Raw genomic sequence first — 115,343 nt, 5'->3', positions numbered from 1 at the left:
CAAGCTGATTTGCCAATGCCAGGTGGGGCTTTGGATGAAATTCTGAAAGGAAAGTCTTTTAAATCTCGATTTCAAAGTAGTGACGCTTTCTTAAGATCTGACTTGGTTAAAAATATAGTCTCAAAATATTATTCAACATTTGAATTGATCAAAAAGTCAGATTTCAAATCTTTCATTTTAAAGCGCCCAATTTATACAAGTGCTTTAGCATTTGTTGGGTTATTTATTGTTGGAACAGGCCTAGGTATAATTATACAGAGAAAACCATCAGAAAATAATGATCTCAATAAAATATCTAAATCTGAATTTGTTAAACCTGAAGATATTAAAATTATAGATAATGAATCAAGTAAAATAGTTAATAATAAAGAAATATTGGGTTTAAATAAATTAATTCCTCTCACCTCAGTAGACCCCTCATCACAAGAAATTAAATTCCTTATTGAATCATGGTTAGCAGGTAAGGCAGATGTTTTGAATGGTTCAGAAAGTCAGTATCTTTCTTCTGTCGCGAGAACATCCCTGTTCAATAGAGTTATTGAACAGAGAAAAAAAGATAAATTACTAGGACAAAGACAGATTATTGATGCAAATATAAATTCAATCAATATTGTTCAAAGATCTGATAAAAGAATTGCAGCAGATGTTGAATTAGATTATCAAGATAAAAGGATTAGTTCCTCTGGTGAGATTTTATCAGAAACGGTTATTCCTTCTTTGAAAGTAAAGTATATAATTGGCAAGAATAAAAAAAATTGGCAAATAGTTGACTATATTAGTGGAAATTAAAAAATAATTTTTTACATTATTTCTGTAACTCTAAGAAAATGTTTGAGGAACTAACTAATCAATTTGAAGATGCTGTTAAGGCCTTTAAAGGTGAAGCTAAAATTTCAAGTGAAAATGTTGATGAAGCGCTAAAACAGGTTAGACGAGCTCTCTTAGAAGCTGATGTTAGTTTGTCTGTAGTAAAAGAGTTTATCGAAGAAGTAAGAGTTAAGGCTGTTGGTACAGAGGTTGTCAGAGGTATAAATCCTGGTCAGAAATTTATTCAAGTAGTTCATGAGCAACTAGTAAATGTAATGGGTGGAGAGAATGATCCCTTGGCAGATTCAGAGGAAAAACCAACCGTAATTTTAATGGCTGGACTTCAGGGTGCTGGAAAGACTACAGCTACAGCAAAACTTGGATTGCTTCTTAAAGAAAAAAATCAAAAGCCATTACTTGTCGCTGCTGATACATACAGACCAGCAGCTATTGATCAATTAGTAACGCTGGGAAATCAAATTGGTGTAGAAGTTTTTAATTTAAGTTTAAATTCAAAGCCTGAGGAGATTGCAAGAAAAGGCTTGGAAAAGGCTAGGGAAGAAGGATTTGATACTGTTCTTGTCGATACTGCTGGGCGGCTTCAAATTGATACCGAGATGATGGGAGAGATGGTTCGGATTAAAGATGCCGTTCACCCCGATGAAGTTTTATTGGTAGTTGATTCAATGATTGGCCAAGAGGCCGCAGACATAACCAGGAGTTTTCATGAAAAAGTAGGAATAACTGGTGCTGTTCTCACAAAGCTTGATGGAGACTCAAGAGGTGGAGCTGCCCTTTCTATTAAAAAAATCAGTGGGAAACCAATCAAATTCATAGGGACGGGTGAAAAGGTTGAGGCATTGCAGCCTTTTTATCCCGAGAGGATGGCTAGCAGAATCCTAGGGATGGGAGATGTTTTGACACTTGTTGAAAAAGCACAGAAAGAAGTTGAGATTGCTGATGCGGAAATCATGCAAAAGAAGCTTCAAGAAGCAACTTTTGATTTTTCGGATTTTGTAAAACAGATGAGGATGATTAAGAGAATGGGATCTTTAGGAGGGCTACTGAAAATGATTCCTGGAATGAATAAAATTGATGATGGAATGATTAAAAGTGGAGAAGATCAACTTAAGAAAATCGAGGCAATGATTGGTTCAATGTCAGTAGAGGAAAGGAATAAGCCTGAATTATTGGCAGCACAACCATCAAGACGTCGAAGAGTTGCAAGTGGCAGCGGACATCAGCCAGCAGATGTAGACAAGGTTCTCGCGGATTTTCAGAGGATGCGGGGCTTGATGAAGCAGATGTCTACTGGTGGAGGTCTTCCTGGAATGGATGGGGGACTTCCTGGCATGGGAGGACTCCCTGGCATTCCTTCAGCAGGTACTAATCCATATCAGTCAAGAAAAGGAAGAGGAGGTCCAGGTTCTGCGCCCCGAAGACAGCGTCCAGTCAAGAAAAAGAAAGGTTTTGGTGATCTTTAGAGATATCAAAAGGCTATATTAATCATCTGTGGAGTATTATTAAACTGAAGAACTTTTGAGTTCAATCCACTTACAAATAAATCGAAGATGATCAAGCTCCGCCTTAAGCGGTTTGGTAAAAAGCGTGAATCCAGTTTTCGTCTAGTTGCCTGTAATAGCACTTCAAGGCGAGATGGTCGCCCACTGCAAGAACTAGGCTTTTACAATCCAAGAACCAAAGAAACTAGATTAGATACAGAGGCCTTGAGAACTCGACTAGGACAAGGTGCTCAGCCTACTGATGCAGTAAGAACTTTATTAGAAAAAGGAGGACTCCTTGAAAAGAAAGTTCGACCTGCTGAAGTCCTAGGTAAGCAAAAACAAGAAAAAGAAAGATCAGCAAAGAAAAAAGATGCAGCTGCATCTGAAACTTCTGAATAAGAAGTTTTGATTAATATCAATAATTTCAAGAAAATTTATGTCTGAAGCAACCACTGAAGGTCGCTTTTGTATAGATCTGCCTGATTCAGATGCTGCCACTGCTTTGTCAGGTACTGGTCAGTCAACACTTCACCGATTGGGAACACTAACTGGTGCTGTTTTTGCGTTAAGGGGATTGCAACTCGAAATAAAAGGAAATTCTTATCAATTAGAGAGAGCTGCAGCAATTGTTGAATTAGTTAGACCAATTTGGGAAGAGGGACAAATTGTCTCTGCCGTAGATTTACATGCCGCGGCTGAAGCATTAGATAATGGTAAAAAAAATGATTACGCCAAATCAACAAATAAAGTTTTAGCTAGAAGTCAAAGAGGAAATCTTTTAAGACCAAGAACAATTAGACAAAAATTTTATGTAGAAGCTATGGAGAAAAGTGATCTTACTTTTGCTTTAGGCCCAGCAGGAACGGGAAAAACATTTTTAGCAACTCTCTTCGCTGTGCGAATGCTTACTGAGAGAAAAATTGAGAAAATTATTTTAACAAGACCTGCAGTTGAGGCTGGAGAAAGATTGGGCTTTTTACCTGGAGACTTACAGCAAAAGGTAGACCCTTATCTGCGTCCTTTATATGATTCTTTACACTCTTTACTTGGACAAGAAAAAACTAATTTACTTATTGAAAAAAACGTTATTGAAGTTGCTCCCTTGGCATACATGCGAGGCAGAACTTTAGAAGAATCTTTTGTGATACTTGATGAAGCTCAAAATACGACTCAAGCTCAAATGAGAATGGTTCTGACCAGGTTAGGAGAAAGATCAAGAATGGTAGTAACTGGTGATGTAACTCAAGTAGACTTGCCATTTGGACAAATGAGTGGACTTATTGAAGCAGCAGATTTACTCGAAAAGGTAGATGGGATTTCAGTTTGCAGGCTTACCTCAGCAGATGTCGTTAGACATCCACTTGTTCAAAGCGTTGTTGATGCTTATGCAGAGTTAGATAAAAGAAAACGATAGGGTGATCCGCATTCACATTCATGAAGACTTATTTTTTTTGTGTCAAAATAGTTATTAATAATTATCTGGTGCGTTATGCCAGCAAACAGCAATTTTCAACAAGCTATTCGAGAAGCACAATCAAGTGCACTTATTGGCCCAAATGTAGTTAATAAAGCCCTGCCTTATGTAGGCGGAGGAATGGCATTAACCGGATTAGGTGTCTTAGGGGGACTTTCTTTACAAGCAACTAACAATCCTCTGTTTGGGCCTCTATTTATAGTTGCATTTATTGCAGAAATAGTTCTATTTTTCATGGCAAGTAGCGCTGCCAATAACGCAAATAATTCTAAAGCGCTTCCACTATTGACGGGATTCAGCTTGCTAACTGGTTTTACTCTAAGTGGGATTGTTGGGTTGGCAATTCAAGTTGCAGGAATGGGAGCAATAGGAACAGCTGTATTTGCTACTGGAATCACTTTCGTGATCGCATCTTCCGTAGGCAGAAAAATGAGTGATAATGTCGGTCAGGCTTTGCAAGGCGCAGTTGGTCTTGGATTAATTGGTCTTATTATTGCAATGGTTTTCCAGTTTATTGGTGGTTTATTTGCTCCAGGGATGTTTGGAGGCAGTGGCTTTGAATTAATGATTGCTGGCTTTGGAACTGTACTTTTTGTTGCGATGTCTTTTGTAGATTTCTATACAATGCCAAGACGCTACAACGACGAACAGTATTTGGCAGGAGCTTTAGGAATGTACTTAACTTATATAAATTTATTTGTTTTTGTTCTTCGTCTTATTATTGCTCTACAAGGTGGTGGCAGAAGAGATTGAGACTAATAAATTAAACATAAAAAAAGAGCCGAAAGGCTCTTTTTTTATGTCGCGACCTTATAAATACTTTCTGATATTGCATTTATTTGTTCATCGTTGTAACCCCATTTATTAAGAAACTTCAAGTCCGTTCCATTCCCTTTTGTTGCTTCAAGTAAAACATCTAAACGTTTTTTTACTTTAGTCGAATCTAATAGTTTAAGTAATTCAATACATCTAATTTTTATTCTCTCTGATTGGATTTCCTGAGGATCTTTATTATTTCGATGTGTAATTATCATCGCTGAACTCATGGCAAGATTCTTTACGATTAAATCAACAATAATTTCTCCAGAACTTCTTAATTGAAAAATTAATGCATCAGGAAATCTATCCATTAAAGGGCAATCTATTGAGAGACTGACAACAAAAAATCCTCTTGCACCCTCTAGTGTTTTAATAAGCTCGCCAATTCGATCAGAAATAACTTCGTCACTTATTTCATCATTTTCCCAACTTTTGCACCAAACCATTGATGCTTGCATAGCCTCTTTAAAAGTTGGTTTCTGTTCATTCATGGCTTTATTGCTCTTTTAGAGTAAGGCTATAGATAATAGTAGAGAAAGAAAATGTCTTTGGGAGATTTAAATCAAGAGGATTTTAAGTCAGGATTTATTGCATTAATAGGTAGACCCAATGTTGGTAAATCAACTTTCATAAACAAATTTATTGGTGAGAAAATAGCAATTACATCACCCATCGCTCAAACCACTAGAAACAGATTAAAAGTAATACTTACTAATAAAAAGTCTCAAATTATTTTTGTAGATACTCCTGGTATTCATAAACCCCATCATTTATTAGGGGAAAGACTTGTGCAGAGTGCCAAGAGATCTATTGGAGAGGTGGATGCAGTTTTAGTTATTTTTGAAGCCAATCATTCTCCAGGTAGGGGTGATGCATTTATTTTGAATTTGATTAGAAATTTACAAATACCAGTTATTGTTGCCTTGAATAAATGTGATCTTGTTCAGTTGAGTCAATTTAAACAAAGAAAGAAAGAATATTTAGACTTTTTTGAGGGTAAAAATTGGCCAATTTTTTATTGTAGTGCTCTTACCGGACAGGGATGTAATGAATTGATTAATGAAATAGAAGAAAAACTGCCTTTGGGACCTCAGTTGTATCCAAGTCATATGACTTGTGACCATCCTGAGAAGTTTTTAATTGCTGAATTTATAAGGGAACAAGTGTTAATCAATACACGCGAAGAGGTCCCTCATAGTGTTGCAGTATCTATTGATAAAATTGAAGTTATACCCTTGAAAAAAAAATCTAAAGAGAATCCAAGAACAGGAATTCTCGCAACTATTTGTGTTGAGAAAAAAAGTCAGAAAGGAATTTTAATTGGTAAAGGTGGAAGTATGTTGAAGAAAATTGGCCAGGAATCAAGGCTCCAAATTCAAACTTTAATTAATGGAAATGTCTATTTAGAATTGTTTGTTAAAGTAGTCCCTGACTGGAGAAGTAAATCTTCTCGGCTTAATGAGCTTGGTTATGAAGGGGGCTAAGGCTAACTCATATGAGTAAATTCAGGTTCGATGTAGTAAGCCTTTTCCCAGAAGCATTTAAAGGTTTTTTTAATCATGGACTTATAAAAAAGGCATTTGAAGAGAAGATTGCATCAATTCATATACACAATCCTCGTGACCATGCAATTGATAATTATCGAAAAGTTGATGATGAACCATATGGCGGAGGCGTTGGAATGGTCTTGAAGCCGGAACCTTATTTTTCGATATTTGATCAAATTCCGAAGCTAAATAAAAAAAGGATACTTTTGATGACTCCACAAGGTAGAAAAATATATCAATCTGATTTTTCCAGATGGTCAAAAGAAGATCAACTCATATTGATATGTGGAAGCTATGAGGGGTTTGATGAGAGGATTAGGTCTCTAGCTGATGAAGAAATTTCAATTGGAGACTTTGTTCTTACCGGTGGAGAAATTCCTGCAATAACTTTGATTAATGGAATAGTACGTCTTTTGCCAGGAACTTTAGGCAGTGCCGAATCATTAGATGAAGAAAGTCATAATGATTTCCTTTTAGAACATCCGCAATACACACGACCTTCAGAATTCAAAGGTATGAAAGTTCCTGATGTCTTACTAAGTGGTAATCATAAATTAATTAAAGAATGGAGGCAGAAGGAAAGAGAAATCAGAACGCAGGCCCGTAGACCCGATTTGTTCGAACTTTGGAAGCTCGACCAACTATCAATTGATAAAAGAAGTTCATTATTGAAAACGGAAATGAGCTTAAGAATAGGCAACGAATACGAAAGTTACCCAGATTGGTAGAATGATTAAAGCTATCACTAACATCTTAAGAAATCTGTGCCTAGAAAAAAGCGTCACAGATAGATCAAAAACGGAGACTCAATTAAATCAAACAATTTTTATTTAATAAGTTTTTCTAAAAGATAATCTGATTATTTGAATGATTAAATATATAAAATCTTAGAAATCTAAGTTTTATTAAGATTAGAAATGATTAATATATTCAACAATTTCTTTGAGAGAATTTATTGAACCTCCGTATGACTGGTTATATATTTCCTGATATCCATTTAAATAATGTAAATAATAACATTTTGCTTTAAATGCACATTGCATATCAGATAACATGTCACCGATAAAAACTATATTTTTGGTTTCTACTGATAAATCTTTGGCAGCAAGTAAGATCGGATCTGGAAAAGGCTTACCTCTTTTGGTAAGTTCAGGTGTTATTACCAATTTGACATCTAATTGAAACAAATCAATTAAATGATTTGTTCTGAATTGATCTTTAGAAGTAACAATCCCCATTGAAATTGAATTTTCTTTCAACCAAATCAAAATGAATCTTACAAAAGGGTTTAATTTTATTAGATTTACATTTTCAGTAGATATTAAAGAATAATGTTCTTTTATTGATTTGTGATACTTGGTATTTATTTTCATTTTTGTTAGTATTGATTCAAATGGAATCCCAATATGAATTTTAAATTGTTCAAAATTAGCCTTTACACTATATTTTTTCTGAACTGATTTCCATGCTTTTTTCATAACAGGTAAAGAGTCTATTAATACTCCATCAAAATCAAATAAAACAGCTGATATCCTATTCATATTAATCTAAAATAGTAATTTAAATTTCTTCTAGAATAGATATCACTTCAACCAGATCAGATGGTGTGTCTACTGAAATTGTATAATTATCAATTAAACAAGAACTTACAGTATATCCATTCTCTATCCATCTAAGGAGTTCTACACTTTCTGATTTCTCTAACTCTCCTTTTGGCAATTTAGAAAACTTTTCTAGAGTCTTAGTAGTCATCCCATAAAGACCTATTTGTTTGTAATATGATGGCTTTTTATTTTCTATACTATTTAAAAGAGGCTTCCTTGAAAAATATTGAATTTTTGAATAGTTTTTAACTAGTGAGCACTTCACATTATTTGGATCAAATGCCTGTTCTGATTTTATGGGAACAACTCCACTAATAATTTCATTTTGGGAATGTTTTAAGTTTGGTAGCATAGATATTATTTTTGTTATCGAACTAGTTTTAATCAGTGGCTCATCACCTTGAAGATTAATAATATAATCTGTTTCAACTCTTTTCGCAGCAATAGCTATCCTGTCTGTACCTGTTTCACATTTAGGAGTTAAAATAGAATTAACATCATATAATTTACAGATAGCTTCTATTTCTTTTGAATCTGTACATACATATACTTGAAATCCAGTCTTAATAGCATTTCTGGCACAGTATACGACCATAGGTATACCATCTATAGGTGCCAAAGGTTTTCCAGGGAATCTGGAACTTTTCATTCTGGCAGGTATGAAAATCGTTGTCTTCACTTCTTTAAAGAAATATTAGTGAGAATTAGAAATTTGACTATAACATTAGGTTTTAAATCACTTGACCTTAAATCAACTTACGTTCGTTCGGCTTTGAACTATCATGAAATTGAATAAAAATCCTTTTAGTTAATTCGTTCACAAACTTCCCTAATTGAATCAAAGATGAGTCCCCGGTCGAAAAGCTTCCCCGAAACCCGTTTATATGAAAGATAATTTCCCTCAGCTACGGATCGGAAACGGTTATGACATGCATCGATTGGTTCCTGGTCGCCCTTTGATACTTGGCGGGATCAAGTTAAACCATCCTGAAGGTTTAGGTCTTGATGGGCATAGTGATGCAGATGTTCTTACTCATGCAATTATGGATGCCATTTTAGGGTCATTATCTTTGGGTGATATTGGAAAGTATTTCCCTCCAGATGACCCTAAATGGAAAAATGCAGATAGTTTGATTCTTCTCGAACAGGTAATGGAATTAATTGAGAGGAAAGGTTGGCAAATTCAAAATATTGATTCAGTTATTGTTGCTGAGAGGCCAAAATTAAAACCTTATATACACTTGATGAAGGAGAAGATATCTAAGAAGATAGGAGTTGATATTGATAATGTAGGCGTTAAAGCAACTACAAATGAGAAATTAGGTGCTGAAGGCAGAGAGGAAGGTATATGTTGTCATGCAGTTGTTTTGATGAAAAGACATGAAAAAAATTAGAAAGAAAAATTTTATCGAAAAAATATTTAGATTTCTTTTTGTTGGTTTAATTTATCTTTCTACTATTTTTGGAAACGTGAAAAATATTCAAGCTGAGTCTTTATTGAAAATGAATTTTCCAAAGGAATCTATTGTAGAGCACCTTAAGCTTGAAGTCCCAAAAGATTTTAAACATGCTTGGCTCAAAGCCGAACATGGTAGTTGGGAGCCATGGTTGTTGAAACAAAATGGTTTTTTAGGACGCCAACTTTTTTGGGATCCTAAGGTTGAGGAAGCAACCTTATTGATTGGTTGGGAATCAAGAGCAGTTTGGAAAAACATCTCTCAGAAAGAAATAAATCTTGTCCAGCAGGATTTCGAAAAGATTGCCAGAAAAGAAACAGGGCAAACTAGTGGAAATCCTTTCCCATTGATTTTTGAAGGGGAATTAAATCCAGAGTAAAGATGAATCAATCAATTATTGATTTTCATAGACGAAGTCGACTTGGTGTGATTGAGGCTATATGGGGGGAGCATAAAACAATTGAACAAATTTCTGAAATATTGAAAAAATATCAACTTGAATCTGAAACTGCTTTGGTGACAAGACTTTCCAAAGAAAAAGGAGAAAAACTTTTAGTTGAATTTCCTTCTGCAGAATTTCATGAAATATCAGGTTGTTTAACTATGGGAGAGTTTAAGGAATGTACTTCTTCAGAGGACGAAGTAATTATTTTGACTGCAGGAACAAGTGATGTAGGAGTGGCCTCGGAAGCAGAAATAGCTTTGAATTTGCATGGAATAAAAACTAAATTGTTGATTGATATTGGTGTAGCAGGACTTCACAGGTTGCTAGATAGGCTGGAAGAAATAAAATCAGCAAAAGTAGTTATTGCATGTGCCGGCATGGAGGGAGCTTTGCCTACGGTACTCGCTGGATTAATTCCTCAGCCAATTATTGGACTTCCTGTTTCAGTTGGATATGGAATTAGTGGTGGTGGTAAAACGGCTATTGAAGGAATGCTTGCAAGTTGTGCTCCAGGATTATTAGTAGTGAATATTGATAATGGTTATGGTGCAGCAATGGCTGCTATTAGAATTTTATTAGCCTAATCTTTGTTTGAATTTATTTCTAGAACCTGTTCTAACCACAATTTCATTGAATTAGGTAATTGCCCTTTCTCATAACGGAATATTGCTTCAGTAATAACTGGGGTGTTTATCCATTGAATAGTCTTTCGCCTCATTAAACTCTCTTCTTTCTCCTAAGTTGAGCTATTAACTCAAGGAGCGCAAGGGGGTATTAATAGTCTTAAGATTCTTCGTCATATTTGCTACCAAGTCTTGTTAGCTCATCACTATTGTTGCTCGATTCAACATCGAGAAGACGAGTGACTAATTCTGATAAATCTCTTTGAGCTAGCTCTCCTGAGCTTTCCCATTTCATTGAACGAGGTTCTGGTTGCGAAGAAGCCGACACTTCTGTTTAAAATAACTGTCACGGAATGCTAACTGTTATGTGTATGTTTTTTGACTCAACTTTACGTAAATAAGATGAAATAAATATAAAGAAATCAGCTTTTTGGTTACTTATGACACTGACTTTATAAATGTTTAAGATTTGGGTATTGGGTTATTAGTTCTTCTTCTTTCAAAATCTCTCCTTCTCCGTCAGGTTGCCAGATAACTTCTAAAGCGATTATTTCATTTGAAGACATTGATCCTAAGAGTCTCAATGCCTCTGTGATTTGTTCGCTGTTTGCAGAGTCGTTTAATCTTAAATCCTTTTTTGTCGCTACTAAAACCGTAACCACGATGTATTCATTTGTTAAATCTGAATCACCAGGATTGGATTCATTATTTGTTGATTTTGATATTTGACCGGAATAGTTTGAGGTGAGTTCAGCTTTTAATTTGCTCCTTTCAGTTATTGAGATTCGATTAAATGTAGATTCTGCGGAGGCAAAAGGAACGGAGCCTGTTTCTATATTTGAATAGACCCATAATTCAGGCTTCCTTAGTAAGGCGAGTGTTGTGTCTTGAAGAACTCTTTGAAGACCAGATGAGGTTAAGGTATTTGAAGAGGAAGCCAGCTCTCTAAGTTTCACTTGAATCTCTTTTGCACTTGCCAGTAAGCCAATCTGAAATTGTATTAAAGAAACTTTGTATGGGTTTGCCGATTGAGAAACTATTGAGTTATTGCTTGAGTTGGAAAGATTTGAAGAGTTTTTAAATGAATTGACAATCACACCAACGATTGACATAAGTATGAAAAATCCAAAAATCCCGCCTCCTCCAAAACCAAATATTGGCAATAAAAAAGGAAAACCAATACCACCGCCTCTATATCCACTTCCATAACCTCTAAAGTTATTACCTCCATAGCCTCCGTAATTTTGACTTCGTGGTGAAGAAGGTGTCTGAAAATTTCCGCCACCTATTCGTCCTCCACTTGCGGCTGCTGCAGTGTTGGGATTAGTAAATAAAAAAGAGAAGATTATTGTTGAAACAAACAGAAAAGAAAAAACCTGTTTTCTTTTGATCCAACTAACGTGATTAATTTTGAACACTTAATTTATTGAGTATTAATTAACTGTAGGAACCACCGCCAACAATTGTTACAACCTCTAAGCAATCGCCATTTTTTATTTTTGTACTTATCCAATCTTTTGGATTAATAATTGCACCATTTAACTCAACCACAACTAATTGAGGTTGGTAACCCAAGTGTTCAAGTAAACCTTCCAATTGAAATTCCTCATTAGATTTTTCAATGCTTTGGATCTCACCGTTAATTTTTAAGTTCATGTTAGAAATTTGAGAAGCTCTTCAGTTTTTAAAAATGGATCATTGGAGTTGATGATTGCATCTGACACGGCTATGCGTAGATTGTTTAGGTGGTTTAATTTGTTGATATTTGAGCTATTTATTCCACCGATAGCAAATGCCGGTAGGTCAGTTTCACTTAATCCCTTTGAAAGGTAGTCAATCCCTATTGGTTGTAGTTGCTTTTTTGTTTCAGAGGGGAAAATAGGTCCTATACCAATATAATCACAGCCCTCATCTTCGGCATTTTTTATGTCTTCAAGGCAGTGCGTGCTTCGGCCAATGATCTTTTCAGTTCCAAGGAGATCTCTCGCGATTTTTGTTGGTATATCTTCTTGACCTAAATGAATACCATCGGCGTCAACAGCAAGTGCGATATCGATACGGTCATTGACTACAAATAGTGAATTGTATTCTTTGCAAAGAGAGGCTAAGCCTTTAGCTTGTGAAATTTTTTCATTATCTTGTAAAACTTTCTCTCTGTATTGAACTATGTTTACACCAGCTTTTAGAGCCTGAAGAACAACCTCTTCGAGATCTCTCCTGTTTGAGGTTATTAAATATAAGGAACAATCTTTTAAGGTTTGTCTTTTATTTATACCTTCTATTGTATTAAGAACCTTTATCTCGAACTCATAAGTTTTGTATCTAATTTTGCTGGCTATTTCACAAAGATTCGGATCTGTTGTTCGAGTGAATTCCTCTATTACTCTTAAGGCTTCTTGAACTCTGGATGAGTTTGCAATAAATATAGCCTCTGGGGTTGACCTAACTGTTTGTAACGGATGTGAAATGCCCCTAGCTGGGTCGTCAGATGTAAGCCGTGCTTTTAGATAAATGTTGTGGTGATGTGCTCCTAATTGTTGCCTCCAATCTTTGATTTGAATCGAAAAATCACTCCTCTTTAGACCAAACCTGCACCAATCTTCCATAACTCTAAGCCCTTCTCTAGCGCGATCAAGGTTCGCGTCAATTAATTGAGCAATACGATTATCAGATGGAGGGGTGACAGGCATTGATTTCATGTCATCCTTTATTAGATGATTTGTATTTAAATTTTATTGTGGAAAATGATTCTGAGAACAATATGACTGTGCTTATTTGGGGCGTTTTTTTGTTAGGGGGCATAGGTTTGTTTGTCGTATGGGGATTATCGAACGCTTATCCCGTAATTAATTAGATTTAGAGTTTTTTTGTCAATATCTCTTTTGCCAATATTGCATCTAAACTTATTTGATTACTCAGTGCTTCAATGTTCTCAAACTTTTTCTGAAGTCTAATTCTGTGCACAGGTTCAATAATTAATTCATGTCCTAATAGGTTGATTTCTTTGTCTAAAAGGTGTACTTCTACTGCTGATAAGGAGTTTGGATCAATAGTTGGCTGAGTGCCTATATTCATAACTGCTAAGAATCGTTCTTTTTTGTTTGCTATAGAAGCCCAGGCTGCATAAACCCCCAATGATGGAAGGAATTTTCGCTCATCTATTTTTAAATTGGCAGTTGGCCATCCAATTTTTTTTCCTAAACCTCTCCCTTTCTCCACCGTCCCTCTAAAGGAGTAAGGACGCTTCAATAGATATTTGGCATGATTTAAATCACCTTCGTAGAGTGCTTTTCGTACTCTGCTACTACTAAGTCGACCATGATCGTCTTCAAGGATAGAAACAATAGAAATTTTTATTCCTAGAGATTCACCTATCTTTTTTAGAGTAGAAGTATCACCCTCTCTATTGCGTCCAAACCTAAAATTCTCTCCAACCGCAATATGTTGAGCATGAAGGGTTTTTACTAGAATTTCTTCTACAAATGTCTCAGCACTTTTAGAAGCAAGATTTCTATTAAATGGAACTAAAACTAATTGTTCTATTCCGAGTGGCTCGAGCAGGAATGTTTTTTCATTTGGTAAATCCAATCTTAATCTTGATTCTCCAAATAGAACCTCACGTGGGTGTGGCCAAAAGCTGACAACGGTTGGTACACCAATTGGGTCTTTTAATATGGCTTTTATTACTTTTTTATGACCTAAGTGAAGACCATCAAAACTACCTAATGCCAGTGATGTAGGCAGTTTTGCGTTTTCAGGGGCACAGAGAGGAATCAAGATAAACGTGCAATTTTTGTGCTTAGATGGCAAGTTTGGTTTATCGCCTTATTCATCGTGATGGCAGATCAACGCGACTTTCAATTGCTTTCTCTTGGGATGAGAAGAATTGGTTGGCTTCGGTTTTGGATTCAAACAATTTTAGGTGTAGTGGTAGTGGGGGTTTTGTTGTTCAACAATGTTGGTAGTAGTTTAGCTAGAAACTCAGAGAGAGCATTGGGATTAGGACCAGGTTTGTCTCTCACTACATTGGCATTTATTTTATTGCTATTTAGCCTTTGGCAAGGTTGGTTGATAGTGAAAACTGGTAGGGCCTTAGGCAGTGATGCGCGACCAAGTAGAGGTGAAACAAGTCGCTTACTAAAGAGAGGCTTGATTGTCGATTTGGTTGGATTGGTTTTTTCGTCAGTCGGATATCAATCTTTAGCAGGAGCTTTGTTCGTTCAGGCCTCAATGCAAGCCCCTGGGATTTCTATTGGAACGGGTATGAGAGCAATGGAAAATTACCCAATTACTTCTTTAGAAATGCTTTCTGTATTGAGTAATACTCAAGTTTTATTTGCACACTTGATTGGTCTGATTTTTTCTTTGTGGTTATTGCAAAGGATTTTTAGGAAAAACTAATATTTATATTAAGTTTGGCAAGTCATCCAGATTCCCTCTCCAAAAAAGATCAGGTTGTATTGGTGTTAACGAGGGAGAGCATAAAGCTATTTGAGAAACATCACTTGGCCATTCTTTAGGTCCTTCTCCAGCTGATTGAAGATCTTTTACTGCTTCTCCAGCCATCCAAAAATAGGCGTTCCCTCTTGGATCGACCCTGCGAATGAATTGTTCCTCATATTGTCTGATTGAAAGTCTTGTCCAAACCAAATTCCTCATTTTTTTCTCTTCACAAGGAGGAATGTTTAAATTTAAGAGTAAGTTCTTTGGCCAACTTTGTTGAATTGCTTTTTCTGCAATATCTAAGGCTAATTTCCCAGCAAAACTAAAACTTTTCCACTGAAAACTGGCAATACTTACTGCCATAGATGGGATTTCATCCAAAGTTCCCTCAAGTGCAGCAGCAACAGTTCCAGAGCAAAAAATATCCGTACCAAGATTTGGTCCATGATTAATTCCCGAAAGAATTAGGTCTGGCTTTTGATCAAGAAGTTCATTAAGTGCGAGTTTTACGCAATCAGCAGGGGTACCACTACACCCCCAAGCATTAATTCCTTCCCCAAATAATTCATCTGCTTTTTCAGCTCGGATTGGCGAATGTAAAGTTAATCCATGACCGGTGGCTGATCTTTCTTGATCTGGACAAACAACAGTAACTTTATGTCCTCTGCTCGCTGCCGATGAAGCAAGTGTTCTTATCCCTTCAGCAAAAACTCCATCATCATTACTAATTAAAATTCTCAATGGTTTCATTTTTAGCTATTAGTTTTTAGAACTGGGACAGGTTGCCGATTAAACTAGTACTTGAGATTGGAATTCATTGAGTTCAACATTATCCCTTAAACAGCTCATTAATGAGCTTGAAATATTAGAAAGCGAGGCTGCAAAAGAAATTGCTGCTGCTGAAAATTCTGAATCTATAGAGAAATTAAGGTTGGCTTTCCTTGGAAAGAAAGGAAAACTCTCACTTCTATTGGGAGGGATGAAAAATCTTTCTAGTGAGGAAAGACCTTTAATTGGTCAAAGAGCGAACGTTTTAAAAACTCAATTGCAAGAATTAATAAAAGAAAAGCTTGAAATTTTAAAAACCCAGGCTTTAAATCAGATACTAATAAAAGAAACTATAGATGTTACAGCGCCTCCAACGGGTATTTTTCAAGGACATCGGCACCCCTTAATAACAACTACTGAGCAAATCATTGATCTTTTCTTAGGACTTGGATACAAAGTTTCTGAAGGACCTGAAATAGAGAAGGATTACTACAATTTTGAGGCACTTAATATTCCACCTGACCATCCTGCAAGAGATATGCAAGATACTTTTTATTTGGGAGGTGAATACCTTTTAAGAACTCATACTTCGCCTGTTCAGATTCGTTGCCTTGAAAGCAAAAAGCCCCCGGTAAGAATTGTCTCTCCTGGCAGGGTTTATCGAAGAGATGCAGTTGATGCTACTCATTCGCCAGTGTTTCACCAGATTGAGGTCTTAGCAATTGATGAAAAGCTTGACTTTAGTCATTTAAGAGGCACAGTAATGGCTTTTTTAAAAGCGTTTTTTGGAGATCTTCCTATTCGATTCAGAGCTAGTTATTTCCCATTTACGGAGCCATCAGCAGAAGTTGATGTTCAATGGAGAGGTAAATGGTTAGAGGTTATGGGTTGCGGGATGGTAGATCCTGCGGTCCTAGAAAAATTAGGGATAGATCCTGAAAAATATAGCGGTTTTGCTGCTGGACTTGGGGTGGAAAGATTTTGCATGGTTCGTCATGGCGTAGATGATATTAGAAAGTTATATACAAGTGATCTCAGATTTCTAGAACAATTTTAAATTTAGATATTTTTGAATTAACTTTTAATTGTATTAAATAAATATTTTTGACATTAATTGCTAATATTGATCAATAGTTTGTGAAGTATGATCGGTGCCCCGAGTAGGACTGATCGTTAATGATGGGAAAGATCTTGCTGTGAAGACAGCAAAAACTTTTCACAAGAAACTAGAAGATTCTGGTTTTGAAGTTGTCAGAGTTAGTAGCGCAGGCGGTTTATTAGGTTTTACTAATCCTGATCAATATATGAGTTCACAAGGATACAATTCATGCATACCAGATGGCTTTGATTCTTCAATTTCATTTGCCGTTGTATTAGGAGGTGATGGGACCGTATTGTCTGCAGCAAGACAGACAGCACCATTGGGTATCCCCATACTTACTGTAAATACAGGGCATTTAGGGTTTTTGGCTGAGGCTTACCTTTCAGATATAGATAAGATTTTTAAACATTTAGTTTCAAGGAGATGGAATATTGAAGAGAGAACAAGCTTAGTAGTAAGTGTTATGAGAGGTGATCAATGTAGATGGGAAGCTCTTTGTCTCAATGAAATGGCATTACATAGAGAACCTATGACAAGCATGTGTCATTTTGAGATTTCTGTTGGTCGCCATGCACCAGTAGACATTTCTGCAGATGGTGTAATTCTTTCTACTCCTACTGGCTCAACTGCTTATTCACTTAGTGCTGGGGGGCCAGTAATTACTCCTGATTGTCCGGTTTTGCAACTTACCCCTGTCTCTCCTCATTCATTGGCTTCAAGAGCGCTTGTCTTTAGCAATGAAGAGCCAGTAACAGTTTTCCCTGCTACACCTGAAAGATTAATGATGGTAGTAGATGGTAGTGCCGGCTGCTATGTGTGGCCAGAGGATAGAGTCCTAATTAGAAAAAGTGATCATCCAGTTAAATTTATTAGACTTTCTGATCATGAGTTCTTTCAAGTTCTAAGAAATAAATTAGGTTGGGGTCTACCCCACGTTGCGAAACCTGATAAAATATGAAAATGATTAAACTTCAGCTTTCAAAATAAAAACAGGATTTAAAGGAGATAATCTTATATCATCTCCAATACTTACACCTCTATAAGATTGATGTTGGCTGATAGAAAACTTGTGTGCTTTAGGCTTTAAAATTGACTCTAATCTTGATATAGATTTTAATGATATTAGTGGTATTACTATTACACAATTACTATTTATTAGCTTAATTGTCTCTTCAATAATTAAATTTAATTTTGATCCACCACCACCTATAATAACTCTATCTGGATGTAAAAGATTATATGTGAGTTTGTTTCCTTTGAATATATTTAATGCTTCGTCTTCAATTATTAAAGATGGATTAACTTCAAGCCTTCTTGCATTTTCTTCAATAATATTCTTACTTCCAATCCTTTTATCAACGGATACTAATTTTAAGTTTGGAGATATCCTTAGTGCTTCTAGGCCTATGCTACCTACGCCACTACCTATATCCCATATCACACCTTTATTGGGGAGATTAAGTTCGGCAAGAATTTGAACCCTAACTTCTTTTTTTGTCATTAATCCAGGGCAGTCTGGATTTTGAAGAAAAAATGAATCTTCGATTCCAAATAAAGGTAAATCTTTTGATTTTATTAGCGGCTCTTCTTTCTCAAAAAGAATAACAAGATGCAATGGATCTATATCCGTTGGAAAATCCCTAATTGAATTGATTTTTATGATTCTTTCATTTTGATATCCGAGCCTTTCAAAAGTCCAAAATTGATATTTCCTCTCAAGTCCTAGTGAATTAAGTAATTGATAAACCTCTTTGGCACCATATTTATTAGAGTCAGTTAAAACCACAAGTGATGAAGGAAGCTTTTTAATTGCTTTTTCAAATAGAATTGGGTCTCTTCCATGAAGACTGATCCATTGTGTATTTTGCCAAGGTTTTCCAAGTCTGGAAAAAGCCAGTTGAAAAGAGGTAGCGGCAGGCTCAAAATGAAGTTGTGATAAAGGAAAGTTTTGAATTAATAATCTACCGATTCCAAACCAAAGAGGATCACCTCCGGAAAACACAATTGTTGTTTTCTTTTTCTTTTTTAATTGATCTATAAAGTCATTTAGTTTGTCAGTTTCAATGAACTCAAATTTATGATTTTTTAAATTTTTATCGTTTAACCAGGTTTTGAATGAATCTAAAATTCTTCGCGGACCAGTGATTATTTCAGCTTTAAAAATTGTTTTTTTTTTAGTTTCAAAAAAACTTTCAGTACTTGAAGTATCAATTCCCATTACGTGTATCTGATTTGACTCATTAGGCATGGTTTAAATAAATGGACGAAGAAAAATTTCCTTTTTATAGCATTACTATGTTTTTGATTAAAATCAACTAAAACTTCAATAGTTATCTTAAAGGTTTTGTGAATCTTAAAAAAAACGAAGCGGAGGGTCACTTAACCAGAAGATCCCGACTACATGAAATTTTGATAGCTCTGATTAAGCAACAAAAAGATTTAGAGTTGATGGATGATGATGTTCAAGTCTTTGAAAACCCTATTAATTATTCAGAAAAATCTGATCCTTCAAAAATAGTTGAACGTAATCGACGTATCATTAAGAAATATCAGTCACTCGTTCGCTCAGCATTAGCATTAGATGCACTACTTGAATCAGAGATTTCCGATATTAGTGATGGAAGGATTTCGTGATTTATTTCGCATAATAATTTCTTGTCTTTTGATTTGTTGTTGTTTTTTTACTAACGCAAATAAAGGTTATGCAGATTCAACAGTTACTTCAAATGATCAGAAAAAAGAGATTAAAAGAAGTCTTGAGAGCCTCAAAGACGTGGATTATCAAACTTGGCAAATTATCGTTTATCCAAGTTCCATAAAGTCTAATAATTTAATTTTAAGAATTGTGGGTTATCCAGGCTCATTAAGGATTGATCATCCAACTAACTTGACAGTTAAATCGGGGAGAAAGACTTGGGATCTAAAAGACATAACTAAAAACAGTAAAATCAAGGTTGAAATTTTGAATGACTCTGCTGCAGAATTTGAACTAAGCAATTTGATTGCCGAGTTGGATAAAAATAGACCATTGAGACTCAGCTTGCCTGGCGTGATAAATGATTTGCCAATCCCGCCATACTTAGTAAGTGAATGGAGATCATTGGCTGAATAAAAATGATTAATTTGCCTGAGGATCAAAAAATATGGGTGCCATGGATGAGACGTTCAATCCAACTGGCTTTACTAGCTGAAGGTATGACTAGCCCTAACCCCCTTGTAGGAGCTGTTGTCCTGGATTCAAGTGGAAGACTTGTTGGAGAGGGATATCACACAGGTGCAGGGAACCCTCATGCCGAAATAGAAGCACTTGCTCAAGTGGGAGAGAAGTCGATTGATGGGACAATCGTTGTAACGTTAGAACCCTGTTGCCACCAAGGCTTAACCCCCCCATGTACAGAAGCAATAATAAAAGCAGGTTTAAAAAGAGTTGTCATTGGAATGGTTGACCCTGATCCAAGAGTCTCAGGCAATGGAATTTCAAGATTAAAAGACTCTGGACTTGAAGTTATCGAGGGGGTTTTGAGTCAAGAATGTGAATTAGTTAATCGCGAATTTAGTTTTCGAGTTCGTCATGGTCGTCCTTGGGGAATTCTTAAATGGGCAATGAGCTTAGATGGAAGAATTGGCTTACCAAATGGTTGTAGTAAGTGGATAACAGGTGTTACTGCTAGGAATTCAGTTCATCAAATTAGATCTAAGTGTGATGCAGTAATAGTTGGGGGAGGAACAGTTCGTGTCGATAATCCTCTTTTGACTTCAAGGGGTAAATCAAAGTTTGAACCTTTAAGGGTGATTTTCTCAAGGTCATTAGATTTACCTAAAGCTGCAAAACTTTGGGATACGCAAAGTGCGAGAACATTAATTGCTTATGGGCCAGATGGGAATGAAGCTTTCTTTTCTGATTTACCAGATGGTCCAGAGAAATTGAGATTAAATACGGATGATCCATCTGAATTGCTAGGCTCACTTGCGAAAAAAGGCTGCAACAAAATCCTTTGGGAATGCGGTCCCCAATTAGCTACAAGTGCAATTGAAGCTAATTGTGTTCAGGAATTAGTGGTTTTTGTTGCACCTAAACTCTTAGGAGGTAAGTCTTCAATGAGTCCTCTGAATGATTTTGGCTTTGAATCAATAGAATCTACCTACAAATTGCAACATTCTCTTTTAGAACGAAAAGGAGAAGATCTCAGTTGGAATCTACTTGTTTAGGGCATTAATTTTAAAAAATTAGATTTTCGTTCGGATCTCCCTCCAGTTAAAGAAGTCAATTAGTAGGGAATTTTGTTTAACTTAGTAATACCTAGTTCCTTGCTAATGCCAATACGACAAGATGAGAATCAACCAAATAAACGTTTTGGAATAATTAATTTAGTTCTTATAGGTTTTGGAGCGCTTCTGCTTTTTAGTAGTTTTTTCCCAAGCCAAAATACACAAGTTCCACGAGTTCCATATTCCCTTTTCATCAATCAAGTTGATGACGGAGAGGTAAAACGCGCATACATAACTCAAGACCAAATTAGATACGAACTTTCTACTGCAGAAGAGGGAGCTCCATCTGTTCTTGCAACAACTCCAATTTTTGATATGGAGTTACCACAGAGGTTAGAGAAAAAAGGCGTTGAGTTTGCAGCTGCCCCTCCCAAGAAACCTAATATATTTACTACTATCCTTAGTTGGGTTGTACCACCTCTAATATTTATTCTTGTCTTGCAGTTTTTTGCTCGCAGAAGTATGGGCGGGGGCGGAGCTCAGGGAGCTCTCAGTTTTACTAAAAGCAAGGCAAAAGTATATGTCCCCGACGATGAATCAAAAGTTACTTTCGAAGATGTAGCAGGAGTTGATGAGGCTAAAGATGAATTAACTGAAATAGTTGATTTCCTCAAAAAGCCTCAAAGATATACCGATATTGGCGCAAGAATTCCTAAGGGTGTTTTACTTGTCGGCCCTCCAGGAACTGGTAAAACCCTTTTATCAAAAGCTGTAGCTGGTGAGGCAGAAGTACCCTTCTTTATTATTTCGGGTTCTGAATTTGTAGAACTATTTGTTGGTGCAGGTGCTGCAAGAGTCAGAGATTTGTTTGAACAAGCTAAGAAAAAAGCACCTTGTATAATATTTATTGATGAACTTGATGCAATCGGCAAAAGCAGATCAGGTTCGATGGGAGTTGTTGGTGGAAATGATGAGAGAGAGCAAACACTTAATCAGCTACTAACAGAGATGGATGGTTTCGCTTCAACTGACAAACCAGTAATTGTTCTTGCGGCTACTAACCAACCTGAAGTTTTAGACGCAGCATTACTACGCCCAGGCAGATTTGATAGGCAAGTTCTTGTTGATAGACCTGATCTGTCTGGCAGAAAAACAATTTTGGAAATTTATACAAAAAAAGTAAAATTGTCTAATGAGATTGATTTAGATCGAATTGCTCAGGCAACTAGTGGGTTTGCTGGGGCTGACTTAGCCAATATGGTAAATGAAGCAGCCCTGCTAGCAGCCCGTGGTAAAAGAACATCCGTTGAACAAAAAGATCTCAACGAGGCAATTGAAAGAGTAGTTGCAGGATTAGAGAAAAAAAGCAGAGTTTTGCAAGATGATGAGAAAAAGATTGTTGCCTACCATGAGGTTGGTCATGCAATAGTCGGCCACCTAATGCCTGGAGGTAGCAAAGTCGCAAAAATATCTATAGTTCCAAGAGGTATGAGTGCATTGGGCTATACCCTTCAATTACCTACCGAAGAAAGATTCTTAAACTCAAAAGAAGATTTACAAGGTCAAATAGCTACTCTTTTAGGTGGTAGATCTGCAGAAGAAATCATTTTTGGAAAAATTACTACTGGAGCATCAAATGATTTACAAAGAGCTACTGATTTAGCAGAGCAGATGGTTGGAACATACGGTATGAGTGATATTTTGGGACCTTTGGCCTATGACAAGCAAGGAGGTGGGCAATTCCTTGGTGGTAATAACAATCCAAGAAGAGAATTAAGTGATGCAACTGCTCAGGCCATCGATAAAGAAGTTAGAAGTTTGGTAGATAACGCACACGAAAGTGCATTAAATATTCTTAAGAATAATCTTTCATTATTAGAAGATATATCTCAGAAAATCCTTGAGAAGGAAGTAATAGAGGGCGATGAACTTAAAGAAATGCTTTCGAACAGTGTCATGCCTGAAAAAGTTTTAAATTAAAAGACTTGACTTTTATATCCTTTATCTCCGATAAAGGATATTTGAGGCTTATTTATGGCTTCAGCATCTTTAGGTTTAGCTTCTAGATTAAATTCTTTTAGTAAAAGCAACTTCCTTTCTTCATCTGATCTGAATACAGATCAGGTCTTATCTTTATTTGAATTAGCTAAACAGCTAAAAATAGGTAATAGAAGAATAGACCTTGGAAATAGAGTTCTTGGATTGATATTCAAAAAAGCCTCTACAAGGACAAGAGTGAGTTTCCAAGTAGCAATGGCAAGACTTGGTGGGCAAACTATTGATCTAAATCCTCAAATCACTCAACTTGGTAGGGGTGAACCTATTAAAGATACAGCAAGAGTTTTGAGTCGATATTGCGATATTCTTGCAATTAGGACTTTTTCTCAGCAAGAACTGGAAGAATATGCAGAGTGGTCTACTATTCCCGTAATCAATGCTCTGACTGATCTTGAACATCCTTGTCAGGCCCTAGCAGATTATTTGACAATTCAGGAAGAATTTGGGCAGCTTAAAGGAATAAATCTTTCTTACATAGGAGATGGAAATAATGTTGCCAACTCCCTGATGATATGTGGAGCAATGTTGGGAGTGAATGTAAAAATTTGCTCTCCAAAAGGTTTTGAACCAGATTCTAAAATTGTAGAAAAGGCAAACTCGCTTTCCGAATTTGGTTCGAAAATATCTATTTCTAATAATCCTTCAAATGCTGTTAAGGGTGCTCAAGTTATTTATACAGATGTTTGGGCTTCTATGGGGCAAGAAGAAGAGCATTTAAAGAGGAAAGAAATTTTTGAAAAGTATAAAGTTGATCAAAAATTAATAGGTCTTGCAGATGAGGAAGTAATTATTTTGCATTGTTTGCCTGCTCATAGAGGTGAAGAAATTACAGAAGAAGCTTTAGAGAGCAAAAGTAGTCATGTATTTGATCAGGCTGAGAATAGGCTTCATGTTCAGCAAGCATTGCTCGCCGTCCAGCTTGGAGGGCTTTAGGGTTGCGATGTTGAGATAATTTAGGTACATATGTATTGAAGGACATATGTACTCAAACCATTCGAATGCCAGAAGAAGCTTTAACTACTGCCCAGCAAGAACTCTATGACTGGCTTGTAGATTTTATTGGAGCTCATCATCACAGCCCTTCAATTAGGCAGATGATGCAAGCTATGGGACTAAGATCTCCGGCACCAATCCAAAGCCGTTTAAGACATTTGCAACAAAAAGGCTGGATAAAATGGCAAGAAGGTCAGGCAAGAACACTGCAATTAATAGAGGAGACTATTTCGGGCGTTCCTGTTTTAGGAGCAATCGCTGCAGGTGGGTTAGTTGAAACTTTTGATGATGTACAGGAAACTCTGGATTTAAATTCAGTTCTTCAATTAAAGGGACTTTTTGCTTTGACGGTAAATGGAGATTCAATGATTGATTCTTTTATTGCAGACGGAGATATGGTTTTAATGGAACCTGTTAATGACCCTTCTCGTCTGAGAGACGGAACTATTGTTAGTGCTATGGTTCCCGGATTGGGAACTACTTTGAAACATTTTTTTCGTGATGGAAGTTTAGTTCGTTTAGAAGCCGCTAATACATCCTATGAACCTATAGAAATTGATGCTGAACAAGTATATGTTCAGGGAAAGTTAGTAGCTGTGTGGAGGAAAACTTAACTCTATTTTAAAAACTAATTAAGATTATTAATTTTTTTTGACTTCCAAGCGTTGAATAAAGATTTTCTATTTTTATCTTCGCTATAAACCAAATTATCTGCTGCAGTAATAGGGCTTTCAGTTGCTAATAAAGGTTTTCTTATTAGAAGCCCCAATCCTTTTGCTTCTATATAAATACCACCTTCTCCATGTACTACTTGAAAGGTCCAATTTTTATTCCAATAAATGGAGAAAGGATTATGCATACAATTACTATTACTCAAAATTGTCTTTTGGTGGTTTTAAAGTCAGCAAAATAAATTAATAAATTAATTAATAGGCTTATTAAAAAACTTACTTTCAACATAAACAATTGAAATTAGTTCATGATTATTTTTTTTATTCAAAAATTTATGATTATAAAAAAAAGTTTTTTGAAAATTCTCTAGGTAATTAAACTATTGAAGTTTTAGGTTTTAAAAAAATTGATTCTCAAGAAAAGGAAATGGAATTAGTAATTAAAGATGTAGAAGAAGAGCAAAGTTGTTTGAGCTATAAAGACTAGATTGGCTAGCTATAGGTTGTTTTCTTGGGGGTGAATTGTGTCTGTTGCAACCTCCAGAATTATATTTAGAATCAATGTCTTCTCCTTTTAAGATCAATAAAAAAAATTAGATTTTTAGTTGTTAAATAAGGGTTTTCCACTTTTCCACAAAATTCATAATTAAATAAAATCTCATTAAGGGGGTCATGTCAATTGAATAAGTGGATAAATTACAAAAAAAAATATTACAACTTATTCTAGGCGCTGCAGTTAGTTTCAAGGTTTTTGTATCTCTTGATACATTGAAAAGTTCATGTCAAAATCCTCGGACAAAACTTTTTGTAATATCAGGAAAAGAGAAAAATGTGGAAAAGTATCAGTTTGTACAAAAATCTCTAGAAAGAGTGGAATTTAGGTTATAGATAAATGAAATTATGAATTTTTTTAAGATTATCTGGGTGATTCTGTTGGTAAATTTTTGTTATTGACCATTTTCTTTTGGACAAATTCTTAAAACGCAATTAAATTTTGATTGACTAGAAAACTTTTATCAATTAATGAAGGAGACCTTAAATTCAAGAAAAACTAAACCATCCTTTGAAATTAATTGGAAGATTAGGGAAAATTTTTCAGAAGCTGCTTTGAATAGTTTTTTCGACGAGATATATAATCAAAATTTTTTAATAGAAAATAATAAGTGATTGTTTGTTTAAATCTTCTTTAGTCCTATTTCTTATTTTCTAAGTACTTTATAAGATTTTACTATATTTTTTCTAAATTAAGAGTGACTTTTTCTGAATCAAATAATATATTATTTATCTCTGTATTTTTTAATTTGGTTTTTATATTAGACATTGAATTTGGGTTGCTTGCAAGTCTTATCATTGTTTCTTATATCGATTTAAAAAATATTGATTTTAAATTAAACGATATAAAAATTAACTACTATAACAACCCGATCCTTTTTACCATTGTAAGATACAGAATGTAATTTAGAGGCAGGAAATATAACTATCATTCCTTCACCAGGTAGAAAATCTTGGTTTGGTTGATGAAATTGCAATTTACCTTTTTCTAGACAATTTTGATCCCCTATAGATAAATAATATACTAAACTAAACTTTTGTTTGGAGATATCAATTTCAGGTATTTTGTCTATTTCATTAAGATGATTGTGAATTTTATTACCTCCTCCAATACCATCTTTAGGTTGTATTATATTGAAAAATGAATCAGTAATGAAGATTTCAGATTCAAAATATACACTTAGTATATTAATTAGATCTTTCTTGAAATTTATTATTATAGGTGTTTTAGTTTCAAACAAATCATAGTCTGATCCTTTTATGTTGCCAAAGATTGGACGTGGATATCTATCTTGATTTGAAGCTTCTTGAGTTTTAAGAGTATATAGTTTTTGTATTAGTTCTTTCTCTATAGGCCTATGTAGCACAAGTGGCTTCCAATCTAACTTTTCCTCGAATTGTGAATTTAATATCTTTTCTAGTCTTAAGCTTTTTAACTTATCTATATTTCTTCCATTTAGAATAGACAACAAGCATTTTATTTGTATGTCTTTAGGATTTATTTTATAGGCCAATTCGAGTGTTGATATTGAAGAAGTTATATTTCCAAGAGCAAGCTGGCAAATAGCTAAGTTTAACTTAAATTGTGCAGAATTAGGTTCGATTTTATTTGCTTTTATAATATGAATCTCTGCTTCTTTTGATTTGGCAAGATCAATTAATATGAGTCCAAGATTGGAATATGCATTTGCGAAATCCGGATTAAGTTCGATTGCTTTTCGTTGATATATTTCTGCTTGTTCTAATTTGCCAAGATCCCTCAAAACGTTACCCAAGCTAGCATAAGCATTTGCGGAATCTGGCTTGATTTCAATTGCTTTTCGTTGATATATTTCTGCTTGTTCTAATTGGCAAAGATCCCTCAATATATTTCCCAGATTCAAATGAGCATCTGCTAAGTCAGGTTTTAGTTCAATTGCTTTTCGTGTTGATAATTCTGCTTCTTGTAATCTTCCAAGATCTCTCAATATGTTTCCTAGATTCAAATGAGCATCTGCTAAGTCAGGTTTTAGTTCAATTGCTTTTCGTGTTGATAATTCAGCTTCTTGTAATTTGCCAAGATCTTTAAATATGCTTCCCAGATTTAAATGAGCATCTGCTGATTGAGGTTTTAGTTCAATTGCTTTTCGTGTTGATAATTCAGCTTCTTTTGACTTGCCAAGATCTCTCAATATGCTTCCCAGATTTAAATGAGCATCAGCAAAATCAGGTTTTAGTTCAATTGCTTTTCGTGTTGATAATTCTGCTTCTTGTGGTTTGCCACAACTCAATAAAAGTCCTCCATAATTAGAAAAAACTCTGTAGTCACTAAATCCTTGATCTATGAAATATTTATAATATTTTATTGCTTCTAAAATGTTGCCTTCTGCATGAAATTTAAATGCTTGGTTAATTATTTGTTCTTTAGAAAGTTTAGAAGGAGTGTTCGAAGTCAAAGTGATATTTTCTTCGAATTCTTCTAAATCAAATGGTACTTTGAATGTTTTGAATTCAAAGCCTGCTTTCTTTTGATTTCTTTTTCCCTCAGTCACATTTATTTGTTTAGAAAGACCTATTAATTATGATTATAACTTTCACTGAGGTTTTAGCTTTGAATAGATCTTGGCTCCCTTTTATTAAGAAAGAAATTATCTCCCTAGAAAAGGAAGCAATTATTTCAAAGCCAATGAAAATAAAGACGTTTGCAATTAACCACCGATTTCATTAATGATAAAACTTCCTTACCTCAGCAAATTTTATAGCTAACTTTAGCAATTCTCTTTATTTACCATAGATTGGAAACTAATAAGGAAATAAAAATTTCGCTGGAGCAATAGCTTAAATCCATTATTTGTTTGAACAATTTATGAGACTTGATTTGATATGAAAATATAATTTACAACCGATTTCTTCAAGTGCCGTATAAGATTATTCTTTAACAAGATTAGTATAAATTGATTCAAGATCTTGAGTATATAATTTTGAAGAAAAATGTGTTGGTTCTTTCATTAGTTTTGATAGCTTAGATTTTAATTTAAAAAGTTCATCACTATTATTTGCTAGTCGTAATGCTGTTTCTTCATATTCATTTTCATTATATGTAATTAGTTCTGGCAAGCCTATTGAATTTAATAGACTTGATGAAACTCTTGCCACAAAGTTTTCTCCAATTTTTGTTAGGACTGGTAATCCTGCACTTAATGCATCAAAAGTTGTTTTATGACCATTAAAGTTAAAAGTATCAAGTCCAAGATCTCCAAGAGAGTGTCTTGCTAAATGTAAATTAAATTTAACTGGATTTGCGAAGATTAAACGTTTTGGATCTACATTTCTTTTCTCTGCTTCTCTATACAAATTATCAGTCGCTAATTTATTTGTCTGTTTCAACCAAAGTATACTTCCTTTTATTTTAATTAGTAATCTCATCCAAATATCAAACTCTTTTGGTGTGATTTTTTTATTATTATTAAAGCAAGTAAAGATAAATCCTTTCTCAGGTAGGTTGAAATCTTTTCGAGAAATAAGTTCTTTATCTATTTTGATTTTATCATCATTACATATATAACAATTTGGCATTCTTAGTATCTTTTCTGCGTAGAATTTCTCATAATTATCTGGAATTACAATTTTATCTGCAATAATATAATCAATAATATTAGAACCAACAGTAGAAGGATATCCCAAATAATTTATTTGAATAGGTGCGACTCTATAAGAAAATATATTAAACCTATTATTTCTTGTATAACCCATTAGATCAACAGCAATATCAATGTTGTCACCCCTTGCTAATTCGACAGCTTGGATATTATTTAACTTGCTTATGTCTCTAAATATACATCCAGAATTTCTTGCTCTTTCAGTATATTCATCTTCTTTTTTAACAAATGAGTATAAATATATTTTAAACCTAGATTTATCATGCAACTCAAGTAAGGGAGCAATTAGTTGCATTACAGGATGATTACGGAAATCAGCAGAGAAATAACCTATATGAATTATATTTTTTTTAGTATGTATTATTTTTTTAGTTGGTCGATAATATTTTTCTTTAAAATATTTTTTACTTCTTTTTAAATTCCTCAATGGATTATCTTCATAATAAAGTAAACCAAGTGGTGAAACAGAAGATCCTTCAATACCAAGATTCTTTAGCCAAATGGTTTGTATATCTAGATCACTCCAGTCGCAGATATAGCCTTTATTTTCAATTAAACCAAGCTTCGCCGTTGATGATTGATTGTTTAATTTTAGAGCTTTTTTGTATTGATTTATTGCATCATCAAGTTTTCCAAGCTCACTCAATATACTTCCAAGATTGTTATGAGCAACAACGTTATCTGGTTTAAGTTCAATCGATTTACGAGTGGATAATTCTGCTTCTTTTAAGTTCCCAAGATCTCTTAATATATTTCCAAGGTTATAATGTGCAATTCCTAAATCAGGATTAAGTTCAATAGCTTTAAGATATGAAATTTCCGCTTCTTTTAAGTTGCCAAGATCTCTTAATATGTTTCCAAGATTGGAATGAAACTCTGCGAAATCAGGCACAAGTTTAATAGCTTTACGAGTATATAATTCAGCTTCTTGTAATTTACGAAGCTCTCTTAAAATGTTTCCAAGATTGGAATATGCATTTGCGAAATCCGGATTAAGTTCGATTGCTTTTCGTTGATATATTTCTGCTTGTTCTAATTTGCCAAGATCCCTCAAAACGTTACCCAAGCTAGCATAAGCATTTGCGGAATCTGGCTTGATTTCAATTGCTTTTCGTTGATATATTTCTGCTTGTTCTAATTGGCAAAGATCCCTCAATATATTTCCCAGATTCAAATGAGCATCTGCTAAGTCAGGTTTTAGTTCAATTGCTTTTCGTGTTGATAATTCTGCTTCTTGTAATCTTCCAAGATCTCTCAATATGTTTCCTAGATTCAAATGAGCATCTGCTAAGTCAGGTTTTAGTTCAATTGCTTTTCGTGTTGATAATTCAGCTTCTTGTAATTTGCCAAGATCTTTAAATATGCTTCCCAGATTTAAATGAGCATCTGCTGATTGAGGTTTTAGTTCAATTGCTTTTCGTGTTGATAATTCAGCTTCTTTTGACTTGCCAAGATCTCTCAATATGCTTCCCAGATTTAAATGAGCATCAGCAAAATCAGGTTTTAGTTCAATTGCTTTTCGTGTTGATAATTCTGCTTCTTGTGGTTTGCCACAACTCAATAAAAGTCCTCCATAATTAGAAAAAACTCTGTAGTCACTAAATCCTTGATCTATGAAATATTTATAATATTTTATTGCTTCTAAAATGTTGCCTTCTGCATGAAATTTAAATGCTTGGTTAATTATTTGTTCTTTAGAAAGTTTAGAAGGAGTGTTCGAAGTCAAAGTGATATTTTCTTCGAATTCTTCTAAATCAAATGGTACTTTGAATGTTTTGAATTCAAAGCCTGCTTTCTTTTGATTTCTTTTTCCCTCAGTCACATTTATTTGTTTAGAAAGACCTATTAATTATGATTATAACTTTCACTGAGGTTTTAGCTTTGAATAGATCTTGGCTCCCTTTTATTAAGAAAGAAATTATCTCCCTAGAAAAGGAAGCAATTATTTCAAAGCCAATGAAAATAAAGACGTTTGCAATTAACCACCGATTTCTTCAAGTGCGTATAAGATTATTCTTTAACAAGATTAGTATAAATTGATTCAAGATCTTGAGTATATAATTTTGAAGAAAAATGTGTTGGTTCTTTCATTAGTTTTGATAGCTTAGATTTTAATTTAAAAAGTTCATCACTATTATTTGCTAGTCGTAATGCTGTTTCTTCATATTCATTTTCATTATATGTAATTAGTTCTGGCAAGCCTATTGAATTTAATAGACTTGATGAAACTCTTGCGGTAAAGTTTTCTCCAATTTTTGTTAGGACTGGTAATCCTGCACTTAATGCATCAAAAGTTGTTTTATGACCATTAAAGTTAAAAGTATCAAGTCCAAGATCTCCAAGAGAGTGTCTTGCTAAATGTAAATTAAATTTAACTGGATTTGCGAAGATTAAACGTTTTGGATCTACATTTCTTTTCTCTACTTCTCTATACAAATTATCAGTCGCTAATTTATTTGTCTGTTTCAACCAAAGTACACTTCCTTTTATTTTAATTAGTAATCTCATCCAAATATCAAACTCTTTTGGTGTGATTTTTATGCTATTATTAAAGCAAGTAAAGATAAATCCTTTCTCAGGTAGGTTGAAATCTTTTCGAGAAATAAGTTCTTTATTTATTTTGATTTTATCATCATTACATATATAACAATTTGGCATTCTTAGTATCTTTTCTGCGTAGAATTTCTCATAATTATCTGGAATTACAATTTTATCTGCAATAATATAATCAATAATATTAGACCCAATAGAAGAAGGATATCCCAAATAATTTATTTGAATAGGTGCGACTCTATAAGAAAATATAGACATTCTATTTTTCTTTGTATATCCCATTAGATCAACAGCAATATCAATGTTGTCACCCCTTGCTAATTCGACAGCTTGGATATTATTTAACTTGCTTATGTCTCTAAATATACATCCAGAATTTCTTGCTCTTTCAGTATATTCATCTTCTTTTTTAACAAATGAGTATAAATATATTTTAAACCTAGATTTATCATGCAACTCAAGTAAAGGAGCAATTAGTTGCATTACAGGATGATTCCGGAAATCAGCAGAGAAATAACCTATATGAATTATATTTTTTTTAGTATGTATTATTTTTTTAGTTGGTCGATCATATTTTTCTTTATAATATTTTTTACTTCTTTTTAAATTCCTCAATGGATTATCTTCATAATAAAGTAAACCAGATGGTGAAACAGAAGATCCTTCAATACCAAGATTCTTTAGCCAAATAGCTAGTATATCTTGATTACTCCAATCACAGATATTGCTTTTGGTTTCAATTAAAGCAGCCTTCGCTAAGGATAATTGATTGTTTAATTTTAGAGCTTTTTCGTATTGATTTATAGCATCTCTGAAATTGCCAAGATCTACCTGTAAATTTCCTAAATTAAAATGTGCTTTTGCGTAACTAGGTTTAATTTTAATTGCTTTGCGGTATGACAATTCTGCTTCTTGTAATTTTTCAAGATCTCTCAAAACATTTCCCAGATTGGAGTGAACCTCTGCGTAATTAGGTTTAATTTTAATTGCTTTGCGGTATGACAATTCTGCTTCTTGTAAGTTTCCAAGATCGTTCAATACATTTCCTAGATTGTAATGAGCCTCTGCGTAATTAGGTTTAATTTTAATTGCTGTGCGGTATGATAATTCTGCTTCTTGTAATTTTTTAAGATCTCTCAAAATATTTCCCAGATTGGAATGAGCCTCTGCGTAATCAGATTTAATTTTAATTGCATTAAGGAATGAAAATTTTGCTTCTTGTAATTTGCCAAGATCTTTAAATATGTTTCCTAGATTTGAATGAGCCTCTGCGTAATTAGGTTTAATTTTAATTGCATTAAGGAATGACAATTCTGCTTCTTGTAGGTTTCCAAGATCTCTCAATATATTTCCCAGATTCAAATGAGCATCTGCTGATTGAGGTGTTAGATCAATTGCTTTGCGGGTTGATAATTCTGCTTCTTGTAATCTTCCAAGATCTCTCAATATGATTCCAAGGTTATTATGAGCTTCAGCTAGATCTGGTTTAAGTGAAATTGCCTTACGAGTATAAGTTTCAGCTTCTTTAAACTGCCCTATTTCTCTAAATAAGTTCCCCAGGTTATTATGAGCATTGATATGATTAGGATTTAAAGAAATTGCTTTTTGATACAAAATTTTAGCTTCTTTTATTTTACCTAGGCCTTTTAAAATAGATCCATAATTAGAAAAAATTTTTGGGTCGTTAAACCCTTGATCTATAAAATATTGATAATATTTTGCTGCTTCTAAAATTTTTCCTTGTGAATGAAACATAAATGCTTTATTAATTATTTCTTCTTTAGATGGCTTGGCTGATGTATTAGTTGAAATTGAAAAATTCCCTTTAACTTCTTCTAATGCATCTGGAATTATTATGGCTTTATTTTCTTTAGTTTTTTTCTTTTTATGTTTACTTTGTTTACCAAAACCTTTAATTTTATCAGTCACTTCAATTCTTTCTGTAAAAGGTTATTCATGAGGAGTTTAACTTACACATGGGCTTAACTTTCAAATGGACTTGCAGCATTGTAATTATGCTGAAAGTTATCTCTATGTAAGGGAAGAAATTAGTTAAAGCCTATTTAAATAAAGGCATTTGTTGATTTTCCACCGCCTTTCCTTCGGGAATAGTATCTGAAAATTTATCAACACTTGTTATTTCAATCGTTTTATCTTTTTCCCCTCCCTTTGACCGGAGTCTAATTAGGAGCTGCAAATGCGCTGGACCTATAGGGTGATGATCATGTTCCAAGATACCATGTATTTATTAGACCCTTATGTTGAATAAGTGCTATCAAGTAAACCAGTGGATTTTTTTAATCTTACAAAATGCAATTTATTACTGTAGTTGAGAAACATTTATGAAAAATAATTATATTGATCATAAATATATTTTTATACAATTAATTCTTTAAAGCCCACTTCCATGTTTTAGTCAGACCCGCTTCTAAAGTTACTTTTGGATGGAAGTTTAAATGTTCTCTTGCTTTCTCAATTGATGCAAGCCTTCTTAGCGGTTCATCATCAGGATAATATTCTGGATATGGAGTTATTTTATAACTTAGATCTATATTAATTGTTTTGCGAAATAATTTAACTAAATCTATCATTGATATTTCAGGTTTGTCATTACCAATATTATAGGTTTCACCATAAACCCCATTTTTTATAACTTTAATTATCCCCTCAATTGCATCTGTATAATAACAAAAAGTTCTTGTCTGATTACCATTACCATATATATTAAATGTCTGCATTCTAAGTGCAGATTTCATTAAATTTGGAATCATTCTATAATCTGTATAAATAGACATGCCTGGACCATAAATGTTAAAAGGTCTAATTATATTAGTATTTATATTGTATTTTTTATTATATATATAGCACAAAGTCTCTCCGAGCCTTTTGCTTTCGTCATAACAAGATCTTGATCCTTGACATGAAACATATCCTTTATATTCTTCTTTCGTAGGTATATTATCTGGAGACGGGTTACCATAAATTTCGGATGAAGAGAAGAATATGAATCTTGCGTTCCACTCTTTACATTTTTCTAGTAACTTCCGTGTAACTGTTGTACCTATGTCTACTGTCTCAAGAGGATACTTATTATAGTAGAAAGGGCTAGCCAAGCTAGCCAAGTGAATAACAGTATCAAATTCTTGTAGTTGATCGAAGTCGAATTTAATTAAATCAGCTTCGATAAAGTTATATTTAGAACTAGTTGTATAAACATTTGATTTATTAGAACTAATGAAGTTATCTATCCCTGTGATATTAGTAATCGAATCGAATTGATTTGAATTTATAATTTTAGATAAAATATGTGTCCCTAAGAATCCATTTGACCCTGTCAGAAGAATTTTTTTCATCAATCATTTCACATTGACCTTTTTAAGTATATGTTATGAAAGAGCTATTATAAAAATATTAGGTTCTATTTGTATTTATTTGAATTTTTAAACTAAATTAAAATTATATATTAATATCATAAAGATATATATTTTTTATTTATAAATCTGTAAATACTTATTAAAGATATAGACTTAATGGTAAGGAGTGATTGGGTTTTAATTATCTTTATTTAAAAGAATCTATATCGAGGATTCTTTTAAAAGTCTACAAATTTCTACCCCTAGTGATAAACTCCAATGATGATTTATATCATTGTTTATTAAATCTAAAAATGATTCTATAACTAATTGAACTGGTTCCTTCTCTTCTAAGACTGGGATTGATATACCTCCCTTGCTTGGAAAATTACGGCAGGTCCAATTTTTATAAAACTTTAAAGGAGTAGTTTCTATATCATCAAAAACAAGCATTCCATTAGACCCTAAAACCCCCATTTTTCTGCATCTAGGCATCATGTTGCCTATTAAGGTACTCGATTCAATTTGATTATCAAAGCTACAATTTATCTGCCATATTGATTCATTTTCTTTTCTAGTTTTATTTTCTCTAATTTTTTTTGTAGATATTTTGTTAGGAGATTGTCCCATTAAACTAATCAACATTGACAAATCATGAGCACCCCAATCCCATAGAACAGGAGTATCTTTTCTATAGGGGCCAAAATTACCTGCTTTTGTTAATATATATTTGATATCACCAATTAGCTTTAATGAATCTTTTAAGGCTTTGAATTTGTAATTAAATAAATGTATAAAGTCAGTCACAACTAGACTATTGTAATATTTAGCTATTTTGTAAATAGATTTGGCTTCATTTAGATTAAGTGTTAAAGGCTTCTCAATAAGAATTGGAATTCTGGCTTTTATAAAATTTTGTGCAATCTCTAAATGGGTATTTGGTGGTGTGCATATAATTACCCCATCTAATTCCTGGTAAGTAATCATTTCACGCCAGTCCAAGTAAATTTCACAATCTTTTGGAATTAATTCTTTGGCATCTGGATTTTTGCTTGCTACACATTTCAACTTCAAGCACGATATGTTTTGGCATGCGGCTAGCATATTTTTACCCCAACGACCTAATCCAATTAAGCCTATTTCAGGTAAATCATCTTCATTTTTTTTCTTCTTTTTCATTAATGATTTGAATGATATAAGATGTTTACTAAATTACTTCTATATTTGGTAATGGAATAATAAATTTTCCGCCTTTATTCTGAAAGTCAATATTATTCTTTATTATTGATGATGAAAAATTCCAAGCTAAAATAAGAATATAATCTGGTTTCTTTTCTTTGAGAAAAGTCTTAGAAACTATAGGTATATGCATACCGGGCGTATATAAATTCTGCTTCCATTTACTGTCGTCAATTATATAGCTTAAGATTTCAGGACCAATATCAAAGTGATACATTAAAGTCGTAGCTTTTGCTGGAGCTCCATAACCAACAATTGTTTTACCTTTTGATTTTAATGATTTAAGCAAAGTTTTAAGTTCCCTGCCAATATGATTTATTTTATTGGCAAAGTTTAGATAAGTATCAATTTTATCTAGACCTGATTCCATTTCTTTAGTTACAAACTCCAAAACTGAATTGGAAATATCAAATTGACCATTCTTTAGTTGAATAAATATTCTTACTGAGCCTCCATGAGAATCTACATGCTCTACATTAAAAATTTCAAAACCATTTTCATTTAAAAATCTATTTAATGAAATTATTGAATGGTAATCTAAGTGCTCATGATAAATAGTATCAAATAAATTGTCCTTTATGACATCTAGAAGGTATGAAACTTCAATTATAAAAATACCTTTACTATCTTTAATCAAAGTTTTAATACCTTTCAAAAATGATTTAGGATTATCAATATGGGCAAAAACGTTGTTTGCTGTAATTACTGATGCTGAACCATAGTTTTTTAAAACTTCTTTAGATAAATCATTACTAAAAAAATCAATCAATGTAGGTATCCCTTTATTTAGAGCTTCGGTTGCGATTTTTTTTGCAGGTTCTATTCCTAATACTTTAAATCCATCGTCTTGAAAAAATCTCAATAACGTTCCATCATTAGATCCAATATCAATTATTAATCCATTTTTAAAATAATTTTCTTTTATTGATTGAAAATAATCATTAAAATGCTTAACAAATACATTAGAAGTTCCTGAAACATAAAGATAGTTTTTATAAAGATATTCTGGGTTTATTACATCAACTAATTGTAAATGCTTGCATTCATTACAAAAATAGACATTTAATGGGTATAAAGGCTGATTTAAAGCTATTTCTGATTCTTTTACAAATGAATTTGCAGGAGGTGTTTCTTTAATCTTTATCGCTAATGTCAGATCTCTAGAGTTACATTGCCTGCAGGTAGTTCTTAAATAATGATTTTTAAGCATAATATCTTTACGGGTTTATTGGAGCAATTCTAAAAACATCAGCTTCATAAAATTCTTGCAGCCTTGAATTTCTGCTCCAGGTTAAGAATTTAGTTTTTTTGTCAAAAACCATGGCATGATCAACCATAGGTGGAGTGAAAAACATTTGATTCTCTTTTATTATTAATTCCTTAGCTAATTTTTTGTCCCCATGAGGACGATAGTAATATTTTATTTCTCCAGAGAGTACATAACAATAATGCCAATCAGTTTTATGGTAATGATTAGCTCTAACAGATCCTGCATTTGAAATTATTAAGACAGAACTTTTCATATCAACATCCAATAGTGGCTGTATTGAGCCTCTGATATCACAGAAAGCCTCTGGAAGATTGATAATTACAGAAGAGGGCCATTCTTTTTTTTCATTCTCTGAATGGGGTATTATTTTATCCATATGAATTAACCATAACTATATTATTGATTTGATTTTAATGAAACGATTAACTTTAACTAACAATTTATAAAGATTCATAACTAATGGATTAAGCTTTATGAGATTTTCATGAATTCTAAGAAGGATTTTAATTAATTTAAATATAAAATTAATTATGTATTTGACAAGCTTAGACTTGGAAAAGATATAAAAGTTATATATTTTTAATTAATTTTTGCTTTAAGCAAATGGCTTCCAATTATCTTCTAGCAATTCTCCCTGTTCTGCTATTTTTACAGCCTCAGTAAAAAATATATAATATTCTTTGTATATTTCGTTATCATTAAATAGATACTTCTGTGCCCTTTCTTTTAAATCATTTTTTGTTTTCTCAAGAAATAATTTGTTCTTAGCATATTCTTTACACCAATTTATATAATCTTCAGGTGATTGAGCAATTGGTGGGTTTTTTACACCCATCTGTTTATAGCCTGAAGCAACTAAACTGCCTCTTTGACTGTATGGGTAAGTAATAAATGGAATGCCAAAGGCCATTGCTTCATAAAAAGTATTACCGCTTCCAAAATAGAATGGATCTAGCATAATGTGACAATTTTTTGTGGTATTAATAAAATCATCTTTAGACATTCGATTAAGAAATATTGATCTTTCTATTAATAAATTACTTTGTTGTTTCCATCTGGTTTTTAATTTTGTAGTTGTATTGTCCTGCTTGTCTTTTATAAGTATAATATATGCATTCTTTATCTCGCTTAATATTGATTCAAGTACTTTATCGAAATCAGGATGAAGCTTAAATAAAGACTGAGTAAGTCCGATTATAAAATTATTATCAGAATTAACTAGATTTTTACTAGATAACTTTGATTTATTTATTTTTGGCTTAGGATAATTGAAAGGCAATCTACTTAATTTAATTAAGCGCTCTGTGTAGCTAGATGATGGATGGTGAGGGACTATATCATTAGTAATAAAATAATCTATATTCTTAATTCCAGATGTATTTGGATGGCCTAGGCTGGTTGCTTGAACCAAAGCTAGTCTTGATGATGCAAGAATATATGTATAGTTAGACATCCCAATATCTGGGTAAAATAAAACATCTAGGTTGTCTGAAAATATTAATTCACTTGCTTTCTGTGTTGAATTTGGAAGAAAGATAACTCTTTTGAAGCCCTTTTTAATTAGGTCTAGACCTGAATTAATGAATTTATTAGGTGGTATATAAATATTAACTTCAATACCCGCTTTTAATAAATCTAATAGAACTTTAGTATATAATTTTCCGATGGTATGATTCTCTCTAAGAAATTCAGAGCAAATACCTAACGTTAAGTTGTTTTTTCTTGATGAAGTGGCAAGATATTTTTCTCTCGAAAACCCTTTAAATATTAGTCCTTTTACTTTGGATATTGTATTATTCAGTTCTTCGAGAATAACCTTGTCATCTAATCTGTTTTGGTAAGCAAGATAAAAAATACTTGTTTGAAAAATAATTTTGCTTTCATAATAGATTTTTTCATTATTCTTTAATGTTTTGATTTGCCTTTTGTATTCTTTACGCTCAGTATCTATCTGTTCAATATTATTCATTATTGGTGAGAATCTCAATCTAGAATTTATAAAAAAAGAAATATTGTTTGGGTCCTTTTCGAATGCAAGTGAATATTCTTTATTTGCATCTATTACTTTACCAAGATCGTACAAAATGGTTCCCAAATTCACATGAGCCTCTGCGAAATCAGGCTTAAGTTCAATTGCTTTACGAGTATATAATTCTGCTTCTTGTAAGTTACCAATATCTCTCAATAGATTTCCTAAATTCGAATGAGCCTCTGCGAAATCAGGCTTAAGTTCAATTGCTTTACGAGTAGATGATTCTGCTTCTTGTAAGTTACCAATATCTCTCAATATGTTTCCTAAATTCGAATGAGCCTCTGCGAAATCAGGCTTAAGTTCAATTGCTTTACGAGTATATAATTCTGCTTCTTGTAAGTTAACAATATCTCTCAATATTATGCCTAGGTTGTAATGGGCTTCTGCGTAATTAGGTTTTATTTTAATTGCATTACGGTATGATAATTCTGCTTCTTGTAACTTATCAATATCTCTCAAAATATTTCCAAGATTGGAATGAGCTTCTATGTAATCAGGTTTAATTTTAATTGCATTGCGGTATGATAATTCTGCTTGTTTTAAGTTGCCAAGATCTTTTAATATTATACCTAGGTTGTAATGTGCTTCTGCGTAATTAGGTTTAATTTTAATTGCATTGCGGTATGATAATTCTGATTGTTTTAAGTTGCCAAGATCTTTTAATATTATACCTAGGTTGTAATGTGCTTCTGCATAATCAGGTTTAATTTTAATTGCATTGCGGTATGATAATTCTGATTGTTTTAAGTTGCCAAGATCTTTTAATATTATACCTAGGTTGTAATGTGCTTCTGCATAATCAGGCTTAAGTTCAATTGCTTTACGAGTAGATAACTCAGCTTCTTCTAAGTTGCCAATATCTTTTAATATTATACTTAGGTTGTAATAAAAATCTGTGTAATCAGGTTTGATTTTAATTGCTTTTCTGTACAATAATACTGCTTCTTTTGAGTTTCCAAGTTCGTGTAATATGTTTCCATAATTAGAAAAAACTATGTGGTTTTTGAAGCCTTGATTAATGAAATATTGATAATACTTTTTTGCTTCTTGAATATTACCTTCTGAATGAAATTTACATGCTTGATTAAATATTCGTTCTTTAGAAAGTTGAGAATCAGTATTAGTTATAACAGTAATATTCTCTTTGATTTCACCTAAAGGAAATCGAACTGGAGTTCTTTTATTTGCTGTTATTTTTTTCTTTTTATGTTTATGTTGTTTACCAAAACCTTTCATTTTCTAAGTAACTTCTGTCCTTTTTTAAAAGGCTATTAAAAATTATTCTAACTTAAATCCTTTCACAAATATTCCTTGTGTATAAATTTCTTGGATCTGGTTACAAAATAGTGAGCCATGTATGCATTTTGGAATCCTGTTTGATACAAAATTTAGATATGGCAAACGAAGAAAAGTAAATAATCACCTTTACCCATAGCAGAGTTTCTAATTAAAAGAACCTTTTTACCATTTTCACTCTTCTTATATAAGAGTAAAAACGATGTTATTTATATAGGTCGGTGGAAAGACACTTTGCCTCGATCGGGAGTGGAAGTGTTCATTCTTTGCTTCTAGTCCTTTAGCCACTAATTGATCAAGCAGTGATCTTGCTTGAACTCTAGGATTCTGACCCAGTTGATAGCTTTTACTGCACTTGCTTCTTCACTGGAACCAAGTCTGAATTTCTCGGCTTCTTTAATAGTTAGATTTCGATCATCAATAAGCATTTTTAGTTCTGCAACCGCCGTAGTAATCTTGGTTTGGTTTCGACTGTTCCATTCGTAAGGAATAAAAGTACTTTCTCTACGACCATCCTCTCGGTGTCTAAGAGTTACTTGAGTTTGTAGGAAGCCCTTTTCCCTTTTCTACGAAGAGATCATCCCTCGCCGTTCTCGAGTTTGTTGGTTTTGCGCAGAATTTTCTGCCATTCAGTCCTGGAACCCACTCTGTGATTGGTAATCCATTGCGCATATTGTTGCGCAGAATTGCTATACAGCCAATATCAAGTGATTTTGACTTCAACTCTAAATTCCTTGAAAGCTGTTGATAACACAGTGTTTAGAACGATTTGGGGCCATAGCTCAGCTGGTAGAGCACCTGCATGGCATGCAGGGGGTCAGCGGTTCGAGTCCGCTTGGCTCCATTAGGTTTTCTCATTCACAGCAATAGATTTCAGAGAATTTGCTGTAAAGCGTGAATAATACGATATTGCCTGATATAGCTAGAAATCGCTATTGTGCTCTCATTGTTAGATCGATAATCCTATTAAGGAATGATATTAAGATTAAGGCTTTGATCTTCACAGTCTTATCTGATTTACTAAAATATCTTATATCGTATTTAATCTAATCTCAGTAGTAATTATTTATATTAAATGAAGCTATCAATTTATGGTTCGACTGGTTTTATTGGAAGTAAGTTTATAAAATTGTACCCTTCTCACATAAATATTAAACGTGAGAATAGAAATCCGTTAAGTAATGAGATCCTTTATTTTATTTCAAGCATCGATAATTCTAGTATATTTACTGATACATCAATTGATGTTGAAAGCAATTTATCAGTACTTTGTGAGGTTTTAAATTACTGTAAAAAAAAAGATATTATTTTTAATTTTATAAGTTCATGGTATGTTTATGGAAAGTTGGATTCTCTACCAGCTAAAGAAATCTCATTATGTAAACCCAAGGGATTTTATTCAATTACTAAGAAGTGTGCAGAAGATATGCTTATTACATTTAGTGAAACATTTGGTATCAAATATAGGATAATAAGATTATGTAATGTTTTAGGAAAGGGCGATAAAAATATATCAAATAATAAAAATGCATTACTATGGATGATTAATAAACTAAAAGAAGATGAGCAAATTGAATTGCATGACAATGGTGAGCATATGAGAGAAATAATACATATTCATGATGCTTGCAAAGCTATTGAATTAATTTGCAGGAAAGGGGCGCTAAATGAAATATATAATGTTGGCCTAGGCAAGCCAATTAGTATTGGAGATTTTATAAATTTGGCAAAGGAAAGAATCCAATCTAGATCAAATATAATATCCATAAATTCTCCTAAATTCCGATCAGAATCAGTAAATAAAAGTTTTTGGATGGATATTAATAAAATACAATCACTTGGATTTAATGCAGACTTCTCTCATTTAGATATAATTAATGATTTATGTAATTAAAATATAAACTTAAAATTTTAATCTTATATTACCTGAAATATAAAGATATATATATCAGTCTATTCAAGCTTTTGAGGTCATGTTTTAGGTTACATAGTATGCGTTTGATTAGGCCGGCTTTAAATTGCAAGTTGCTTCCAGTGGGTATTGTTGAATCTATACCTAGAATATTTAGGGGTTTTCGAGGTTCATAAATGTAGGGGTCAGCGGTTCGAGTGCGCTTGGCTCCATACTAGATAGATAGGTCTTAGATGCGCGCAAAATGCGCGCATCTAATTTGATATTTTTCTTAAGTTCTTTCATAAAAATATATTTAGAAGAAATTTTCCCTTAATGGCATGCAGGGGTTTAGCGGTTCGAACCCGTTTGGGTTCATTAAGATTTATTCGTTATAGCAAAAGATATAGCGGGATTTATGGAAGTAAATGCATAATACGATATTGCCTGATATAGCTAGATATAGCTATTATGCGAACAGTTATTAGCTCATAATAGATTTGAGTGAAAGAAACAAAGATAATAAGAAAGAAAGATCTAAAGTAAAAACATTCCCAGTGCCATTTGATTTAAAAGTAATCCAAGAAGATCTTACGGTTCATAGCAATACTCCTTGCAAACAATCAAAGGAACAAATAATTAATCAAGCATTTAAATTTCATTCAGAAGGTAATATTCAAGAAGCAAAAAAGTATTATCAATATTTCATTAACCAAGGCTTCAAAGACTACATGGTTTTTTCAAATTATGGAATCCTCCTGAAAAAACTTGGCAAATCACAAGAAGCAGAGTTATTTACTCGTAAAGCAATTGAACATAACCCTAATTTCGCTGTTGCTCATTCCAATCTGGGAAAAATGTTAAAAGATCTTGGCAAATCAAAAGATGCAGAATTATCTATTCGAAAAGCAATTGAATTGAATCCTGATGACTCAGATGCGCATTTTAATCTTGGAGTGGTTTTACAAGATCTTAGTAACTTAAAGGAAGCAGAAATATCAACTCGCAAAGCAATTGAACTCAATCCTAATTACGCAGAGGCGCATTTAAATCTGGGAAATATATTGAGTGATCTTGGGAAATTAGAAGAAGCAGAAATCTCCACTCGTCAAGCAATTGAACTCAAACCTGATTTCGCTGAAGCACATTCCAATCTGGGAAACATATTGAGTGATCTTGGGAAATTAGAAGAAGCAGAGATCTCCACTCGTCAAGCAATTGAACTCAAACCTAATTACGTAGACGCACATTTAAATCTGGGAAACATATTAAATGATCTTGGGAAATTAGAAGAAGCAGAGATCTCCACTCGTCAAGCAATTGAACTCAAACCTAATTACGTAGACGCACATTTAAATCTGGGAAACATATTAAATGATCTTGGAAAATTAGAAGAAGCAGAATTATCAGCTCGAAAAGCGACTGAACTCAAACCTGATTACGCAGAAGCATATTCCAATCTGGGAAATATATTGAGTGATCTTGGAAAATCAGAAGAAGCAGAATTATCAGCTCGAAAAGCGACTGAACTCAAACCTGATTTCGCTGAAGCACATTCCAATCTAGGCAATATATTGAGTGATCTTGGGAAATTAGAAGAAGCAGAATTAACAGCTCGAAAAGCAACTGAGCTCAAACCTGATTTCGCTGAAGCACATTCATATCTGGGAAATATATTAAAAGATCTAGGCCAATTTAAAGAAGCAGAGTTGTCACAACGAAAAGCAATTGAACTTAACCCTGATTACGCCGATTTCCATTTAAATCTAGGAAGCATATTGATTGAGTGTGGCAACTTAGAAGAAGCTGAAATATCAACACGCAAAGCAATTGAACTAAAATCAGATTTAGTTGAAGCACATTCTAATCTAGGAGTCATATTAAAAGATATTGGCAAATTAGAAGAAGCCAAAAAAGAATTTGAAAAAAGCCTAGAAATAGAACCCAAAGATATTTACCGCTTATCAGATCTAATGCTTACATTATCAAAAATGTGTTTGTGGGATGAAATAGAAAAATATTTACCTTATTCAAATAAAATTGGAATAGAGGGAAAATCCACAGAACCATTAGGGTTGATGTATCTAGAGGATAATCCCATAAATCATTTAAAAAGAGCAGTTAACTTTAATCAGAGACATCGAAGAGAAGAATTACCAATTATAAGTCATCAAAATAATAATAAAATTAAAATCGGATATTTTTCTTCCGATTTCAGAAATCATGCAATAACACATTTAATAATAAGAATATTAGAATTACATGATAAATCTAAATTCGATATATATGCTTATAGTCTTAGTAATATAAATGACAATTACACAAATAGAGTAAAGGATGCGGTTTATTGCTTTAGAGAAATAGCTAATTTAAGTGATCTTGAAATAGTTCAACTTGCCAGAAAAGATAAAATAGATATAGCAATAGATCTGAATGGAATAACAACATTCAATAGGCAATCAATTTTCTCTTACAAATTAGCCCCAATCCAAATCAATTATCTAGGTTATCCTGGTACTATTGGCTCAGAATCATTTGATTATATAATTGCAGATAAAATAGTAATACCAGAGAAAAACAAGAAATTCTATACCGAAAAAGTATTATATCTGAAAAACACACTAGTACCTCATGATAATACAAAAGAGATATCAAGTTACAATTTTAGTAGGGAAGAATTAGGTCTTCCATCTATTGGATTTATATTCACATGCTTTAATAATATCCAAAAAATTACCAGAAAAGAGTTTAATATATGGATTAGATTATTAAAGAAAGTTGACAAAAGCATACTTTGGTTGATGAAGCCAAATCACTATGCAATAAAAAATATACATAGGGAACTAATCAATCAGGGCTTACAGAAAGATAGAGTTGTATTCGCCGAAAAAATGAATTTAGATGAACATTTGTCAAGGCATTCATGCGCTGATTTATTCTTAGATACCTTTAATTATAATGCAGGAACTACTGCTTCTGATTCTTTGTGGGCAGGATTACCTCTAATAACAATGTTAGGCAAAAGTTACAGTGCTAGGATGGCAGCAAGCATTCTAAGTTCGTGTGATTTAAAAGAATTAATAACACATACTGAATCGGAATACGAATCGTTAGCATATGAACTAGCGACTAATAAAGACAAACTAAAGAAAATAAGAAATAAATTAAAAAATAAAGAAGATTTAATATTATTTAACTCTAACAATTACACTAAAGAATTAGAAAATATATTTATTACTTTAGTAAAATCGAATAAATATATCTGATCCTATGAATAGGAGATAATTATCAATTATACGTTATAAATAAAGTTCTTTTAGTATATCGTCTAGATAATATTTCTGTTTAAATCCATTGCCTTCGCTGTAATCCTTCGAGCCTTTCTTTTGCTTAATTTGTATTCTTCGGTCACTCGGGTCGTTACTACGGTGCAACTATGATCTTGAGCGAGTAAGCCAGCAGCAAAGCCTGCTCTTAATTCCATCTCTTGTTTAGTAGCGTTTTTCATATTCCTCCTCGATGCAATGTAGATATAATTCTCTCTGGAGCATGTGCAAGCACAATGCAAGTTCAGCAACCATTTGAGGCTTCAAAGCCCAAGCTGGATTCTTTTCTATTGAAGAAAAAAGAGAACACATTGCTTCTCCGACATTTAAAAAATCAGAGTGAATGACTTTTGTCATTTAAGATTTTCTAGGCGTTGCTATCTTTGCTGAGACTATAAATCTGATCAACTATATAAATAACCAAAATAATAATTAAAGTAGCTGAATAACATAATAATTTCAATTAATTTGACTTCTTATTTGGTTTCAATTTACGATATAAGGATTGCATTTTGTTCTTTTTTATGAACAGACATATATATCTATATCTATATCTATATATGTCTGTTCATAAGTGATTGAGTGGCCCTATATCTAGGGCTATCAGATATGCGCTCAATTATGCGCGCTTTACATAGTGTAAGGAGCTTTTAAGAGGTTGGTTTTAAATCTATGACTAGGATATTCAGGGGTTTTGAGCTTCATGGTATGCAGGGGGTAAGCGGTTCAAGTCCGCTTGGCTACATTAGGATTTCTAAGTCACGGTAATAGATTTCAGAGGATTTACGTTAGAGCGTGAATAAAACGATATTGCCTGATATGGCAATTGTGTGTTCCGTTATGCCCTCATTTTCAGCTCTGAATCTTATGCTCGAATGTTTTTATCAACTATTATGATGAACCTTAGCGCAAGATATAATTTTAATTAATAGTCCATTTATAAAATAAATAGACGTGATTGAAAGAAAAAAAGATCAAAAGCAAAAAGTTCCTGAAGTTAAAACATTCGCTGTTCCATTTATTTTAGGAGAAGTCAAAGAAAATATTTCCATTAATTTAAATACTCCTTCTAAACCTTCTTCAGAAAAAATAATTAAACAAGCAATAGATTTTCATTTAAAAGGAAATATTAACGAAGCGGCAAAATATTATCAAAATTTAATAGATCAAGGATTAAAGGACCACAGAGTTTTTTATAATTATGGAATAATATTGCAAGATCTTGGGAAATCACAAGAAGCAGAAAAGTTCTATCGTACAGCTATTGAATATAATCCTAGCTACGCTGACGCTCATTTCAATCTTGGAAATATATTAACAGAAATGGGTAAGTTAAAAGAAGCAGAGATATCCTATATGAAAACAATTGAACTTAAACCAAATTTTGCAGAATCATATTCTAATTTGGGAACTATTTTGATTGAACTTGGGAGATTAAAAGAAGCAGAAATATCATTTAGAAAAGGAATTGAACTTAACCCAAGTCATGCAGAATCATATTCAAACTTGGGAACTATTTTGATTAAACTTGGGAGATTAAAAGAAGCAGAAACAGTGACATGTAAAGCCATTGAAATAAATCCTGAATATGCCTTAGCAAATTATAATCTTGGAACAATCTTGACAAGTTTAGATAGATTAGAGGAAGCAGAATATTATACTCTAAAAGCTATTCAAATAAATCCTAATTTAGCAGAGGCTTTTTATAATCTTGGATTCATATTGAAAATCCTTGGAAGATTTAAGGAGGCTGAAATATCTATACGAAAATCTATTAATCTAAATCCTAATTTTGCAGATGCTTTTTATACCTTAGCAAACATTCAGCTACGTAAAGGAGAATATGAATCTGGTCTAGAAAATTATGAATATAGATTTAAAATCGATAACCCCTCAAAAGTACATGCTAATCCAAAAATTAATCGAATAGATGATAGAAAACTAAACAAGGGAGAAAAGCTTTTAGTTGTGACTGAACAAGGCTTAGGCGACACTATTCTATTTATGAGGTATATTCCTTATCTTAAAAAACTAGGCATAGAAGTTTCATTTTGTGCCCAGGAAAAATTACATACATTGATCAAATCCTCTGGAATTGATCCCAATCCATTGTTTTCATATCAAGTTGATTCAATTTCAGAAGGTCAATGGATCCCGCTTTTATCTTTACCACGATATCTAAAGGTTAACCCAAAAAATCCAATCATTACCAAACCATATGTCAGCGCAAGACAAGAACTTAACTATAAATGGGTGGAGAAACTTTCTAATGAAACATTACCAATCATTGGAATTAATTGGCAAGGAAACCCATATATAGAAAAAGGTTTTTATGCTGGACGATCAATTCCTCTAGAAACTTTTGGAACTATTCTTAAGAAAAATAATATCAAGTTTCTTTCTTTACAAAAGGGTTATGGATCAGAACAACTGAAACATTGTTCTTTTAGAAAGCATTTTGTTGCTTGCCAAGATGAAATTGACAGTATTTTGGACTTTGAAGAACATGCTGCAATAATTAATAGCTGTGACTTAGTTATTAGCAATGACAGTTGCGCAGCTACTCTTGCAGCAAGCATGGGTAAAAAAGTGTGTTTACTTATGAAAAATATATCTTTTTGGGCTTGGGGAATTAAAGGAGATAGTACATTTTGGTATCCATCTATGAGGTTATTCCGACAAAATGAAAGAAACAATTGGGAAGAAGTTATGGAAAGAGTATCAACTGCACTTAAAGAAGAAATGGAAGTTGAAGCATGAATTCAAAACATAAACCTATTCACCATTATCTATCAAGTCTCCCAAGGAGACTTGATAGATAAAATCACAATTTTAGAAATTAAATAGGCAACTAATGTAATTATAAAATAGCTTAGAATATAATTGATTACAATTAAATTTCACCCATTACCTAGTTTAGAATTCAATATGCAGCCTGCCTTTACAGTTCTTTTTTTATTATTTTGTATTTAGTTATTAATGTCAAAAACTGCTATGAGGTAAATCGTGCAGCAATCATTTCTTACTTAACAAGAGAACTTAGTGATCGCTATGACTTTCAAGGGTTTACCCCTCCTGCATGCCATGCAGGAGGGGTAAACCCTTGAAAAAAGGAAGTAATTAGTCCAGAATCAAATGGAAGTGTGAATCTTATTGTTTTCGCTAATTAAATCTTTCTGGATTTGATTTAAAGTGTTATCCCATGTCTGAGACTGATTTTTTCTAAATAGCTTTTGCAATGGAAACCAATAACTGTAATCATTAGTTTGTCCAAATCTCCAATGACTTTTATTATTTAGTAAAATCAAGCTATTGATACCAATTGCACCTGCCAGGTCTGAGATTAAATTTTCAATGGTTACTATTTGATCACATGCATTGATTAGAGATGCAAGGTCATCAATATCATTAAAAGTATCCACTTCATCTATATCAATAATATTAATATCATATTTTTTCTTTAGATTAATAATTTCATCAGTAGTATCACCATACTGAAGATTAACAAAACAAAATGATGGAGAATGAATTCCTAGAATAAATTCTTCAAGGGATAATGATTTATCTTTATTGATTTTTGACATCGATTTCCAAGAAATGCCTATAATTTTTTCAAATTTTAAATTTCTTAATTGCTTTCTAAAGTTATGAGACTTTTTATCATCTACTTTTAGATATGTCTTATTACTTTTTGTCAAGCTTTCTTTGTTAGTTATTAGTAACCTAGGTAGGGAACCCATTGCAATTTGGAAATCATATTTATCTTCACTAATAAAATCATTTTGATCAAAATAAATTATATTCTTATCGAAAGATCTTTGCAATAAAGGAATCAATCTTTTATCAACTTTAACAATTAATTTATCAACTTTTTGTACTAATTCAGGTATTAAAGATGTAAATAGAATTTGATCTCCTATTCCTTGCTCGCCCCAAAGCAAAACCCTACCTTTACTGATTAGTGACCACTCAGGTTTTGATGTAACTAATTTTTCTCCAATATAATTGTCCTTATCATGTACTTTCCATCTCCATTCATAATAATCCCAACCTTCTTTAAATTTCATTCTTTGTAAAAGAAGACTAGCAAGATTAGAGTATGCCTCTGCAAAATCAGGTTTCAGTTCAATTGCTTTACGCTGTGATATTTCAGCTTCTTCTAATTTGCCAAGATCTCTTAATATGTTTCCCAAAGTTAAATGAGCATCTGCTAAATTAGGATTGAGTTTAATAGCTTTTCTAATAGATAATTCTGCTTCTTGTGATTTGCCAATATTATTTAAAATGATTCCCAAATTGGAATGTGAATCTGCTAAATCAGGATTAATTTTAATAGCTTTACGAGTATATAATTCTGCCTCTTTTAAGTTACCAAGATCTTTCAAAATTATTCCCAAATTGGAATTAGCATCTGCAAAATCAGGATTAATTTTAATAGCTTTACGAGTATATAATTCTGCTTCTTCTAAGTTGCTAAGATCTCTCAATAAATCTCCCAGATTTAAATAAGCATCTGCAAAATCAGGATGAAGTTCAATAGCTTTACGGTATGAGATTTCTGCTTCTTTTAATTTGCCAAAACCTTTTAAGATGATTCCATAATTAGAGAAAACTCTGTAATCTTCTAACCCTTGATTTATAAAAAGTTGATAATATTTTACTGCTTCTGGAATATTACCTTCTGAATGAAATTTAAATGCTTGGTTAATTATTTGTTCTTTAGATATTTTAGAAGGAGTATTTAAATTAATGGAAATATTTTCTTTGACTTCTCCTAAAATAAATGGAACAGCGAATGTTTTAACTTCAGGAACTTTTTGCTTTTGATCTTTTTTTCTTTCAATCACGTCTATTTATTTTATAAATGGACTATTAATTAAAATTATATCTTGCGCTAAGGTTCATCATAATAGTTGATAAAAACATTCGAGCATAAGATTCAGAGCTGAAAATGAGGGCATAACGGAACACACAATTGCCATATCAGGCAATATCGTTTTATTCACGCTCTAACGTAAATCCTCTGAAATCTATTACCGTGACTTAGAAATCCTAATGTAGCCAAGCGGACTTGAACCGCTTACCCCCTGCATGCCATGCAGGTGCTCTACTCGCTGAGCCATGGCCTCAATCAGGTGAAAGGTCATTCATACCAGTGATCTTTGGAAGAAAAAAACCTCTACTTTGCTTGATAGGAATTGATAGTTGTTAAAGTAGAAATGATTAGAAATTATATGCGCCATATCAGTGCCTAATAACCAAATGCTATCTAAAAACGTCTCATTACCCAATAACCCATCGCAATTGTGGCTCCTTATTAGTCTCGATTCTATGGGAATTAAAGAAAGTAAAACTATTAATATAACTAGCTTTGATAAAGTTCCTAATAATGTTTCTAAGGAAAATAACTTTTACCTGCAATGGAAGCCGTGGAAAATTATCAAAGGTCTTTGTTTCTTTAATGGGACTAGACTGATTACTTCCCTTTGCAGGGAGATAATCCCCCACCTAATTAAAGGGGGCAATATCTTTTCAAAGCTAAATACTAAATCCTAAGTACAAGGTATAATCATCATTAATAAATCCTTTGTAAAACAAATAAATTTGACTGAGGAACGAAAAAATCAAAAGAAAGCAGGGTTTGAAGTGAAAACATTCCCAGTTCCTTTTGAACTGGGAGAAAGAAAAAAAAATATTTCCATTAATTTCAATACTCCTTCTAAACCTTCTTCAGAAAGAATAATTAAACAAGCAATAGATTTTCATTTAAAAGGAAATATTAACGAAGCGGTAAAATCATACCAATATTGTATTAATCAAGGTTTTATTACTGATAGTGTTTTTTCTAATTATGCAATGATTTTAAAAGATCAAGGTCAACTAGAAGAAGCAGAGATATTGACAATTAAAGCTATTAAAATCAATCCTGATATAGCAAATCATCATTTACTACTAGGAAGCATATTGCAAGATCAAGGCAAATCAAAAGAAGCTGAGATAGCTACAAAAAAGGCAATAGCAATTGAACCCAATTTTGCTAATGCTCATTACAATCTAGGAACTATTTTTAAAGATCTTGGTAACTTAAAAGAGGCAGAATTATCTATTCGCAAAGCTATTGAAATTGATCCTGACCTCATAAATGCTTATTCTTTTCTTGGGAAGATTTTACAAGAAATTGAGGAAATAGCTTCATGAAAGAACATAAAGTTGTAATACTTGGACTTCATTTTGGACACGATGCTGGTGTCGCTGTTTTGATAGATGGTATCCCTAAATGTAATTTAATAAGAGAAAGATATAATAGATCTAAGCATTCATTTGGAATTAATGTCTCTCATATTGAAGAAGCATTATTAGATGCAAAAGTAAAAGTAGAAGATATTGATATGATTTCTATAACATCGACTCAAGGCTTTGAGCTTGTAGTGGTCGATCGTCCTAATGATTTAGAATTTAAATATGGTGAAAACCCCAATAATAAATATTTAAATCCAAATAATAATAGCTTTGAAAAGCGTTTGTGCGGAAATATTATTGAATGTGTTTATCAAAAAAATAAACAACATAATAGTCTAAAAAATTCATTTCCTGAATATAAAAGTATAAAACAAGAGGATTTAGGAATAACAAAGTCATTATTAAATTTTCCTTCAATAGATTTTTGGAAAGACGAAATATGTTTAAAAGATATTAAGCATATTAAGTTTAATAATATATTAACTGCGAAAGAAAAAAATCAAAATCTTTTTCATTACCCAATGCAAATAACTTTAAAGGGAAGGAATATACCTGGTGTTTCTATTCAACATCAGCTTGCACATGCAGCTTCTACTTTTTATAACTGTAAATCTAATGAATCTATAATTCTTACTCATGATGGAGGAATTCCTCCAGGTCCTAGCAGTGGAATGATTTTTTATGGAGAATCAAATAAAATCATTCCAATTGTTCCTAATCATCTTTTTTTAGGAACTTTATATAATCAAATTGGCCAATTTTTAGGCTTTGATCTGTTTGGTGGCGCTGGAAAACTGATGGGTTTAGCACCTTATGGTAAACCTGTTTTCTTCAAAAAAGAAATGGTTGGGAATACTTATGACCTTCGTTCGAAAGGATTTAAAGAACCTACTCAAGATTGGATAAAACATTGCATAAAATTGTCTAAATTAAAAGGATATAATCTTGATCCAATAGGAAATACCAACAAAATTCTTGAACCAATATGCGTTGATATAGCTGCTAGTACACAAAAGCTTTTTGAAGAAACTCTTTTATATACAGTCAACTGTATTTCAGAAATGTGTTTTAATAACCAAATTAGTATTGATACTCTTTGTTATGCAGGTGGAACAGGCTTAAATTGTCCTGCCAATTCTCTTTTACTGAAAGATAGTTCTTTTAGAAATATCTATATTCCTCCTAATTGTGATGACAGTGGTTTGTCTTTAGGAGTAGCTCAATATGCTTATCACCATCTACTAAATAAACCTCGTCTAAAAATGACTCAAAAATCATATTTATCTCTACCATATCTTGGTTTGGAAAATAGTAAGAATGATCTAAATAAGGCAATTAAGAAATATGAGAATCAAATTAATATCGAAGAAAATATTGATTGTGAACAGTCAGCAGCAAATGATCTTCATGAAAATAAAATCATTGCATGGTTTGAAGGTCGTAGTGAAATTGGACCTCGAGCTCTAGGACACCGCTCACTATTGAGCAATCCTTCATATCCTGAAAATTGGCCGCGTATGAATGAGTTAAAGCAAAGAGAGAAATGGCGTCCTTTTGCACCTGCAGTTTTAAAAGAAGATGTGAATTTGTACTTTAAGGGTTTACTAAATGAATCGCCTTTTATGCTTTTCACTGCTCAAGTTCTAAAAAGCAATTTACCTGCAATTACTCATGTAGATGGTTCTGCACGGGTTCAAACAGTTACAGAAGAAACAGGTGGGCTTTTTTTAATACTTAAAAAACTTAAAGAAATATCTGGATCTTCAGTTGTACTTAATACCTCATTTAATGGTCCCAAAGAACCTATTGTTGAGAAACCTGAAGAAGCTATTGATTTCCTTGTAACTACAAAACTTGATGTGCTTTATCTAAATGGAAAAAAAATAACTAGAAAATAAAAAAGATATAAAAACTAGGTTTTGAAATCGAGCACATACTAGATTTTCTAACTCGTTCTTATACAAGGAATCAGCAGTCAATACAGCCAGTGAAATTATTTGTTTTGTAAATGCATCAAAGCCACTTGATTGGTTGTTGATGAGTCCTTTTTGCATTGGTTGTTCAAAATTTATTAGTAGCTTTGCCACCATTTGCTGCCGCTCAATATTGATCTCTTCAAAGTTCTGAACAATCAGCCCATTGCCTTAGCTGTAATCCTTCGAGCTTGTCTTCTGCTTACTTCGTACTTTTCGGTAACTAGGGTCGTTATGACTTTGCAGATGATCTATTTTTTTAAGAGATAAACACTAGTTCCAGATATAATCGAATTCAATGGATCTTTCATAAAGCGAAGAGATGTGACTGAAGGAAAAAAAGATCAAAAGCAAAAAGTTCAAGTTAAAACATTCGCTGTTCCATTTGCTTTAGGAGAAATCCAAGAAAATATTACTAGAACTATTAATTCTAATTCAAATTTTTCTAAAGAGAAAATAATTAATAAAGCATTTAAGTTTCATTCACAAGGAAACATTTTAGAAGCAGCAAAATATTATAAATACTTGATAAATCAAGGTTTTAAAGACTCAGCAATATTTTTTAATTATGGAGTAATTTTAAAAGATATTGGAAAATTAAAAGATGCAGAAATATACTATCGCAAAGCTATTAAAATCAATCCTAATTTTGTAAAAGCGCATTTAAATTTGGCAAATATATTGAGCGAAGTTGGTGATCTAAAAGGAGCAGAATTATCCATTCGAAAAGCTATTGAACTTAAGCCTAATCAGGTAGATGGTCATTACAATCTGGGAATAATATTAAAAGAACTAGGTAAATTGAAAGAAGCAGAATTATCCAATCGAAAGGCTATTGAACTTAACCCTAATTTATCAAAACTGCATTCCAATCTGGCAAGTGTTTTGAGAGAACTTGGCGACCTGAGAGGAGCAGAATTAGCCACTAGAAAAGCTATTGAACTTAATCCTAACTTTGCAAATGAACATTATAATCTTGGTATAATATTGAAAGATCTAGGCAAATTAAAAGACGCAGAATTAGCTACTCGCAAAGCTATAAAACTTAATCCTGATTTTGCAGCTGCGTATTCAAATCTAGGAGGAATACTGAAAAGTCTTGATAACTTACAAAATGCTGAAATATTAACTCGCAAGGCTATTGAACTTAATCCTGAATATGTAGAGGCTTATTCCAACCTAGGACTAATATTAACAGACCTAGGTAAGTTAGAGGGTGCACAGAGATCATTTCGAAAAGCAATTGAACTCAATCCTGATTACGCTGATGCTTACTTCAACCTATCATTGGTAGAACTTTTAAAAGGTAACTATGTAGATGGTCTAGAAAATTATGAATATAGATTTAAAAAGAAATCACCCTCAATAATTCATGGGAATCCTATTATCAGAAAAAAAATTGATATCGATTTACTAAAAGGAGAAAAACTTTTAATCGTATGTGAGCAAGGTTTAGGTGATACTTTACATTACATGAGATATCTACATTATTTAAAGAATAAAGGTCTAGATATTTCTTTTTGTCCACAATTAAAATTACATAGTTTGATTAAATCTTCAAATATTGATCACAATCCATTGACCCAAGATCAGTGTTGTAAAATTTCTGAAGGTAAATGGATCCCATTACTATCAATATCTAAATTACTAGGTGTAAATCCTAAGAACCCAATTACTACTAAACCATATATTAGAGCGAGACAAGAACTTAACTATAAATGGGCGGAGAAACTTTCTAATGAAACATTACCAATTATTGGAATTCATTGGCAAGGAAGCCCTGAAATAGAGAAAAATGGTTATCAAGGAAGATCAATTCCTCTAGAAACTTTTGGAACTCTTCTTAAGAAAAATAATATCAAGTTTCTTTCTTTACAAAAGGGTTATGGATCAGAACAACTGAAACATTGTTCTTTTAGAAAGCATTTTGTTGCTTGCCAAGATGAAATTGACAGTATTTTGGACTTTGAAGAACATGCTGCAATAATTAATAGCTGTGACTTAGTTATTAGCAATGACAGTTGCGCAGCTACTCTTGCAGGAGGTATGGGCAAACAAGTTTGGCTACTATTGCGTGATATACCTCATTGGACTTGGGGACTTGAAAAGGAAAGTACTTTTTGGTACCCGTCTATGAGATTGTTTCGACAGAAAGAGAAGAATAATTGGACTGAAGTTTTGGAGAGAGTATCAATTGAGTTTGAGAAGATTAATAACTAGTTGATATATTTAAATACAAGACTGAAGCATAAAATTTCTGTGCTATAATAATAGATAATATAAAAATCACTCTTTTGAATTTTCAAGCTATCAATAGTAAAAGTCTTGATAAATGTGTTGTATGTGGAAGTGATAATTTGCAAAGTATTTTTAATTTATCCAATATATTCTTAACAGGTTATTTCCCTCTAAAAAATGAAACTAATTTGATTAAAACCCCAATCACGCTAAATCTTTGCAATGAATGTAATAATATACAAATGAAAGAAAAAGTTGACCCAAAAAATATGTTTGTTAATTATTGGTATCGATCTTCTACAACTAATACTATGAAAGATCATCTTCAGCGTATTGTACATAACTATGGTATTAAAAATGGTCGCCTATTTGATATTGGTTGTAATGATGGAACTTTAATTCAATTTGCGGATAACTTTGGCATGGAAGTTTTTGGAATAGACCCTTCAAATGCTGTAGAAGAAATTCCAAATAAATATAAGACAAAAGTGTTCAATGATTTTTTTAATTTAGAATTTTGTAAAACAAAATTATTGGATTTGAATAATTCTTTTGATCTCGTAACTGTTATATCAATGTTCTATGATATCTCCAAACCTCTAGAATTCTTAACTGGTATAAAATACCTTTTAAAAGATACAGGAAAAGCAATTATTGAAGTTAATTATGCAAAAGATTTTTTTCAAAGAAAGAATGTAGATATGCTTGGTCAAGAACATTTAATCTATTATTTTATAAAAACATTTGAAATTATATGTAGAGAATCTGGACTCTTTATTCATGATGCATATCTTACAGAGATGAATGGAGGAAATATTACATTTGTTATTACTAAATCAAATCTTGGAAAGACTAAAAACTTGCTTAAGCTAATAGAGGAAGAAATAGAATGGTTAAATAAATTTAACTTTAAATTATTTGAAAACAATGTAAAAACGGAATTCAGACTTTTTCATAAATGGATCAAGGAAAAGTCTAATTCATCTAAAATAAAAATTCTCGGAGCATCTACTCGAGGAGCTTTAGTTTCACAAATGATAAAACTAAATAGTAAAATAATTATCTCAGCGGTAGATCTTCAATTAAATAAAAAAGGAAGATTAATTCCAGGTTCTAATATCTCTATAGAATATGACCCTGAACATGATTCACCTGATTGTTATTTAGTGATGCCCTATCAGTTTAAAAGTGAAATTATAAATCGATATGAAAACTTTTTAAAGGATGGTGGGGAATTAATCTTTTATAGACCAAAATTTTCTATAGTCAAATTTGATTTTGAAATGAATAAAATTATTGAAGAGCCAATTTTTTATTAAATATTTATTAAGATATTAATATGTTCTTCAGCTGCATTAAGGAAAATCCAATATGACAAATTATTTATCGTAAAGGTAAATTATTTAGCAATACTTAACGCTTAATTTCTTCTTGATTTGTTTTCTAATTAATTAATCTTTTTTAGATGTTTCACTTGCTTTGGATAGGTAAAAACTTTTGAATATTTGAATACCTTTTTCACCAGAGAGGTTTATTGGGTAGCCACATTTTTCAACTACTGATATAGCTATCTCTTCTGCAAGTATATCTTGATTAATGCTATTGAATTCTTTTTTCTTTTTAAATACTTGTTTATTCTCTTCTATGGAAAAGTTCATAGCACTTTCCTTTGAAAGGCCGAAACCTATTGCATTACAATATTTTTTTGTATATGATCTTGATACTTTTTTTATAAAAGCAGACTGATCGCTTTCTGAGGCATATAAAGTTTCAGTCTGAAATAAAAATAATGTTGAAGACACTATAAAAATGAAAGAAAAAAGCTTGAATATAATTTTCTTTTTTATTTCTGCCATGATGTATCCTAAAACTTTAAATTAGACTAATAAATTAATTTTATATCTATTTTTAATAAATTTGTAATAGCATAAAATTTTTGTTTAGGAAGCTCTTGCTTATCATTAGCTAATATATTAAAAATCTTGATATTGAGTCCTTACGGGGTCGATTTATTCAATTAAAGCCAATTTTATCTTGCTTGGTAAATAAGCTAAGGCTTACTCCCTGTGACTTATGATTTTTGCTATTGTATAAATTGATTTAAATATAGTTATTGTGTTCGGATTGGTTTTGCCAGTGGATTTATTTAAATCTGCTACCGTTGCTTATATCCATTATCTAAGTTTTATGCTTTGTTTTGGGGCATTGATTTTTGAACGAATTTCATTGAAGCCTAATCCAAATAGAGATGAGGCAATATCAATGGTGGCTGCTGATATTATCTATGGAATTGCAGGAGTTGCTCTTTTGGTTAGTGGTGTTTATAGAGTTATTAAGTTTGGTCAGGGTTCAGAATTTTATACTCAAAATCCTATCTTTTGGACAAAGATTATTGTTTTTGCTTTGACCGGCTCTCTATCGCTCTATCCAACAATTACTTATATATTATGGGCAATCCCTTTGAGTAAGGGAACTCTGCCTCAAGTCAATGAGAATCTTGTTTTAAGGTTAAGGCTGATAATTAATGTCGAATTAATAGGTTTTGCTTCAATACCTTTTCTAGCGACACTTATGGCTAGAGGAGTGGGATTAGGTTGAAACTTTCTGCTTTATAATGCTTTTTAATGGATTAACAAATGTTTGGTTTCAAATTATAATTTTTTTATGATTTAATCTAGCTTTAAATAAATTAAAGCGATCCCTACAAGATTGGAACTTGCTCCCAACTGTTAATAAGGCAGTTATTTAGTGGTTTAGAACACAGATAAGGGAATTGATCTTTTGTTAAATTTAATATAGGTAGAGCCTATTTAATATATTAGCCAGTGGAAGAAACTCTCAAGTCTTTTAATTAATTTCAATTATACCTATCTAAAATATTCTTTATAATTATTTTTTGTTTAGTGTTATTTTTTTATTCAATTTAAGACCAGATTCATATCACTATTAATATTGAAAGGGGTAAATTACTAGTCAAACTCAATACTATTAATCTATAGATTTTGATATTAAACGCATTTTATTTATCGATTTCTAATTTTTCTAATATAGGTTTACTTAGATCAGGTTTTGCTTCAAGTATTTCATTTTATAGCCAATTATTCTAAGCATTTTTCTAATATAATTTATTTTTTGCCCTGGGTAAATAAGAAGGTGATAGTCTAAAATAATATGAAATTTGATCTTCCTCATTTATCGAACATTTGACCTGCTAACAATTATCGATATATGACCCTTGATCCGATTTTGATGTTAATTTCTATCTATCATGATTAGGCTTTTTTATGGCCTACTAATTCTTTGATTTTCATGCAAAATTCGTAGTTCATATCCTTTAATTAAAACTATATGTTATGCTTCGATACTTTTTATAGATTAAGCAGCTCTTAATGTTCCATTCTCATGCATTTAAAATTTTTTTTAGTCTTTTGCTTTTAATCTTGCTGGAATAATCGCAATTATTTTGATTCTATTATTCTTTCATTTAATAAGCTTAAAACGGCAGGATGCAAATGAAGTAGACCCTTTAATTCAGACTTTGAGTTGATTACAGGAAGATCCCAAATCTTTAATTTACCCATTAACTTAACAGCATCTAACAAAGTAGTTTTTTCATTCACAAACTTATAATTTTTTACAGCATAATTTACTATATCATCAATAAAAAAAGAAGAAAGAGTTTGTTGATTATTTATAATTGTCCTTCTTAAATCACCATCACAAAAAACAGCTTCTAGTCTCATTTTATTTGAAACTATACATGCTATACCTATTCTAAAATGATTCATTTTATCTATTACTTCTTTCGTAATATGATTCGCTGAGACAATAGGAAAGTTATCATTCGATAGCATGACATCTTTTACTAAGAGATTATTTTTTTGTATGAACATTGTCTTCTCCATAAGTCTTGAGTTGTTTTAATCTAAGATTGTGAATTTCTTGGCTTTGCTTAAGTATAATTTCTAAATATTGAATGTCCAAAACTGTATTAGGGTCAGATAATGCCTGACTTGGATTGTCATGAACTTCCATGAAAAGAGCGTTAATCCCACAAGCAACTGCTGATCGTACTAGACATGGTATGAATTCTCTTTGTCCTCCGGAAATATTGCCCATAGAAGTTGGCAACTGAATTGAATGAGTTGCGTCAAAACAAACTGGATAACCAGATCGCTTCATTATTGGAAAACAAGTCATATCGTTTACTAATTGGTTATATCCAAAAAATGTTCCTCTGTCAGTTATTAGAATTTGTTTGCATCCAAATAACTCTAATTTGCGAACAGAATTCTTTATATTCCAAGGACTAATAAATTGTCCTTTCTTTAGGTGTACAGGTCTTCCTGTTTCTGCTGCAGCTTTTAGGATCGATGATTGACGACATAAATAAGCTGGAACTTGTACTAGGTCACAAACCTTACCTGTTGCTTTTGCCCATGAAGCATCTGAGAAATCTGATACAACAGGAACATTGAATTCTTTCCTAACAGCTGAAAGTATTTCAAGTCCTTCTTCTAATCCAACTCCATGAAAACTTTGAGGCGAAGATCGACAATCTTTATCATAACAAGATTTATATATCCATTGTATTCCTAATTTTTTGCATATTTTCGAAATTAGACCTGCCATTAGAAAAGTATGATCATAAGATTCAATCGCACAGGGTCCAGCGATGAGAACAAGTGGATATCCAAGGCCTATTTTTACCGGAGTTACCTCTCCGTAGCCAACAGTTATATCTTTGTTTGATTTTCTCATTAATTTAAAAATAACCTTTTGCCATATTGAATTTAGGATTGAGTCATAATATGTAATTTAATAAAGATAAATATAGTTAATGTAGGCATATACTATAGATGGGTTTTAATTTATTTATAGGGATTAATTTGTTTCTTTATAGATTTTAATGGCTCATTCCATGTTTTAAAATTCTGTTTTCTAAATAATTTAATTGAAGGAAACCAGTAACTCTTAATCTCATTTAATCCCCAATACCAATGAGAATTAATTGGTATTAGTAAGTTACATTTTGAACCAATGGCACCTGCTAAAATAACTGTACTATTATCAATCGTAACTATTTCATCACATGCACTTATTAGGGATGAGAGTCCATCAATATCATTGAATTTATCAATATCATTTACTAACTCAATTTCCACCCCATGTTTATTTTTTAAATTATAAACTTCTTTTTCTACATCACCATATTGAAGACAAATGAATTTAATTTTTGGTGAATAAATACCAAGAATCAATTCTTCTAGTTCTAGCGACCTACTTTTCTTAGCTTTTGCAATAGTTTTCCATGAGATACCCACGATTTTTTCGTAGTTAGGATTTTGTATTCTATTTCTGATATTACTAGCTTTTATATCATCAACTTTAAGATAATTTTCTGGTACTCTTTTAAAACTTTCTTCATTTTCTCTAAAGATTTTTGGAAGTGAGCCCATAGGAATTTGAAAATCATACTTATCTTCTTCTACATAACTATCCTTATTTACATAAACAATTCTTCTATCAAATGATCTTTTGAAAATAGCTATTAGTCTCTTATCTGCCATAACTATCAAATGATCAACTTTTTTTTCTAATTCAGGAATCATAGATGAAAAAAATATTTCATCACCCACACCTTGTTCTGGCCAAAGTAAAACCCTACCTTTAGATTCTATTGTCCACACTGGTTTAGTTGTCCTTAACTTTTTGCCGATTGACAATTTTGAATTACTCATTTTCCATCTCCATTCAAAGTGATTCCATCCTTCTTTAAATTGCTTTAATTTTAAAAGAATAGAAGAAAGATTATGATGAGCTTCTCCCCATTCAGGACGAAGCTCAATAGCTTTTCTAGTTGATATTTCGGCTTGCTTTAATTTCCCAATATCTCTCAAAAGGATTCCTAAGTTGCAATGTACGTCAGCGAAATCAGGATTAAGTTCAATTGCTTTACGATATAATGTTTCTGCTTCTTTCAATTTGCCAAGGTCACTAAATATGTTCCCTAGATTAGAATAGGCTTCTGGAAACTTAGGATTAAGTTCAATTGCTTTACGATATGATATTTCTGCTTCTTTTAAGTTACCAAGATCTCTCAATACATTACCTAGATTGGAATGCGCCTCTGTCAAATTAGGATTAAGTTGAATAGCTTTACGAGTTGATAATTCTGCTTCTTCTAAATAATTAAGATCACTTAATATATTTCCTAAATATAAATGAGAGTCAGCGAAATCAGGATTAAGTTCAATAGCTTTACGGTATGAGATTTCTGCTTCTTTTAATTTGCCAAAACCTTTTAAGATGATTCCATAATTAGAGAAAACTCTGTAGTCCTCGAAGCCTTGATTGATAAAAATTTGATAATATTTTACTGCTTCTGGAATATTACCTTCTGAGTGAAATTTAAATGCTTTTTTAATTAATTCCTCTTTCGATGGTTTATAAGGACTATTTATATTAATAGTAATATTTTCTTTGACTTCTCCTAAAGTAAATGGAACAGCGAATGTTTTAAGTTCAGGAACTTTTTGCTTTTGATCTGTTTCTTTTTCAGTCAATTCCATTCGCTTTTACTATGACTACATTGTATATCTTTAATAAAAATTGACCCTCTGCAATTGGAGCAGTAGTCCATCTACCTTCGATGAGAAACAATTAGTCCAGACCTGTTTAAAATAAGGACTTTTGTTAAGTTCTTACCACTCTTCCCTCGAAGTAAACTTTTCCCTTCGTAAAAGTATCTGGAACTTTTCCCAACAATATTCACGTTTTCAGCATTTAATGGGTTCCAATCATTATCAAGAACATTTTGGTCGATTCAGAAAATGAAAAAAAGAAGCGATGTTTTGAAGGGGTTTCTTCCTTTCGTTTCCTCCGGTTTTACTTTTTCCCAGTGCTGATTTGAGTATTGAATCATCTCTTCTCTGCCTGGCCAAGGCGTTGTCTTCCCTGGGAGCATCCTCAATAAATAGGAGAGTCTTATTCTTTTTTGGTAGTAAGTTGTTGCTTTTCCCCTTTTGCTTTGCAAATCGCCAAGTATTCATCTTTTAAGTTCTGCCAGTATTGAGTGGCCGCAAATGGTGGCACAACAACTAGTAAAGCTTGAACGAGGGAGGCAAAAAGGACTAATTAATAATGAATCAAGTGGAGTTGCTTTGCTGCTTGTGCAAGACAAATAATTTTATTAGCTGGATTGACTGCTGATACCTCGTATAACAATAGGGAGAGAAAAATCTGTTAATTAATCTGGAATCAAGTCAAAAAACAAAACCAATTCTCTCTTCTGAGCTTTTAAAACAAATAGTATAATGAAATGAAGATGAAGAGAAAATATATATCTCTTGATGCTATATTTGAATATAAAAAGAGATTTCTAAAATTAGTTTTTTTAGAAAGTCTTTATTTACTTTGAAATTATTATGAGTGTTCTTCTAACAGGAGGAACTGGAATGGTTGGACATAATATAAAGGAGCATCAAAATGCCAGTAATTATTGTGTTTTATCTCCTTCTCGTAAAGAACTAGATTTAACTAATAGAGATCAAATAAGAAGTTATTTGAAGGCAAATACTCCAGAATATATTATTCATGCAGCTGGATTGGTTGGTGGAATTCATGCAAATATCGCAAATCCCTCAAAATTTCTATTAGAGAATCTTGAGATAGGTTGTAATCTAATATCTGAAGCGGCAAGGATAGGAGTAAAAAATATTATTAATTTGGGAAGTTCTTGCATGTATCCTAAGAATGGTCCTAATCCATTAAAAGAAGAATATTTATTAAATGGTTTGTTGGAGCCAACGAATGAAGGTTATGCAATTGCTAAGATAGCTGCACAAAGATTATGTGATTATTTAAGAATAGAAGATAATTCGAGAAATTATATTACTTTAATGCCTTGTAATTTGTATGGTAAATATGATAATTATAATCCTAAACGCTCTCATTTAATTGCTTCAATAATAGTTAAACTACATGAGGCTAAAATTAATAAAGATAAATCAGTTGAGATTTGGGGAGATGGCAGTGTTAGAAGAGAATTTATGTATGCTAAAGATTTTGCTGATGCAGTTTGGTTCGCTTTACCTAGGATAAAGGAAATGCCTCATATAATTAATATAGGTAGAGGAGAGGATTATTCGATTTTTGATTACTATAAAAAAATCTCTGATATTTTAGGCTTTGAAGGTACTTTTACATTTGATTTAAGAAAACCTACTGGAATGAAGCAAAAGTTGTTAGATGTTAAGAAAATAAATGATTTAGGTTGGTACCCAATGCATGATTTAGAATTAGGAATTAAAAAAACATATGCTCATTATTTAGACTGTCATCGATGATATTTATCAATTATGTTTGATTTATAAAAAATGAATAAAAAAATAGGTTTAGCTTCAGAAACAATACCCAAAAAACATCTAGACAGATTATCCGAGTGGATTAAAACCTATCCAAGATTGACTCAAGGTGAGAAAGTAATTGAATTTGAATCTTTATTTGCAAAATATATACAAGTAAATGATTCAACTCTTGTTAATAGTGGCTCTTCTGCCAATTTGTTAATGGCAACTACAAATCTTTTTTTTAAAGATCTAAGGAATAAAAAAGTTGGTATACCAGCCTTGTCATGGGCAACAACAGTATCACCATTTATTCAATTAGGTTATCAACCTTATCTATTGGATGCTGATCCTATTAATCTAGGTATTAATATTGATAATTTATATAAGTTAATAAAGGAAGAGGATATTGGAACTTTGATTTTAGTTCATGTTCTTGGTCATAATTCATCTGTTGAGAAAATACTAGATATTTGCGAAGAATTTGATATACGTTTGCTTGAAGATACTTGCCAATCATTAGGCTCTACCATCTCTGGGAAATCCCTAGGATCATTTGGTCTTGCCTCAACATTTTCATTTTTTTATGGTCATCATATTTCCACAATTGAGGGAGGATGTCTTTGTAGCAATGATTATGAGTTTAATCAAGTAAGCAAGTCAATAAGGACTCATGGCTGGGGAAGAAACCTCGATGTTGAATTTCATGAGAATTTAAGATCAAAATACAACACCTCAGACTTTAGAGACTTATATACATTTTATTATCCTGGATATAACTTAAGATCTACTGAATTGAATGCATTTTTGGGCCTGATGCAGATGAGTATTTTAGATGAATATTGCTCAAAGCGATCAATAGTTTTTAATAAATACAGGGAAGAACTTTCAAACTTTTGGTGTCAAGAATCATCTAACGATTTTATTTCAAGTTTTGCCTATGCTACTTTAGTAAAAAATCCTGAGGAGGTTTGGATTCATTTAAAGAAAAAAAATATTGAAAGTAGGCCTCTTATTGCTGGAAGTATTGGTCAACAACCGTTTTGGAATGAATATAGCGGCAAAAGTACTTCTCTGAAATATGCTGATCAAATTCATTTATATGGAATTTATCTTCCTGTTAATGCAGATATAGATAAAAGCGATGTTCAGAGAATATGTACTGAATTTAAAAAAGTTGCAGAACCCTACAATTTTATATGAGATTTATATTGAATTAGATTTTTTCTAAATAAATTGATTAATTAAATTTTAGATCTTTGATTTTATTTAAATACATTTTTGAATAGGAATGAATAGCCTTTGATGCCATATCTTCCAGAGAAATCCATTCGAAATTTGAATGTTGCTCATTTAAATTTATGTTTAGTTTAATATTCTCTTGTTCAACTTCAATTAATCTTGCTTCTATAATATAATGGGTACTGCTTTCTAAGGTAGACCAATATGTAACATTATAAAAGTGTTCGTATAAACCCATTGAAGTCGTTTTATTAAAGGGGAAAGTTAAACCTGTTTCACTTAGTAATATTCTATTAAAAGCATCTATAATTCTTTCGTTTTTATAAATTCTTCCACCTGGGACAAAAAGTTTACCTTTTGCTGGATTATTAATTCTATAGCCCATTAACACTCCATATCTTCGGGAAAATATAATCATATCAATACCAAATATTGGTATTGAATCTACACAGGTTCTCCAGATCTCTTCAGGTAATTTTTTTGTAAGCATGAAGAAATTATCAACTTAACTACTTTAACACTTTCAAAAGCGAAGACTAAAATGATTTTCGAACAAGATTATGATAAATAGTTTCAAGATCTTGAGTATATAATTTTGAAGAAAAATGTGTTGGTTCTTTCATTAGTTTTGATAGCTTAGATTTTAATTTAAAAAGTTCATCACTATTATTTGCTAGTCGTAATGCTGTTTCTTCATATTCATTTTCATTATATGTAATTAGTTCTGGCAAGCCTATTGAATTTAATAGACTTGATGAAACTCTTGCCACAAAGTTTTCTCCAATTTTTGTTAGGACTGGTAATCCTGCACTTAATGCATCAAAAGTTGTTTTATGACCATTAAAGTTAAAAGTATCAAGTCCAAGATCTCCAAGAGAGTGTCTTGCTAAATGTAAATTAAATTTAACTGGATTTGCGAAGATTAAACGTTTTGGATCTACATTTCTTTTCTCTGCTTCTCTATACAAATTATCAGTCGCTAATTTATTTGGCTGTTTCAACCAAAGTACACTTCCTTTTATTTTAATTAGTAATCTCATCCAAATATCAAACTCTTTGGGTGTGATTTTTTTATTATTATTAAAGCAAGTAAAGATAAATCCTTTCTCAGGTAGGTTGAAATCTTTTCGAGAAATAAGTTTTTTATCTATTTTGATTTTATCATCATTACATATATAACAATTTGGCATTCTTAGTATCTTTTCTGCGTAGAATTTTTCATAATTATCTGGGATTACAATTTTATCTGCAATAATATAATCAATAATATTAGAACCAACAGTAGAAGGATATCCCAAATAATTTATTTGAATAGGTGCGACTCTCGAAGAAAATATATTAAACCTATTGTGTTTTGTATAACCCATCAGATCTACAGCAATATCAATTTCGTCACTTCTTGCTAAAGCTATAGCTTCGGTATTATTAAACTCGCTTATGTTTCTAAATATGCATCCAGAATTTCTTGCTCTTTCAGTATATTCATCTTCTATTTTAACAAATGAGTATAAATATATTTTAAACCTAGATTTATCATGCAACTCAAGTAAGGGAGCAATTAGTTGCATTACAGGATGCATCCGGAAATCAGCAGAGAAATAACCTATATGAATTATATTTTTTTTAGTATGTTTTATTTTTTTAGTTGGTCGATAAAAATTTTCTTTAAAATATTTTTTACTTCTTTTTAAATTATTCAATGGATTATCTTCAAAATAAAGTAATCCAAATGGTGAAGTAGAAGATCCTTCAATACCAAGATTCTTTAGCCAAATGGTTTGTATATCTAGATCACTCCAGTCGCAGATATGGCCTTTGGTTTCAATTAAACCAAGCTTCGCCCTTGATGATTGATTGTTTAATTTTATTGCTTTTTTGTATATATTTATTGCATCATCAAGTTTTTCAAGATCCCTTAATATGTTTCCAAGATTGTTATAAGCATTAACGTTATCAGGCATAAGTTTAATAGCTTTACGAGTATATAATTCTGCTTCTTGTAATTTACTAAGCTCTCCTAAAATGTTTCCAAGGTTATTATGTGCAATTCCTAAATCAGGATTAAGTTCAATAGCTTTAAGATATGAAATTTCCGCTTCTTTTAAGTTGCCAAGATCTCTTAATATGTTTCCAAGATTGGAATGAAACTCTGCGAAATCAGGCACAAGTTTAATAGCTTTACGAGTATATAATTCAGCTTCTTGTGATTTACGAAGCTCTCTTAAAATGTTTCCAAGATTGGAATATGCATTTGCGAAATCAGGTTTAATGTTAATTGCATTTCGGTATGACAATTCGGCTTGTTCTGTTTTGCCAAGATCTCTCAATATATTTCCCAGATTTAAATGAGCATCTGCTGATTTAGGTGTCAGTTCAATTGCTTTTCGTGTTGATAATTCAGCTTCTTTTAACTTGCCAAGATCTCTCAATATATTTCCCAGATGTAAATGAGCATAACTAAAATCAGGTTTTAATTCAATTGCTTTTCGTGTTGATAATTCTGCTTCTTGTAATTTGCCAAGATCTCTCAATATATTTCCCAGATGTAAATGAGCATTAGTAAAATCAGGTTTTAATTCAATTGCTTTTCGTGTTGATAATTCTGCTTCTTGTAATTTGCCAAGATCTTTAAATATGCTTCCCAGATTTAGATGAGCAAAGGCTAAATCAGGAGCAAGTTCAATAGCTTTAAGACATGCTATTTCCGCATCTTCTAATTTGCCATGATCTTTCAATATGCTTCCCAGATTGCAATGAGCATCAGCACAATCAGGCCTGATTTCAATAGCTTTGCGAGTATATGATTCAGCTTCTTGCAAGTTTCCCCGATCTCTTAATATATTTCCTAAATATAAATAAGCCTCTGTAAAATTAGGATTAATTTCAATAGCTTTAATATATGCAATTTCAGCTTCATGCGATTTACCAACATCTCTTAAGATACTTCCCAGATTACAATGAGCATCTGCAAAATTAGGATTGATTGATATCGCTTTATTAGTATATATTTCTGCGTCTTTTAATTCACCAATATCTCTAAGTAAATCTCCTAAATTCAAATAGGCATCAGAGAATTCAGGGTTGATTTTAATTGCTTTTCGGTATAATAATTCTGCTTCTTTTAATTTTCCAAAACCTTTTAAGATAATTCCATAATTTGAGAAAACCCTGGAATCCTCGAAGCCTTGATTAATAAACAGTTGATAATATTTTACTGCTTCTGGAATATTATTTTCAGAATGAGATTTAAATGCTTGCTTAATTATTTTTTCTTTAGAGAGTTTAGACTCACTACTAGTAATAATAATACTATTATCTTTGATTTCTTGTAAAGTAAAAGGAATTGTGAATGTTTTTGCTTTAGATATTCCTTCTTTTTTATGTGTTTGCATCTTATTCACATCCATCGATTTTATATCAGGATCTAATTTTTAGCATTATAGCTCGCTATAGATTTATCACATCATCTTTTTCCTATAGTGTGTACAAGGGTGTATTTTGGTATATGTAGTTTTTGATCTATAATTTTTCTTCATATTGATAGCTATTCATATCAATTATTTACGACCATGGCTTAGTTTGTATGTCAAATGAAAGGCAATTATAAGGTTAAATTCATGAAGTTGATTTTAATTAATAGGATTTTTTAGTTATAAATAATTTCTCACAATTTATGGCAGAACTAAAAATTATTCTCTAAGTATGTTTATGCTTCAAAAGCAATTACTGCATTTATCCTTATATAAATAGCTGTTATCTAGTATAAAAATTCTCTATTTATGAAGTTTAAGTGTTTTGCATTATTCTATTGATTTGAAACTATTTTCTTTAAGATATAGCTCTTTTATCGATTTTGATTATTTTTTTTAGGCCAAGTTAGTTTCTTAGAATAATACGGGAAAAATATATAAACTTATAAATATTCAAAAATCCTCAAATTAGTAAGGTCTTTACAAATTAAAATTACCAGATTTCATTTATTCATAAGAACTAAAATATGTATTAATCTAATTATTACATGTCTCAAATGGTAATAGTGGATTTATATTTAGTGCTAGTAAAAATAAGTCAGTGAACTCTCTTATGAATCCTTCTCCACCCTTTAATGATCCTGTCCAGTATGCGTTTTTGATACAAGCAGGATGAGCATTAGCAGGAGTTAAAAACATTTTAACTGCAGGTAATACTAAAAGGTCATTTACATCATCACCTAGAAAAATAGTTTGTTGTGGAATTATATTTAATTCTTTCTGAACTTTATTTATCGCAAACAGTTTATTTTCCACCCCTTTCAGAACAATATCAATTTTCAATGAATTAGCCCGTTCGTGTATAGTATTACTTTTAGATCCTGAAATTAAAGCAATATGGAAGCCATTTGCTTGAAGTAGTTTTATTCCCATACCATCCTTTACATCAAATCTTTTCATCTCATTGCCTTTCGAATCAATATAAATTCCTCCATCAGAAAGTACTCCATCAAAATCCATCGCTATCAATTTTATATCTGAGACTATTCCCATAAATGGATTGGTCATTTATTTAGAAGGTTTAATTTTTCTTTATAGATTTTAATAGCCCATTCCAGGTTTTTAAATTGTGTTTTTTTAATAACTTAACTGGTTGGATTGAATTCTGATTATACATCCAATACTTTAGTGAGAAATATCTATTATTCAAAATGGCATAATGTCAAAAACAAAACAAATTCTCTCTTCTGAGCTTTTAAAAGGGATAGTATAATGAAATAATGAAGAGGGAAAAATACATATATCTCTTGATTTTATTGTTAATACTTTCTCAGGGAAAAGCTTTCCTTTGTCAGGATAAAGTGGACCTTTAGGACTGAAGACAATATTACCTTCGTCATTGTTTTTCTTTGGAACTTTTAAATAAAATGAGCCACTTAGCCATGCTCCTTCATGCATATGAGGCTTTAGTAAACCACCAGGCTTGGTATCTAATAGCCAGCCACCCAAGCTATAATTTTCAGGCCAATTCTTTATAAAACCCTCTTTACTATCTCTAAAAAGATGTCTATAATTATTTATTTGATTTTCGATTAATTTCTTTAAGTCCTTTATGAAAGTATAATCTAATGAAAAGATATTTCCTTTTGTTTGAGATATATTATTTAATCCATTCCTAACTTTTGCTTTGTTGTTATCTTGATGTAGAAATGAGATAAGAGAATCACACATATTTGTTGGAAATTCTTCTTCATTTAAGTTTTTATGCATTATATAATCAATAGCTTCATTGCAAAAGGTTGAATTATTTTTTTCACCATAAATTATATTAGAATGATCAATAACTGATCCGATTATTGAATTACATATATTTTTCTCAGATATTATTTTGTAGGCATTATAGAAATCCTTAGTAGTATCAAGTCCTAGCAAGCATGCTATATTATAGCTATAATAATATTCATCAACTGTTAATTTTCCAAGAAGTTCTCTTGAAGATGTAAAATCACCTTCATGAAAAAGACAGTGGGTTAATTTATATAAAGCCTTTTGTTGAATAGTATTTAGTAAATTAATTCTTTCTTTGTTTATATCTTTATTAGGTTTAATATCTAATATATTCATTAGATATTTTTTCCCTTCTTCATTTTTTCTTATATCTATTAAGGTGGACCCTAGGCTTAATATGGCATCTAAGTTATCAGGTGAAAATTTTATTGTTTTTTTAAAAGCTTCTATTGCTTTGTAAGGATCACCTTGTCTATTTGATATTAATCCAAGACAAAAATGAGCTTTAGCTAAATCAGGTTTAATCTTTATAGATTTAAGAGTATATAATTCTGCTTCTTCTAAGTTACCAAGATCTTTCAAAATATTTCCTAGATTGAATAATATACTTGCTTCATTAGGATTAATTTCAATTGCTTTGCGAGTATATAATTCTGCTTCATCTAAGTTACCAAGGCCTTTCAATATATTACCTAAATTACTGAAAACCCTGTAATCATTGACTCCTTGATCTATTAAATATTTATAATATTTGGTTGCCTCTTTAATGTTTCCCTGTATATGAATATTAATTGATTGATTAATTAGTTCTTCTTGATTTAGCTTATCATTTTTACTACTTTTTTCTTTTATTACTCCTAACGAAATTGGAACAGGGAATGTTTTTACTTTAAATTCTGCTTGGTCTCTAGATCTTTTCCCCTCCATCACATCTATTGGTTTTGTAAGGTAACTACTTTTCCTGATTATAACTTATCTTGCCATTAAATTCTTAACTTTCAATAGTTATTGACCCTATTTAATGCAACCGTTGTCTAGTCCCCTCCAACGGGAAGTCATTAGTCCAGAATTAAATGGAAGTTTGAATATTGTTTTTTTCGTTAATTAAATCTTTCTGGATTTGATTTAAAGCGTTATCCCATGTCTGAGAGTGGTTTTTTCTAAATAGCTTTTGCAATGGGAACCAATAAGAGTAATCATTATTTTGTCCAGATCTCCAATGACTTTTATGATTTAGTAAAATTAAGCTATTGATACCAATTGAACCTGCGAGGTCTGAGATTAAATTTTCAATGCTGACTATTTGATCACATGCATTTATTAGAGATGCAAGGTCATCAATATCGTTAAAAGTATCAACTTCTTCTATTTCAATAATATTAATATCATATTTTTTCTTTAAATTAATTATTTCATCAGTTGTATTACCATACTGAAGATTAACAAAACAAAATGATGGAGAATAAATTCCGAGAATAAATTCTTCAAGAGATAATGATTTATCTTTATTAAATCTTGACATTGATTTCCAAGAAATACCTATAATTTTTTTAAATTGTGAATGTCTTAATTGCTTTCTAAAATTATGAGACTTTTTATCATCTACTTTTAAATATGGCTTATTATTTTTTGCTAAACTTTCTTTGTTAGTTCTTAGTAACCTAGGAAGGGAACCCATTGCAATTTGGAAATCATATTTATCTTCACTAACAAAATCATTTTGATCAAAATAAATTATATTCCTATCGAAAGATCTTTGCAATAAAGGAATTAATCTTTTATCAACTTTAATAATTAATTTATCAACTTTTTGTACTAATTCAGGTATTAAAGATGTAAATAGAATTTGATCTCCTATTCCTTGCTCGCCCCAAAGCAAAACCCTACCTTTATCGATTAGAGACCACTCAGGTTTTGATGTCACTAATTTTTCTCCAATATAATTGTCCTTCTCATTTACTTGCCATCTCCATTCATAATAATCCCAACCCTCTTTAAATTTCATTCTTTGTAAAAGAAGATTGGCAAGATTAGAATATGCCTCTGCAAAATCAGGTTTCAGTTCAATTGCTTTACGCTGTGATATTTCAGCTTCTTCTAATTTCCCAAGATATTTTTGTATAGTCCCTAGATTGTAATATGCTTTTGATAAATTAGGTTTGATTTCAATTGCCTTTATTTGGGATAATTCTGCTTCCTTTAATTTACCAAGATCGCTCAATATGTTTCCCAAATTGGAATATGCCTCTGCAAAATTAGGATTGAGTTTAATAGCTTTACGAGTTGATAATTCAGCTTCTTGTAAGTTGCCATGATCTCTTAATACATTACCTAGATTGGAATATGCCTCTGCAAAATTAGGATTAAGTTTAATAGCTTTACGAGTTGATAATTCAGCTTCTTGTAATTTACCAAGATCTCTCAATATATTACCAAGATTTGAATGAGCTTCTGCAAAATTAGGATTAAGTTTAATAGCTTTACGAGTCGATGATTCCGCTTCTTGTAATTTACCAAGATCACTTAATATATTACCAAGATTTGAATGAGCTTCTGTAAAATTAGGATTAAGTTCAATTGCTTTACGGGTCGATAATTCCGCTTCTTGTAATTTACCAAGATCTCTCAATACATTACCTAGAATGAAATGAGCCTCTGTAAAATTAGGATTAAGTTCAATAGCTTTACGGGTCGATAATTCCGCTTCTTGTAATTTGCCAAGATCTCTCAATACATTACCTAGATTGGAATGAGCCTCTGTAAAATTAGGATTAAGTTCAATAGCTTTACGAGTCGATAATTCCGCTTCTTGTGATTTGCCAAGATCATTCAAAATGCTTCCCAGATTGGAATATGCTTTTCCGAAATCAGGATTAAGTTCAATAGCTTTGCGAGCAGATAACTCTGCCTCTTTTAATTTACCAAGATCTTTTAAAATTGTTCCATAATTAGAAAAAACTCTGTAATCCTCGAAGCCTTGATTGATAAAAAGTTGATAATATTTTACTGCTTCTGAAATGTTTCCTTCTGAGTGAAACTTAAATGCTTGATTAATTATTTGTTCTTTAGAAGGTTTGAAAGGATTGTTCGTAGTAATAGTTGTATTTTCTTTAATTTCTTTTAAAGGAAATGGTACTGAGAATGTTTTTACTTCAGTCACTTTCTTTTTTACTTGCTCTTTATCACTAGGTTCCATTAATTTTAAAAATTTTTAATTTGAGTAATTTCATTACTCACTCTATCCTTGTTAAAACTCTTTTTGAGATTATTGATACTTAACTAATAACGCTAGATGATTGATTAGTTGCTTGATAAAACGAACTATTTTTCCAGTCAACTAATTGATTGAAGTCATCCAATTTGCTTAAGTCTGTTAATCCATAATTAAAGGTTTGCGAGAACTCTTCTAATAATAATGGATATAAGGGCTTTGAAGTGTGCGTTTCACATAGGTTTCAAATATGCTCTTTCACCTCTCTCTAGACAAAATCATAGCAAGTTTCTTTTTTCTAAAAAATCAGAATATTTTAATGCTCTTGAAATATTCTGATTTTCGTTTTAAAACCAATTTATACACTCCTCTGAAGATATGTGGATACTTATATTAAACGCTCCCAGTTTTCTAATGTGGTTTGTTGTTGCAACTTAGTTAAATACCTATTATCTTCACTGCTGTTTGATAAGTAGAATAAGAAACTGCCAAAACCTCGTAAGTAAAATTGTTGTTTAAGCAAAATTCATTGAATGCTCTATATTCGTCTTGCTCCCAATTATCGTGGACAATAAATTCATCAAAAATTAAAATCGTATCTTTATCGATGATTGGTTTTGAATAATTCAACGCACAGACAGTAGAAGAATATAGATCGGCGTCAAAATTTATAACTGATGCTATTGGTCTTGGTTTAGAAAAGAACGTAGGTAATGTTTCTTCAAACATTCCTGCTATAAATGTTCCTCCATTAATTTTTGGAATTGTTCCTTGTGTTGAAAATGCTCCTTTTTTAAAATGATTCCAATTTTCAGGCAAGCCTTCAAATGTATCAAACCCATAGCCTTTTTTAAATGTTTTAATTAAATACTCAAATGAAGAACCTGTATACACACCAAACTCATAAAAAGGTCGATTTTTTATACTTTGAGTAATTATTGCGTCATAAAAAGAATATCTATCAAAAAAAACTTCTGGTATTTTGGATAAATCTGATACCCATTTTAAAGAATTTAGAAAAGGATTATTTGCTTGAGTTGATTGTATTAAGTGCTTCAATAATGAATTGTCACCTTGGTGTAGCCTCATAGCGCTCAGTGTGAGCCTTCCTTGTAAATGATTTTCATTCACTTTTAAGCATTGCACTATACTTTTCTCTCCTTCTTCTGATTTACCTAGAGTATTTAATATATTTCCAAGATTGTAGTGAGCTTCTGCTAAATCAGGCTTAATTTCAATTGCTTTGCGAGTAGATATTTCTGCTTCCTGTAGTTTGCCAAGAACTTTTAATATACTACCAAGATTTGAATGAGCCTCTGCAAAATTAGGATTAAGTTCAATTGCTTTACGAGTGGATTCTTCTGCTTCTTGTAATTTATCAAGAACTTTTAATATATTACCTAGATTTGAATGAGCCTCTGCAAAATTAGGATTGAGTTTAATAGCTTTACGAGTTGATAATTCAGCTTCTTGTAAGTTGCCAAGATCTCTGAATACATTACCTAGATTGGAATATGCCTCTGCAAAATTAGGATTGAGTTTAATAGCTTTACGAGTTGATAATTCAGCTTCTTGTAATTTACCAAGATCTCTCAATATATTACCAAGATTTGAATGAGCTTCTGTAAAATTAGGATTAAGTTCAATTGCTTTACGGGTCGATAATTCCGCTTCTTGTGATTTACCAAGATCACTTAATATATTACCTAGATTTGAATGAGCTTTTGCGAAATCAGGATTAATTTCTATAGCTTTACGAGTAAATAATTCTGCTTCTTTTAATTTGCCAAAACCTTTTAAGATGATTCCATAATTAGAAAAAACTCTGTAATCCTCGAAGCCTTGATTGATAAAAAGTTGATAATATTTTACTGCTTCTGAAATGTTTCCTTCTGAGTGAAACTTAAATGCTTTTTTAATTAATTCCTCTTTCGAAGGTCTCTTTGATGTATTAGAGTAAATTAAAATATTTTCTTTGATTTTTTCTGATGATAATGGAACTGTAAATGTTCTTACGTTAGAGGCTTCCTTCTTTTGGATTTTTTTTCCCTCAATCACATCGATTAGTTAAAGATTAAATCTTTTGCATATATTATATCTATAACTAGTTTCTAATTTTGAAAAGAAATTAACCCGTTGCAAATTTGTATAATTAAGCAATGGATCCATTCCTTCGCTTGAGCGATGAAGATCTTAAAAAGGGAGATCATTCTTTAGGTCTTTCTTCTAGAGCTGAGAAATGGTTCATGGAAGAAAAGTTTCCAAATTTATTGAATAATCCTTTTTATAGAAAACAGCTTTAAAAGCATATTGCTGATCTAAAAGAGCAGTCAGACAAGATGAATGAAGACATTCAAAAATATGTTCAATTAGGTCTATAAGCTCAAGAAAAGATGGACCTTATTTTTGAGAAATGCTCAAGAATACTCAAGTTGCCTGCTTAATGAATAAGACCATACAAAAAAGATTTCTTGATTTGCTTCAATTCGATTGAAGAGAACAACGCTTGGAATATGATGCCCGAATTTCTACCCGAATTAGCTTAGTGCATCGTGATTATGAGTAGGTAGCTCAACATTCATTTAATTGAGGCCAATTGTGAAAAAAAACAATAAATAAATCATGGAATTAAGTACGGACGAGGCTGCTCCGATTCTTGCTCAAGGTCATAGCTGCACAGTTATAAAGGCCGAAATGCCTCAAAAATATGGCTTAAGTAGACGGCAAGCGAGGCGAATAACAGCGAAGGCAATGGATTTGATCGTTCAAGACTTTGATGAAATTAATATTGAGCGGCCGCAAATGGTGGCAAAACTACTCGTAAATCTTGAACAAGGGATGCAAAAAGGTCTTATTAATAATCAATCAAGTGGTGTTGCTGCCTGCGCAAGACAAATAATTTTATTAGCTGGATTGACTGCTGATTCCTCGTATAACAATAGAGAGAGAAATATATGTTAATCAATCTGGAATCAAGTCAAAAGATATAACTATTCTGTCTGTATCTGAAGAAAAAGGTATTGTTCTGTGGTGAAGAGAAGAAGGAAACAAAACTATATCCCCTAATTCAGGTAGATAAGTTAATTTAGGAGAGTTGATATTAAAATAAGTTTGTCCATTTAAACTAAATTCAATTGCACCTTCATCCTTTTCTAAAGGAGGTACAACTTTTAAATAAATTACGCCGCTTAGCCAACCTCCTGGATGTATATGAGCTTCTTGATAACCTTGCTTCTTTAGAATTACATGCCAACCAACAATATTCTTTTGTTTTGGCCATTTCTGAATATAAGAGCAAGATTCTTTTTCAAACTTTGAATAATATGATTCCAATTCATTTGAAATTATTGATTTAAGTTTGGAAATACTTTTTGATGAGTTTGAAAATATATTTAGATGAGTAGGCGTTTGGAACCCATTTCGAGTGGTTTTATTTATAGGCTCCCAAATAGTTTCAACCTCAGACAAATCTTTAATTAGTTTGCTTGCAAAATCTATATAGTCTTTACAATGATATTTTATATTTGAAAAATATAAAAATGAAAGTGGGTCTTGACAAAAATTATTGGAGGTATTTTTCTTTTCTTGTTCCGCAATAAATGAAGAGAATGAAGCTAGTCTTATATTTTCATTATCAAATGTAGCCGTTTTTTCAATTCTCTCATAAATCTCGTCAATTCTTCCTAATTCGTAAAGAATTTCCAGAGATAATACTCTTGAAATTTGCGTATTGCATGAGTCTGAATCTGTTAATGCTTTATCAAGTTTTCCCTGATCACGATATAAACATGCTCTGTTAATATATGCGCTATCAAAATCTGATTTCATCTCAATTGCTTTTGTGAAACTATTTTCTGCCTCTCTTAATTTACCAATATCCTGAAATATGTTTCCCAGATTATTATAAGCCTCTGCGTAATTAGGTTTCAGTTTAATTGCTTTGCGAGTATATATTTCTGCTTCTTGTAGTTTGCCAAGATCTTTTAATATGCTTCCAAGATTAGAATGAGCTCTTGCGAAGTTGGGATTCAATTTAATTGCTTTGCGAGTATATATTTCTGCTTCCTGTAGTTTGCCAAGACCTTTTAATATATTTCCAAGATTAGAATGAGCATCTGTGTAATCAGGTTTGAGTTCAATTGCTTTGCGAGTATATATTTCTGCTTCCTGTAGTTTGCCAAGACCTTTTAATATGCTACCAAGATTGGAATGAGCCTCAGCGAAAGTAGGATTAAGTTCAACTGCTTTGCGAGTGGCTATTTCTGCTTCTTGTAGTTTGCCAAGATCATTCAATATGCTACCAAGATTGGAATGAGCTTCAGTGAAAGTAGGGTTAAGTTCAACTGCTTTGCGAGTGGATATTTCTGCTTCTTCTAATTTGCCAAGATCATTCAATATGCTACCAAGATTAAAATGAGATCTTGCGAAATTAGGGTTAAGTTCAACTGCTTTGCGAGTATATATTTCTGCTTCCTGTAGTTTGCCAAGACCTTTTAATAAGCATCCATAATTAGAAAAAACTATGTGATCTTTAAACCCTTGATTGATGCAATATTGATAATATTTTACTGCTTCTAGAAGTTTTCCTTCTGAGTGAAGCTTAAAGGCTTTATTGATTATTTGTTCTTTAGAAGGTCTCTTTGATGTATTAGCGGGAATAGAAACATTCTCTTTGATTTCTCCTAAAGCAAATGGAACAGCGAATGTTTTAACTTGAACTTTTTGCTTTTGATTTTTTTTTCCCTCAGTCACATCTCTTCGCTTTATGAAAGATCCATTGAATTCGATTATATCTGGAATTAGGGTTTATCTCTTAAAAAGAAGAGATCATCTGCAAAGTCATAACGTCCCGAGTGACAGAAGAATATGACTTAAGCAGATGACAAGCTAGACTAATTACAGCTAAGGCAATGTATTTGATTGATCAAGACTTTTAAGAGATCAATATTGCGCGGACCCAAATGGTGGCAAAAATACTCTTAAATCTTGAGCAAGGTATATAAACAAGGACTTCTCAATAATCAATCAAGTGGTTTTGCTGGTTGTGCAATACAAATCATTTCACTAGCTCGATTGACTGCTGATTCCACATATAACAATCGATTTAGAAAAATCTAGTATGTGCTTAATTTTGAAAAGAATAAGTGTTAGTTTGGTAATTAAATAGATAAACTAACGTGAATAATCAAATAGAATATAATAATTCTATTAAAAAAATTTTTTATGCTGAGGCAGATTATTCTCAGGATGAAATTGATGCAGTAATAGATGTTTTAAAAAATAATCGACTTTCTTTAATGGGAGGAAAGAAAGTTAAGATATTAGAGCAAAAAGTTTCAAATATATTCAATAAAAGTTATGGACTAATGGTCAATAGCGGCTCATCTGCCAATCTAATTGCGTTTTTATCTCTTAAGCTTGAAAAAGGTACTAAGGTTATAACTCCTTCGCTAACTTTTTCAACTACAATTGCACCCATTGTTCAGAGCAACTTAATACCTTATTTTGTAGATGTAGAGGAGGAAACCTTGCAAATAAATACATCAAGACTAAAGGAAATGGATTTAGAGAATGTATCTGCTATTTGTGTTCCTAATCTAATTGGTAATATAGCAAATTGGAATGATATATATAACTTCGCAAAGGAGAATAAACTTAAAATTATTGAAGATTCTGCCGATACTATAGGGTATACATATAAGACTAAAATTGAAAATTGGTCTGATATAACAACAACTAGTTTTTATGCATCACATGTTATTACAGGAGCGGGTTTTGGTGGTATGGTTTCTTATGCTAATGCTATGGAATATAATAATGGGCTTTCTCTTAGAGGGTGGGGAAGACGATCTTGTCTATATGGAGAAATAGAAGACTATCAAAGAAGATTCTCTGTTAAAATTGATGGTATAGATTATGATGATAAATATGTATTTGATGAGATAGGGTATAATTTTCTACCCTCAGAAATATCAGCAGCTTTCGCATTAGTTCAACTAAAAAAGTTGAATGAAAATATTAGAAAAAGATCTATTAATTTTAATTTTCTTAGTAATAAATTTTCTTCTTCCTCTAATTTTTATATCCCTATCACGTATGATAATGTTGAGACGGGTTGGCTGGCATTTCCTCTGATTCTTAAAAATAAGCTAGCCTCAAAAAGAAAGGAAATTCAGACTTTCTTGGAAAAAGCTGGTATTCAGACGAGGACAATATTTTCGGGTAATATCATGAGACATCCAGTGGCTAATAAATTTCAATGGGATAAATATGGAACATTTGAAGTAAGTGATGAAATAATGAAATCTGGACTATTACTAGGTATTCATAATAGACAAAGTCAAGATAATTTAAATTATATAGTTAATAAGGTTTTTGAAGCAGAATATATATTTGCTAATTCATAAAGAAGCTTAACCTTTAAGCTCCTGTTTTCTATCAATATTATTTTTATTAAACTTACAAAGAAAATATTTTCATAATACATAAGTCTATACTTTAGGATCTATAAATACTATATATTTATAATGGACTTCCGTTATTCATCTATTCGGAAAGGGATTTTAGTTGCAGGTGGAAAAGGCAGAAGATTAGCTCCACTTACGAATGTATTAAGTAAACAGTTGATGCCTGTTTATGATAAACCTATGATTTATTACCCGATTACAAACTTAATGCTCTGTGGAATTAAAGAGATTTTGGTTGTTAGCGATTCAATGAATATGAATTTATTTAAAAATCTTTTGGGTGATGGAAATCAGTGGGGGATGAAAATTTGTTATAAGATCCAAAAGAAGCCAGATGGTGTTGCAAATGCAATTTCACTAGGAGAAAGTTTTATTGATAAATCCAATGTTGCTGTTGCTCTTGGAGATAATATTTTTCACGGTAACGACTTTGTTAATCTTTTGCGCTCTGCAGACTCTATTTCAAAAGGATCTACTGTGTTGGCTTACCCAGTAAGAGATCCTAAAGAATATGGAGTAGTGAAGTTTGATAATTCTGGAAATGTTATTGATATTGAAGAAAAGCCTGAATTACCATCAAGTCAATATGCAATAACAGGAATATATTTCTACGATAATACGGTGTTTAAAAGAATAAAAGAATTAGAAATTTCTTCGCGAGGCGAAATGGAAGTCACTGATTTAAATAGAAAATATTTAAATGATAAACTTTTAAATGTAAAGATCATGGGAAGAGGCATGGCATGGCTAGATACGGGCACAATTAATTCACTTCAGGAAGCATCCTTTTATGTTAAGACTCTTGAACATCGGCAAGGGTTGAAAATAGGATGTCCAGAGGAGGTTGCTTGGAGACAAGGTTGGATCGATGATCTGCAATTAGAAAAATTAGCCGATAGTTTAAGTAATAGTGGATATGGAAAATATCTATTAAAGCTATTAAGAACTAAATATACCAGATGAATTTTTCTTTAAAATTTTACACAAATTAAGAATATAAGGTCAAAATCATGATTTCGTTTCCTGAACCTATAAATAGAATCCTCGTTACAGGTGGCTCTGGTTTTATAGGAGGAACATTAGTTAGAAGAATACTTAAAGAAACTACTCATAAAGTATTTAACTTAGATAAATTAAGCTACGCGAGTAACTTAGATGTTGTTAATAATGAATTTGATCTTAATAGATATCAATTGTTAAATATTGACTTAGCGAATAAGGAAGATACTAAAAATGCTATTGATTTAATTGATCCAGATATTGTTTTTCATTTAGCAGCCGAAAGTCATGTTGATAGATCTATCTTAGGCCCACGAATATTTCTAGAAGCTAACATGATAGGCACATTTAATTTGTTGGAGTCAGTTTTCCAGCATTGGGAATCACTTGAATTATCTAGAAAAGATTCCTTTAGGTTTATTCATGTTAGTACTGATGAGGTTTTTGGTTCGCTAGGCCCAATTGGTCTTTTCTCTGAGGACAGTCCATATAAACCAAGTAGTCCATATTCAGCAACAAAGGCGGCCAGTGATCATTTAGTTAAATCTTGGTTTCATACTTATGGGCTGCCTACAATAATAACTAACTCAAGTAATAATTTTGGAGCATGGCAATTACCAGAGAAATTAATTCCTGTAATTATTATGAATGCTATATCACAAAAACCTATCCCTATTTATGGAGATGGAAAAAATATAAGAGACTGGATTTACGTTGAAGATCATATAGATGCTTTATTAAAAGTGGCTTTAAATGGCAGAGTAGGTGATTCATACTGTATTGGAGCAAATCAGGAAAAAAGTAATGAAGAGATCGTAGAATTAATTTGTGAATTACTAGATAGTCATAATAAATCAAATGCTCCTCATAGTAGATTTAAGGTATTTGTAAAAGATCGCCCGGGTCATGATAGAAGGTACGCTATTGATAATAAAAAAATAATACAAGAATTAGATTGGTGCCCTAAACATGATTTCTCGAAAGCCATATTAATTACAATTGAATGGTATTTATCAAATTTAGATTGGTGTAAAAAGCATAGTTCAAATCTAGTGGTTTAAATGAAATATATAATCAATATAGTTTTCCTTTAAAAATTAATTACATATGTCATTGATTATATCTTTATAATTAAAATGGTTTTTAAACCCTAGATCATTAAGTTTTTTACTATCCATCCAGAAATTAGTTTTTAGTTCTTCTGTTTTTGATTTAGGTGTGTCTACGTATATAATTTTTGATTTCGATTGGAGTTTTTCTTTTGCATTACTTATGAAACTTTCAATTTTTATTATTTCACCAGAACCAACATTATATATTTGATTTAATCTTCCTTTTTTACATATTAACTCAATTGCCCTGCAAGCATCCTCAATATGTATGATCTCTCTAATTTGTCCCCTCTCACCATGCAATTCAATATTTTCATTGGTTTTTAATTTATTAACAATCTGAGTTAAGGTATTCTTTCTATTAGAAACTTTTTTTTCTCCTTTTCCTAAGACACTACATAATCTTAGTATTCTATACTTGATGCCAAATGTTTTACTGAATGAAATAAGCAAATCTTCTGCACATTTTTTGGTAATTGAATAAAAACCTTTAGGGGTGCATATTGAGTTTTCATTTGCAGGGATTGGGCATAAACTTCCATAAACCAATGATGAACTTATAAAGTTGAATATAATTTCTTCATTTTTACAATAATTTAAGACTTCACAAAGTATTGATAAATTCGTTTTTATATCAATTGAAGCATCTATATCGAGATTATAATTACCTACATTTGAAATTAAATAGAGAATATCTTTATTTAAAGGTTTCCTCTCTTCGCGTTTGATTCTATTATGAAAAGGGTACATCTTTATAAATTTACTTCCAATAAAACCCGTTGAACCATAAATTGATAATTCCATTTTTATAACTAAGTATTAATAATTTTATTATAAATAAGTTCTAATTCATTAGTAAATTTGGAAGAATCAAAAAACGATAATTTATTTTTATTTATAAGCTTTTCGCGAATTGCTTTGAGCTTTTCTTTGTTAGTTGCAAGTTCACATGCTAAAGATTCATATTCAGCATGGCTAGTTGTAATTAATTCATTTAGATTACAAGCACTTAGTATACTTGCTCCTATTCTTGCACTGTAACTCTTTCCTAATAAAGTTATAACTGGTAAACCCGAGGATAAGGCAAAATTTGCTGTTGTTGCAGCATTAAAATTGAAAGTATCAAGAAATAAATCAGCACATGCTTGTCTTGATAAATGCTCGTCTAATTTCATATGTTCAGCAAATATTATCCTTTCTTTATCTAAGCCATGATTAATTAATTCAGAATATAAGTTATTCATTGCAACCTGATGTGGTTTTATTAACCATAAAACACTTCCTTCTACGCTATGTAATAATCTGAGCCATATATTGAATTCTTTTCTAGTTATTTTTTGGATTGCATTAAAGCATGTAAATACGAATCCATCTACTGGAAGTCCTAATTGCTCCCTGCTGAATTTATTAACTGATACTTTCCTTGTATTATCATGGGGATAAGAGCTATTAGGAAGGTGTAAGACTTTTTCAGTATAAAATTTCTTATTTTCCTCTGGAATTAATACTTTATCAGCAAGAATATAATCATAGGAATCTGATCCTAGCGATCCAGTATAACCAAGATAGTTTATTTGAATAGGAGCTACTCTATAAGAAAAAATAGAAGCTCTATGAAATTTTGTAATTCCATTTAGATCTATTGCTATATCTATTTGATCATTTCTTGCAAGTTTAACTATATCAAGATCAGAAAGATTATTGATTTCTCTGAAAGTAGATACAGCTTTCTTTACTCTTATTGTATAATCATCTTTAACCTTAGATAGACTATATGCATATATATCGAATTTGGATTTATCATGTAACTCTAGTGTCCTTATTAGTAAATGAGTAACTGGATGATTTCTGAAATCAGATGAAAAATAGCCGATCTTAATTTTTTTGTTTTTTTTGTGATTGACATTTGGTAATTCTTCTTTTTTGTGTTCTTGATTATATTTAACTGCACGCTTTAAGTGATTTAATGGGTTGTCCTCTACATACATTAATTCTAATGGATTTACTGCCTTTCCCTCTATCCCTAATCTATTTAAATCAGGTATATACTTTTCCATCTGATCCCACATGCAAAGATGGGCTGAAGTGAAAATCATCTTGGAAATAGTACGAATTTGTTTGGGATTTATTTCTAAGGATTTTTTATATGCTAGATGTGATTCTTCTAATTTGTCTGAATCCAGCAAAATGGACCCTAGATTAAAATGAGCATCAGGATAATCAGGTTTAAGTTCTATCGTTTTTCGAGTATATAATTCTGCTTCTTTTAAATCAATAATCGATTGGTATTTATCATATATATCAAGCAATATACATCCAAGATTAAAATTACCAACAGCGTAATCAGGTTTAAGTTCAATTGATTTGCGAGCAGAAATTTCTGCCTCTTTCAATTGTCCAAGATCTTTCATGATAGATCCCAGATTACAATGCGCTTCTGCGAAATCAGGTTTTATTTCAATTGCTTTGCGAGCAGAAATTTCCGCCTCTTGTAATTGGCCCTTATCTTTCAAAATAGATCCTAGATTATTATGAGAGATTGCTAAATCAGGATTTATTTCTATTGCTTTTCGAGTAGAAATTTCTGCCTCTTTCAATTGTCCAAGATCTTTCAATGTGTTTCCCAGATTGTTATGCGCCATTGCAAGATTAGGGTTCAATTTAATGGCAATACGTTGTGATGATTCTGCTTCTTTTGATTTACCAAGATCTATCAATATATTTCCTAGATTTACATAAGCATCTGCATTGTTAGGGTTCATCTCAATAGATTTGCGAGTAAATAATTCTGCTTCTTGTAGTTTCCCTAACCTTCTTAAAATAATTCCATAATTTGAAAAAATATTGCAATCCTTAAAGCCAAGATTGATAAAAAGTTCATAATATCTTACTGCTTCTGGAATATTACCTTCTGAATGAAATTTAAATACTTTATTAATTATTTCTTCCTTAGTTGGCTTGGCTGATTTATTGGTTGAAAGTGAAAAATTGCCTTTAAATTCTTCTAAAGCACCTGGAATTAATATTTTTTTATTTGCTTTTGGTTGTTTCTTTTTATGTTTACGTTGTTTACCAAAACCTTTCATTTCTTCAGGCACTTCTATTCTTTCTTTAAAAAGCTTTTCATTAGGATATTAACTTACACTTGGGCTTAACTTTAAGAAGAGCTTGACCCGTTGTAATTATGCAGAAGTTTATCTCCATGCACGGGGAAGTAATTTGTCAAAGCCTATTGAAATAAAGGTATTTGTTAATTACCCACCGCTTTCCCTTCAAGGGAAACTTTTTCCCTTTAACAAGATTATCGTAAATTTTCTAATTAAATATTCACTTTTTCAGTATTTAATGTGTTCCAGCCCTTATCCATAACATGTTGGTCGAGCATAAAGTGAAAAAACAGCTAAGTTTTGAAGGGTTTTCTTCCTTTCGTTTCCTCAGGTTTTTACTTTTTTCAGTCCTGTTTTGAGTATTTAATCATCGCTTTTCTTTCTGACCGAGGCTTTTCTTCACTAGAGTTTCCTTAATAAATTGATGTGTCTTCACCTTGCTTAGTAGGTAGTTGTTGTTCTTTTCCCTTTTGCTTTGCAAGTCGCCAAGTATTCGTTTTTTTAAGTTCTCCCTGTTCATTAATACACCTTGAACAAGGCTTTGAGTTTCAACTTTGGATTGAGCTTCTTTTGGTGAAAGAGAATTATCTGAATTTATTGTTAGGACATTAGGTCGTTTAAATGTGTCTCTGATAAGGGAGGAGGTATTTTCTTGCTTGAAAGCTATGTACAGATTCCATAAGCTTCTTGGATTATTAGATCCGAGTCCTTTTGCAAGTTTTCTTTCAACCTTTGTTTTGCGACCTTGTGGAGTAATTAACCACCCACGTTCACATTCAACCTTGATATTTTGATGCAGAATTCAAGCCAATACGCCATTTCGTTGGTACGGCTAAATCTTTTTGGTAAATATTTTGTTTTAGAATTGCAATAAGAGCAAATAGCATGACATATGAAAAATGACTTGGATAATTTCACCGATCTCTGAAGTCTATTTCTATCAAAGCTTTTTTGAACGCTCCCTGCAAGATTCGAACTTGCGGCCCACTGCTTAGAAGGCAGTTGCTCTATCCAGCTGAGCTAAGGGAGCTAAATGGGGTTCTTTTAAGAGAAAAACGATAAGGCTCGCTTTAGTCTGAAAAACTCAACTATTCAAGACTACATACTGACGTATCACGCCACAAGCAGAATTAAGCAGACCAACAATAGCTTGATTGTTGATGTATTGAAATTAATTGATTCTTATCAACATATGGATAATCAAATAATATAGGATTTTTGGGACTGAATTTGGTGGTGCCTTGTGCTTTCTGGATTTTTATAAGATTTTTTTGTAGGTTGAAATGTTTTTTTACTAGTTCTAGCGATTAGGTCTTATCTTGGATATGTAGAAACGATAGAAAATGATTTCAAGAAGGTTGACCAAAACACAAAAAGCAGAGATTTTAGATGCTTATAAGGCTGGAGATAGTACCAATTTCTTAGCAGGAAAATATAGTTGTTCACCAAATACTATAAATAGAACGGTCAAAACTTTATTAACAGATAGTGAATATAAACTTTTAAAGAAAAAACGATCAAAGATTCACAATAAAAGCGAAAAATTGTTTGATACTAAAACTATAATAGAAAAGAAGGATATAGAATATTCTAATTCATTGATTTCATTTAAGGAACAAGATGAAAAAGAAGATTCAAGTATTAACGTAAATCAAGAATCTAATTTACATGAACTTGATATGATTAATTCTTTTTCAGTTGAAGATTCTGATTATTTAAGTGAAGATTTGTCTTTTGTAAGTAATAATAATAGTCAAGATGTAGCTAATGATTTTGAGGAAATAGCCCCCTTGATTTCTAGCTTTGATTTTGATTTAGGGAAGCAAAAATCAGATTTTGAGATACTTAATTATGAAAGCCTTCCTGAAAGCGTATATATGATTGTGGATAAAAAAGTTGAGTTAGAATTGCAGTCTATTTCTGATTTGCCTGAGTGGAGCTTTTTACCTGAAAATGAATTACAAAGAAATGCAATTTTATTATTTGCTAATCAACGTTCTGCTAAAAGGATTTGTTCGAGAAGTCAAAGAGTAATTAAGGTTCCAAACACAAATGTATTTAAACTTTCAAAATCATATTTAATTTCAAAAGGTATTACTAGATTAATACTTGAAGATTCAATAATTGGCTTGGATAATTAGTTATTGTAAAAGTTAATTATCATCATCCTTGCTAATCATTAATACTGAAGTTAAACCACCAGACATTAATCCGAAAGTAAATGTCGCACCCATTAAGAAACCAATTGGAAGAGATACTGTTTTATTAATTATAAAATCTAAACTATATTTTTTCCCTATATTTTGAGATCCTAGGCATAGAAAAAAAATTAACAATATTGCTGTGGCAATATTTAGAGTTAAAAGTTTTAATCTGAAAAACATTTAAAAATTCTCTAATAAAAATTTATCTTTTTATTAGCTTTGAGTTAAAAAGTTTATTTGTCAAGCTTCTTATGTAATTTCGAATAAAGCCATTTTTTGTCATAACCCGTTTCTTCTGAAACTTTTCGAGCTGCAATATTAGATCTTTCTCCTTGATTGATTAAAATATTGAGTTTATTTAATGCTTCTGATTCACCTATTCTATTCTTTTTCTTTTTATTATTTCCTCCTAGAACTATTGTGAATTCTCCTTTTGGCTTGTTTATCATGAAATATTTTTTTACCTCCTCGATGGTCTTCCCTATTGACTCTTCATATCTTTTTGTAAGTTCTCTTGCGATTTGAATAGGGCGATCTTTTCCGCATTCAATAGATAAATCTTCTAAGAGTTTTATCAATTGATGCGGTGATTCATATATTACTGTCGTTCTATGTTCTTGTGAAATATCCTCCAAACGTTTCTTCCTAAGGCTTCGTTTCTTTGGGAGAAACCCTTCAAAGCAAAATCGCTCTGATGGTAAGCCACTTATTACTAATGCTGTAGTTGCAGCGCAAGGTCCTGGAATGCAAATTACTTCATAACTATTGGACCTAGCAGCATGAACAAGTTCTTGACCTGGATCATTTATCCCTGGTAAGCCAGCATCACTAATTAAAGCAAGACTCCCCCTGCTTTCTAGTATTCCTAATAATTGAGATTGACGACTTTTGAAATTGTGTTTGTGATAGCTAAGAAGTGGTACTTTAGATTTTATTATTTTCAATAATTGTCCACTTCTACGAGTATCCTCACAGGCTATTACTGAAACATTCTTGAGAATTGACTTTGCCCTCGGAGATAAATCTCCTAAGTTTCCTATTGGCGTACCTACTATGTAAAGTGTCCCTGGACAAGGTTCTGATCTTTCTTGCTGATGCTGGTTCTCGTCAATTAAATCCATTATGTCAATTGATCTTGTTGTGCCAGAAGAGGTCGAATTAACGACTTTATTGGATGAGCTTAGAAAACTTTGCTGGGCTTCAGCCGATGTTTTGATGGCATATGCGAGAGGGGAGCAGCCTCCCTATGGCTTTCCAAGATCCTTAACTGTAGAAGAAGGTGGCGATGGCCCAGTATCAGCAGCTGACATGGCAGTTAATGAATTATTGATCTCTGGATTGCAGGATAATCTCACATTTAAAGAATGGGATATTTTAAGTGAAGAAACTTCTAAGGAAAAAACCTTTCAACTAGAAAATTATAAAAAAGATTGGTGCTGGATTATTGACCCACTTGATGGGACAAAGGATTTTCTTCAAGGGTCTGAAAACTATGCAGTTCATATTGCTTTGGCATATAAAGAAAAGCCAAAACTTGGGATAGTTTTGATTCCTGAAAAGAATGAATTATGGTTTGGAATTATTGGAATTGGTGCATGGTTTGAAAACCGAGATGGCTCTAAAAAGAACTTTTCTTTTAGTGAAAGGATTGATATTCCTAAATTAGTTCTGGTTTCAAGCAAAAATCATCAACAATCAAAACTTAAAAAACTTCTGTCAACTTTGTGCTTTGCTGAGACAAAAAAAATAGGCAGTGTCGGTTGTAAAATCGCCTCGATTATGAGAGGAGAAGCAGATGTTTATATATCTATATCTGGACAAACTTCTCCAAAGGATTGGGATATGGCTGCTCCCCATGTACTCATTGAAGCGGCTGGTGGAATGTTCTCTCATGCCGATGGAACAAATTTGACTTACCAGCAAACTAACTATTCTCAGCCTGGCTGTTTAATTGCTAGCCATGGTAAATCTCATAAAAAGATTTGCCAAAAAGCTATGGAGTTTTTCTCTCTAGAAGAATCTAAATTTGTAGTTTAATTATCAAGTAAGAGGGGCTACAGGCGTAGGAGTTGGCTCAGGGTAGTTGTTCATTCCACCATTTTGAGATACTCCTCTTAAAGTTAGATTAATGCGCCCGCGATTATCTATTTCTCTTACCCTTACCGTTACTTGATCTCCAACTTTTACAACGTCTTCCACTTTTTCTACTCTTGCTTCAGATAATTGAGAAATATGAATCATTCCCTCTTTTCCAGGAAGTATTTCAACAAACGCGCCAATTGGAATAATTCTAGTGATGGAACCAGGGAAAATTTCTCCCTCATGTACTTTTCTAGTTAAACCTTCAATAATTCTCTGAGCTTCTTCTGCCGCTGCCCCATCATGTGAGGCAATAGTGACAATACCCCCATCTTCTATATCGATTTTTGTGTTAGTTCTTTCTGTGATTCCTTTTATTGTTCTTCCTCCAGGTCCAATGACAGTTCCAATGAGCTCTGGGTCAATTCTAAAGCTTAATAGCCTTGGGGCATGAGGAGATAAATTGTCTTTTGGTGTTTCAATTGCCTCTAGCATTTTCCCTAATATGTGTGTCCTAGCAGGAAGTGCTTGATTAATAGCCTCCCCAATTGTCTCAATGGGAAGTCCAGTTATCTTCATATCCATTTGCAAGGCTGTAATTCCTTTTTCTGTGCCAGCAACTTTGAAATCCATATCTCCAAGAAAGTCTTCAATACCTTGAATATCAGTTAAAATTCTGACTTCCTTGCCTTCTTTGATTAGGCCCATGGCAGCGCCACCTACAGGGGCTTTTAAGGGGACTCCTGCATCCATGAGTGCAAGCGTACTTCCACATACTGAGGCCATAGAGGTGGAGCCGTTAGAACTCAAGACTTCGCTAACAACTCTTAAAACATAAGGAAAAGTATCTTTTGCTGGAAGTACAGGAATTAAAGCCCTTTCTGCTAAAGCTCCGTGACCAATCTCTCTTCTTCCAGGAGTTCTCATTGGTCGAGTCTCTCCTACTGAGTAAGGTGGAAAATTGTAATGATGTATATAGGTCTTATCAGTATTAGGGTTTAAATCGTCCATTTCCTGGGCATCGCTTGGAGTGCCCAATGTTGCAGTAGAGAGTACTTGAGTTAAACCTCTTTGAAATAAAGCTGATCCATGAACTCTGTTAGGTAAAACTGCAGCATCAGCCTCAATTGCTCTTACTTCATTCAATTCTCTTCCGTCTACCCTTTTACCTTCCTTAATTATCTGATCTCTCATTAACTTTTTGGTTAAAGCTTTATAACTATTTTCTAGTAGTTTGTTGTTTAAAGAAATAGATTTTTTTACAGCGTTATCGTCTTTTAGTCCATCTATTTTTAAAGAAATACTTGTCTTTATTTCTTCGATCTTATTGTCTCTTTCTTCTTTCGTTTGATCAAAGTTTTTGAGGACTTCACTAATTGATTTTGTACAGTTTTTATCTAAATAGTTTGATATTGTTTCGTCAACCTTAGGGGCTTCAGGAATCTCTTGATTGATTCCTGACTCTTTTAAAACTTCTTTTTGAGCATTGATTAATTCAGTTATGGCTTCGTAGCCAAAATCAATAGCTTCAATAACGTCTTGTTCGGAAAGTTGATTGGCTCCTGCTTCAACCATTACTACTCCATCTGGAGTTCCAGCAACTACAAGGTCAAGATCACCTCTTTCGATTTCTCGATAACTTGGATTAAGAACAAAGTCATCTCCTAAGAGGCCAACGCGAACAGCAGCCATAGGCCCTTGGAAAGGAATACCTGCCATTAATGTTGCCATTGAAGCTCCTGTTACAGCTAATACATCTGCTGGAACTCTTTCATCTAAGGAAAGACAGGTTGCAACTATTTGTATGTCATCCCTCATCCAACCAGGGAAAAGAGGTCTCATTGGACGATCAATAAGTCTTGATATCAAAGTCGCTCTTTCGGGAGGTCGACCTTCGCGACGCATAAAACTTCCTGGAATCCTTCCTGCTGCATATAACCTTTCTTCGTATTCACACATTAAAGGTAGGAAATCAATCCCCTCTCTTCCTGTAGATCTTGTTGCTGTTACGAGAACGGAGGTGTCCCCACACTCAATCATTACTGAACCACCAGCCTGTGGAGCAAATCTCCCTGTAGTGAGCTTTATCTCTCTACCATCGAAGGAAACGGATTTTGTCTGACCTTGCACGTGCCTTTATAGCTTTTTGTCTTTAGACATTCTTACACTTGATGGGACTAATTGAGTAAAAATCTCGATAGATTTGTTTCCTAGAGGAAACATTTACCACAATTCCTGAAACTATAAAATTAAAAAAGAAGTGGGAAATATAATCTTTCCCACTTCTTGGTTTAAATAAATTTGCTGATAGTTATTACCAACTTGATTTTACTACTCCAGGTAATTCTCCATTATGAGCTCTTGATCTAAGTTGATTCCTGCATAAGCCAAAATCCCTATAAACGCCTCTTGGTTTACCCGTGGCCCAACAACGATTTCTAATTCTATTTGGTGCACAATTTCTTGGTAAAGCTTGAATCTTTCGATGGATTTCTAGCCTTTCCATAGGATCTTTAGCTGATTTGAAAGCATCAATAAGAGTTTTACGCTTCGCTGCGTATCTTTCTACAAGTTTTTTGCGCTTTACATCACGCGCTATCATTGACTTTTTGGCCATTAAGGTGCTTATTAAACACGTTTGGATATCATTTTAACTCTTTGCCTGATTGTTTTAAGAAATTGCAGGAAATTTATTTTCAAAATATTTTTTTCAAATTTAAATAATCCATTTTTTAGGTTATTATCTATGGACAAGCTGTTGAAATAAAGATAGTTGAGTTGTATCGCGGATTATTAAAACAACACTTAGTCCAACTAGTAAAACAAATCCAGATTGCATAAAAGCTAATTGAACTTTTTCTGGAACTGGCTTTCCACGGATACTCTCTAGAATTAGAAGAAAAAGTTGTCCTCCATCTAAAAGAGGCAATGGTAAAGAGTTAAGAACTGCCAGATTAATTGAAACCAAAGCAGAAAAGAGTACAAGACCTGACCCTCCTTGCTCTGAAAGCTGAGCACCAATTTCAACTATTTTGACTGGTCCACTCAACTGCTGAGCAGTTGAAGAGAAATTAGTAATCAAACTTTTATAACCAATAACTGTCCGACTTAGTAATTCATAAAATTGTGAATTTGAGCTGTCCAATATTTCTCCAATATTCTTTGCTTTCGATACTTCATTGGGAAGATTTGGTTGCAACTGAGCTCCTATCCTCCCATTCCCTTCGTTTTCAGATGGGATTATAGAAACCGTCTCGCTTTCTCCTTCATTAATTCTCTCAAAAAGTAATTCTTCTCCAGATGATTTTTGAATGATATTGACTAAATTCATAATGCCTTCTTTACCGCTGCCTAATTCTTCACCGTTTACGCTCATTATTCGATCTCCAGCAACTAATCCTGAATTAAATGCAGGCTCGTCTGGCTGGATTCCCATGATTATTACTCCAGGTTCAGGTTGATTAGGAATCCCTACAAAGCTTGCTTGACCAATAAGTACTATCCAAGCAAGTAATAAATTTGCTATTACACCCGCTGAAATAACTATTGCCCTTTGGTGAATTGGTCTATTCTTTAAAAGATCTGGGTCATTGGGTTGAACTAATGAATCAGTTTCTTCATCAGGAAATGACACGAATCCCCCTAGAGGAAGAGATCTAAGTGAATAAGTAATTCCATTTATTTCCTTTTTCAAAAGAGCTGGTCCAAAACCAATTGAAAAACCACTGACTTTGATTTTTTGAAGAACTGCTGCTAAAAAATGACCAGACTCATGAAAAAAAATCAGAAGGCCAAGTACAGCTATAGATAATAGAACGTTCATTAATTAGATTTTGATTGGGTTATTCTGGCTGTAATTTGTTCGAACCGAAGTAAGGTATTAAGGCTTTTGGTAAATTGATACTTCCATCAGATTGTTGACCGTTTTCCAAAATCGCAGCCATAGTGCGACCTATAGCTAATCCACTTCCATTTAAGGTATGCAAAAGTATATTTTTTTTATTGTTATCTTTTGTTCGTATTGAAGAACGTCTAGCTTGAAAGTCTCCACAATTACTGCAACTAGATATTTCTCTAAAAGTATTTGCACCTGGTAGCCAAACCTCCAAATCATAAGTTTTTTTTGCGGAGAAACCTAAGTCTCCTGTGCAAAGTTGAATTACTCGGTAAGGTAGTTCGAGTTCTCGCAACACAGATTCTGCATCATATGTGATTTGTTCTAAAGCCTCTTCAGATTTTTCTGGAGTAGTAAACCAATACAGTTCAACTTTATTGAATTGATGAAGTCTGATTAAACCTCTTGTATCCCTTCCGTAACTTCCAGCTTCTCTTCTGAAACAAGGGCTATAAGCAACGTATCTTAACGGCAGCAAATCTTTAGGAATGATCTCTCCACGATGAAGAGATGTTATTGGAACTTCAGCAGTAGGAGTCAGCCATAAATCATCATCAGCACATTTAAAACTTTCTTCTGCGAATTTTGGTAACTGTCCAGATCCAGTTAGACTAGCTGTGTTTACAAGAGCTGGTGGAAGAACTTCTAAATATCCTTTCTTAACATGTAAATCAAGCATGAAATTTATAAGTGATCTCTCAAGTTTTGCTGCTTGTTTGAAAAGGGTTACAAATCGACTTTTTGCTATCACTGAAGACCTCTCACTATCCCAGAGGTTTAATTTATTGGCAATTTCCCAGTGATCTTTTAAATTATTTCCTGAAATAGGTTCTCCCCATTTTCTTATTTCTTTATTATCTTTTTCGTTTTTCCCTTTGAGAGAATACTTTTCTGGAAGGTTAGGCAAGCAAAGGATTTGTTCGTTTAATTTATTTGAAATCGATTTTTCTTCGTCTTCAATAGCACCCACTTGTTTTTTGATTTGATTGCCCTTGATGCGAAGATTTGAAATCTCATCAGAATCTTGAGAAAGACCTTGTTTGATCTTTTGGCCAACCTCTTTACCAATCGAATTGCCCAGTGCTTGTAAAGAATTTCTTTTCTCTTCAAGTGCTTTAAGCTCTTTGCATAATTTTTGAAGAGGTCCTAAATCAAAATCAATTCCTCTAGATTTAAGTCCTTCCGAAATTAAATTAGGATTTTCTCTTAGCAGTCTCTGGTCTATCACTATCTGTATATTGAATTCCTTTTAGCCTAATCGTTAATTGTTCCTAAAAATAATCATGCTTGTTAATTTCTTCTAAATCAAGAACTTTTTTGATTAATTAAAATAAAATTATAAGAAAATTCTAAAAAAGTTTTGGAGATGAAGCTCTTGCTCTTCCACTAGAGGCCCATTGTCTTAGAGATTCAAGTTGTTCTTTTGCAGTTCTAGAAAGAGGAACTAGTTGACTTGTAGCGAGAATTAAATCACCTTCAAGAAGTTCTCTTTTTTCTGCAAATGCAAAGTACATAGCCTCTATGACTGATTGTTCTAATTCTGCCCCAGAGAATCCCTCTGTTCTATCTAAAGCAGCATTTAAATCAATTTTTAAATTAGGTCTTCTTTTTTGAAGATGAAGTTCAAGAATGCTATGTCTTTCATTTCTAGAGGGTAACTCCAACATGAAAATTTCATCAAATCTTCCTTTCCTCAGTAGCTCCGCAGGAAGCTTATCTATTCCATTCGCAGTGGCTACAAGAAAAACTGATGAAGTTTTTTCTGACATCCACGTGAGAATATTTGCAAGCACTCTTTGACTTGTTCCTCCGTCACTTCTACCATCTCCTCCAAAAGCTTTGTCAATTTCGTCAATCCATAAAATGCAAGGGGCCATAGCTTCAGCTCTCTGAATAGTTTCTCTTGTGCGTGCTTCACTTGCTCCTACTAAGCCAGCAAATAATCTCCCTACATCAAGTCTTAACAATGGCATAGACCAGCTATTTGCAATTGCTTTTGCTATGAGAGTTTTTCCCGTTCCTTGAGGGCCAACTAATAAAACCCCTTTGGGTAAAGGCAATCCAAAATCTTTTGCCTCTTCGGAGAAGGCTTGTTTCCTTTGCTTCAACCAATCTTTCAATATTTGTAAACCACCAACATCGTTTGGTGACTTATTTGTTTTGCAATATTCCAGTACTTCGCTACGAGCAATAGATTGGCGTTTCTCTTCCAGTACTTCTATTAAATCTTCTTTACCAATTTTACCTCTTTGCGCAAGAGCTCTAGCGGCTACTTTACGGATCCTTGATTCACTAAGGCCACCACATGCATTTGTAAGTTCCTTTAGAACTTTTTCGTCTAATTGAGAATTACTAGCTTCAGCTATATTTGATAAGAGTGCCTTTATTTCATTATTATTGGGCAGAGGAAGATCAAGAATAGTTAGATCCTCTTCTAAATCATTTGAGGGGCTCCATAAGCCAGAACTGATAATTATTGAATGAGGCTTTGAGCGAAGATTAATAGTTAAATTTTTTAGCATCCTTAGAATGCTTGGATCTTCACAGAAATGATGAAAATCTTTTAAAAGAAGAATAGTTGGGGAACTTTCATCCAGTTTTTTAAGCCATTCAAGAATTGCCATTGGCTGCCTAGAGCCAACATTATTGGAATTAAGAACATTACTAATTCCATCTATGTAATTCCATATCGCAAGTCTTCTTGGAGCAAGCCTTTTAGTAGCGTTTTTTAAAAGGGTTTCAACCCTTTCTTCTTCATTAGTTCTTATCCAAATAATAGGAGTTCTCGCTCGAATTAGTAGATCAAGTTGTTCGTCCCAATTAGACATCAGTTATTGATTTGGTTCTATCTTAGGCTGAATTTAAATAATAAGTTCCTCATAAAATTATTTATTACTTTTTGGTTCAAAGGGTAATCTATCTGAATCACCTACTACTTCTGAGGCAACTGAAATAGAGGGTTTATCTTGCTGATTAAGTTGATCGTCTAGTATTTTTTGTAAATTGTCTGGTAATGCTTCTCTACTAAGCAGAAATGTTTGTAATCCTTGAAAAATATTTGCAATGACCATATAAAGCAATACACCAGCAGGCAAAGGAAAGAATAAAAACATTCCAGTAATCATTACCGGCGTGATTTTATTTGCAGTTGATTGTTGTTTGTTTACTGGCATTCCTCTTCCAGAGAGCACCTGAGAAATGACAAGTGTTAAGCCGAAACCTGCCACCAGAATGGCAATATCCCAATGAATTGCTCCGTCTACATAAAAACCAACATTCCCTAATGCTTTTATAAACAAGAAGCCGCTTTTAGCAGCTAAACCAGGGATCTTCGCTTCTACAGTCGCATCACCAGTATTAAGAGCATTTACAGTTCCATCAGAGGATACTTTTACAATGTCTTCTCCTTTAGTTACTTTCCAAGAAGGTGAAAACTTAGATCCATTTTCATATTTCTGTAATTCGTTGACATATGAATTTCCACTCAAAGTTTGCAAATTAATTTTAACGGAATCACCTGAGCCGATTTTTGTGCCGCCTGGAAGAGATGCGATAACAGGGAAATGATTTTTTTCAGTTATAAATATTGAATGTTTGGCTGTCTTGAAAGGTTTGGGCTCAACGGCTGCTATTTGGTCTGATGGCAGAACTTTAATATTGACAAGATAAGGTACATCAGCAAAAGGTGAACCTCGCAAAGTTGCAAATAGCGCAAATAAAATTGGCATTTGGACAAGAAGAGGAAGACACCCAGCTAATGGGCTGCCGAATTCACCCATTAATTTCCCTAATTCTTCCTGTTGTTTTTGAGGATTACTTGCGTAGCGGCTTTTGATCTCAGCCTGTCTTTTTTGCATTACAGGTTGAGCTATCTTCATTCTTCTTGCACTTCTAATTGAGCCCGCGCTAAGAGGGAAAAGTGCTAAGCGAATAACTATGGTTAATGCGACAATCGCTAGTCCATAACTTGGAACTAATCCGTAGAAAAAATCTAGGATCGGGATAAGTAGATTGTCGGAGATGTACCCGATCACGGTTTTAAGGTAGAAAGTTTGAGGTTGTTAGGCCAGTTTGCCTTAGAAGATGTGTTCTTGTCTCACATATATTTAATGGCTCATTAGTTTGAAAAACCCTGAACATCTTTATCGGGCATATTGGAAGCTGATTTTTCTATTTTTTCAAGAATGAAAGATTCTGTTTCTCGAAAGTTTGGAAGCGATCTCATTTCGAGTCGGGCACCATCTTTAAGGACTAGCACCATATCTCCATAAGATCCCAGACCTCTTGGTATAGACCTGATATCAGCAATTTGACTATACACAACTTGGGTCTTATCCCTCCCTAGCCAGCCACCAGTAACGGATATTCTACGAGTCGTTATTTTGTATCTAACCCACAAGGCTCTAACCAAGGCCCCGAAAGTAAAAGGTAAACCTATAAGTGTTATCCCAGCCATCAAATTTATTATTAGGTCACCGCGGGCAGGACCGCCTTCGTAAAAAATGTCTTCATTGGGGCTAATTGTCATTTTGTTATTCCAGCCTTGATTAGCAGTTTGTCACATTCTTTAAGCAGATTGCTCTCGGAATCTTTCATGCAAGAGGGCTTTAAGGAAATAAAAGCCCATAATTCTCTGTCAAAAACCATTTTAGAAAGTCTGTATGATAAATGTTGGTGGAATAACCGTCGAAGCTTATTTCTTATAACTGATTTTTTGCTTACTTTATTACTTATTGATATTGCACATTTTATCGTAGGCCTGATCTTTGAGTTGATTCCTTTGACTTGAAGCTTTGTATTTGCGTACGTAACTCTAAGAATCATTGAAGGACCGTAGAACCTCGAGCCTTCCTTATAGATGAAGTCAAAACATTTATGACCTTTGAGTCTCATATGTTTTGGCAAAACCATTAGAAGAAACTTTTGTTGTTAAGTATCTTTACTTGAAAGTCTTTTTTATACAGTTAAACGAGCCCTTCCACGTTTTCTACGAGTTCTTACTACTCTTCTCCCAGTATGAGATCTCATTCTCACTCTGAAACCAGAAACTCTTTTCCTTTTTCTACTAGTTCCTCCAAAAGTTCTTTTTGTCATTTTTATTTATTCTCGTATTGGATTAGATATGAAGGTTAATTTATCAGTTCACTGTACGTCTATGTTCCAAGTCCCTAAATATGTTGAGATAAGCATGTCTCCACCTTTTTGGGACAGCGCTTGAAATTGAAACATACCTCTTTTTCTAGGATTGAAGATTTTCATTACTACCGCGTAATTATCTTTATTATTTGGTATTGGTTTCTCTGGGAGGATTTCAATAATAGTTTGTTTATCATTAACTCTAATTAAAGAAGGGATGTTTTCTAGGCAACGAGTCCTTTCGGTATATCCGCCAACTTTTACTTTGCAGAGGTTTAATTTTTTTGTCTTGATTTTTGCTTCAAAGTAATCAGGCACTGCAATCGTCAGTTTTTCAATATCTTCTTTTCTTTCCTTACCTCTAAGGAAGAAGTAATAAGTCGATCTTTCATTTCTTTCAGAGGAGGATTGATAATATTTAAGTCTTTTATATCCAGGCTCAGGATCCCATTGGTATTCAAAGAACCCTGGGGATGCAAAAGATTGTGGAGCTAAAATGGAAGCCCCTGTTCCAAATAAAAAAGCTGAAAATCCAATAAAAAAACTTTTCTTAAAGGTTGATAATAATTTCTTCTTGAACATAACTTGAAGTTTTCAGAAATATTAATCACTTGAATATTTTCAAGTGTATTTGCATGAGCTTGAATGAATATAAGCTGTTATTGGAAAAAAATCTGGATTTAGCGGTCAGGACGTAAATTTTTTGCTTTACCAAGATAGGGATTTTTGGGCATTTGCTCGTTAGGTAAATAAACGTAAGCAAGTAGCCGAATACATTTAGATAGGTCGTCTTTCACAAACATCTGCTGACAGTCTAAAAGTGCGATTTTTTCCCAGCCTGTTTTTTTTCTAGCGATAGAAGCGGGGAAACAAGCATCCAAGTCTGAAGTTACGGAGAAAGTAACAGAAATAATTTGATCTGGGATCAAATTATTTCTAGAAACTAATTCAATTAGCAATTCCTCTACAGCCGAAGTAATTGAATCAACAGAATTATTTTCACAAGTCGTTGCTCCCCTCAATGCACACAGGCAAGTGAATTCATTTGAAAAATTCATGGCTTATATAGCCAAAGGATTTGTCCATTCCCCTCCAACTCTAGGTTTAATGCATTTAAAATATTTTGAATTAATTTCCCTCCAGGTAAAAAACCTAATAATTTCTTTTTGGTTTTGCCAAAGGTAATTGGTTTCGTTTTTTCATCTAGGTTCGCAATTTTTATAGCAAGTAATTTTGCATCATTTTCATCACCAATTTCATCCACTAGTCCAAATTCTTTGGCTTGCTCTCCAGTAAAAACTCTTCCATCGGCAAAACTCTTAACAACTTCTGGGGTTAAATTTCTTCCTTTTGAAACTGCCAAAACAAATTGTTCGTAACTGCTATCAATCAAAGATTGTAAGAGTGCTCTCTCTTCCGACGATAAAGAGCGATCGGGGGAAAGAATGTCTTTATAAATTCCACTTTTTACGGTCTCAAATTTAATACCAACCTTTTCTAATAACTTAGACAGGTTGTTACCTCTTAAAATCACACCAATAGAACCTGTTATTGTCCCTGGATTGGCAACAATTTTTTCAGCACCTACGCCTATATAGACCCCCCCTGAGGCTGAGATATTGCCAAAACTAGCGACAACATGACAACCTTTATCTCTTAGCCTTAAGAGAGCGCTGTGGATTTCTTGGCTATCACCAACTGTTCCCCCAGGGCTATCAATGCGAAGTAATAAGGCTGGAAACTCTCTTTCCTCAATTTGCTTTAATGCTTTTAGAACATTTTTTCGAGTTTCTGAATTGATAGGACCTTCAATACAGATTCGTGCCATCCTTTTTTTGGATTTTCGTCTCAAGGGCCAAATCATTCAAATTATGCATAACTTTATAGATCTTAAAAAGGAGATTGCTTTCTGACCTTATGTTTGTCATTTGGAATTGGTTTTTGATGATTTTGCCGTTCGCTCTTTGGGGTACATCAATGGCGGCTATGGCACCTTTGGTTAATGCAGCAGGACCTGAGATTGTAGCCTCACTAAGGCTTTTGCCTGCAGGTCTAGTAGTTTTAGCTTCAGTCCCTTTCTTGAAAAGGAGTTGGAATATTTCGAAAGATGACTTGGTGTGGTTTTTAGTATTTACTTTGATTGACGCAACTCTTTTTCAGATTTTTTTGGCTAAAGGTTTAATGGAAACGGGCGCAGGATTGGGATCTGTTCTTATCGATTCCCAACCTTTAATGGTTGCTTTGTTAGCAAGAATTTTGTTTGGGGATGCAATAAATCCAATTGGATGGCTTGGATTGGTGCTTGGCTTGGTTGGCATAATTTGTCTTGGAGTCCCTACTGAGTTGCTAGGGAATTGGTTTTTGCTGGGCAAATTTGAATCAGGAAGTAATTTTTTAAGCCATGGGGAAGTATGGATGATATGCGCAGCAACCTCGATGGCTTTAGGAACAGTGCTTATTCGATTTGCTTGCAGAAATAGTGATCCTGTTGCTGTAACAGGTTGGCACATGGTTTTAGGAAGTGTTCCTCTTCTCGTGTGGCATGTGTTTGATAAAAATTGGCCGTTAGTTCCAGAGTGGTCTCCTTTTGAATGGACTTTGATGTCTTATTCAAGTTTGTTTGGTAGTGCATTGGCCTATGGATTATTTTTTTGGTTTGCAAGCCGCAAAGAATTAACAAGCTTCAGTACCCTTGCCTTTTTAACACCTGTATTCGCCTTGATAACTGGCGGAATATGGTTGGGTGAGAGACTCTTCCTCCTTCAGTGGATTGGAGTGGTTTTGGTTTTAATTTCAGTACTATTTGTTAGTCAAAGGAGAAGATTTTGGGGAGATAAAAGCAATAATGAATTAATAAAAGAGGTTTAATTTAAGTGATTAATAAGCAATTAAAACTTATTCTTGTAAGCACACCTATTGGTTGTTTGGGCAGTGGAAAAGGAGGAGGAGTTGAAATTACTATTATTTCTCTCATAAAAGGCTTAATTTCATTAGGTCATAAAATTATTTTAATTGCACCAAAAGGATCAAAGTTACCTTTTGAAAGTGAATTGCTTGAAATAAGATTAATAGATGGAATTGATCAACCTAGTTGGCAACATCAGAAGGAAACAGATCCAATCTTAATTCCCTCTAATAGTGTTTTGCCAAGGTTATGGGAAGAAGCAATATATATAGCAAATGAATACGACGCTGTTATTAATTTTGCATATGATTGGCTTCCATTATGGTTAACAAAAACTCAAACAATTAAGATATTTCACTTAATTAGTATGGGCGCTGAATCACTAATAATGAAAGAAATTATTAGTGAGATAAGTGAATTATATCCATTTCAGTTGGCTTTTCATACTAAAAGACAATCTAAAGATTATTGTTTAAAAAATGATCCAATTATTGTTGGCAACGGTTTTGATATCGAAAATTATTTATTCAATGAAAATGAGAATGGACCATTAGGTTGGGCTGGAAGAATCGCGCCAGAAAAAGGTTTAGAAGATGCAGTAAAAGTTGCTAATTCTTTAGGAGAAAAATTATTAGTTTGGGGACTTATAGAAGATAAAGAATATGCATCAAAAATCGAAAATATTTATACAAAAGAAATTATTGAGTGGAAAGGATTTCTTCCAACGAATAAATTTCAGGAACAATTAGGACGATGTAGAGTGTTGATAAACACCCCTAAATGGAATGAAGCTTACGGTAACGTTATTGTTGAAGCGATGGCTTGTGGCGTCCCAGTAATCGCATATGATCTTGGAGGACCTGGGGAATTGATCGAAAATGGATTGAATGGTTTTTTGGTTAAGCCTAATGATATTGAAGGATTGATAAAAGCAACAAAATCAATCTCAGAAATCAAAAGAAAAAATTGTAGGGATTGGTTTGAAAAGAAAGCAACTAATAAAGTCTTTGCAGAACTAGTGGAGAATTGGCTTGATAAAGGCTTAAATAAACAAATCTCTGCAGACTTTCAAGATTAATTGAAAAGTTTAACTAACTCTTTTTACGCAAGTTTAAAACAAAGAAGACGTGGTCTTCTTTGTATTTTATTTATTGGATTAATAATTTTTGTTTGGCAATTAGGCACAACAGGTTTAGTGGATGAAACACCACCTTTGTTTGCTGCAGCTAGTAGAGCAATGGCAGAAACGGGGAATTGGTTCACTCCTCAAGTAAATGGATTACCTCGATTTGATAAGCCTCCTTTGGTTTATTGGTTGATGGGGCTGGGGTATTCAATCCCAGGGAACAACTCTTGGGATCCTTTAGGCACCTGGGCTGCCAGGCTTCCTTCTGCATTGTCAACAATTTTTTTAATGCTTGTTCTAGGGGACACAATGATGAAATATCCCCAAGAAGAAAATAATTTCAATAGAAGAATTGCAGTTGTTACTTCTCTAGTATTTGCATTGTCGCCTTTGGTAATAATTTGGGGAAGGATTGCTGTAAGTGACGCACTTCTTTGTAGCACTCTAGGAAGTTGCTTGCTTTTTCAATGGAGAAGATTCGCTAATCCAAAAGGAGAAGTTTGGTGGTTGTCTTGGATTTTTTTATCATTAGCAGTTTTAACTAAAGGTCCTGTCGCGTTAGTTTTATCAGGATTAACAATTTTATTTTTTGGCTTATTTCAAAATAATTTTATTGGAATTTTAAAAATATTGAGGCTACTTCCAGGATTTTTTCTTGTTTTTGTTATTAGTTTTCCTTGGTACTTAATTGAATTATTAATAGAGGGAAAGCCCTTCCTAGATAGTTTTTTTGGATACCATAACCTTCAAAGATTTACCTCGGTAGTAAATTCTCATGGTGAACCTTGGTGGTTTTTTTTAATAGTGTTATGTATAGCCTCTTTACCTTTTACGCCATTTTTATTAATAAGTATTTGGAAGAATTTTTGCAATATATCTAAATGGCCTAGAAGGCTTATTAAAAAACCAGAGGAATCATTATTTGAGTTCTCATTTTTTTGGTTAGTTGCTGTATTTGTCTTCTTTACTATTTCAGCTACAAAACTTCCGAGTTATTGGCTTCCTGCTACTCCTGCAGCCTCACTTTTAATATCACTTTCCTTAACCAATAATATAAAAGAGGAATTTTTAAAATCTCTGGCTTGGAAATTTACAATATTCTTATCAATACTCTTTTCCATATTTCTCTTCTCTTCAAAGCTATGGATTCAGTTTCTTAATGATCCTGAGATTCCCAATTTTGTAGAAGAATTAACCAAAAGCTTTTTAATTGAAAAAGCCGGATTTATTTTTCTTTTAATTGCTGCGCTAGGAATCATATTTTCCTCTAAAAAAATATATGGCAAACTATTGATTTTGCAAATCCCTATAGTTTTATCCCATTTTTTGGTCGTATTACCAACTTTTGATTTAGCAGATAGGTTGAGACAACTCCCCTTAAGGCAAGCCTCAGAATCACTTTTAAATTCTCGAAGCAAAAACGAACCTTTAGTAATGGTAGGAGCTATGAAACCATCAATTCATTTTTATACCAATCAGGTCATTATTTTTGAAGGTAGATCTGAAAATGCTTTTGTAAATATTTCAGATCGACTAAATAATGAGAAAAGAAGAGGCTGGAAAGGAAGGCCAATATATGGATCCAATGGCTCAGAAACTACTCTTTTAGTAATTGATAAAAGATCAGCGGAAAAAACTTATTGGCAAGGACTTAATCCAAAAGTCATAGGTAATTTTGGTGTTTATAGCGTTTGGAGACTTGATAGAGAAATTCTTGAAAGACGAGCTAAAACTTTGAAAAAAGAGGGTGTTATTTCTACTTGGAAAAATCCTAGACCTGAAAGATTTTAAAAAAACATCCAATATTTATTGAATCGAATTTATTAAATCTTGTTTACTACATTTTTCGGGGATGATAACAATGCCTAGATCATCCTGAAGTCTCTCTAAATCAATTACCGAGTCTTCAGTTATTGAGCTTATTACATCCTCAAGACTTGCGCCCATATCATTTGCCATCTCTATCAGCATTCGCAAAGTCTCATCTTTTAAAGAAAGATTTACGTTTATAGAAACGTTTTGACCCGAGCAGTTGTTTGAGTTCATAAAGAAAACATTAAGATATTATCGGGCTGTTTGGGTGTATTTCTTAAATAGCTTCAGAAAATGACTTTTTTAGGGATATTTATAATTTATCTTTTCAGAATTTTTACTTTTATTAAAAATCGACAAAAAAAATCTTCCTAAGTAAGGACTTAGGAAGATCTAGAAGTTTTTGTTTAAGGCTTAAAACATCTCGCCTTTTAGCTTCTCAGCCCATCCTGAAAGCCTTTCATCAGTCATGTCTGATTCACTGTCTTCATCAAGAGGTAATCCGCAGAATTCTTCTCCAACAACACTTTTTGACTCGTCAAAGGTGTAATCACCTTTAGAAGTGTAACCAACCATTGAAGCACCTGCTTGCTTGAAGTACCTATGAAGTTCTTCCATTGCATCGCAATAGTTTTCGGTGTAAGTAGAAGAATCACCTAAACCAAAAATCGCAACTTTCTTGCCACTAAGACTTAGTTCTCCAATGTCTTCAAGGATTGAGTCCCAGGCAGTTCCTGATCTCTCAGAGTCTGCACCAGTATTCCATGTAGGGATTCCACAAATAACCCCATCATGTCCGGCTAGTTCACTAAGGTCATCGACGTCTGAAATATCCTTTGGAGCTTCAGCAGAGTCAAGTAAGCCGTGCAGCCTTTCCGCTATATCTTCGGTTTTACCTGTTGTTGTAGCGAAGTAGATTCCTACAGTCATGGAGCAATTTAAAATCAAGTATATTTTAAAGCAGCTTTGCACATTTAGAGTGAATTTGGTTTTTTTTAAATTTTCTTGTCCATTGAATATTGATTTTTGATACATGAAAAAGTCAATATTCGTTTTCCTATCTACTAGGAAACTCATTTTCCATTTTGCTTTACATGATCATCTTCATTCTTAAACTAAGTGATGCAAAGGGTTTGAAGAGAAAATGATTGGAAATTTTTCAGAAAAAAATTAAAATGCTAGATATTTTTAATAAAATAGATTCAAAATTTTCAAAAATTACCCAAAATCTCATTTACAAAAGATCTTTATCTGAAAACATTTGTGGTCAAGAAAATTATTCTCTTAAAAAAAGTCAAACTCCAAATTATAGAGTTTGACTTTAGGATGAATTGAATTGGTTTAGATTAAATTATTTTTGCTAATTGTTTATTTCTTAGTTTTAAGTTGAATCAATTTATAAGCTTGGTCCCATCATTCCAAATCCACTTTGTAGTCCAAAGGAAATTATTACAAAAGTACTTATAGCTAAACCAATCAAAATAGAGGTGTAAAGCCTGTTAACTCCATAGCCAGCTTCAACAGGATTGAAATCAGCAACTACAAAAGATTTTTTGCTGTACTTCCCTCTATCGCTAAGACCGATAGCACCCAGTGCTGAATTAGGTGTGAGTGTCCCACCTTCATCATCAATGAACCATGGTTTGTTGGAGCCGTTCGCATTAGTTCCTGACTGAGCAGAACCTACTGGAGAAGTACTATTAATTCGACTGGAATCTTCTTTGAAAAATGTTGGAAACATATAGGTATGCCATAGGCCAATAACTCCGGCCCAAGCAATCATGCTGACCCCAGCAAGTCCAAAAAGGATTTCTTTGAAACCAAATTCCATAAATAAAAACCAATAATTTATAGGCCTGCCATAAGGCAATAAAACTACCTTATCAGAAGTAAAGCTAGAGGTATAAAGGAGTCTTTAAAGCTTCTGAAATTGGATTAATTTGTTACAGAATCCTTAGGGTCTTCTTCTTGATCAGCCTTTTTGGCTCTCATATGCCAGGATTTGTGACATAAATATCCTAGATGGATGAACACACTTAAATTATTGCTGGTTCTTTCTCCAGTTATTTTTACTCTTGCCTTTGCTGATTATTGGTTACGTAGATGGGGAGTATTTGTCTGGGATAATGGCCCTACTATTAAAAACGAACAAGTTTGGGAAGACACTGCAATTGTTGCTGATAAAGGAAGACCAGCAGGTGGCTACCCAGTTTTCACTGTTAGGACTTTGGCAGTGAATGCATTGGGTATTCCAACAGTGTTTTTCCTTGGAGCAATATTTGCAATGCAATTTATTCGCCGTGGTGTAATAAACGCTTAAATAAAAAAATAAAAATAGAAAAAGGCTTATCAGCAGGTAAGCCTTTTTTTATTGATTAAAAAGATAATTAAAATTTCTATTTAATATTTTTAAATTATATATTTCTTTAATCAAAAATAACCAAGACGACTTATAATCTTTTCAAAACGGAAGTTTGTTATGGAAAGTCAAGAATCAAATTTGAATGAAAATAATAGCTCTACGGCTGTTTTAGAAAATACTGAAAACGAAATCGTTTCTTCCGTTGATCAATCCAACGTCATTAATACAAAAGTTGTATTCCCAACAGATCAAAATCTGATTTCAGAGATTATCGAGGATGCTTTCCCAAAAGATAAAGCAAATAAGCAATTAGGAATTCCTCAATCAGATACTTTTGCATTTGCTAGTCGTATATTTTTCTTGTGGGTTTGGCCAATAGTCCTGCATAACAAAGTTAGAAATTTAATAAATAATATGAATTTTGCTCAGCCTTACTCTAGCCCAGGAGAAAATTCATACACCGTAAGTGATACTGAAACCGTCTACACAATGACTAAAGACGCATTTGCAGGGAAAGGTGGAATGAAATTTATGGGAATTAGATTTATGTCTATTTGGGTTTTTCCTGTTGCAATAACAGGTGCTGTTATGGAATTTCTATTTGTAGGACCACTTAAAGGAACTAATCCTTTTGGTTGATTACTAACTAAACTAATTTATTCGCAAAAGGTTGATTAATTATATTTTTAAACGTTTCTAAAAGGAAAAAACGGAGTAACTTTTTTTGTTGGATTGCTGCTTGCAATAGCTTTACCTCTAATGTACATGAATAAACCAAGTGTGATTATCATTACGGGAGGATGCAAAGCTAAAGATTTCCCAATAATTTGTAGTTCTTCTACAGGCATTTAATTAGTTCAATTCTTAAGTAACTATAGCTTCTATAGGAGCTATAGAAAAATAATTTAATATATATAAAAGAATCTCAGCCGTGTTTATTTTTTTCTATATGTAATTTTTAAAATTAAAATTGAAAAATTAAAAATAAAAGTAATAATATTAGCAATTATGATAGGAAAAGAATTAATTTTTAAGCCGTAAATAATCCAACAAAAAAGGCCTGTTATAAAAAGAATTAACATAATTAATGAAACATCATCAGCTGATTTTGTTTGCCATGTTTTATACAATTGAGGTAAAAAAGCAATGGTAGTGAGTAAAGCCGCTAAAAAACCAAATAAATCTATATAATTAAAGTCACTCATTCTTTTATAGGTGTGGATTTAGATCAAAACTATATAGTAATGAAAAAGGTCTCATATTGTTTTACCTTACATTAGTACTATTACTATCAAAATTAAATGGGCGATCAGTCTGATTTTAATGACGAGCTTTTAAAGGATAAATTGGAAACTTTATTAGATGAAGATAATGAGATTAAAAAATGGAATGAAGGCCTATTAATAAAATCACTTATCCTTTTGCCAGTAATAATTTTTATAGTGGGTTTATTTATTGTGAATAGACCAGAAAAATTAACGGATATATTATTTATACTTCTATACCCTGTAGCCCTAATATTGATAGGGTTGATACTTCAATTTGCTATGAGAAGCAAATTGAATTAGAAGATAACAATAGAATCTTTTTGCCTTAAATCTTGGTTTTTATGTAGCCAATAAGGTAGTGCCACTGTAAGCTATTGGTAATTAAACATTAATATCCAATGGCAGGCGGACCATTATTACAACTTTGGGAAAACCTACTACCATTTGCTAAAGATTTAAGAATTCGCTTTGCAATAGCAATGCTAGGTAATGTTTTAGCAATATTATTTATTTTCTCACTATGTAAAATGTTCATTCCAGGATTGGAAGAACAACTATTCAATTGATTTTCTAGCCCAGAATTGATACATTTCTCTAAAAGAATTAGGATTTAATTTTTCAAATTTATCCCATAATTCTAAATCTTTTAAAGAATTTGTATTTTTAGTCTTTTTCTGAAATTGATCTTTTATATCTTTCGAAAGAGTAAAACCTAGGAATTCCAGATTAGATACTTTTAACATCTCTTTGATTTCAATTAATGAGTAACAGTTTTCGTGACTGTGAAAGCAGAGATCTCTACACATTGAGGTTGAGTAGAAATCTGACCAATTAGTTATTTCATTTAACTGTTTTATTTCTCCATTAAGAACGTCATTTCTGAATCTTCTTATTCCATCAACGTTTGGTTTAATATTTTTTTCTTTGATTAGATTTCTCGCTTTTTGTATTCCTTCTCTTGCATGCTTGCTATAAAAACCTAACTTTAAAAACCCTTTTGGTTCTAATACATTAAATAGATTTGATAATCCCTTAGTAGGATCATTCATATGATGGAGAACACCTGAGCATTCTATTAAATCAAATCTTTTATTTAGTGCTTTCAATTCAAGTAAATCCATTTCTATAAAATCTACATTTTTTAATCCATATTCATCGACCTTCCTCTTTGCATATGAGATACTTGAATTGCTTAAATCGATTGCTGTTATTTCACAATTACTATATCGAGATGCTTCAATTATTTGAATCCCAGTTCCGCACCCTGCTATAAGTATATTTATTTTTTTATTTTCAAATTGACCTGCATTATATTTAATTTGATATGGATAGATTTCAGAATTAATAACTGAAAAAAAGTTTAATTTATTTTCTTTAGCATATGAATTATATCTCCATCTAGGATATGGATTTAATTCATACTGATTCTTTACTTCTTTAGATATTGAATCTTTTATCTTTCCTATCTTTTTGATTCCTTTTGATATATTTTTTTCATCATTTAACTCTTTGTATTGTAAATTCAGTAAATTATTGAATTCTTTGTTGTTTGATACATAGGTATTTAAATCGATTGTTTTATTATTTATTGATGATAGAGATTGATAACAAGATATTAAGGCTAATTTGTAGTCATTATTTTTATTTCTGATCGTTTTTTTAAGTTCTATTAGTTTATCTTTTTCTTCTTTAGATACGTAATATACATACTCATTTAAGAAGCATTGTGATCCAAGAGCTATTGTAAATTCAAGAATAGTATTACTTACTTTATCTTTGTCTGAATAGCTTAGAAGAATATTTTTTCGTATATTTCCTAAAACTTTTTCCCATAACGGAGAGCAAAATATTAGTAACGAAAGTGCTTTTACTAACTCCTTGTCCGTACTAAGAATCTTGAATTCATTACTGTCGTACAAATCGGATTCTAAAGTATATAATTTTTCTAATATTTCTTTGGAGATTAGGCTATTAATATTCCCGAATAGCTCTCGATGAGAAATATCTTTTCTATTTAATATACTTTTAAGTAATTCTCTATTATCTTTCTCCGATGTATTTAATAATTCTCCTTTTTTAATTAATTCACTTATAAGTTGATAACTTAATTCACTATTTTTGTTCAATAAAATTTCTTTTTTTGTAAGTGAGAGTGATTTTTTATAATCACCAATTTGGTTATATATGCTAGCTAGATTTAAATAACATTTTTCTAGTTTATTATCTATCTCTATTGCTTTCTCTGTATGTAATATTGCCTTTTCTATTTCTTTTTTCTCTTTGTAGCAAGCGCCTAGATTTAAATGAGCTATGGCAGATTTATTATTGATTTCTAAAGCTTTTAAATAATATTCTTCTGCCTCATCATATTTATTAGAATCTTTATTTAGCAATCCTAGATTTATGTAAGCATCAAAGTAATTATTATCTAGTTCGATTGCTTGTTGAAGTGATAATTGAGCGTCATCATATTTATTTAAACCTTTCAGAATTAATCCTCTAATACAATAGCTATTTGGAAGACTTGGCTTTAATTTAATTGCTTCTTCAATTATTATTGCAGCTTTTTCTAAATTATTTAATTTATAATATAAAAAAGATAAATTTAATTTTGTGTAAATATGATTTGGATAACTTTTGGCACATTTTTTATATAGTTTTATAGCTTTATCATTTTCTCCTTTTTCTTCACATATGAGTGCGTAATTTGAAATTATATCTGCATCAGAATACCCATTTTTTAAAAAAGTTATGTAACCTTTTTCAGCTTCATCTAAATTACCTTTAATATGATTATTGATTGATTTTGCCTTCAGGTCCTTTTCTGAAAGCTTTTGGAGTTTTTTAGAAGAGCCACTTTTCTCTTCTTTCTTTATACCGAAACCACTCAATGACTTTTATTTAATTAATAGCATTATACTAAAACCCGAAAATCTTATTATTTAAGCTTAATATATCTATAGTTTCCAATCCAAAGTTACTAACGCTTGATTTATAAATTATAGAGTAAATACTATTTGATTAACTCTTTTTACCTCCAATATGCCCTAATTTTTTATATAATGAATTAATGTAATTTTAGGATAAAAATGCCTTTAAAGTTAGGCGATCAAATACCTGATTTCTCACTCTCTGATCAGTTAGGAGTTGCTAGGACGAATAAGCAAGCTAAAGGTAGGCCACTAGTTCTATTTTTTTATCCGAAAGATGATACCCCTGGTTGCACAGCTGAAAATTGCGGCTTTAGAGATAAATATGATCTTTTTAAACTATTTGGTGCTGAGGTTTGGGGGGTGAGTGGTGATGATGAAGCTAGCCACAGATCTTTTGCTGACAAAAATAAGCTTCCATTTCCTTTACTATGTGATACAGATAATTCTTTGAGAAGAGCTTTTGGTGTCCCTAAAGTTCTTGGTTTGCTTGATGGCCGTGTGACTTATATTGTTGACGCTAGAGGTGTTATTAGGCATATTTTCAACGACCTTTTAAATGGTCCTGCTCATGTAAATGAAGCATTAAGAGTATTAGGTGAAATTAGAAATTGATTATTCCTGGTTATTATTTAATGATTTTTTTCTAAACCTGTTATATAAGAAATACTAAAGATATTAATTTTCTGCTAATTTCTTATGCTTGTAGTTTTTCTACAACTGTTTCAGAAGAAACCTTTGCAACATCATTCAGACCGTTTGCATCAAACCAAGGGGCTGTGGCCCAATCGAATCCTTTACCGAAAGTATTGTCTGGAGAAACTATATACCAATGGCATGCAGTGTCGGGTACATCCACAGCACATTTTGACCAGTTATCACTCCACTGAGGCACTTGAACCCAAAGTAAAGTTGAGAAGAAAAGAGAAAATATAGAAGTGAACATTTCTTTAGATTTACTTTATTCTAGTGCTTTTTGTCCTTGAATGAGGATTTGAAAATTCCTTTTCTGCTAGATAATCAAATGTTAAATATAAGTTAATCTAATTAATCTTTCTGTCATTTCTTAAGTACCTCAGGCATAAAATTTCTTGTCTCTTTTCATTTTCTCCGGAATTTACAATCCATTCTTTAAATTCTTGATAAAGAACGGATCTATCTATTCTATCTAATTCAGTCATCCTAATTAATGTACAGCTAAGTGTGACTGAAATTATTTCTTCAATAGAAGGATTATTATTCAATTTTAGTTTAGATGTATTTTAGAAATTTTAATTAAAAATTCTCTCTAACGAGTCTTTTTGACCATAATTTTATATTCAATTTATCAATCGAATATAATTATAGAAAAAACTAAGGTATTTTTATAAATATTATTTCAAACTAGTTATTATTTGTTTATCGTGTTTTTCTAAATCTATTTTTAAATGGAAAGAGAAAGTAAAGATAAATATATCCTTATTTGGATTGAGGAGATTTGGGAAGAAATAGAGGTTCAAATTTATGGAATAATAGGTGCAATATTCTTCTTTGGTGCAATTTATTTTATTTTTCAACCTCATTGGATGAGATCAGTTTTTGATCTTTTTCGAAAATTAAATTATCTGTAGTATTAATTCTATATTAATAGATAATTTAATTCCAATTAATTTCTATATTTAATTATTAGTGTTCTAAACTTTTTTCTTTAGCGACTAATTCTATAAATTTCCATACAAGAGCGTGTTTATAGTCATCCTTATTAGGACAAGCCGATACTACTTCTTGCCATGAGAATTCATCTTGATCTTTATTGTCTTTTAGTGGTGATCCAAAATCTCTTGCAAGATTAGAAAGAAAAGAGTATCCGAGTCTTTCTGAAGTGTATTGGATTATTTCATCTGAGTAACTCATGTAGAGCAAGAGAGTGTCTGCTTGATAGTTATGTCTTGTGCATGCACCATCAGAACAACCACTACTAGCAATCTCTAAACATGCTTTATGGTCGTAGGTTTTTTTGATTAACTCAACTAATGCTCCCATTTGATTCTTTCAACACCACTTTTGTTATAGCTAAAAAAAATTAATTACGTTTATTATCAAATAAACAAAAATAAATTAGAAAATAAGTAAATATTATTTTTTTTGGTTTGCGATTAGGCAAATTTACTACTTATTTTTTTTAACATTATAAATATTTTAGTCAACAAATCTTGAGTATAAAAATCTAAAAAATGCTCCTATAAATGGAATATTACCAAATGTTCCTGAACAAAAATCAAAATAATCTCTATGTTCTTTTACTTTCCCTTCTTCATCAAATATTAATCTTGTTGTCCCATCGTATATAAATTCTATACCTTTTATTTTTAAACCCATTGTCCACTCAACAAAAGCAATATTATTATTTATAGCAATTGAATGTGATTTTAAATAAATATCATCACATCTTTTGATTAATCCATCTTGAGCTTTGATATATGCATCAATTCCATTTTTTTCTTGAGTAGGATCGATGAATTTAACTTGTTGATTGTACAAAGATTCCCATTCTTCCTTTGATGGAGCTTTCTCTCCATAAGATAAGTTAAAGAATTTTTTTAATTCTTTCTCTTTGATGAGCATTGAATTTAGCGTTAATCGTTAATAATTACAATTTAGATTATTTAAATAAACATCGCGTTTAAACTATGTCATCAAGATAACTCAGAAATAGATTAGATTTAGTATCTATTCATTTAGCTCATATGAACAGGAAGAACATTTTTATTTCTATTGCTGTCCTTGGAATAGGAATAATTCTCTATAAATTGCTATTGGGACTTGTCCTCCCAATAGCTTTGTTTGTCTCTCTTAGATATGTTCTGAAATTTTTACTTAAGGGCTCAGAGTCTGATTCTGGTAAGGAGGTTTCTAAGATTTTTACTAATAGTGAGACCTCTTCTTCAATTGAAAACATAGTTGAAATTAAGCCTGTCGAAGAAGAGAATCCTGTCGAAGAAGAGAAGCCTGTTGAAGAGGATCAGCCTGTCGAAGAAGAGAATCCTGTCGAAGAAGAGAAGCCTGTTGAAGAGGATCAGCCTGTCGAAGAAGAGAATCCTGTCGAAGAAGAGAAGCCTGTTGAAGAGGATCAGCCTGTCGAAGAAGAGAAGCCTGTTGAAGAAGAGAAGCCTGTTGAAGAAGAGAAGCCTGTTGAAGAGGATCAGCCTGTCAAGGAAGAGAAGACTGTCGAAGGCGACAAGTATGAATAAGCGATTAGCATTGAATCGCTTCCCTTAATCATTTTTAAAGTTTCTTTAATGGATACAAATACAAAAAAAGATTTTTGGGATTCAAAGCCTTACTGGTGTCAACCTTGGTCAATTATTAGCTTTGGAATTTTAGTTCTAATTTTTAGTTGGAAACTATTTAATAACATTATATTTACTTCAATTATAGGGTTTTTTATTTTTGTTTGGTGGATAGTATTTTTAATATTTGCTCCGAATTCATATGAAGTAATTAGAGATAAAGAATAACCATAATTTATTATTTTATTTGTGTTTAAATATGCTTAATAATTAATTTAGACCGGAAAACCACAAATAAGAAATTTCAAGTTAAGTCTTTATTTACTCTGATCTCTATTGTTTTGGATGGAAAGCCTATATAACCACCTGAAAACCGTTTTCTATTTGTCCAATAAAATTCAACCAACTCCCTTGTGGAGCTTGTTATGAGAGCTTCTCTTCCTACTCCTAGTTCGCTTGAAAGCTTTAGGCTCGTTGTTGATTTCCA

Annotated in this window: 109 protein-coding genes and 3 tRNA genes (2 of these 112 only partly in view); 48 read left to right on the top strand and 64 right to left on the bottom strand. The window is 32.4% G+C overall.

Annotation, left to right across the window (positions count from 1 at the left end; translation table 11 throughout):
• The 5 genes from O5637_RS04970 to O5637_RS04950 all read left to right on the top strand — a co-directional run.
• Nucleotides 1-789: the end of an IMS domain-containing protein gene (locus O5637_RS04970; RefSeq protein ID WP_269606616.1), read on the top strand. Its footprint begins 1,266 nt before the window's first position; the window shows 789 of its 2,055 coding nt (coding positions 1,267-2,055); the start codon falls outside the window, past its left edge; its stop codon occupies nt 787-789.
• Nucleotides 790-827: 38 nt separating this feature from the next.
• The gene (gene ffh, locus O5637_RS04965) at nt 828-2,291 is read left to right on the top strand and encodes a signal recognition particle protein (RefSeq protein WP_269606614.1); all 1,464 of its coding nucleotides are present in this window, start codon (nt 828-830) and stop codon (nt 2,289-2,291) included.
• A gap of 87 nt (nt 2,292-2,378) precedes the next feature.
• Nucleotides 2,379-2,711, top strand: coding sequence for a 30S ribosomal protein S16 (rpsP, locus tag O5637_RS04960; protein WP_269606612.1), 333 nt, complete (start codon nt 2,379-2,381; stop codon nt 2,709-2,711).
• Between the two features lie 37 nt (nt 2,712-2,748).
• On the top strand, nt 2,749-3,726 hold the full coding sequence (locus tag O5637_RS04955) for a PhoH family protein (RefSeq protein ID WP_269606610.1): 978 nt from the start codon (nt 2,749-2,751) through the stop codon (nt 3,724-3,726).
• Nucleotides 3,727-3,801: 75 nt separating this feature from the next.
• Nucleotides 3,802-4,539, top strand: coding sequence for a Bax inhibitor-1 family protein (locus O5637_RS04950; protein WP_269606607.1), 738 nt, complete (start codon nt 3,802-3,804; stop codon nt 4,537-4,539).
• Between the two features lie 44 nt (nt 4,540-4,583).
• Here O5637_RS04950 and O5637_RS04945 read toward each other — a convergent pair whose 3' ends face one another.
• The gene (locus O5637_RS04945; protein WP_269606606.1) at nt 4,584-5,096 is read right to left on the bottom strand and encodes a hypothetical protein; all 513 of its coding nucleotides are present in this window, start codon (nt 5,094-5,096) and stop codon (nt 4,584-4,586) included.
• Nucleotides 5,097-5,147: 51 nt separating this feature from the next.
• On the opposite strand from O5637_RS04945, the gene era reads away from it, so the two are divergent.
• Nucleotides 5,148-6,089, top strand: coding sequence for a GTPase Era (era, locus tag O5637_RS04940; protein WP_269606604.1), 942 nt, complete (start codon nt 5,148-5,150; stop codon nt 6,087-6,089).
• An 11-nt stretch (nt 6,090-6,100) separates the two neighbouring features.
• Nucleotides 6,101-6,880: a tRNA (guanosine(37)-N1)-methyltransferase TrmD gene (gene trmD, locus O5637_RS04935; protein WP_332299759.1), complete on the top strand. Its 780-nt coding sequence runs from the start codon at nt 6,101-6,103 to the stop codon at nt 6,878-6,880.
• Between the two features lie 183 nt (nt 6,881-7,063).
• On the opposite strand, the gene O5637_RS04930 is transcribed toward trmD, so the two are convergent.
• Both O5637_RS04930 and O5637_RS04925 read right to left on the bottom strand, forming a co-directional pair.
• Entirely contained in the window at nt 7,064-7,693 is a 630-nt protein-coding gene (locus tag O5637_RS04930; RefSeq protein ID WP_269606603.1) for an HAD family hydrolase, read from the bottom strand.
• 19 nt (nt 7,694-7,712) lie between these two features.
• On the bottom strand, nt 7,713-8,435 hold the full coding sequence (locus O5637_RS04925) for a 3-deoxy-manno-octulosonate cytidylyltransferase (RefSeq protein ID WP_269606601.1): 723 nt from the start codon (nt 8,433-8,435) through the stop codon (nt 7,713-7,715).
• A gap of 205 nt (nt 8,436-8,640) precedes the next feature.
• Between O5637_RS04925 and ispF the strand changes: the two genes are divergently transcribed.
• The 3 genes from ispF to larB all read left to right on the top strand — a co-directional run bounded on the left by ispF (nt 8,641) and on the right by larB (nt 10,242).
• Nucleotides 8,641-9,150 carry a 2-C-methyl-D-erythritol 2,4-cyclodiphosphate synthase gene (ispF, locus tag O5637_RS04920; protein WP_269606600.1) on the top strand — a complete coding sequence of 170 codons (510 nt, stop codon included), beginning with the start codon at nt 8,641-8,643 and terminating at the stop codon, nt 9,148-9,150.
• Nucleotides 9,151-9,259: 109 nt separating this feature from the next.
• Nucleotides 9,260-9,592, top strand: coding sequence for a TIGR03792 family protein (locus O5637_RS04915; protein ID WP_269606599.1), 333 nt, complete (start codon nt 9,260-9,262; stop codon nt 9,590-9,592).
• 2 nt (nt 9,593-9,594) lie between these two features.
• Complete coding sequence (larB, locus tag O5637_RS04910; RefSeq protein WP_269606596.1) at nt 9,595-10,242, top strand: nickel pincer cofactor biosynthesis protein LarB; 648 nt, start codon at nt 9,595-9,597, stop codon at nt 10,240-10,242.
• Here the strand turns inward: larB and O5637_RS04905 are convergent.
• From O5637_RS04905 to O5637_RS04880, 6 genes are all read right to left on the bottom strand, one after another.
• The gene (locus tag O5637_RS04905) at nt 10,239-10,376 is read right to left on the bottom strand and encodes a hypothetical protein (RefSeq protein WP_269606595.1); all 138 of its coding nucleotides are present in this window, start codon (nt 10,374-10,376) and stop codon (nt 10,239-10,241) included. The two genes, larB and O5637_RS04905, sit on opposite strands and share 4 nt — an antisense overlap.
• Before the next feature lie 65 nt (nt 10,377-10,441).
• Nucleotides 10,442-10,609, bottom strand: coding sequence for a hypothetical protein (locus tag O5637_RS04900; RefSeq protein WP_269606593.1), 168 nt, complete (start codon nt 10,607-10,609; stop codon nt 10,442-10,444).
• Between the two features lie 124 nt (nt 10,610-10,733).
• A complete protein-coding gene (locus O5637_RS04895; RefSeq protein ID WP_269606591.1) occupies nt 10,734-11,699 on the bottom strand; it encodes a DUF1517 domain-containing protein in 966 nt (321 codons plus the stop codon).
• Nucleotides 11,700-11,718: 19 nt separating this feature from the next.
• Nucleotides 11,719-11,937 (bottom strand): sulfur carrier protein ThiS, encoded by a 219-nt coding sequence (gene thiS / locus O5637_RS04890; RefSeq protein WP_269606589.1) that lies wholly within the window; start codon nt 11,935-11,937, stop codon nt 11,719-11,721.
• The gene (locus tag O5637_RS04885; RefSeq protein WP_269606587.1) at nt 11,934-12,980 is read right to left on the bottom strand and encodes a thiamine phosphate synthase; all 1,047 of its coding nucleotides are present in this window, start codon (nt 12,978-12,980) and stop codon (nt 11,934-11,936) included. The genes thiS and O5637_RS04885 overlap by 4 nt, the downstream gene beginning before the upstream one ends.
• A 157-nt stretch (nt 12,981-13,137) precedes the next feature.
• Nucleotides 13,138-14,091, bottom strand: a complete 954-nt coding sequence (locus tag O5637_RS04880) for a bifunctional riboflavin kinase/FAD synthetase (protein ID WP_269606585.1) — start codon at nt 14,089-14,091, stop codon at nt 13,138-13,140.
• A gap of 27 nt (nt 14,092-14,118) precedes the next feature.
• On the opposite strand from O5637_RS04880, the gene O5637_RS04875 reads away from it, so the two are divergent.
• Nucleotides 14,119-14,682 carry a DUF3611 family protein gene (locus O5637_RS04875; RefSeq protein ID WP_269606583.1) on the top strand — a complete coding sequence of 188 codons (564 nt, stop codon included), beginning with the start codon at nt 14,119-14,121 and terminating at the stop codon, nt 14,680-14,682.
• Between the two features lie 3 nt (nt 14,683-14,685).
• Here the strand turns inward: O5637_RS04875 and surE are convergent, their stop codons facing one another.
• Complete coding sequence (gene surE / locus O5637_RS04870; protein WP_269606581.1) at nt 14,686-15,474, bottom strand: 5'/3'-nucleotidase SurE; 789 nt, start codon at nt 15,472-15,474, stop codon at nt 14,686-14,688.
• Nucleotides 15,475-15,541: 67 nt separating this feature from the next.
• Here surE and pheS point away from each other — a divergent pair, with 67 nt between their 5' ends.
• Both pheS and O5637_RS04860 read left to right on the top strand, forming a co-directional pair.
• Nucleotides 15,542-16,549, top strand: a complete 1,008-nt coding sequence (pheS, locus tag O5637_RS04865; protein ID WP_269606579.1) for a phenylalanine--tRNA ligase subunit alpha — start codon at nt 15,542-15,544, stop codon at nt 16,547-16,549.
• Nucleotides 16,550-16,643: 94 nt separating this feature from the next.
• Complete coding sequence (locus O5637_RS04860) at nt 16,644-17,552, top strand: NAD(+) kinase (RefSeq protein ID WP_269606577.1); 909 nt, start codon at nt 16,644-16,646, stop codon at nt 17,550-17,552.
• A gap of 6 nt (nt 17,553-17,558) precedes the next feature.
• Here the strand turns inward: O5637_RS04860 and cbiE are convergent, their stop codons facing one another.
• Nucleotides 17,559-18,842 (bottom strand): precorrin-6y C5,15-methyltransferase (decarboxylating) subunit CbiE, encoded by a 1,284-nt coding sequence (gene cbiE / locus O5637_RS04855; RefSeq protein ID WP_269606575.1) that lies wholly within the window; start codon nt 18,840-18,842, stop codon nt 17,559-17,561.
• A 98-nt stretch (nt 18,843-18,940) separates the two neighbouring features.
• Between cbiE and O5637_RS04850 the strand changes: the two genes are divergently transcribed.
• From O5637_RS04850 to lexA, 6 genes are all read left to right on the top strand, one after another.
• A complete protein-coding gene (locus tag O5637_RS04850) occupies nt 18,941-19,228 on the top strand; it encodes a hypothetical protein (protein WP_269606573.1) in 288 nt (95 codons plus the stop codon).
• On the top strand, nt 19,212-19,706 hold the full coding sequence (locus O5637_RS04845) for a DUF3122 domain-containing protein (RefSeq protein WP_269606572.1): 495 nt from the start codon (nt 19,212-19,214) through the stop codon (nt 19,704-19,706). Before O5637_RS04850 ends, O5637_RS04845 begins: the two co-directional genes overlap by 17 nt.
• A 2-nt stretch (nt 19,707-19,708) precedes the next feature.
• Entirely contained in the window at nt 19,709-20,803 is a 1,095-nt protein-coding gene (ribD, locus tag O5637_RS04840) for a bifunctional diaminohydroxyphosphoribosylaminopyrimidine deaminase/5-amino-6-(5-phosphoribosylamino)uracil reductase RibD (RefSeq protein WP_269606570.1), read from the top strand.
• A 105-nt stretch (nt 20,804-20,908) separates the two neighbouring features.
• Nucleotides 20,909-22,783, top strand: coding sequence for an ATP-dependent zinc metalloprotease FtsH (gene ftsH / locus O5637_RS04835; protein WP_269606568.1), 1,875 nt, complete (start codon nt 20,909-20,911; stop codon nt 22,781-22,783).
• 54 nt (nt 22,784-22,837) lie between these two features.
• The gene (gene argF / locus O5637_RS04830) at nt 22,838-23,794 is read left to right on the top strand and encodes an ornithine carbamoyltransferase (protein WP_269606567.1); all 957 of its coding nucleotides are present in this window, start codon (nt 22,838-22,840) and stop codon (nt 23,792-23,794) included.
• A 65-nt stretch (nt 23,795-23,859) separates the two neighbouring features.
• Nucleotides 23,860-24,468, top strand: coding sequence for a transcriptional repressor LexA (gene lexA, locus O5637_RS04825; protein WP_269606565.1), 609 nt, complete (start codon nt 23,860-23,862; stop codon nt 24,466-24,468).
• A 14-nt stretch (nt 24,469-24,482) separates the two neighbouring features.
• Here the strand turns inward: lexA and O5637_RS04820 are convergent, their stop codons facing one another.
• The 9 genes from O5637_RS04820 to O5637_RS04780 form a co-directional block, all read right to left on the bottom strand.
• Entirely contained in the window at nt 24,483-24,713 is a 231-nt protein-coding gene (locus tag O5637_RS04820) for a copper-binding protein (RefSeq protein WP_269606563.1), read from the bottom strand.
• A gap of 1,200 nt (nt 24,714-25,913) precedes the next feature.
• Complete coding sequence (locus O5637_RS04815; RefSeq protein ID WP_269606561.1) at nt 25,914-27,608, bottom strand: tetratricopeptide repeat protein; 1,695 nt, start codon at nt 27,606-27,608, stop codon at nt 25,914-25,916.
• 376 nt (nt 27,609-27,984) lie between these two features.
• On the bottom strand, nt 27,985-30,537 hold the full coding sequence (locus O5637_RS04810; protein WP_269606559.1) for a tetratricopeptide repeat protein: 2,553 nt from the start codon (nt 30,535-30,537) through the stop codon (nt 27,985-27,987).
• A 188-nt stretch (nt 30,538-30,725) separates the two neighbouring features.
• The gene (locus O5637_RS04805; protein ID WP_269606557.1) at nt 30,726-33,197 is read right to left on the bottom strand and encodes a tetratricopeptide repeat protein; all 2,472 of its coding nucleotides are present in this window, start codon (nt 33,195-33,197) and stop codon (nt 30,726-30,728) included.
• 455 nt (nt 33,198-33,652) lie between these two features.
• Nucleotides 33,653-34,621: an NAD-dependent epimerase/dehydratase family protein gene (locus O5637_RS04800; protein WP_269606555.1), complete on the bottom strand. Its 969-nt coding sequence runs from the start codon at nt 34,619-34,621 to the stop codon at nt 33,653-33,655.
• Between the two features lie 222 nt (nt 34,622-34,843).
• On the bottom strand, nt 34,844-35,800 hold the full coding sequence (locus tag O5637_RS04795; RefSeq protein ID WP_269606554.1) for a Gfo/Idh/MocA family protein: 957 nt from the start codon (nt 35,798-35,800) through the stop codon (nt 34,844-34,846).
• A 28-nt stretch (nt 35,801-35,828) separates the two neighbouring features.
• Nucleotides 35,829-37,070: a class I SAM-dependent methyltransferase gene (locus O5637_RS04790; RefSeq protein ID WP_269606552.1), complete on the bottom strand. Its 1,242-nt coding sequence runs from the start codon at nt 37,068-37,070 to the stop codon at nt 35,829-35,831.
• 7 nt (nt 37,071-37,077) lie between these two features.
• Entirely contained in the window at nt 37,078-37,506 is a 429-nt protein-coding gene (locus O5637_RS04785; RefSeq protein WP_269606550.1) for a cupin domain-containing protein, read from the bottom strand.
• Between the two features lie 219 nt (nt 37,507-37,725).
• On the bottom strand, nt 37,726-40,398 hold the full coding sequence (locus O5637_RS04780) for a tetratricopeptide repeat protein (protein ID WP_269606548.1): 2,673 nt from the start codon (nt 40,396-40,398) through the stop codon (nt 37,726-37,728).
• 831 nt (nt 40,399-41,229) lie between these two features.
• On the opposite strand from O5637_RS04780, the gene O5637_RS04775 reads away from it, so the two are divergent.
• The 3 genes from O5637_RS04775 to O5637_RS04765 all read left to right on the top strand — a co-directional run bounded on the left by O5637_RS04775 (nt 41,230) and on the right by O5637_RS04765 (nt 45,615).
• A tRNA-Ala gene (locus O5637_RS04775) sits at nt 41,230-41,302 on the top strand.
• Between the two features lie 231 nt (nt 41,303-41,533).
• Complete coding sequence (locus O5637_RS04770; protein ID WP_269606547.1) at nt 41,534-42,352, top strand: NAD-dependent epimerase/dehydratase family protein; 819 nt, start codon at nt 41,534-41,536, stop codon at nt 42,350-42,352.
• A 497-nt stretch (nt 42,353-42,849) separates the two neighbouring features.
• Nucleotides 42,850-45,615, top strand: coding sequence for a tetratricopeptide repeat protein (locus O5637_RS04765; RefSeq protein ID WP_269606545.1), 2,766 nt, complete (start codon nt 42,850-42,852; stop codon nt 45,613-45,615).
• A 62-nt stretch (nt 45,616-45,677) separates the two neighbouring features.
• On the opposite strand, the gene O5637_RS04760 is transcribed toward O5637_RS04765, so the two are convergent.
• On the bottom strand, nt 45,678-45,857 hold the full coding sequence (locus tag O5637_RS04760; RefSeq protein WP_269606543.1) for a hypothetical protein: 180 nt from the start codon (nt 45,855-45,857) through the stop codon (nt 45,678-45,680).
• Complete coding sequence (locus O5637_RS04755) at nt 45,841-46,032, bottom strand: hypothetical protein (protein ID WP_269606541.1); 192 nt, start codon at nt 46,030-46,032, stop codon at nt 45,841-45,843. Before O5637_RS04755 ends, O5637_RS04760 begins: the two co-directional genes overlap by 17 nt.
• A gap of 597 nt (nt 46,033-46,629) precedes the next feature.
• Here O5637_RS04755 and O5637_RS04750 point away from each other — a divergent pair.
• On the top strand, nt 46,630-48,435 hold the full coding sequence (locus O5637_RS04750) for a tetratricopeptide repeat protein (RefSeq protein WP_269606539.1): 1,806 nt from the start codon (nt 46,630-46,632) through the stop codon (nt 48,433-48,435).
• A 371-nt stretch (nt 48,436-48,806) separates the two neighbouring features.
• On the opposite strand, the gene O5637_RS04745 is transcribed toward O5637_RS04750, so the two are convergent.
• A complete protein-coding gene (locus O5637_RS04745; RefSeq protein ID WP_269606538.1) occupies nt 48,807-50,522 on the bottom strand; it encodes a tetratricopeptide repeat protein in 1,716 nt (571 codons plus the stop codon).
• Between the two features lie 209 nt (nt 50,523-50,731).
• Nucleotides 50,732-50,804 (bottom strand) — tRNA-Ala (locus tag O5637_RS04740).
• Nucleotides 50,805-51,279: 475 nt separating this feature from the next.
• Here O5637_RS04740 and O5637_RS04735 point away from each other — a divergent pair.
• From O5637_RS04735 to O5637_RS04720, 4 genes are all read left to right on the top strand, one after another.
• Complete coding sequence (locus O5637_RS04735) at nt 51,280-51,873, top strand: tetratricopeptide repeat protein (RefSeq protein ID WP_269606536.1); 594 nt, start codon at nt 51,280-51,282, stop codon at nt 51,871-51,873.
• Nucleotides 51,870-53,813 carry a carbamoyltransferase C-terminal domain-containing protein gene (locus O5637_RS04730; protein ID WP_269606534.1) on the top strand — a complete coding sequence of 648 codons (1,944 nt, stop codon included), beginning with the start codon at nt 51,870-51,872 and terminating at the stop codon, nt 53,811-53,813. The genes O5637_RS04735 and O5637_RS04730 overlap by 4 nt, the downstream gene beginning before the upstream one ends.
• A gap of 399 nt (nt 53,814-54,212) precedes the next feature.
• Complete coding sequence (locus tag O5637_RS04725; protein WP_269606532.1) at nt 54,213-56,108, top strand: tetratricopeptide repeat protein; 1,896 nt, start codon at nt 54,213-54,215, stop codon at nt 56,106-56,108.
• A 74-nt stretch (nt 56,109-56,182) separates the two neighbouring features.
• The gene (locus tag O5637_RS04720) at nt 56,183-57,445 is read left to right on the top strand and encodes a methyltransferase domain-containing protein (protein ID WP_269606530.1); all 1,263 of its coding nucleotides are present in this window, start codon (nt 56,183-56,185) and stop codon (nt 57,443-57,445) included.
• Between the two features lie 132 nt (nt 57,446-57,577).
• Here the strand turns inward: O5637_RS04720 and O5637_RS04715 are convergent, their stop codons facing one another.
• Complete coding sequence (locus O5637_RS04715; protein WP_269606528.1) at nt 57,578-57,982, bottom strand: hypothetical protein; 405 nt, start codon at nt 57,980-57,982, stop codon at nt 57,578-57,580.
• A gap of 256 nt (nt 57,983-58,238) precedes the next feature.
• Here O5637_RS04715 and O5637_RS04710 point away from each other — a divergent pair, with 256 nt between their 5' ends.
• Complete coding sequence (locus O5637_RS04710; RefSeq protein WP_269606912.1) at nt 58,239-58,724, top strand: DUF2214 family protein; 486 nt, start codon at nt 58,239-58,241, stop codon at nt 58,722-58,724.
• 860 nt (nt 58,725-59,584) lie between these two features.
• On the opposite strand, the gene O5637_RS04705 is transcribed toward O5637_RS04710, so the two are convergent.
• From O5637_RS04705 to O5637_RS04690, 4 genes are all read right to left on the bottom strand, one after another.
• Nucleotides 59,585-60,019 carry a CBS domain-containing protein gene (locus O5637_RS04705; RefSeq protein ID WP_269606526.1) on the bottom strand — a complete coding sequence of 145 codons (435 nt, stop codon included), beginning with the start codon at nt 60,017-60,019 and terminating at the stop codon, nt 59,585-59,587.
• Nucleotides 60,000-60,887: a 3-deoxy-8-phosphooctulonate synthase gene (gene kdsA / locus O5637_RS04700; protein WP_269606524.1), complete on the bottom strand. Its 888-nt coding sequence runs from the start codon at nt 60,885-60,887 to the stop codon at nt 60,000-60,002. The genes O5637_RS04705 and kdsA overlap by 20 nt, the downstream gene beginning before the upstream one ends.
• Before the next feature lie 110 nt (nt 60,888-60,997).
• Nucleotides 60,998-62,698, bottom strand: coding sequence for a tetratricopeptide repeat protein (locus tag O5637_RS04695; RefSeq protein ID WP_269606523.1), 1,701 nt, complete (start codon nt 62,696-62,698; stop codon nt 60,998-61,000).
• 234 nt (nt 62,699-62,932) lie between these two features.
• Nucleotides 62,933-63,178, bottom strand: coding sequence for a hypothetical protein (locus O5637_RS04690; protein WP_269606521.1), 246 nt, complete (start codon nt 63,176-63,178; stop codon nt 62,933-62,935).
• A gap of 375 nt (nt 63,179-63,553) precedes the next feature.
• Here O5637_RS04690 and O5637_RS04685 point away from each other — a divergent pair, with 375 nt between their 5' ends.
• Together O5637_RS04685 and O5637_RS04680 are read left to right on the top strand one after the other, a co-directional pair.
• Nucleotides 63,554-64,474, top strand: a complete 921-nt coding sequence (locus O5637_RS04685) for a GDP-L-fucose synthase family protein (RefSeq protein ID WP_269606519.1) — start codon at nt 63,554-63,556, stop codon at nt 64,472-64,474.
• Between the two features lie 30 nt (nt 64,475-64,504).
• On the top strand, nt 64,505-65,677 hold the full coding sequence (locus O5637_RS04680; RefSeq protein ID WP_269606516.1) for a DegT/DnrJ/EryC1/StrS family aminotransferase: 1,173 nt from the start codon (nt 64,505-64,507) through the stop codon (nt 65,675-65,677).
• A 37-nt stretch (nt 65,678-65,714) separates the two neighbouring features.
• Here the strand turns inward: O5637_RS04680 and O5637_RS04675 are convergent, their stop codons facing one another.
• The 6 genes from O5637_RS04675 to O5637_RS04650 form a co-directional block, all read right to left on the bottom strand.
• Nucleotides 65,715-66,206 (bottom strand): NUDIX domain-containing protein, encoded by a 492-nt coding sequence (locus O5637_RS04675; RefSeq protein ID WP_269606514.1) that lies wholly within the window; start codon nt 66,204-66,206, stop codon nt 65,715-65,717.
• 46 nt (nt 66,207-66,252) lie between these two features.
• Entirely contained in the window at nt 66,253-69,108 is a 2,856-nt protein-coding gene (locus tag O5637_RS04670; RefSeq protein WP_269606512.1) for a tetratricopeptide repeat protein, read from the bottom strand.
• A 615-nt stretch (nt 69,109-69,723) separates the two neighbouring features.
• On the bottom strand, nt 69,724-70,254 hold the full coding sequence (locus O5637_RS04665; protein WP_269606511.1) for a KdsC family phosphatase: 531 nt from the start codon (nt 70,252-70,254) through the stop codon (nt 69,724-69,726).
• A 138-nt stretch (nt 70,255-70,392) separates the two neighbouring features.
• Nucleotides 70,393-71,901, bottom strand: a complete 1,509-nt coding sequence (locus tag O5637_RS04660) for a tetratricopeptide repeat protein (RefSeq protein WP_269606510.1) — start codon at nt 71,899-71,901, stop codon at nt 70,393-70,395.
• 142 nt (nt 71,902-72,043) lie between these two features.
• Nucleotides 72,044-74,170: a tetratricopeptide repeat protein gene (locus O5637_RS04655; protein ID WP_269606508.1), complete on the bottom strand. Its 2,127-nt coding sequence runs from the start codon at nt 74,168-74,170 to the stop codon at nt 72,044-72,046.
• Between the two features lie 453 nt (nt 74,171-74,623).
• Nucleotides 74,624-76,243 carry a tetratricopeptide repeat protein gene (locus O5637_RS04650; protein WP_269606506.1) on the bottom strand — a complete coding sequence of 540 codons (1,620 nt, stop codon included), beginning with the start codon at nt 76,241-76,243 and terminating at the stop codon, nt 74,624-74,626.
• Nucleotides 76,244-76,344: 101 nt separating this feature from the next.
• Between O5637_RS04650 and O5637_RS04645 the strand changes: the two genes are divergently transcribed.
• Nucleotides 76,345-76,488: a hypothetical protein gene (locus tag O5637_RS04645; RefSeq protein WP_269606504.1), complete on the top strand. Its 144-nt coding sequence runs from the start codon at nt 76,345-76,347 to the stop codon at nt 76,486-76,488.
• Nucleotides 76,489-76,807: 319 nt separating this feature from the next.
• Entirely contained in the window at nt 76,808-77,146 is a 339-nt protein-coding gene (locus tag O5637_RS04640; RefSeq protein ID WP_269606502.1) for a hypothetical protein, read from the top strand.
• On the opposite strand, the gene O5637_RS04635 is transcribed toward O5637_RS04640, so the two are convergent.
• Nucleotides 77,147-78,937 (bottom strand): tetratricopeptide repeat protein, encoded by a 1,791-nt coding sequence (locus O5637_RS04635; protein ID WP_269606500.1) that lies wholly within the window; start codon nt 78,935-78,937, stop codon nt 77,147-77,149.
• 234 nt (nt 78,938-79,171) lie between these two features.
• On the opposite strand from O5637_RS04635, the gene O5637_RS04630 reads away from it, so the two are divergent.
• The 4 genes from O5637_RS04630 to rfbB all read left to right on the top strand — a co-directional run bounded on the left by O5637_RS04630 (nt 79,172) and on the right by rfbB (nt 82,712).
• The gene (locus O5637_RS04630) at nt 79,172-79,303 is read left to right on the top strand and encodes a hypothetical protein (protein ID WP_269606498.1); all 132 of its coding nucleotides are present in this window, start codon (nt 79,172-79,174) and stop codon (nt 79,301-79,303) included.
• A gap of 59 nt (nt 79,304-79,362) precedes the next feature.
• A complete protein-coding gene (locus O5637_RS04625) occupies nt 79,363-80,592 on the top strand; it encodes a DegT/DnrJ/EryC1/StrS family aminotransferase (RefSeq protein ID WP_269606496.1) in 1,230 nt (409 codons plus the stop codon).
• Nucleotides 80,593-80,712: 120 nt separating this feature from the next.
• Nucleotides 80,713-81,615, top strand: coding sequence for a glucose-1-phosphate thymidylyltransferase RfbA (gene rfbA, locus O5637_RS04620; RefSeq protein ID WP_269606494.1), 903 nt, complete (start codon nt 80,713-80,715; stop codon nt 81,613-81,615).
• A gap of 47 nt (nt 81,616-81,662) precedes the next feature.
• Nucleotides 81,663-82,712 (top strand): dTDP-glucose 4,6-dehydratase, encoded by a 1,050-nt coding sequence (gene rfbB, locus O5637_RS04615; protein ID WP_269606492.1) that lies wholly within the window; start codon nt 81,663-81,665, stop codon nt 82,710-82,712.
• 36 nt (nt 82,713-82,748) lie between these two features.
• On the opposite strand, the gene O5637_RS04610 is transcribed toward rfbB, so the two are convergent.
• The 3 genes from O5637_RS04610 to O5637_RS04600 form a co-directional block, all read right to left on the bottom strand.
• Nucleotides 82,749-83,567: an NAD-dependent epimerase/dehydratase family protein gene (locus O5637_RS04610; RefSeq protein WP_269606490.1), complete on the bottom strand. Its 819-nt coding sequence runs from the start codon at nt 83,565-83,567 to the stop codon at nt 82,749-82,751.
• An 8-nt stretch (nt 83,568-83,575) separates the two neighbouring features.
• Nucleotides 83,576-85,861, bottom strand: a complete 2,286-nt coding sequence (locus O5637_RS04605; protein WP_269606488.1) for a tetratricopeptide repeat protein — start codon at nt 85,859-85,861, stop codon at nt 83,576-83,578.
• Nucleotides 85,862-86,826: 965 nt separating this feature from the next.
• A tRNA-Arg gene (locus tag O5637_RS04600) sits at nt 86,827-86,900 on the bottom strand.
• A gap of 328 nt (nt 86,901-87,228) precedes the next feature.
• Between O5637_RS04600 and O5637_RS04595 the strand changes: the two genes are divergently transcribed.
• Complete coding sequence (locus tag O5637_RS04595) at nt 87,229-88,011, top strand: hypothetical protein (protein WP_269606486.1); 783 nt, start codon at nt 87,229-87,231, stop codon at nt 88,009-88,011.
• Nucleotides 88,012-88,023: 12 nt separating this feature from the next.
• Here the strand turns inward: O5637_RS04595 and O5637_RS04590 are convergent, their stop codons facing one another.
• Nucleotides 88,024-88,254 (bottom strand): hypothetical protein, encoded by a 231-nt coding sequence (locus O5637_RS04590; protein ID WP_269606484.1) that lies wholly within the window; start codon nt 88,252-88,254, stop codon nt 88,024-88,026.
• Between the two features lie 53 nt (nt 88,255-88,307).
• Nucleotides 88,308-89,195: a 16S rRNA (cytidine(1402)-2'-O)-methyltransferase gene (gene rsmI / locus O5637_RS04585; RefSeq protein WP_269606483.1), complete on the bottom strand. Its 888-nt coding sequence runs from the start codon at nt 89,193-89,195 to the stop codon at nt 88,308-88,310.
• 1 nt (nt 89,196) lies between these two features.
• Between rsmI and O5637_RS04580 the strand changes: the two genes are divergently transcribed.
• Complete coding sequence (locus O5637_RS04580; protein WP_269606481.1) at nt 89,197-90,111, top strand: 3'(2'),5'-bisphosphate nucleotidase CysQ family protein; 915 nt, start codon at nt 89,197-89,199, stop codon at nt 90,109-90,111.
• Between the two features lie 3 nt (nt 90,112-90,114).
• On the opposite strand, the gene O5637_RS04575 is transcribed toward O5637_RS04580, so the two are convergent.
• The 12 genes from O5637_RS04575 to sppA form a co-directional block, all read right to left on the bottom strand.
• Entirely contained in the window at nt 90,115-92,283 is a 2,169-nt protein-coding gene (locus O5637_RS04575; RefSeq protein ID WP_269606479.1) for a polyribonucleotide nucleotidyltransferase, read from the bottom strand.
• Between the two features lie 184 nt (nt 92,284-92,467).
• A complete protein-coding gene (gene rpsN / locus O5637_RS04570; protein ID WP_269606477.1) occupies nt 92,468-92,770 on the bottom strand; it encodes a 30S ribosomal protein S14 in 303 nt (100 codons plus the stop codon).
• 123 nt (nt 92,771-92,893) lie between these two features.
• Complete coding sequence (gene rseP, locus O5637_RS04565; protein ID WP_269606475.1) at nt 92,894-93,976, bottom strand: RIP metalloprotease RseP; 1,083 nt, start codon at nt 93,974-93,976, stop codon at nt 92,894-92,896.
• A 19-nt stretch (nt 93,977-93,995) separates the two neighbouring features.
• On the bottom strand, nt 93,996-95,276 hold the full coding sequence (serS, locus tag O5637_RS04560; protein ID WP_269606474.1) for a serine--tRNA ligase: 1,281 nt from the start codon (nt 95,274-95,276) through the stop codon (nt 93,996-93,998).
• A gap of 121 nt (nt 95,277-95,397) precedes the next feature.
• A complete protein-coding gene (locus O5637_RS04555; protein ID WP_269606472.1) occupies nt 95,398-96,876 on the bottom strand; it encodes an AAA family ATPase in 1,479 nt (492 codons plus the stop codon).
• Between the two features lie 57 nt (nt 96,877-96,933).
• The gene (yidC, locus tag O5637_RS04550) at nt 96,934-98,082 is read right to left on the bottom strand and encodes a membrane protein insertase YidC (RefSeq protein ID WP_269606470.1); all 1,149 of its coding nucleotides are present in this window, start codon (nt 98,080-98,082) and stop codon (nt 96,934-96,936) included.
• A gap of 83 nt (nt 98,083-98,165) precedes the next feature.
• Nucleotides 98,166-98,576: a PH domain-containing protein gene (locus O5637_RS04545; RefSeq protein ID WP_269606469.1), complete on the bottom strand. Its 411-nt coding sequence runs from the start codon at nt 98,574-98,576 to the stop codon at nt 98,166-98,168.
• The gene (locus O5637_RS04540) at nt 98,573-98,959 is read right to left on the bottom strand and encodes a ribonuclease P protein component (protein ID WP_269606467.1); all 387 of its coding nucleotides are present in this window, start codon (nt 98,957-98,959) and stop codon (nt 98,573-98,575) included. Before O5637_RS04540 ends, O5637_RS04545 begins: the two co-directional genes overlap by 4 nt.
• Before the next feature lie 45 nt (nt 98,960-99,004).
• A complete protein-coding gene (gene rpmH / locus O5637_RS04535) occupies nt 99,005-99,142 on the bottom strand; it encodes a 50S ribosomal protein L34 (RefSeq protein ID WP_269606465.1) in 138 nt (45 codons plus the stop codon).
• Nucleotides 99,143-99,190: 48 nt separating this feature from the next.
• Nucleotides 99,191-99,766, bottom strand: coding sequence for a DUF2808 domain-containing protein (locus O5637_RS04530; RefSeq protein WP_269606463.1), 576 nt, complete (start codon nt 99,764-99,766; stop codon nt 99,191-99,193).
• Nucleotides 99,767-99,864: 98 nt separating this feature from the next.
• Nucleotides 99,865-100,242, bottom strand: coding sequence for a chorismate mutase (gene aroH / locus O5637_RS04525; RefSeq protein ID WP_269606461.1), 378 nt, complete (start codon nt 100,240-100,242; stop codon nt 99,865-99,867).
• A complete protein-coding gene (gene sppA, locus O5637_RS04520; protein ID WP_269606459.1) occupies nt 100,239-101,048 on the bottom strand; it encodes a signal peptide peptidase SppA in 810 nt (269 codons plus the stop codon). Before sppA ends, aroH begins: the two co-directional genes overlap by 4 nt.
• Nucleotides 101,049-101,101: 53 nt before the next feature.
• Between sppA and O5637_RS04515 the strand changes: the two genes are divergently transcribed.
• The 3 genes from O5637_RS04515 to O5637_RS04505 are packed head-to-tail and all read left to right on the top strand — an operon-like array spanning nt 101,102 to nt 105,006.
• Nucleotides 101,102-102,052: a DMT family transporter gene (locus O5637_RS04515; protein WP_269606910.1), complete on the top strand. Its 951-nt coding sequence runs from the start codon at nt 101,102-101,104 to the stop codon at nt 102,050-102,052.
• A gap of 5 nt (nt 102,053-102,057) precedes the next feature.
• On the top strand, nt 102,058-103,167 hold the full coding sequence (locus O5637_RS04510) for a glycosyltransferase family 4 protein (protein WP_269606457.1): 1,110 nt from the start codon (nt 102,058-102,060) through the stop codon (nt 103,165-103,167).
• Nucleotides 103,168-105,006, top strand: coding sequence for an ArnT family glycosyltransferase (locus O5637_RS04505; RefSeq protein ID WP_269606455.1), 1,839 nt, complete (start codon nt 103,168-103,170; stop codon nt 105,004-105,006).
• Between the two features lie 15 nt (nt 105,007-105,021).
• Here the strand turns inward: O5637_RS04505 and O5637_RS04500 are convergent, their stop codons facing one another.
• The 3 genes from O5637_RS04500 to O5637_RS04490 all read right to left on the bottom strand — a co-directional run bounded on the left by O5637_RS04500 (nt 105,022) and on the right by O5637_RS04490 (nt 106,858).
• Nucleotides 105,022-105,261: a CopG family transcriptional regulator gene (locus tag O5637_RS04500; protein ID WP_269606453.1), complete on the bottom strand. Its 240-nt coding sequence runs from the start codon at nt 105,259-105,261 to the stop codon at nt 105,022-105,024.
• 180 nt (nt 105,262-105,441) lie between these two features.
• Nucleotides 105,442-105,957 (bottom strand): flavodoxin FldA, encoded by a 516-nt coding sequence (gene fldA / locus O5637_RS04495; RefSeq protein ID WP_269606452.1) that lies wholly within the window; start codon nt 105,955-105,957, stop codon nt 105,442-105,444.
• Between the two features lie 466 nt (nt 105,958-106,423).
• Nucleotides 106,424-106,858 (bottom strand): hypothetical protein, encoded by a 435-nt coding sequence (locus O5637_RS04490; RefSeq protein ID WP_269606450.1) that lies wholly within the window; start codon nt 106,856-106,858, stop codon nt 106,424-106,426.
• Nucleotides 106,859-107,053: 195 nt separating this feature from the next.
• Here O5637_RS04490 and psbF point away from each other — a divergent pair, with 195 nt between their 5' ends.
• Together psbF and O5637_RS04480 are read left to right on the top strand one after the other, a co-directional pair.
• Complete coding sequence (gene psbF / locus O5637_RS04485; RefSeq protein WP_269606448.1) at nt 107,054-107,347, top strand: cytochrome b559 subunit beta, long form; 294 nt, start codon at nt 107,054-107,056, stop codon at nt 107,345-107,347.
• Between the two features lie 159 nt (nt 107,348-107,506).
• Entirely contained in the window at nt 107,507-108,028 is a 522-nt protein-coding gene (locus O5637_RS04480; protein ID WP_269606447.1) for a hypothetical protein, read from the top strand.
• Nucleotides 108,029-108,075: 47 nt separating this feature from the next.
• Here O5637_RS04480 and O5637_RS04475 read toward each other — a convergent pair whose 3' ends face one another.
• Both O5637_RS04475 and O5637_RS04470 read right to left on the bottom strand, forming a co-directional pair.
• Nucleotides 108,076-108,237 carry a hypothetical protein gene (locus O5637_RS04475; protein ID WP_269606445.1) on the bottom strand — a complete coding sequence of 54 codons (162 nt, stop codon included), beginning with the start codon at nt 108,235-108,237 and terminating at the stop codon, nt 108,076-108,078.
• Nucleotides 108,238-108,324: 87 nt separating this feature from the next.
• A complete protein-coding gene (locus tag O5637_RS04470; RefSeq protein WP_269606444.1) occupies nt 108,325-108,594 on the bottom strand; it encodes a SemiSWEET family sugar transporter in 270 nt (89 codons plus the stop codon).
• Nucleotides 108,595-109,055: 461 nt separating this feature from the next.
• Here O5637_RS04470 and O5637_RS04465 point away from each other — a divergent pair, with 461 nt between their 5' ends.
• Entirely contained in the window at nt 109,056-109,223 is a 168-nt protein-coding gene (locus tag O5637_RS04465) for a hypothetical protein (protein WP_269606442.1), read from the top strand.
• Here O5637_RS04465 and O5637_RS04460 read toward each other — a convergent pair.
• Nucleotides 109,212-111,548, bottom strand: coding sequence for a class I SAM-dependent methyltransferase (locus O5637_RS04460; protein ID WP_269606440.1), 2,337 nt, complete (start codon nt 111,546-111,548; stop codon nt 109,212-109,214). The two genes, O5637_RS04465 and O5637_RS04460, sit on opposite strands and share 12 nt — an antisense overlap.
• Before the next feature lie 198 nt (nt 111,549-111,746).
• On the opposite strand from O5637_RS04460, the gene O5637_RS04455 reads away from it, so the two are divergent.
• Nucleotides 111,747-112,202: a peroxiredoxin gene (locus tag O5637_RS04455; RefSeq protein ID WP_269606438.1), complete on the top strand. Its 456-nt coding sequence runs from the start codon at nt 111,747-111,749 to the stop codon at nt 112,200-112,202.
• Between the two features lie 82 nt (nt 112,203-112,284).
• Here O5637_RS04455 and O5637_RS04450 read toward each other — a convergent pair whose 3' ends face one another.
• Complete coding sequence (locus O5637_RS04450) at nt 112,285-112,533, bottom strand: hypothetical protein (RefSeq protein WP_269606437.1); 249 nt, start codon at nt 112,531-112,533, stop codon at nt 112,285-112,287.
• 97 nt (nt 112,534-112,630) lie between these two features.
• Complete coding sequence (locus O5637_RS04445) at nt 112,631-112,831, bottom strand: hypothetical protein (protein ID WP_269606436.1); 201 nt, start codon at nt 112,829-112,831, stop codon at nt 112,631-112,633.
• A gap of 183 nt (nt 112,832-113,014) precedes the next feature.
• Between O5637_RS04445 and O5637_RS04440 the strand changes: the two genes are divergently transcribed.
• A complete protein-coding gene (locus O5637_RS04440; protein WP_269606435.1) occupies nt 113,015-113,197 on the top strand; it encodes a hypothetical protein in 183 nt (60 codons plus the stop codon).
• 55 nt (nt 113,198-113,252) lie between these two features.
• Here O5637_RS04440 and O5637_RS04435 read toward each other — a convergent pair whose 3' ends face one another.
• Nucleotides 113,253-113,609 carry a hypothetical protein gene (locus tag O5637_RS04435; protein WP_269606434.1) on the bottom strand — a complete coding sequence of 119 codons (357 nt, stop codon included), beginning with the start codon at nt 113,607-113,609 and terminating at the stop codon, nt 113,253-113,255.
• Between the two features lie 156 nt (nt 113,610-113,765).
• Nucleotides 113,766-114,191 (bottom strand): nuclear transport factor 2 family protein, encoded by a 426-nt coding sequence (locus O5637_RS04430; protein ID WP_269606432.1) that lies wholly within the window; start codon nt 114,189-114,191, stop codon nt 113,766-113,768.
• A gap of 122 nt (nt 114,192-114,313) precedes the next feature.
• On the opposite strand from O5637_RS04430, the gene O5637_RS04425 reads away from it, so the two are divergent.
• Nucleotides 114,314-114,817: a hypothetical protein gene (locus O5637_RS04425; RefSeq protein ID WP_269606430.1), complete on the top strand. Its 504-nt coding sequence runs from the start codon at nt 114,314-114,316 to the stop codon at nt 114,815-114,817.
• A 48-nt stretch (nt 114,818-114,865) separates the two neighbouring features.
• Nucleotides 114,866-115,084: a DUF6737 family protein gene (locus tag O5637_RS10780; RefSeq protein ID WP_332299758.1), complete on the top strand. Its 219-nt coding sequence runs from the start codon at nt 114,866-114,868 to the stop codon at nt 115,082-115,084.
• 76 nt (nt 115,085-115,160) lie between these two features.
• Here the strand turns inward: O5637_RS10780 and O5637_RS04420 are convergent, their stop codons facing one another.
• Nucleotides 115,161-115,343, bottom strand: partial view of a hypothetical protein gene (locus O5637_RS04420; protein ID WP_269606428.1) — the 3' portion only. 24 nt of this gene lie beyond the right edge of the window; only the last 183 of its 207 coding nucleotides appear in the window; the start codon falls outside the window, past its right edge — the gene reads right to left on this strand; its stop codon occupies nt 115,161-115,163.

Source organism: Prochlorococcus marinus str. MIT 0917 (assembly GCF_027359575.1).
Taxonomy (GTDB): Bacteria; Cyanobacteriota; Cyanobacteriia; order PCC-6307; family Cyanobiaceae; genus Prochlorococcus_B; species Prochlorococcus_B marinus_D.
Note: the sequence above shows the minus strand (reverse complement) of the source record. Positions and strands in the feature narration are given on the sequence as shown.

What these genes read in the sequence shown, in the direction of transcription:
- ffh (WP_269606614.1), top strand. Translation starts at nt 828, where the DNA reads ATGTTTGAGGAACTAACTAATCAATTTGAAGATGCTGTTAAGGCCTTT.
- rpsP (WP_269606612.1), top strand. Translation starts at nt 2,379, where the DNA reads ATGATCAAGCTCCGCCTTAAGCGGTTTGGTAAAAAGCGTGAATCCAGT.
- O5637_RS04955 (WP_269606610.1), top strand. Translation starts at nt 2,749, where the DNA reads ATGTCTGAAGCAACCACTGAAGGTCGCTTTTGTATAGATCTGCCTGAT.
- O5637_RS04950 (WP_269606607.1), top strand. Translation starts at nt 3,802, where the DNA reads ATGCCAGCAAACAGCAATTTTCAACAAGCTATTCGAGAAGCACAATCA.
- O5637_RS04945 (WP_269606606.1), bottom strand. Translation starts at nt 5,096, where the DNA reads ATGAATGAACAGAAACCAACTTTTAAAGAGGCTATGCAAGCATCAATG.
- era (WP_269606604.1), top strand. Translation starts at nt 5,148, where the DNA reads ATGTCTTTGGGAGATTTAAATCAAGAGGATTTTAAGTCAGGATTTATT.
- trmD (WP_332299759.1), top strand. Translation starts at nt 6,101, where the DNA reads ATGAGTAAATTCAGGTTCGATGTAGTAAGCCTTTTCCCAGAAGCATTT.
- O5637_RS04930 (WP_269606603.1), bottom strand. Translation starts at nt 7,693, where the DNA reads ATGAATAGGATATCAGCTGTTTTATTTGATTTTGATGGAGTATTAATA.
- ispF (WP_269606600.1), top strand. Translation starts at nt 8,641, where the DNA reads ATGAAAGATAATTTCCCTCAGCTACGGATCGGAAACGGTTATGACATG.
- O5637_RS04915 (WP_269606599.1), top strand. Translation starts at nt 9,260, where the DNA reads ATGAATTTTCCAAAGGAATCTATTGTAGAGCACCTTAAGCTTGAAGTC.
- larB (WP_269606596.1), top strand. Translation starts at nt 9,595, where the DNA reads ATGAATCAATCAATTATTGATTTTCATAGACGAAGTCGACTTGGTGTG.
- O5637_RS04905 (WP_269606595.1), bottom strand. Translation starts at nt 10,376, where the DNA reads ATGAGGCGAAAGACTATTCAATGGATAAACACCCCAGTTATTACTGAA.
- thiS (WP_269606589.1), bottom strand. Translation starts at nt 11,937, where the DNA reads ATGAACTTAAAAATTAACGGTGAGATCCAAAGCATTGAAAAATCTAAT.
- O5637_RS04885 (WP_269606587.1), bottom strand. Translation starts at nt 12,980, where the DNA reads ATGAAATCAATGCCTGTCACCCCTCCATCTGATAATCGTATTGCTCAA.
- O5637_RS04875 (WP_269606583.1), top strand. Translation starts at nt 14,119, where the DNA reads ATGGCAGATCAACGCGACTTTCAATTGCTTTCTCTTGGGATGAGAAGA.
- surE (WP_269606581.1), bottom strand. Translation starts at nt 15,474, where the DNA reads ATGAAACCATTGAGAATTTTAATTAGTAATGATGATGGAGTTTTTGCT.
- cbiE (WP_269606575.1), bottom strand. Translation starts at nt 18,842, where the DNA reads ATGCCTAATGAGTCAAATCAGATACACGTAATGGGAATTGATACTTCA.
- O5637_RS04845 (WP_269606572.1), top strand. Translation starts at nt 19,212, where the DNA reads ATGGAAGGATTTCGTGATTTATTTCGCATAATAATTTCTTGTCTTTTG.
- ribD (WP_269606570.1), top strand. Translation starts at nt 19,709, where the DNA reads ATGATTAATTTGCCTGAGGATCAAAAAATATGGGTGCCATGGATGAGA.
- ftsH (WP_269606568.1), top strand. Translation starts at nt 20,909, where the DNA reads ATGCCAATACGACAAGATGAGAATCAACCAAATAAACGTTTTGGAATA.
- argF (WP_269606567.1), top strand. Translation starts at nt 22,838, where the DNA reads ATGGCTTCAGCATCTTTAGGTTTAGCTTCTAGATTAAATTCTTTTAGT.
- lexA (WP_269606565.1), top strand. Translation starts at nt 23,860, where the DNA reads ATGCCAGAAGAAGCTTTAACTACTGCCCAGCAAGAACTCTATGACTGG.
- O5637_RS04820 (WP_269606563.1), bottom strand. Translation starts at nt 24,713, where the DNA reads ATGCATAATCCTTTCTCCATTTATTGGAATAAAAATTGGACCTTTCAA.
- O5637_RS04800 (WP_269606555.1), bottom strand. Translation starts at nt 34,621, where the DNA reads ATGAAAAAAATTCTTCTGACAGGGTCAAATGGATTCTTAGGGACACAT.
- O5637_RS04795 (WP_269606554.1), bottom strand. Translation starts at nt 35,800, where the DNA reads ATGAAAAAGAAGAAAAAAAATGAAGATGATTTACCTGAAATAGGCTTA.
- O5637_RS04790 (WP_269606552.1), bottom strand. Translation starts at nt 37,070, where the DNA reads ATGCTTAAAAATCATTATTTAAGAACTACCTGCAGGCAATGTAACTCT.
- O5637_RS04785 (WP_269606550.1), bottom strand. Translation starts at nt 37,506, where the DNA reads ATGGATAAAATAATACCCCATTCAGAGAATGAAAAAAAAGAATGGCCC.
- O5637_RS04780 (WP_269606548.1), bottom strand. Translation starts at nt 40,398, where the DNA reads ATGAAAGGTTTTGGTAAACAACATAAACATAAAAAGAAAAAAATAACA.
- O5637_RS04770 (WP_269606547.1), top strand. Translation starts at nt 41,534, where the DNA reads ATGAAGCTATCAATTTATGGTTCGACTGGTTTTATTGGAAGTAAGTTT.
- O5637_RS04760 (WP_269606543.1), bottom strand. Translation starts at nt 45,857, where the DNA reads ATGAAAAACGCTACTAAACAAGAGATGGAATTAAGAGCAGGCTTTGCT.
- O5637_RS04755 (WP_269606541.1), bottom strand. Translation starts at nt 46,032, where the DNA reads ATGACAAAAGTCATTCACTCTGATTTTTTAAATGTCGGAGAAGCAATG.
- O5637_RS04730 (WP_269606534.1), top strand. Translation starts at nt 51,870, where the DNA reads ATGAAAGAACATAAAGTTGTAATACTTGGACTTCATTTTGGACACGAT.
- O5637_RS04715 (WP_269606528.1), bottom strand. Translation starts at nt 57,982, where the DNA reads ATGGCAGAAATAAAAAAGAAAATTATATTCAAGCTTTTTTCTTTCATT.
- O5637_RS04705 (WP_269606526.1), bottom strand. Translation starts at nt 60,019, where the DNA reads ATGTTCATACAAAAAAATAATCTCTTAGTAAAAGATGTCATGCTATCG.
- kdsA (WP_269606524.1), bottom strand. Translation starts at nt 60,887, where the DNA reads ATGAGAAAATCAAACAAAGATATAACTGTTGGCTACGGAGAGGTAACT.
- O5637_RS04695 (WP_269606523.1), bottom strand. Translation starts at nt 62,698, where the DNA reads ATGGAATTGACTGAAAAAGAAACAGATCAAAAGCAAAAAGTTCCTGAA.
- O5637_RS04690 (WP_269606521.1), bottom strand. Translation starts at nt 63,178, where the DNA reads ATGAATACTTGGCGATTTGCAAAGCAAAAGGGGAAAAGCAACAACTTA.
- O5637_RS04685 (WP_269606519.1), top strand. Translation starts at nt 63,554, where the DNA reads ATGAGTGTTCTTCTAACAGGAGGAACTGGAATGGTTGGACATAATATA.
- O5637_RS04680 (WP_269606516.1), top strand. Translation starts at nt 64,505, where the DNA reads ATGAATAAAAAAATAGGTTTAGCTTCAGAAACAATACCCAAAAAACAT.
- O5637_RS04675 (WP_269606514.1), bottom strand. Translation starts at nt 66,206, where the DNA reads ATGCTTACAAAAAAATTACCTGAAGAGATCTGGAGAACCTGTGTAGAT.
- O5637_RS04670 (WP_269606512.1), bottom strand. Translation starts at nt 69,108, where the DNA reads ATGCAAACACATAAAAAAGAAGGAATATCTAAAGCAAAAACATTCACA.
- O5637_RS04665 (WP_269606511.1), bottom strand. Translation starts at nt 70,254, where the DNA reads ATGACCAATCCATTTATGGGAATAGTCTCAGATATAAAATTGATAGCG.
- O5637_RS04660 (WP_269606510.1), bottom strand. Translation starts at nt 71,901, where the DNA reads ATGGAGGGGAAAAGATCTAGAGACCAAGCAGAATTTAAAGTAAAAACA.
- O5637_RS04655 (WP_269606508.1), bottom strand. Translation starts at nt 74,170, where the DNA reads ATGGAACCTAGTGATAAAGAGCAAGTAAAAAAGAAAGTGACTGAAGTA.
- O5637_RS04645 (WP_269606504.1), top strand. Translation starts at nt 76,345, where the DNA reads ATGGATCCATTCCTTCGCTTGAGCGATGAAGATCTTAAAAAGGGAGAT.
- O5637_RS04640 (WP_269606502.1), top strand. Translation starts at nt 76,808, where the DNA reads ATGGAATTAAGTACGGACGAGGCTGCTCCGATTCTTGCTCAAGGTCAT.
- rfbA (WP_269606494.1), top strand. Translation starts at nt 80,713, where the DNA reads ATGGACTTCCGTTATTCATCTATTCGGAAAGGGATTTTAGTTGCAGGT.
- rfbB (WP_269606492.1), top strand. Translation starts at nt 81,663, where the DNA reads ATGATTTCGTTTCCTGAACCTATAAATAGAATCCTCGTTACAGGTGGC.
- O5637_RS04610 (WP_269606490.1), bottom strand. Translation starts at nt 83,567, where the DNA reads ATGGAATTATCAATTTATGGTTCAACGGGTTTTATTGGAAGTAAATTT.
- O5637_RS04590 (WP_269606484.1), bottom strand. Translation starts at nt 88,254, where the DNA reads ATGTTTTTCAGATTAAAACTTTTAACTCTAAATATTGCCACAGCAATA.
- rsmI (WP_269606483.1), bottom strand. Translation starts at nt 89,195, where the DNA reads ATGGATTTAATTGACGAGAACCAGCATCAGCAAGAAAGATCAGAACCT.
- O5637_RS04580 (WP_269606481.1), top strand. Translation starts at nt 89,197, where the DNA reads ATGTCAATTGATCTTGTTGTGCCAGAAGAGGTCGAATTAACGACTTTA.
- rpsN (WP_269606477.1), bottom strand. Translation starts at nt 92,770, where the DNA reads ATGGCCAAAAAGTCAATGATAGCGCGTGATGTAAAGCGCAAAAAACTT.
- rseP (WP_269606475.1), bottom strand. Translation starts at nt 93,976, where the DNA reads ATGAACGTTCTATTATCTATAGCTGTACTTGGCCTTCTGATTTTTTTT.
- O5637_RS04555 (WP_269606472.1), bottom strand. Translation starts at nt 96,876, where the DNA reads ATGTCTAATTGGGACGAACAACTTGATCTACTAATTCGAGCGAGAACT.
- O5637_RS04545 (WP_269606469.1), bottom strand. Translation starts at nt 98,576, where the DNA reads ATGACAATTAGCCCCAATGAAGACATTTTTTACGAAGGCGGTCCTGCC.
- O5637_RS04540 (WP_269606467.1), bottom strand. Translation starts at nt 98,959, where the DNA reads ATGGTTTTGCCAAAACATATGAGACTCAAAGGTCATAAATGTTTTGAC.
- rpmH (WP_269606465.1), bottom strand. Translation starts at nt 99,142, where the DNA reads ATGACAAAAAGAACTTTTGGAGGAACTAGTAGAAAAAGGAAAAGAGTT.
- O5637_RS04530 (WP_269606463.1), bottom strand. Translation starts at nt 99,766, where the DNA reads ATGTTCAAGAAGAAATTATTATCAACCTTTAAGAAAAGTTTTTTTATT.
- aroH (WP_269606461.1), bottom strand. Translation starts at nt 100,242, where the DNA reads ATGAATTTTTCAAATGAATTCACTTGCCTGTGTGCATTGAGGGGAGCA.
- sppA (WP_269606459.1), bottom strand. Translation starts at nt 101,048, where the DNA reads ATGATTTGGCCCTTGAGACGAAAATCCAAAAAAAGGATGGCACGAATC.
- O5637_RS04515 (WP_269606910.1), top strand. Translation starts at nt 101,102, where the DNA reads ATGTTTGTCATTTGGAATTGGTTTTTGATGATTTTGCCGTTCGCTCTT.
- O5637_RS04500 (WP_269606453.1), bottom strand. Translation starts at nt 105,261, where the DNA reads ATGAACTCAAACAACTGCTCGGGTCAAAACGTTTCTATAAACGTAAAT.
- fldA (WP_269606452.1), bottom strand. Translation starts at nt 105,957, where the DNA reads ATGACTGTAGGAATCTACTTCGCTACAACAACAGGTAAAACCGAAGAT.
- O5637_RS04490 (WP_269606450.1), bottom strand. Translation starts at nt 106,858, where the DNA reads ATGGAATTTGGTTTCAAAGAAATCCTTTTTGGACTTGCTGGGGTCAGC.
- psbF (WP_269606448.1), top strand. Translation starts at nt 107,054, where the DNA reads ATGAACACACTTAAATTATTGCTGGTTCTTTCTCCAGTTATTTTTACT.
- O5637_RS04480 (WP_269606447.1), top strand. Translation starts at nt 107,507, where the DNA reads ATGGAAAGTCAAGAATCAAATTTGAATGAAAATAATAGCTCTACGGCT.
- O5637_RS04475 (WP_269606445.1), bottom strand. Translation starts at nt 108,237, where the DNA reads ATGCCTGTAGAAGAACTACAAATTATTGGGAAATCTTTAGCTTTGCAT.
- O5637_RS04470 (WP_269606444.1), bottom strand. Translation starts at nt 108,594, where the DNA reads ATGAGTGACTTTAATTATATAGATTTATTTGGTTTTTTAGCGGCTTTA.
- O5637_RS04465 (WP_269606442.1), top strand. Translation starts at nt 109,056, where the DNA reads ATGGCAGGCGGACCATTATTACAACTTTGGGAAAACCTACTACCATTT.
- O5637_RS04455 (WP_269606438.1), top strand. Translation starts at nt 111,747, where the DNA reads ATGCCTTTAAAGTTAGGCGATCAAATACCTGATTTCTCACTCTCTGAT.
- O5637_RS04450 (WP_269606437.1), bottom strand. Translation starts at nt 112,533, where the DNA reads ATGTTCACTTCTATATTTTCTCTTTTCTTCTCAACTTTACTTTGGGTT.
- O5637_RS04440 (WP_269606435.1), top strand. Translation starts at nt 113,015, where the DNA reads ATGGAAAGAGAAAGTAAAGATAAATATATCCTTATTTGGATTGAGGAG.
- O5637_RS04435 (WP_269606434.1), bottom strand. Translation starts at nt 113,609, where the DNA reads ATGGGAGCATTAGTTGAGTTAATCAAAAAAACCTACGACCATAAAGCA.
- O5637_RS04430 (WP_269606432.1), bottom strand. Translation starts at nt 114,191, where the DNA reads ATGCTCATCAAAGAGAAAGAATTAAAAAAATTCTTTAACTTATCTTAT.
- O5637_RS04425 (WP_269606430.1), top strand. Translation starts at nt 114,314, where the DNA reads ATGAACAGGAAGAACATTTTTATTTCTATTGCTGTCCTTGGAATAGGA.
- O5637_RS10780 (WP_332299758.1), top strand. Translation starts at nt 114,866, where the DNA reads ATGGATACAAATACAAAAAAAGATTTTTGGGATTCAAAGCCTTACTGG.